Annotated in this window: 113 protein-coding genes and 1 tRNA gene (2 of these 114 cut by a window edge); 61 read left to right on the forward strand and 53 right to left on the reverse strand. The window is 36.6% G+C overall.

Translation table 11 applies throughout. From position 1 onward, the window contains the following. A protein-coding gene (rocD, locus tag FEDK69T_RS13505; RefSeq protein ID WP_023574736.1) for an ornithine--oxo-acid transaminase crosses the window boundary here: on the reverse strand, window positions 1-676 show its 5' portion. 569 nt of this gene lie to the left of the window's left edge; only the first 676 of its 1,245 coding nucleotides appear in the window; the start codon lies at window positions 674-676; its stop codon lies beyond the left edge, outside the window. 309 nt (window positions 677-985) lie between these two features. Between rocD and FEDK69T_RS13510 the strand changes: the two genes are divergently transcribed. Beyond that, window positions 986-2,440, forward strand: coding sequence for a PhoX family protein (locus FEDK69T_RS13510; RefSeq protein ID WP_023574737.1), 1,455 nt, complete (start codon window positions 986-988; stop codon window positions 2,438-2,440). A gap of 72 nt (window positions 2,441-2,512) precedes the next feature. Then, the gene (locus tag FEDK69T_RS13515; protein WP_023574738.1) at window positions 2,513-4,282 is read left to right on the forward strand and encodes a cytochrome c peroxidase; all 1,770 of its coding nucleotides are present in this window, start codon (window positions 2,513-2,515) and stop codon (window positions 4,280-4,282) included. Here the strand turns inward: FEDK69T_RS13515 and FEDK69T_RS13520 are convergent, their stop codons facing one another. Both FEDK69T_RS13520 and FEDK69T_RS13525 read right to left on the reverse strand, forming a co-directional pair. Continuing rightward, window positions 4,283-4,825, reverse strand: coding sequence for a DUF1697 domain-containing protein (locus FEDK69T_RS13520; protein WP_035630462.1), 543 nt, complete (start codon window positions 4,823-4,825; stop codon window positions 4,283-4,285). It lies immediately after the preceding gene. Between the two features lie 27 nt (window positions 4,826-4,852). Further along, a complete protein-coding gene (locus tag FEDK69T_RS13525; protein WP_023574740.1) occupies window positions 4,853-5,644 on the reverse strand; it encodes a fibronectin type III domain-containing protein in 792 nt (263 codons plus the stop codon). A gap of 88 nt (window positions 5,645-5,732) precedes the next feature. Between FEDK69T_RS13525 and FEDK69T_RS13530 the strand changes: the two genes are divergently transcribed. Together FEDK69T_RS13530 and FEDK69T_RS13535 are read left to right on the forward strand one after the other, a co-directional pair. Continuing rightward, window positions 5,733-6,446, forward strand: a complete 714-nt coding sequence (locus tag FEDK69T_RS13530; RefSeq protein ID WP_023574741.1) for an outer membrane beta-barrel protein — start codon at window positions 5,733-5,735, stop codon at window positions 6,444-6,446. Between the two features lie 332 nt (window positions 6,447-6,778). Next, complete coding sequence (locus FEDK69T_RS13535; RefSeq protein ID WP_023574743.1) at window positions 6,779-7,279, forward strand: hypothetical protein; 501 nt, start codon at window positions 6,779-6,781, stop codon at window positions 7,277-7,279. Window positions 7,280-7,510: 231 nt separating this feature from the next. Here FEDK69T_RS13535 and FEDK69T_RS13540 read toward each other — a convergent pair whose 3' ends face one another. Next, window positions 7,511-8,122, reverse strand: coding sequence for a hypothetical protein (locus FEDK69T_RS13540; RefSeq protein ID WP_131494757.1), 612 nt, complete (start codon window positions 8,120-8,122; stop codon window positions 7,511-7,513). Between the two features lie 258 nt (window positions 8,123-8,380). Between FEDK69T_RS13540 and rlmD the strand changes: the two genes are divergently transcribed. The 9 genes from rlmD to FEDK69T_RS13585 all read left to right on the forward strand — a co-directional run bounded on the left by rlmD (window position 8,381) and on the right by FEDK69T_RS13585 (window position 17,512). Further along, a complete protein-coding gene (gene rlmD / locus FEDK69T_RS13545; protein WP_023574745.1) occupies window positions 8,381-9,796 on the forward strand; it encodes a 23S rRNA (uracil(1939)-C(5))-methyltransferase RlmD in 1,416 nt (471 codons plus the stop codon). Window positions 9,797-9,817: 21 nt separating this feature from the next. Beyond that, entirely contained in the window at window positions 9,818-10,315 is a 498-nt protein-coding gene (locus FEDK69T_RS13550) for a DUF6452 family protein (RefSeq protein ID WP_023574746.1), read from the forward strand. Then, window positions 10,287-11,000 (forward strand): DUF6048 family protein, encoded by a 714-nt coding sequence (locus FEDK69T_RS13555; RefSeq protein WP_035630508.1) that lies wholly within the window; start codon window positions 10,287-10,289, stop codon window positions 10,998-11,000. Before FEDK69T_RS13550 ends, FEDK69T_RS13555 begins: the two co-directional genes overlap by 29 nt. A 598-nt stretch (window positions 11,001-11,598) precedes the next feature. After that, complete coding sequence (locus FEDK69T_RS13560; protein WP_023574748.1) at window positions 11,599-12,501, forward strand: hypothetical protein; 903 nt, start codon at window positions 11,599-11,601, stop codon at window positions 12,499-12,501. Between the two features lie 63 nt (window positions 12,502-12,564). Then, on the forward strand, window positions 12,565-12,975 hold the full coding sequence (locus FEDK69T_RS13565) for a hypothetical protein (protein WP_023574749.1): 411 nt from the start codon (window positions 12,565-12,567) through the stop codon (window positions 12,973-12,975). A 2-nt stretch (window positions 12,976-12,977) separates the two neighbouring features. Then, a complete protein-coding gene (locus FEDK69T_RS13570) occupies window positions 12,978-14,234 on the forward strand; it encodes a BAR domain-containing protein (protein WP_023574750.1) in 1,257 nt (418 codons plus the stop codon). 20 nt (window positions 14,235-14,254) lie between these two features. Continuing rightward, entirely contained in the window at window positions 14,255-15,277 is a 1,023-nt protein-coding gene (locus tag FEDK69T_RS13575) for a hypothetical protein (RefSeq protein WP_023574751.1), read from the forward strand. A gap of 13 nt (window positions 15,278-15,290) precedes the next feature. After that, on the forward strand, window positions 15,291-16,496 hold the full coding sequence (locus FEDK69T_RS13580) for an amidohydrolase family protein (RefSeq protein ID WP_023574752.1): 1,206 nt from the start codon (window positions 15,291-15,293) through the stop codon (window positions 16,494-16,496). Between the two features lie 71 nt (window positions 16,497-16,567). Continuing rightward, window positions 16,568-17,512 (forward strand): hypothetical protein, encoded by a 945-nt coding sequence (locus FEDK69T_RS13585; RefSeq protein WP_023574753.1) that lies wholly within the window; start codon window positions 16,568-16,570, stop codon window positions 17,510-17,512. A 145-nt stretch (window positions 17,513-17,657) separates the two neighbouring features. On the opposite strand, the gene FEDK69T_RS13590 is transcribed toward FEDK69T_RS13585, so the two are convergent. Further along, a complete protein-coding gene (locus tag FEDK69T_RS13590; RefSeq protein WP_023574754.1) occupies window positions 17,658-17,891 on the reverse strand; it encodes a hypothetical protein in 234 nt (77 codons plus the stop codon). Window positions 17,892-17,948: 57 nt separating this feature from the next. Then, on the reverse strand, window positions 17,949-19,121 hold the full coding sequence (locus tag FEDK69T_RS13595) for a THUMP domain-containing class I SAM-dependent RNA methyltransferase (RefSeq protein ID WP_035630461.1): 1,173 nt from the start codon (window positions 19,119-19,121) through the stop codon (window positions 17,949-17,951). A 118-nt stretch (window positions 19,122-19,239) separates the two neighbouring features. On the opposite strand from FEDK69T_RS13595, the gene FEDK69T_RS13600 reads away from it, so the two are divergent. The 9 genes from FEDK69T_RS13600 to FEDK69T_RS13640 all read left to right on the forward strand — a co-directional run bounded on the left by FEDK69T_RS13600 (window position 19,240) and on the right by FEDK69T_RS13640 (window position 24,637). After that, entirely contained in the window at window positions 19,240-19,983 is a 744-nt protein-coding gene (locus FEDK69T_RS13600) for a class I SAM-dependent methyltransferase (RefSeq protein ID WP_023574756.1), read from the forward strand. A gap of 1 nt (window position 19,984) precedes the next feature. Continuing rightward, window positions 19,985-20,680, forward strand: coding sequence for a ZIP family metal transporter (locus tag FEDK69T_RS13605; RefSeq protein WP_023574757.1), 696 nt, complete (start codon window positions 19,985-19,987; stop codon window positions 20,678-20,680). Window positions 20,681-20,876: 196 nt separating this feature from the next. Then, window positions 20,877-21,689 (forward strand): N-acetylmuramic acid 6-phosphate etherase, encoded by an 813-nt coding sequence (gene murQ, locus FEDK69T_RS13610; RefSeq protein ID WP_023574758.1) that lies wholly within the window; start codon window positions 20,877-20,879, stop codon window positions 21,687-21,689. A 12-nt stretch (window positions 21,690-21,701) separates the two neighbouring features. After that, window positions 21,702-22,172, forward strand: coding sequence for a hypothetical protein (locus tag FEDK69T_RS13615; protein WP_023574759.1), 471 nt, complete (start codon window positions 21,702-21,704; stop codon window positions 22,170-22,172). Window positions 22,173-22,206: 34 nt separating this feature from the next. Further along, complete coding sequence (locus FEDK69T_RS13620) at window positions 22,207-22,665, forward strand: hypothetical protein (RefSeq protein ID WP_023574760.1); 459 nt, start codon at window positions 22,207-22,209, stop codon at window positions 22,663-22,665. Window positions 22,666-22,668: 3 nt separating this feature from the next. Beyond that, window positions 22,669-22,896, forward strand: coding sequence for a DUF6095 family protein (locus FEDK69T_RS13625; protein WP_035630459.1), 228 nt, complete (start codon window positions 22,669-22,671; stop codon window positions 22,894-22,896). Beyond that, window positions 22,883-23,458: a DUF1572 family protein gene (locus FEDK69T_RS13630; protein ID WP_023574761.1), complete on the forward strand. Its 576-nt coding sequence runs from the start codon at window positions 22,883-22,885 to the stop codon at window positions 23,456-23,458. The genes FEDK69T_RS13625 and FEDK69T_RS13630 overlap by 14 nt, the downstream gene beginning before the upstream one ends. Further along, on the forward strand, window positions 23,455-23,826 hold the full coding sequence (locus tag FEDK69T_RS13635) for a hypothetical protein (protein ID WP_035630458.1): 372 nt from the start codon (window positions 23,455-23,457) through the stop codon (window positions 23,824-23,826). Before FEDK69T_RS13630 ends, FEDK69T_RS13635 begins: the two co-directional genes overlap by 4 nt. A 37-nt stretch (window positions 23,827-23,863) precedes the next feature. Then, window positions 23,864-24,637, forward strand: a complete 774-nt coding sequence (locus tag FEDK69T_RS13640; protein WP_023574762.1) for a TerC family protein — start codon at window positions 23,864-23,866, stop codon at window positions 24,635-24,637. A 212-nt stretch (window positions 24,638-24,849) separates the two neighbouring features. Here FEDK69T_RS13640 and FEDK69T_RS13645 read toward each other — a convergent pair whose 3' ends face one another. The 4 genes from FEDK69T_RS13645 to FEDK69T_RS13660 form a co-directional block, all read right to left on the reverse strand. Further along, entirely contained in the window at window positions 24,850-27,540 is a 2,691-nt protein-coding gene (locus FEDK69T_RS13645; protein WP_023574763.1) for a DNA gyrase/topoisomerase IV subunit A, read from the reverse strand. 69 nt (window positions 27,541-27,609) lie between these two features. Next, the gene (locus tag FEDK69T_RS13650; protein ID WP_023574764.1) at window positions 27,610-29,472 is read right to left on the reverse strand and encodes a DNA topoisomerase IV subunit B; all 1,863 of its coding nucleotides are present in this window, start codon (window positions 29,470-29,472) and stop codon (window positions 27,610-27,612) included. Window positions 29,473-29,600: 128 nt separating this feature from the next. Beyond that, window positions 29,601-30,284 (reverse strand): TIGR02117 family protein, encoded by a 684-nt coding sequence (locus FEDK69T_RS13655; RefSeq protein ID WP_023574765.1) that lies wholly within the window; start codon window positions 30,282-30,284, stop codon window positions 29,601-29,603. Next, on the reverse strand, window positions 30,281-30,790 hold the full coding sequence (locus tag FEDK69T_RS13660) for a hypothetical protein (protein WP_131494756.1): 510 nt from the start codon (window positions 30,788-30,790) through the stop codon (window positions 30,281-30,283). Before FEDK69T_RS13660 ends, FEDK69T_RS13655 begins: the two co-directional genes overlap by 4 nt. Before the next feature lie 410 nt (window positions 30,791-31,200). On the opposite strand from FEDK69T_RS13660, the gene FEDK69T_RS13665 reads away from it, so the two are divergent. Continuing rightward, complete coding sequence (locus FEDK69T_RS13665; protein ID WP_023574766.1) at window positions 31,201-32,034, forward strand: cyclase family protein; 834 nt, start codon at window positions 31,201-31,203, stop codon at window positions 32,032-32,034. Window positions 32,035-32,102: 68 nt separating this feature from the next. Here the strand turns inward: FEDK69T_RS13665 and FEDK69T_RS13670 are convergent, their stop codons facing one another. Then, entirely contained in the window at window positions 32,103-32,630 is a 528-nt protein-coding gene (locus tag FEDK69T_RS13670; RefSeq protein WP_023574767.1) for an NADPH-dependent FMN reductase, read from the reverse strand. A 229-nt stretch (window positions 32,631-32,859) separates the two neighbouring features. Here FEDK69T_RS13670 and FEDK69T_RS13675 point away from each other — a divergent pair, with 229 nt between their 5' ends. Further along, entirely contained in the window at window positions 32,860-33,405 is a 546-nt protein-coding gene (locus tag FEDK69T_RS13675) for a hypothetical protein (RefSeq protein WP_023574768.1), read from the forward strand. 119 nt (window positions 33,406-33,524) lie between these two features. Here the strand turns inward: FEDK69T_RS13675 and FEDK69T_RS13680 are convergent, their stop codons facing one another. From FEDK69T_RS13680 to FEDK69T_RS13700, 5 genes are all read right to left on the reverse strand, one after another. Then, window positions 33,525-33,929, reverse strand: coding sequence for a response regulator (locus tag FEDK69T_RS13680; RefSeq protein WP_035630456.1), 405 nt, complete (start codon window positions 33,927-33,929; stop codon window positions 33,525-33,527). 3 nt (window positions 33,930-33,932) lie between these two features. After that, a complete protein-coding gene (locus FEDK69T_RS15575; RefSeq protein ID WP_023574770.1) occupies window positions 33,933-37,166 on the reverse strand; it encodes a PAS domain S-box protein in 3,234 nt (1,077 codons plus the stop codon). Between the two features lie 253 nt (window positions 37,167-37,419). Next, window positions 37,420-38,514 carry a redox-regulated ATPase YchF gene (gene ychF, locus FEDK69T_RS13690; RefSeq protein WP_023574771.1) on the reverse strand — a complete coding sequence of 365 codons (1,095 nt, stop codon included), beginning with the start codon at window positions 38,512-38,514 and terminating at the stop codon, window positions 37,420-37,422. Between the two features lie 217 nt (window positions 38,515-38,731). Beyond that, a complete protein-coding gene (locus FEDK69T_RS15580; RefSeq protein WP_023574772.1) occupies window positions 38,732-40,057 on the reverse strand; it encodes an OmpA family protein in 1,326 nt (441 codons plus the stop codon). A gap of 64 nt (window positions 40,058-40,121) precedes the next feature. After that, entirely contained in the window at window positions 40,122-40,562 is a 441-nt protein-coding gene (locus FEDK69T_RS13700; protein WP_035630455.1) for an META domain-containing protein, read from the reverse strand. Window positions 40,563-40,775: 213 nt separating this feature from the next. Between FEDK69T_RS13700 and FEDK69T_RS13705 the strand changes: the two genes are divergently transcribed. The 5 genes from FEDK69T_RS13705 to FEDK69T_RS13720 all read left to right on the forward strand — a co-directional run bounded on the left by FEDK69T_RS13705 (window position 40,776) and on the right by FEDK69T_RS13720 (window position 44,337). Beyond that, a complete protein-coding gene (locus FEDK69T_RS13705) occupies window positions 40,776-41,300 on the forward strand; it encodes a superoxide dismutase family protein (RefSeq protein ID WP_035630454.1) in 525 nt (174 codons plus the stop codon). Window positions 41,301-41,636: 336 nt separating this feature from the next. Next, window positions 41,637-41,801: a hypothetical protein gene (locus tag FEDK69T_RS15900; protein WP_023574775.1), complete on the forward strand. Its 165-nt coding sequence runs from the start codon at window positions 41,637-41,639 to the stop codon at window positions 41,799-41,801. Window positions 41,802-42,054: 253 nt separating this feature from the next. After that, a complete protein-coding gene (locus tag FEDK69T_RS13710) occupies window positions 42,055-42,312 on the forward strand; it encodes a hypothetical protein (RefSeq protein WP_023574776.1) in 258 nt (85 codons plus the stop codon). A 179-nt stretch (window positions 42,313-42,491) separates the two neighbouring features. Then, window positions 42,492-43,061, forward strand: a complete 570-nt coding sequence (locus tag FEDK69T_RS13715) for a YdeI/OmpD-associated family protein (RefSeq protein ID WP_023574777.1) — start codon at window positions 42,492-42,494, stop codon at window positions 43,059-43,061. Window positions 43,062-43,137: 76 nt separating this feature from the next. Continuing rightward, the gene (locus tag FEDK69T_RS13720) at window positions 43,138-44,337 is read left to right on the forward strand and encodes an LETM1-related biofilm-associated protein (RefSeq protein WP_023574778.1); all 1,200 of its coding nucleotides are present in this window, start codon (window positions 43,138-43,140) and stop codon (window positions 44,335-44,337) included. A 31-nt stretch (window positions 44,338-44,368) separates the two neighbouring features. Here FEDK69T_RS13720 and can read toward each other — a convergent pair whose 3' ends face one another. From can to FEDK69T_RS13740, 4 genes are all read right to left on the reverse strand, one after another. Beyond that, complete coding sequence (can, locus tag FEDK69T_RS13725; RefSeq protein ID WP_023574779.1) at window positions 44,369-45,007, reverse strand: carbonate dehydratase; 639 nt, start codon at window positions 45,005-45,007, stop codon at window positions 44,369-44,371. An 88-nt stretch (window positions 45,008-45,095) separates the two neighbouring features. Then, window positions 45,096-46,760 (reverse strand): SulP family inorganic anion transporter, encoded by a 1,665-nt coding sequence (locus FEDK69T_RS13730; RefSeq protein ID WP_023574780.1) that lies wholly within the window; start codon window positions 46,758-46,760, stop codon window positions 45,096-45,098. Between the two features lie 85 nt (window positions 46,761-46,845). Beyond that, window positions 46,846-47,130: a hypothetical protein gene (locus FEDK69T_RS13735; RefSeq protein ID WP_035630453.1), complete on the reverse strand. Its 285-nt coding sequence runs from the start codon at window positions 47,128-47,130 to the stop codon at window positions 46,846-46,848. An 88-nt stretch (window positions 47,131-47,218) separates the two neighbouring features. After that, complete coding sequence (locus tag FEDK69T_RS13740) at window positions 47,219-47,698, reverse strand: Dps family protein (RefSeq protein ID WP_023574782.1); 480 nt, start codon at window positions 47,696-47,698, stop codon at window positions 47,219-47,221. Window positions 47,699-47,806: 108 nt separating this feature from the next. Between FEDK69T_RS13740 and FEDK69T_RS13745 the strand changes: the two genes are divergently transcribed. Next, window positions 47,807-48,760: a LysR substrate-binding domain-containing protein gene (locus tag FEDK69T_RS13745; protein WP_023574783.1), complete on the forward strand. Its 954-nt coding sequence runs from the start codon at window positions 47,807-47,809 to the stop codon at window positions 48,758-48,760. A gap of 46 nt (window positions 48,761-48,806) precedes the next feature. Here the strand turns inward: FEDK69T_RS13745 and FEDK69T_RS16115 are convergent, their stop codons facing one another. The 5 genes from FEDK69T_RS16115 to FEDK69T_RS13765 form a co-directional block, all read right to left on the reverse strand. Then, complete coding sequence (locus tag FEDK69T_RS16115; RefSeq protein WP_023574784.1) at window positions 48,807-49,007, reverse strand: hypothetical protein; 201 nt, start codon at window positions 49,005-49,007, stop codon at window positions 48,807-48,809. Window positions 49,008-49,306: 299 nt separating this feature from the next. After that, a complete protein-coding gene (locus FEDK69T_RS15745; protein ID WP_035630452.1) occupies window positions 49,307-49,504 on the reverse strand; it encodes a hypothetical protein in 198 nt (65 codons plus the stop codon). Between the two features lie 124 nt (window positions 49,505-49,628). Beyond that, on the reverse strand, window positions 49,629-50,303 hold the full coding sequence (mnmD, locus tag FEDK69T_RS13755) for a tRNA (5-methylaminomethyl-2-thiouridine)(34)-methyltransferase MnmD (RefSeq protein WP_023574786.1): 675 nt from the start codon (window positions 50,301-50,303) through the stop codon (window positions 49,629-49,631). 2 nt (window positions 50,304-50,305) lie between these two features. Further along, a complete protein-coding gene (locus FEDK69T_RS13760; RefSeq protein ID WP_035630451.1) occupies window positions 50,306-50,749 on the reverse strand; it encodes a hypothetical protein in 444 nt (147 codons plus the stop codon). Beyond that, entirely contained in the window at window positions 50,749-51,246 is a 498-nt protein-coding gene (locus FEDK69T_RS13765; RefSeq protein WP_023574787.1) for a DUF4920 domain-containing protein, read from the reverse strand. The genes FEDK69T_RS13760 and FEDK69T_RS13765 overlap by 1 nt, the downstream gene beginning before the upstream one ends. 303 nt (window positions 51,247-51,549) lie before the next feature. Between FEDK69T_RS13765 and FEDK69T_RS13770 the strand changes: the two genes are divergently transcribed. Then, window positions 51,550-52,617, forward strand: coding sequence for a branched-chain amino acid aminotransferase (locus FEDK69T_RS13770; protein ID WP_023574788.1), 1,068 nt, complete (start codon window positions 51,550-51,552; stop codon window positions 52,615-52,617). A gap of 199 nt (window positions 52,618-52,816) precedes the next feature. Here the strand turns inward: FEDK69T_RS13770 and FEDK69T_RS13775 are convergent, their stop codons facing one another. Continuing rightward, on the reverse strand, window positions 52,817-53,200 hold the full coding sequence (locus FEDK69T_RS13775; RefSeq protein ID WP_023574789.1) for a pyrophosphohydrolase domain-containing protein: 384 nt from the start codon (window positions 53,198-53,200) through the stop codon (window positions 52,817-52,819). 301 nt (window positions 53,201-53,501) lie between these two features. Between FEDK69T_RS13775 and FEDK69T_RS13785 the strand changes: the two genes are divergently transcribed. Then, a complete protein-coding gene (locus FEDK69T_RS13785) occupies window positions 53,502-54,575 on the forward strand; it encodes an SRPBCC family protein (protein ID WP_023574791.1) in 1,074 nt (357 codons plus the stop codon). 51 nt (window positions 54,576-54,626) lie between these two features. Here the strand turns inward: FEDK69T_RS13785 and FEDK69T_RS13790 are convergent, their stop codons facing one another. From FEDK69T_RS13790 to FEDK69T_RS13800, 3 genes are read right to left on the reverse strand one after another with little or no spacing between them, the layout of a single operon-like run. Further along, window positions 54,627-55,343 (reverse strand): tRNA threonylcarbamoyladenosine dehydratase, encoded by a 717-nt coding sequence (locus FEDK69T_RS13790; protein WP_023574792.1) that lies wholly within the window; start codon window positions 55,341-55,343, stop codon window positions 54,627-54,629. A 48-nt stretch (window positions 55,344-55,391) separates the two neighbouring features. Further along, window positions 55,392-56,027: a TatD family hydrolase gene (locus FEDK69T_RS13795; RefSeq protein WP_023574793.1), complete on the reverse strand. Its 636-nt coding sequence runs from the start codon at window positions 56,025-56,027 to the stop codon at window positions 55,392-55,394. A 9-nt stretch (window positions 56,028-56,036) separates the two neighbouring features. Further along, window positions 56,037-56,627, reverse strand: a complete 591-nt coding sequence (locus FEDK69T_RS13800; RefSeq protein WP_023574794.1) for a DUF1684 domain-containing protein — start codon at window positions 56,625-56,627, stop codon at window positions 56,037-56,039. 108 nt (window positions 56,628-56,735) lie between these two features. Here FEDK69T_RS13800 and FEDK69T_RS13805 point away from each other — a divergent pair, with 108 nt between their 5' ends. The 7 genes from FEDK69T_RS13805 to FEDK69T_RS13835 all read left to right on the forward strand — a co-directional run bounded on the left by FEDK69T_RS13805 (window position 56,736) and on the right by FEDK69T_RS13835 (window position 67,724). Next, a complete protein-coding gene (locus tag FEDK69T_RS13805) occupies window positions 56,736-57,947 on the forward strand; it encodes an MDR family MFS transporter (protein WP_023574795.1) in 1,212 nt (403 codons plus the stop codon). Between the two features lie 106 nt (window positions 57,948-58,053). Beyond that, the gene (locus FEDK69T_RS13810; RefSeq protein ID WP_023574796.1) at window positions 58,054-58,980 is read left to right on the forward strand and encodes an ABC transporter ATP-binding protein; all 927 of its coding nucleotides are present in this window, start codon (window positions 58,054-58,056) and stop codon (window positions 58,978-58,980) included. Beyond that, on the forward strand, window positions 58,970-61,189 hold the full coding sequence (locus tag FEDK69T_RS15585; RefSeq protein WP_051385152.1) for a redoxin family protein: 2,220 nt from the start codon (window positions 58,970-58,972) through the stop codon (window positions 61,187-61,189). Before FEDK69T_RS13810 ends, FEDK69T_RS15585 begins: the two co-directional genes overlap by 11 nt. Window positions 61,190-61,495: 306 nt before the next feature. Next, window positions 61,496-63,106, forward strand: coding sequence for a tetratricopeptide repeat protein (locus FEDK69T_RS13820; RefSeq protein WP_023574798.1), 1,611 nt, complete (start codon window positions 61,496-61,498; stop codon window positions 63,104-63,106). Between the two features lie 265 nt (window positions 63,107-63,371). After that, window positions 63,372-65,036 carry a T9SS type A sorting domain-containing protein gene (locus FEDK69T_RS13825; protein WP_023574799.1) on the forward strand — a complete coding sequence of 555 codons (1,665 nt, stop codon included), beginning with the start codon at window positions 63,372-63,374 and terminating at the stop codon, window positions 65,034-65,036. Window positions 65,037-65,454: 418 nt separating this feature from the next. Further along, on the forward strand, window positions 65,455-65,814 hold the full coding sequence (locus FEDK69T_RS13830) for a BlaI/MecI/CopY family transcriptional regulator (protein WP_023574800.1): 360 nt from the start codon (window positions 65,455-65,457) through the stop codon (window positions 65,812-65,814). 5 nt (window positions 65,815-65,819) lie between these two features. Beyond that, window positions 65,820-67,724, forward strand: a complete 1,905-nt coding sequence (locus FEDK69T_RS13835; RefSeq protein WP_023574801.1) for a M56 family metallopeptidase — start codon at window positions 65,820-65,822, stop codon at window positions 67,722-67,724. 155 nt (window positions 67,725-67,879) lie between these two features. Here the strand turns inward: FEDK69T_RS13835 and FEDK69T_RS13840 are convergent, their stop codons facing one another. The 9 genes from FEDK69T_RS13840 to FEDK69T_RS13880 all read right to left on the reverse strand — a co-directional run bounded on the left by FEDK69T_RS13840 (window position 67,880) and on the right by FEDK69T_RS13880 (window position 77,101). Next, window positions 67,880-69,649 (reverse strand): ABC transporter ATP-binding protein, encoded by a 1,770-nt coding sequence (locus tag FEDK69T_RS13840; RefSeq protein ID WP_035630449.1) that lies wholly within the window; start codon window positions 69,647-69,649, stop codon window positions 67,880-67,882. A gap of 273 nt (window positions 69,650-69,922) precedes the next feature. Then, a complete protein-coding gene (locus FEDK69T_RS13845) occupies window positions 69,923-71,047 on the reverse strand; it encodes an ABC transporter permease (protein WP_035630448.1) in 1,125 nt (374 codons plus the stop codon). Then, a complete protein-coding gene (locus tag FEDK69T_RS13850) occupies window positions 71,044-72,150 on the reverse strand; it encodes an ABC transporter permease (RefSeq protein ID WP_023574804.1) in 1,107 nt (368 codons plus the stop codon). The genes FEDK69T_RS13845 and FEDK69T_RS13850 overlap by 4 nt, the downstream gene beginning before the upstream one ends. Before the next feature lie 35 nt (window positions 72,151-72,185). Continuing rightward, complete coding sequence (locus tag FEDK69T_RS13855) at window positions 72,186-72,929, reverse strand: ABC transporter ATP-binding protein (protein WP_051385153.1); 744 nt, start codon at window positions 72,927-72,929, stop codon at window positions 72,186-72,188. Next, on the reverse strand, window positions 72,919-73,875 hold the full coding sequence (locus FEDK69T_RS13860; protein ID WP_023574806.1) for an ABC transporter ATP-binding protein: 957 nt from the start codon (window positions 73,873-73,875) through the stop codon (window positions 72,919-72,921). Before FEDK69T_RS13860 ends, FEDK69T_RS13855 begins: the two co-directional genes overlap by 11 nt. 2 nt (window positions 73,876-73,877) lie before the next feature. Next, on the reverse strand, window positions 73,878-74,780 hold the full coding sequence (locus FEDK69T_RS13865; RefSeq protein WP_023574807.1) for an HlyD family secretion protein: 903 nt from the start codon (window positions 74,778-74,780) through the stop codon (window positions 73,878-73,880). A 16-nt stretch (window positions 74,781-74,796) separates the two neighbouring features. Beyond that, complete coding sequence (locus FEDK69T_RS13870) at window positions 74,797-76,050, reverse strand: TolC family protein (RefSeq protein ID WP_035630447.1); 1,254 nt, start codon at window positions 76,048-76,050, stop codon at window positions 74,797-74,799. Continuing rightward, window positions 76,047-76,670, reverse strand: coding sequence for a TetR/AcrR family transcriptional regulator (locus FEDK69T_RS13875; RefSeq protein WP_035630446.1), 624 nt, complete (start codon window positions 76,668-76,670; stop codon window positions 76,047-76,049). The genes FEDK69T_RS13870 and FEDK69T_RS13875 overlap by 4 nt, the downstream gene beginning before the upstream one ends. A gap of 179 nt (window positions 76,671-76,849) precedes the next feature. Next, window positions 76,850-77,101, reverse strand: coding sequence for a 4a-hydroxytetrahydrobiopterin dehydratase (locus FEDK69T_RS13880; RefSeq protein ID WP_023574810.1), 252 nt, complete (start codon window positions 77,099-77,101; stop codon window positions 76,850-76,852). 187 nt (window positions 77,102-77,288) lie between these two features. Between FEDK69T_RS13880 and FEDK69T_RS13885 the strand changes: the two genes are divergently transcribed. The 4 genes from FEDK69T_RS13885 (at window position 77,289) to FEDK69T_RS13900 (ending at window position 79,490) form a co-directional block, all read left to right on the forward strand. Then, the gene (locus FEDK69T_RS13885) at window positions 77,289-77,429 is read left to right on the forward strand and encodes a hypothetical protein (RefSeq protein WP_023574811.1); all 141 of its coding nucleotides are present in this window, start codon (window positions 77,289-77,291) and stop codon (window positions 77,427-77,429) included. Between the two features lie 231 nt (window positions 77,430-77,660). Further along, complete coding sequence (locus FEDK69T_RS13890; protein ID WP_023574813.1) at window positions 77,661-78,152, forward strand: SRPBCC family protein; 492 nt, start codon at window positions 77,661-77,663, stop codon at window positions 78,150-78,152. A 159-nt stretch (window positions 78,153-78,311) separates the two neighbouring features. Next, window positions 78,312-79,058 carry a hypothetical protein gene (locus FEDK69T_RS13895; protein ID WP_023574814.1) on the forward strand — a complete coding sequence of 249 codons (747 nt, stop codon included), beginning with the start codon at window positions 78,312-78,314 and terminating at the stop codon, window positions 79,056-79,058. 39 nt (window positions 79,059-79,097) lie between these two features. Next, window positions 79,098-79,490 (forward strand): VOC family protein, encoded by a 393-nt coding sequence (locus FEDK69T_RS13900; RefSeq protein WP_035630442.1) that lies wholly within the window; start codon window positions 79,098-79,100, stop codon window positions 79,488-79,490. Between the two features lie 54 nt (window positions 79,491-79,544). Here FEDK69T_RS13900 and FEDK69T_RS13905 read toward each other — a convergent pair whose 3' ends face one another. Continuing rightward, window positions 79,545-80,096 carry an adenine phosphoribosyltransferase gene (locus tag FEDK69T_RS13905; RefSeq protein WP_023574816.1) on the reverse strand — a complete coding sequence of 184 codons (552 nt, stop codon included), beginning with the start codon at window positions 80,094-80,096 and terminating at the stop codon, window positions 79,545-79,547. Between the two features lie 73 nt (window positions 80,097-80,169). Here FEDK69T_RS13905 and FEDK69T_RS13910 point away from each other — a divergent pair. The 4 genes from FEDK69T_RS13910 (at window position 80,170) to FEDK69T_RS13925 (ending at window position 83,701) form a co-directional block, all read left to right on the forward strand. Continuing rightward, window positions 80,170-80,243, forward strand: a tRNA-Arg gene (locus tag FEDK69T_RS13910). Between the two features lie 114 nt (window positions 80,244-80,357). After that, the gene (locus FEDK69T_RS13915) at window positions 80,358-82,715 is read left to right on the forward strand and encodes a sensor histidine kinase (protein ID WP_023574817.1); all 2,358 of its coding nucleotides are present in this window, start codon (window positions 80,358-80,360) and stop codon (window positions 82,713-82,715) included. After that, window positions 82,715-83,095 (forward strand): response regulator, encoded by a 381-nt coding sequence (locus FEDK69T_RS13920; protein ID WP_035630441.1) that lies wholly within the window; start codon window positions 82,715-82,717, stop codon window positions 83,093-83,095. The genes FEDK69T_RS13915 and FEDK69T_RS13920 overlap by 1 nt, the downstream gene beginning before the upstream one ends. A gap of 30 nt (window positions 83,096-83,125) precedes the next feature. Continuing rightward, window positions 83,126-83,701, forward strand: a complete 576-nt coding sequence (locus FEDK69T_RS13925; protein WP_023574818.1) for a pentapeptide repeat-containing protein — start codon at window positions 83,126-83,128, stop codon at window positions 83,699-83,701. Here the strand turns inward: FEDK69T_RS13925 and FEDK69T_RS13930 are convergent. The 6 genes from FEDK69T_RS13930 to gyrA form a co-directional block, all read right to left on the reverse strand. Next, the gene (locus tag FEDK69T_RS13930; RefSeq protein WP_023574819.1) at window positions 83,698-84,375 is read right to left on the reverse strand and encodes an ABC transporter ATP-binding protein; all 678 of its coding nucleotides are present in this window, start codon (window positions 84,373-84,375) and stop codon (window positions 83,698-83,700) included. The two genes, FEDK69T_RS13925 and FEDK69T_RS13930, sit on opposite strands and share 4 nt — an antisense overlap. Window positions 84,376-84,377: 2 nt before the next feature. Further along, complete coding sequence (locus FEDK69T_RS13935) at window positions 84,378-85,634, reverse strand: ABC transporter permease (protein ID WP_035630439.1); 1,257 nt, start codon at window positions 85,632-85,634, stop codon at window positions 84,378-84,380. Next, a complete protein-coding gene (locus FEDK69T_RS13940; protein WP_023574821.1) occupies window positions 85,634-86,722 on the reverse strand; it encodes an efflux RND transporter periplasmic adaptor subunit in 1,089 nt (362 codons plus the stop codon). Before FEDK69T_RS13940 ends, FEDK69T_RS13935 begins: the two co-directional genes overlap by 1 nt. Window positions 86,723-86,867: 145 nt before the next feature. Further along, window positions 86,868-87,548, reverse strand: coding sequence for a hypothetical protein (locus tag FEDK69T_RS15590; RefSeq protein ID WP_023574822.1), 681 nt, complete (start codon window positions 87,546-87,548; stop codon window positions 86,868-86,870). Window positions 87,549-87,697: 149 nt separating this feature from the next. Then, window positions 87,698-89,017: a tetratricopeptide repeat protein gene (locus FEDK69T_RS13950; RefSeq protein WP_023574823.1), complete on the reverse strand. Its 1,320-nt coding sequence runs from the start codon at window positions 89,015-89,017 to the stop codon at window positions 87,698-87,700. Between the two features lie 20 nt (window positions 89,018-89,037). After that, the gene (gyrA, locus tag FEDK69T_RS13955; protein ID WP_023574824.1) at window positions 89,038-91,590 is read right to left on the reverse strand and encodes a DNA gyrase subunit A; all 2,553 of its coding nucleotides are present in this window, start codon (window positions 91,588-91,590) and stop codon (window positions 89,038-89,040) included. Between the two features lie 266 nt (window positions 91,591-91,856). On the opposite strand from gyrA, the gene FEDK69T_RS13960 reads away from it, so the two are divergent. The 7 genes from FEDK69T_RS13960 to FEDK69T_RS13990 all read left to right on the forward strand — a co-directional run bounded on the left by FEDK69T_RS13960 (window position 91,857) and on the right by FEDK69T_RS13990 (window position 98,019). Continuing rightward, the gene (locus FEDK69T_RS13960) at window positions 91,857-94,406 is read left to right on the forward strand and encodes an ATP-dependent Clp protease ATP-binding subunit (RefSeq protein ID WP_023574825.1); all 2,550 of its coding nucleotides are present in this window, start codon (window positions 91,857-91,859) and stop codon (window positions 94,404-94,406) included. Window positions 94,407-94,485: 79 nt separating this feature from the next. Beyond that, window positions 94,486-95,853 carry a 30S ribosomal protein S6--L-glutamate ligase gene (rimK, locus tag FEDK69T_RS13965; RefSeq protein WP_023574826.1) on the forward strand — a complete coding sequence of 456 codons (1,368 nt, stop codon included), beginning with the start codon at window positions 94,486-94,488 and terminating at the stop codon, window positions 95,851-95,853. Between the two features lie 59 nt (window positions 95,854-95,912). Next, entirely contained in the window at window positions 95,913-96,416 is a 504-nt protein-coding gene (locus FEDK69T_RS13970) for a DUF421 domain-containing protein (protein ID WP_035630435.1), read from the forward strand. 5 nt (window positions 96,417-96,421) lie between these two features. Next, entirely contained in the window at window positions 96,422-97,000 is a 579-nt protein-coding gene (locus tag FEDK69T_RS13975; RefSeq protein ID WP_035630433.1) for a TMEM175 family protein, read from the forward strand. 16 nt (window positions 97,001-97,016) lie between these two features. Then, complete coding sequence (locus tag FEDK69T_RS13980; RefSeq protein ID WP_023574829.1) at window positions 97,017-97,445, forward strand: SRPBCC family protein; 429 nt, start codon at window positions 97,017-97,019, stop codon at window positions 97,443-97,445. Between the two features lie 8 nt (window positions 97,446-97,453). Beyond that, a complete protein-coding gene (locus FEDK69T_RS13985; protein WP_023574830.1) occupies window positions 97,454-97,651 on the forward strand; it encodes a GldL-related protein in 198 nt (65 codons plus the stop codon). Between the two features lie 2 nt (window positions 97,652-97,653). Then, window positions 97,654-98,019: a DUF1304 domain-containing protein gene (locus FEDK69T_RS13990; RefSeq protein ID WP_023574831.1), complete on the forward strand. Its 366-nt coding sequence runs from the start codon at window positions 97,654-97,656 to the stop codon at window positions 98,017-98,019. Window positions 98,020-98,085: 66 nt separating this feature from the next. On the opposite strand, the gene hutH is transcribed toward FEDK69T_RS13990, so the two are convergent. Further along, window positions 98,086-99,594 (reverse strand): histidine ammonia-lyase, encoded by a 1,509-nt coding sequence (gene hutH, locus FEDK69T_RS13995; protein ID WP_023574832.1) that lies wholly within the window; start codon window positions 99,592-99,594, stop codon window positions 98,086-98,088. A 129-nt stretch (window positions 99,595-99,723) separates the two neighbouring features. Between hutH and FEDK69T_RS14000 the strand changes: the two genes are divergently transcribed. Next, a complete protein-coding gene (locus tag FEDK69T_RS14000; RefSeq protein ID WP_035630488.1) occupies window positions 99,724-101,088 on the forward strand; it encodes a TlpA family protein disulfide reductase in 1,365 nt (454 codons plus the stop codon). Between the two features lie 58 nt (window positions 101,089-101,146). Here the strand turns inward: FEDK69T_RS14000 and FEDK69T_RS14005 are convergent, their stop codons facing one another. After that, window positions 101,147-101,992, reverse strand: a complete 846-nt coding sequence (locus FEDK69T_RS14005; protein ID WP_023574834.1) for an NAD(P)H-hydrate dehydratase — start codon at window positions 101,990-101,992, stop codon at window positions 101,147-101,149. 355 nt (window positions 101,993-102,347) lie between these two features. On the opposite strand from FEDK69T_RS14005, the gene thrA reads away from it, so the two are divergent. The 4 genes from thrA (at window position 102,348) to gcvT (ending at window position 108,177) form a co-directional block, all read left to right on the forward strand. Next, window positions 102,348-104,789, forward strand: a complete 2,442-nt coding sequence (gene thrA, locus FEDK69T_RS14010) for a bifunctional aspartate kinase/homoserine dehydrogenase I (RefSeq protein WP_023574836.1) — start codon at window positions 102,348-102,350, stop codon at window positions 104,787-104,789. A gap of 8 nt (window positions 104,790-104,797) precedes the next feature. After that, window positions 104,798-105,721 carry a homoserine kinase gene (locus tag FEDK69T_RS14015; RefSeq protein ID WP_023574837.1) on the forward strand — a complete coding sequence of 308 codons (924 nt, stop codon included), beginning with the start codon at window positions 104,798-104,800 and terminating at the stop codon, window positions 105,719-105,721. A 10-nt stretch (window positions 105,722-105,731) separates the two neighbouring features. After that, a complete protein-coding gene (gene thrC, locus FEDK69T_RS14020; protein ID WP_023574838.1) occupies window positions 105,732-107,018 on the forward strand; it encodes a threonine synthase in 1,287 nt (428 codons plus the stop codon). A 76-nt stretch (window positions 107,019-107,094) separates the two neighbouring features. Next, a complete protein-coding gene (gcvT, locus tag FEDK69T_RS14025) occupies window positions 107,095-108,177 on the forward strand; it encodes a glycine cleavage system aminomethyltransferase GcvT (protein ID WP_023574839.1) in 1,083 nt (360 codons plus the stop codon). A gap of 64 nt (window positions 108,178-108,241) precedes the next feature. Here gcvT and FEDK69T_RS14030 read toward each other — a convergent pair whose 3' ends face one another. Next, window positions 108,242-108,850, reverse strand: coding sequence for a porin family protein (locus FEDK69T_RS14030; RefSeq protein ID WP_023574840.1), 609 nt, complete (start codon window positions 108,848-108,850; stop codon window positions 108,242-108,244). A 121-nt stretch (window positions 108,851-108,971) separates the two neighbouring features. Between FEDK69T_RS14030 and FEDK69T_RS14035 the strand changes: the two genes are divergently transcribed. After that, window positions 108,972-109,682 (forward strand): YebC/PmpR family DNA-binding transcriptional regulator, encoded by a 711-nt coding sequence (locus tag FEDK69T_RS14035; RefSeq protein WP_023574841.1) that lies wholly within the window; start codon window positions 108,972-108,974, stop codon window positions 109,680-109,682. 328 nt (window positions 109,683-110,010) lie between these two features. Here FEDK69T_RS14035 and FEDK69T_RS14045 read toward each other — a convergent pair whose 3' ends face one another. Both FEDK69T_RS14045 and FEDK69T_RS14050 read right to left on the reverse strand, forming a co-directional pair. Then, window positions 110,011-111,051, reverse strand: a complete 1,041-nt coding sequence (locus FEDK69T_RS14045; RefSeq protein WP_023574843.1) for a PLP-dependent cysteine synthase family protein — start codon at window positions 111,049-111,051, stop codon at window positions 110,011-110,013. A gap of 81 nt (window positions 111,052-111,132) precedes the next feature. After that, on the reverse strand, window positions 111,133-113,193 hold the full coding sequence (locus FEDK69T_RS14050) for a S9 family peptidase (RefSeq protein WP_023574844.1): 2,061 nt from the start codon (window positions 113,191-113,193) through the stop codon (window positions 111,133-111,135). A 144-nt stretch (window positions 113,194-113,337) separates the two neighbouring features. Here FEDK69T_RS14050 and FEDK69T_RS14055 point away from each other — a divergent pair, with 144 nt between their 5' ends. Continuing rightward, complete coding sequence (locus FEDK69T_RS14055; RefSeq protein WP_023574845.1) at window positions 113,338-113,661, forward strand: YbaB/EbfC family nucleoid-associated protein; 324 nt, start codon at window positions 113,338-113,340, stop codon at window positions 113,659-113,661. 29 nt (window positions 113,662-113,690) lie between these two features. Here the strand turns inward: FEDK69T_RS14055 and phoU are convergent, their stop codons facing one another. The 3 genes in view from phoU to pstA are tightly spaced (at most 48 nt apart) and all read right to left on the reverse strand, a layout consistent with a single transcriptional unit that may run on beyond the window. Continuing rightward, window positions 113,691-114,359 (reverse strand): phosphate signaling complex protein PhoU, encoded by a 669-nt coding sequence (phoU, locus tag FEDK69T_RS14060; protein ID WP_023574846.1) that lies wholly within the window; start codon window positions 114,357-114,359, stop codon window positions 113,691-113,693. 48 nt (window positions 114,360-114,407) lie between these two features. Then, window positions 114,408-115,160 (reverse strand): phosphate ABC transporter ATP-binding protein PstB, encoded by a 753-nt coding sequence (gene pstB, locus FEDK69T_RS14065; RefSeq protein WP_023574847.1) that lies wholly within the window; start codon window positions 115,158-115,160, stop codon window positions 114,408-114,410. Between the two features lies 1 nt (window position 115,161). Continuing rightward, window positions 115,162-115,343, reverse strand: partial view of a phosphate ABC transporter permease PstA gene (gene pstA / locus FEDK69T_RS14070; RefSeq protein ID WP_023574848.1) — the 3' portion only. The gene runs 697 nt beyond the window's last position; the window shows 182 of its 879 coding nt (coding positions 698-879); its start codon lies beyond the right edge, outside the window; it ends in the stop codon at window positions 115,162-115,164.

Here is a 115,343-nt window from a genome sequence, read left to right on the forward strand (position 1 = left end):
GTTTTTCGCATAATTCTTTTGCTTTAGCCAAATAACCTTCCGATGGAACGTAAACTCCGGCTTCACCTTGGATAGGTTCAACTAAAAATCCTGCGATGTTCGGTGAAGAAGTTATTGCTTTTTCCAAAGCATCTAAATCATCATAAGCGATCTTTATAAAACCAGCAGTGTAAGGCCCGAAGTTCTTACGTGCATTCTCGTCATTAGAGAAAGAAATAATTGTTGTAGTTCTTCCATGGAAATTATTTTCACAAACAATTATCTGTGCTTCATTCTCATTGATTCCTTTTTTCTCATACGCCCATTTACGACATAATTTCAAAGCCGTTTCAACAGCTTCGGCACCAGTGTTCATTGGAAGCACTTTATCAAAACCAAAATAGTTGGTTATAAATTCTTCATAAACACCTAATTTATCATTGTAAAAAGCACGAGATGTTAGCGTAAGCGTTTGTGCTTGTTCTACCATAGCCCCAACAATTCTTGGATGACAATGACCTTGGTTTACTGCAGAATATGCTGAAAGAAAATCATAATATTTTTTTCCTTCTACATCCCAAACATATACTCCTTCTCCTTTACTCAAAACAACTGGAAGCGGATGATAATTATGCGCTCCGTATTTGTCCTCTAACTGAATTGCTTCCGCTGAACTCATTTTCTTTAAAACTTGCATACAATATAGACGTTTGTAGTAATTTCTTTATATTTTACCTACTATTGGTAATTTTACGCAAGTTAGCAATTCAAAATGAAAAAAATATGTTTCCGAAATTTAATTTAATACTTTTATAACAAATATTGTTTGTTTAATTTACAATTATAACAATCGTAATTAAAACACATTGCTTTACATTTTGTTAACAAAATACAACAAAGTCTGTCAAAATTGTTTAAAAACATAACGTTATAAGAATAATCAATCAAAATTACCTTAACACAGCTTCATTAGGTTTGCCCTGTCTAACAAAAAAAATTAAAAACCATGAAGTTTACTTATGCCTTTTTAGGTACAACAATGCTTATTGGCTTAATTGCCTGTAATTCTGATGAAGGTTCTGCTCCTGCAACTAATGAACCCACCAATCCTGTTACGCTAAAAAATCATTCAGTCACTCCGGCACTGATAAATGCCAAACCGGAATTTTCTACACTAAAAGTATTTCCACTTTTTTCCAGTGAGGATGATTTCAGGGAAACTCCGGATTATGTTTTTGGAGGTTCGGCTGACGGTTCAGGATTATTCAAAAATTCAGACGGAACTTTTTCCTTTCTGGTAAATAATGAAGATAACTTTTCGGTTTCAAAAATCAAGCTTGACAAAACATTCAAACCTGTTGCCGGCGAATATGTCCTGAATTCGAACGGATCAGGAAACAGATTATGTTCTGCAACGTTGGCAATGCCAGAAACACACGGATTCGGACCTCTTTTCCTGACAGCCGGAGAAAGCGACAGCGAATCACAAGTGCACGGTATTACCCCTTTTGACACAAAAGCAAACAACTCAACACCAAGGCCGATTTTAGGTTTCGGAAGATGGAGCACGGAAAATGCAGTTCCTCTTTCTAAAAATGCCTATACTGCCCAAACCGTGATTTTATTAGGTGATGACGATTCGGGTGCTTACGGCGGACAATTGGTAATGTACAAATCATCAACTGGTGATTTAAACAACGGAAGAGTTTTTGTTCTAAAACGCACCGATAATGTTACCAATGAAAGAACAATGACCGAAAACAGCTCCTATCCTGTACAGTTCATTGAAGTACCTAACGCCAAAACCAACACCGGTTTACAGAATAATCAGATAGCACAAAATTTAAATGCCATTGCTTTCGGCCGTGTTGAAGACATCGACTACCGAAAAGAAGACGGAAAAGAAAGAGAAATCTACTTCAACGTAACCGGACAAAACAATACAGGTGCTAATGCCGATAATTCCCGTTCAAAATACGGACGTGTATATAAATTGGAATTGGATGCAAACAATGCGTTAACCGGAAAACTAACTTTAGTGCTGGATGGTGATAACCGAAGCGGAAAAGCAAAATTATTTCAAAATCCGGATAACATTTGTGTAACCAAAAACTACGTTTACATCCAGGAAGATTCCAACGGATATGGAGACGAAACACACGATGCTTACATCTACCAATACAATATCGCGACCAAAGAACTTAAAGTGGTTTTCGAATTAGATCACAAACGAAATGATCCTACCAACAAATTCCTAAGTACAACTTCTGCTTTAGGTTCATGGGAATATGGCGCATTGATTGACGTATCAGAAACGATTGGCATTCCTAACACGTTCATGCTTTCCATCCAGCCTCATACCTGGAAGAAGGATACTTTCAAAGGTGCAGATGGCGGTTCTGTACGTCCGAATGAAAATCAGGGAAGTCAGATTGTTTTAATCAAAGGTTTACCAAGATAACCATAAAACAAAGAATAACAACAAATTAGGAACGTGGTTTATCATGTTCCTAATTTTTAATTTACACGCATAATGAAAAAAATAATTGTACTGCTTCTTACCCTGATTACAGCTATTTCCTGCCAGAAAAAAGAATTCGTAAATCTTTCTCCAACAAAAAAAACAAAGCAGCTTCTTTTTAAAAATTACATCGATTTTGCACAAAAAACAACGGAATTGAACACAGCTGTACAAAATGGGCTGAACAAAAAGTTAACACAACAAAAGTTCAAAGAAGCACGACTTAAGTATAAAAAAACAGAAGCGCTATTGGCTTTCTATCTTCCGGAAACTGCTCTGAAATTAAATGGTGCTGCCATCGACAAAAACGATATTCATGAAAACAGCCGAAAAGAAGAAGAAGCAAGCGGATTTCAAAAAGTGGAAGAATTGCTTTTTTCTGATGAAACGGATTGGAATGAGCTTCGAAAACAGACAGGAATTTTAAATGGTTATGCCCAATCTGTTAAAGCCACCATTGAAACCATCCAACTATCCGACAGCAACATTTTCGAAGCTCAGAAATTGTCAATGTTACGAATGATGAGTTTAGGGATTTCAGGATTTGATTCGCCAGTCGCTTTACACTCCCTTCCGGAAACAAAAGCATCTATTGAAAGTATTGGCGAAACTGTATCGGTTTACAAAAAAGACAAATCACTTACTAAATTGGTAAACGAAACTTTAGACTACTTGAATAACAATCAAAATTTCGACACTTTCAACCGTGCCGATTTCATTGTAAAGTACTGTATACCCCTTTCAAAAAAAATTCATCAGATACAGAAGCAGCTTAACATAAAAAACAATCCCTATCCCGGAGCGATCAATTTTGATGTGCCTACCGTTTTTGAGGAAACGGCTTTCAATGCTAATTATTTTGCACCGACTTATAACAGAAATCCCTCTCCTATTCAGATTTCATTAGGCGAGCAACTTTTTTCCGATACCATTTTAAGCGGAAACGGTAATGTTTCCTGCGTGAGTTGTCACATTCCTTCTCAAGGCTATGCAGATCATAAAACCAAAGCCGTTGAAACCAAAGCCCTTTCCCGAAATACACCCACCCTTTTGAATTCAGGTTTTCAGAGCACATTGTTTTTAGATGGCCGCGTAAGTTATCTTGAGGATCAGGCCAAAGCAGTCATCAACAACAAAGATGAAATGCACGGCAGTTTCGCTCATGCTTTGGAGAAGGTTAAATCCAGTTTTAAATATCAGGCTGAATTCCGAAAAGCGTTTCCGAACGAAAAAGAAATTACGGAACAAAATCTATTGAAAGCATTGGCAGGCTATGTGCGCTCCCTTTCCAAACTGGATTCACGATTTGATGATTATCTGCGGGGAAAAAGTACTCTTTCCCAAAATGAAAAAAAGGGATTCAATTTGTATATGGGCAAAGCCAAATGTGCGACCTGTCATTTCTTTCCGCTTTTTAACGGCTGTGTACCACCTTTGTTTAACGAAACGGAGAGCGAAGTATTGGGCGTTCCGGCAAAAAAGTCAACAAAAAATGCGGTTGTCGATGCCGATTTGGGCGAATACTTGATAACCAAAGCTCCACTTAAAAAACATGCCTTCAAAACTCCGACGGTCCGAAATAGCGCTGTAACCTTTCCATACATGCACAACGGCGTTTATCAGACTTTGGAAGAAGTTATCGAATTCTATAATCGTGGTGGAGGTTCCGGGATCGCTATAAATCTGGAGAATCAAACTTTACCGACGGACAATCTGAATCTCAGTAAAACAGAAGTTCAGAATTTGATAGCTTTTATAAAAACGCTTAACAACAACTACTAACTATTCGTTATACATTTCCAAAAGCTTAGTAACGGTATTCAGATTGCGCATCGTTGCCGTTACATTGAGCTTTTTCTCTATGTATTTTTGGTCGAAACGTGTCTTTCCCGCTCCTACTGCATATTTGATATAGATTCTGTTCTTGTCGATTACCGCTTCATCAGGTTTTACCTGACTCATTTTCAGTTCATGAATACTGTTCGCGTTTAATTCTTTAGAAATGAAAGTGAAGTACAGTTTTTTGGTATCGACATCTTTTTCTTTCAGATAGGGATTATTTTGAAGTGACGCCACCAGATCTTCTTTGGTAATTACGATTATCGGAACATCATACCCCCACTCTTTGAAGATTTCCTGTTTGATTTTAAATCCGACACTCGGGCCATCTTCTTCTTCCGAATCAATAAAAACGTTCCCGGATTGGATATAGGTCCTCACATTGGCAAATCCCATACGCTCCAATAAAGCCTTAAGATCTTCCATTTTTATCATATTGTGACCGGAAACATTTATTCCACGTAAAAGAGCTAAGTGAGTCTTCAAAATATCTAAAAATAATTAAGTTGCAAATTAGTTAAGATTATATGAAAATTTACCATTTAATATATAATGATCACCAACATGAGTATCACAGAAAATAATGGTCAATACGTTGTTTTCATTTTTAACATAAAACTTTGTCCCGGCAACTGCAGTTGCACCTCCGTAACCCATCCCATAATCTTGAATAAATAATTTTGCTTTTCCAGTAGATAAATCAACGTCGTTTCCAAAATCTCCAAGTACTGTGGTATATTCACCTGATAAAGGTGCTCTCCTGTTATTTTCGTTAAATTGAACAAATATCCTGGCAGTCGAGCTGTAACTTGAAGTTGCAAATTCAATATTCCCTTCATTAAAACCCCAACTTGGATGAGACATTTCTACATTATTGATGTTTATCTGGCTGTAAGAATTCAAATTCACACGATTATTTACAGCAGGGTTACAAGGTGCTTCAATACCAGTCTTAAATGAATATTCATCGCCATAACCAACACCAACTTCATTGATAGCGTAAAAGCGATAATAATAGGTGGTATTTGGCTGAAAACCCAAGAATGTTTCGTAAAATTCACCTATTCGTACACCTCTGGCTGCTTTATTATCTGCGGTTGTCGGATTTGGATTTACGTCCCAAACTATTCCGTATTCTGAAACATTTTTACCTCCTTCGCTTGCAACGGCTCCTCCTAAAGAAGCTGAAGTAGTCATCACATTATCAGGCTCAAAAGTTACCGCTATTGGCTGTACATAATTAATTTTTTCAATTTCACATCCAAAAATGGTTACTAATATCAGTAAAAAAGTTACTTTTTTCATTAAATAGTCTTAATTCATTTCGCCAAATGTATCATTATTATAATATATTTGCAACCAGTTTTAACAAAAAAAACCTCCTAATTCCACCATGAATTCCTTTAAAACAGCAAGCATCCTTTTGTTTTTTTTTGTTCTTAACAATCCGGTTTATTCCCAATATTTCAATCACTACAGTGGAGGAAACGGGGCATTTGATGGAAGATTTGGAATTACGGCAGGTTACACAAACTATGTTTTAGATTCGAATGTGCTTTTTACCAGATCACAGCCTGGTTATAGTATAGGTGTGGTAGGAACCGCTGAGTTTACCGATTATTTGGAATTGTTGGTTGAACTCAACTACACTCACCATAGAACACAATTTATCGGGAGAGCCGATATAAATTCTGAACCGGAAGATATAGATTTCAAATTAGAAAATATAAATATTCCAATTATCCTTAATTATAACTTTTTAAGATTGAATGATGATAAGTGGAAATTTGGCGTTAATGCCGGAATTACCCTCAGCTTATTACAAAGCTATGTACCATCAGACGAATCAAAGGAGGCCTATCTACTTGACCCTGTCTATCTTAATACTGAATATTTGAAGTTCGACGAACAGAACGAAACAATCTCTTTTAATGCTTACTTACCCATGGGAGTAAGTGTCGAATTCGCGAATGTAATGTGTAATTTGAGATACAATATGGGATTAACAGATCCTTTCAGACAAGCCCCTTTCTATAATACGGCTTACGAAACCGAAGCCAAACAAAATTACTACAGCGTCTCTTTTACGTACTTTTTTAATGACTAAAAACCTGACGGCTTTCTACTGGTATTTAAGTTGTAAATAATTGTCTTTATTTTTAATTTCTGACTTGAAGTTTGATTCATCACAAATTTCATAAACATTTATTGCGCGTAAAAGTGACAAATGCGTTTTCATATAAATTTCGATTTATTTCAGAAGGATTTTCAAAAATATAAATGAATTTTCAACCAACTCATTTCGCGTATTTGCTCCTTAGCGATTTTAAAGTTACTGACATCGATTTTAACCATTCGGTAAAACCGTAATCCACTGATTATAACTAAATTCACTATTCGATTATATTCACTTAATGTTGAAATCAAAATACTACGTTTATGAAAAAAATCATACTGTTTTTAGCAATCCTGTCTGTCGGTTTGATTGCATCCTGCTCAAAAGACGAAGACAGCAATGGCTCTACGCCAGATCCAAATCCAAATCCGACTCCTGGCAATGTTTTTAAAGCAAAGGTTAATGGTGATCAGAAAAATTTTAAAGTTATAAGTGCAACACAAATCCCAAGTCCTGATCCTGAAGAAGATTACACATCTGTGGAAATCGTTGCTGAGATGATTGGTGATCCAACCAACACATTTGAACTGGGTTTTGACCGTGAATCCGGAGAAGTGTATTTTGTGCAATATGTTGAAACCGGAACTTATTATCAGGGAATCCCTGAGGCACCTCCCTCTGAAAATATGATTTTTCCTATTGCATTAGATAGTGGAAACACAGCCAAAATAATGAGAGGAACTTTTTATGGCACAATGCAGGAGACCGATAGCGGACCGGGATCTGTAACTATTACGGATGGCACTTTTGAAATTCATTTTTAAATTTTATAGTCTCGCTTGTATTTGAGACTTACTATAAACGATTTGAGTTAGTTTTTTTAAAATAGATAACGGCAGTTTGCGATTGATAAGCTGCCGTTATTTATTAATAATTTTATTTAGGAATCACCTTGTAAGAGATTGGTGTTTTACGCTATCAATTTGCACTTTGCTGATTTCAGTTTCTATTTGCATAATGTTCTTATGATAAAGAGATTTTTCGAATGAAAATCACTATTTAAATTCCCCTCTTTTTTTAAGCAGAAAATCCATTAGATCGAGAGTCCCTGATTTCTTATTGAACGCTTTAGACGCTTTGTCCATTTCACAAAAAGTCAAAAACAAATCAATTTCATTTTCAGGCAGATTAAGATTACGGGTAAAAAAATCATACGTAAAACTGTTTTTTGCAAGTGTGCTAAAACTTACTATTGTTTTAGATTCTTTCTTTTTTTCATTTTTAGAAAAAAGTCTGCTTAATAAATTCGCTAACTTACCTCCTACGGCAACAAAATCAACTCCATTTTGAATTTCACCCGTATAAACGCCTACTGGTTGTGGCCTTGATTGTTCTTTGTAGATTTTTTCCGTTTTTAAAGATTCATAACTCATATCCACTTTGTAAGTTGAAAGTTTGTCAATCTTAAGTTCTTCCAACTCGATTTCTTTCTTTTGCAAAACGATTTTATTTTCACTGGCGAAATGTTCTTTTTTAACCTTTAGACGCACCTGATGGTAATTTTTTGAGTAAAAAATGATTTCATCATTTACATCTGCTAAAATTTGAAAATTGCCTTCATCATTAGTTTTTATAATTAGTTGCTTTGTAGCATTTATCACTTCCACATTCGGAATCAAAGTATTCTCATCTAAAACTTTTCCGGTCATTTTAGATTGTGAAAACAAAGTTGCTGTAAAGCCTAAAAGAGTCAAAACAAAATAAAGTTTTTTCATATGTCAGTTGGTTTACAAACGAAAATATTTATTAATACAGTAACGCATTACTAATTTTATGTTAATTGAGTTTTTATTAACCCTATTCGCATGATAAAAAACTCGTCACTAACTATTAATAACTGAATACTGTTTCATTATCTTTGCCCCATGGGAAGAAAAAAAACAGACAAAATCGTATTCGAAAACGTAAAAGTCCTTGATGCAGGTGCAAAAGGCGTATCGGTGGCAAAAGCCCCAGAAGGTCAGGTTATATTTATACCTAATGTTGTTCCTGGCGACGTAGTTGACGTTCAGACATTTAAAAAACGTAAATCCTATTTTGAAGGAAAAGCGATAAAATTCCACGAATATTCAGAACACAGAACAACACCGGTTTGCGAACATTTTGGCGTTTGCGGCGGCTGTAAGTGGCAAAACATGAAATATGAACAGCAATTGTTCTATAAAAATCAGGAAGTTTATAATCACTTGAAAAGAATCGGAAAAATTGAATTACCTGAGTTTGAACCTATCTTAGGATCGAAAGAACAGTTTTTCTACAGAAATAAAATGGAATTCGGTTTCTCCAGCTCCCGTTGGATGACTCAGGAAGAAGTAGACAGCGGAGCAGAACTTGACAATAAAAATGCCGTAGGATTCCATATTCCGAAAATGTGGGACAAAATCCTGGACATCAAAAAATGTCATTTGCAACAAGATCCTTCAAATGATATCCGTAACGAAATCCGAAGATTTGCCAATGAAAACGATTTGTCTTTTTTCAATCCGAGAAATCACGAAGGCTTACTAAGAACTTTGATGATCCGTACTTCTTCTACAGGAGAAATCATGGTATTGATTCAGTTTTTTGAGGACGATAAAGCAAAACGCGAATTATTGATGAACTTTCTTGCCGAACGTTTTCCGGAAATCACTTCTTTACAATACGTTATCAATCAGAAAGCTAACGACACTTTATACGATCAGGAAGTCATCCTTTTCAAAGGAAGAGATTATATCCTTGAAGAAATGGAAGGCCTGAATTTCAGCATAAATGCGAAATCTTTTTATCAGACAAATTCAGCTCAAGCCTATGAACTGTATTCTATCACAAGAGAATTCGCAGGATTAACAGGCGAAGAACTTGTTTACGATTTATATACCGGTACAGGAACTATTGCGCAATTCGTTTCGAAAAAAGCAAAAAAGGTAATCGGTGTGGAAGCAGTTCCCGAAGCGATTGCCGATGCTAAAGAAAACGCCAAACGCAATAACATTACCAATTGTGAATTCTTTGTCGGAGATATGAAAAATGTGTTCAACGACGAATTCATCAAAACACACGGACACCCAGATGTAATTATCACCGATCCACCACGTGACGGAATGCATGCCGATGTAGTGAAACAGATTTTAAGCATCGCTCCTGAAAAAGTGGTTTATGTAAGTTGTAATTCGGCTACGCAAGCCCGTGATTTGGCTTTGATGGATGAAATGTACAAAGTAACCCGAGTGCGCCCTGTGGACATGTTCCCGCAAACGCATCACGTGGAAAATGTTGTACTTTTAGAAAAAAGAAGTTAGATTTCAGAATTGAAAAAGCAGATGAAAAGACTAACAATAATCGCCATGTCACTACTTCTCGCCAATTCCTTCTGGAGTTGCGAGAAAGACGATATCTGTCCGGAAGGAACCCCTACTACACCCAATCTGGTTATTGAATTTTATGATGCAGCCAATCCGGAAACTTTAAAACCTGTAACTAATCTTGGCGTTGTAGCGTCTGGATTTTCGACTGGTTTTCCATATAATGGCGTAAGCAAAATTACAGTTCCGTTAAAAACAAACGAAGATCAAACTATACTTCAATTTATTCAAAATGGTTCCGACACCAATCCGAACAATGATAATATTGATGTATTGACTTTCAATTATAGCAGAAACGATATCTATGTTTCCAGAGCCTGCGGGTATAAAACCGTATTTCAGCTTACCGAAGATCCTATTTTAACCGACGATAGCTCCCTTTGGATTTTGTCCCGATTCGTAACTCAACCTAACATTCAGAATGAAAATGAAACACACATTAAAATCTATTTTTAGTATGACTTTAATGTTGGTTTCAGTAACAACATTATCTGCTCAGGAAAAGGCAAAAGACACCATAAAAAAACCAAAAACGGAACGTTACGGGATTCGGGTTGGATTGGATTTACACCGATTAGCAAAATCCATATATGACAGTGACCATTATAAAGGATTTGAAGTTGTAGCCGATTATCGCTTAACCAAGAAAGTATATCTTGCCGGCGAATTCGGAAATGAAAAAAAAACCGTTGATGAAGACCAGTTGAATTTCACTACCAACGGTAGTTATGTCAAACTGGGATTTGACTACAACACTTATGGAAACTGGCTGGATATGGAAAACATGATTTATGTGGGAATGCGTTATGGAGGAAGTTCATTTTCCCAAACATTGAACAGCTACAGTATCTACAACACAAATCCATATTTTGGAGAAACTACAAAGTATCCCGGACAAAAATTTGAAGGACTGACTGCAGGATGGCTTGAAGTGGTTACCGGTTTAAAAGCAGAAATGGTTAATAACCTATATTTAGGTTTATCACTACGTCTGAATTATATGTTACATGAAAAACGTCCTGATAATTTTGACAACCTGTTCATCCCCGGTTTCAACAGAACTTATGAAGGTGGTCATTTTGGTGTCGGATTTAATTACAGCGTGAGCTATTTCATCCCGATTTATAAGCGCTCCAAGTAAAAAACACATCAATTTTAAAAATAATCCCAAATCAGGTTTTTACTGATTTGGGATTATTTTTTTATAAAGAGTTCATTTAATTGCTTTATCCCTTCCAATCCCTAATAGACAAACATTTCATAAACTGCAATTCTCCTTCATGTGTTTTTACCACCTGAAATTTGGTACTGGAAAAGTTAGTACCACAAAAGTAAATGGGGCTAATATTAATCTTACTTTATCCAAAAAAAAAAAAAAAAAAATAAAACATATCTTACCTAAAATCAAATTTTAATTCAATCTTGTCTCCAATTTCTTAATCAATAAAAATTAAAAACAAGTATTAAATTCTCAAAAAAATAGAAATATCTTCCTACAATTTCAAGCTATTTTATGGGTTTAACTTACTTTTTATGAATTTTTAACAATAATAATTGTAAGAAAAATTTGAAATGATTTTTTGATTAATTTTAATCTACTTCTTACCACAAAGAATTTAAAAAACTAAAAACCGACGAAATAGAATTCAAAAAATATTTTGGTTTTATTGGATACATTTTCTATTATCCAAAAACAGAATAACTCGCATTGAATTTTTTAATTTTTAAAATATATTAAAATGGCAATCGATTTTTCTATTACTAGCAGTGTTCTTTCCAATGGCAGAACAGCTTACAGCGGTCAACGTTTAAATTCCAGCGAACCTAAATTTATAATAGGTTACAGAACGCATTTTCAAGACAACTACGGATTATTTAACACAACAGTTGCAGCCGATCAGGTTTACAATCCGGAAGACTATAAAAATGAACATGGTTTTTGGAGCTATTTCATTTATCCAACTGCCATGGCCGAAAGCAAAGGTTCGTTTAAATGTCTGAATACTTACGACAGAGCAAAGTTTACTTTTGGCTTTATGCAATTTGCCGCACATGTTCCCAATGGGGATTTTGTCCATTTTTTCAAAAAGCTACTCCAACTACCTAATGCCAAGGATTACTTTCCGAAACTGGTGCTTCAAAACGATAGAATTTTTTATAAATATTCCAATGGCACTTTATCTCAATTAGAAGATGATACTTCAACACAGGCCTTGATGGATTACCTTAACCCTACATTAAAAGACGTCGAAAATCAAGAGCAAATTTGCAGTGCCCGATTTGTCCACTGGGCGAGTAACGATTCTGAACACCGAAAAATTCAGACTGAAACATCTCTGAATTTATTTAAAAAAAATATGAAGAACTATCATGAACGTTTCGGCCTGCATAATGCCCCGGCCAAAGTCTGCCTTATGATTTGTGACATACGCCATCAGGGAAGAGGGAAAAACGACCGCATTGCAGCCGCCCTTAATACAAATGGCGATTACGAAAAAGCTTATTCCAACCTTTGTACTATTGGAGACACTAACTACAAAACACGAATTACTACTGTAAAAAACAATATTGCTAAACTTACTGCAGACGGGCTTTTCTCCATGAAATATGATGCTGGTTCAGGGGAGTTTGTTTCGATTTAAAAAGCAACCCTTACATTGAAAGGAGAATGTTAAATAGGCTGAAAAATTTAAAATATAGAAATTATGGAAAATGAAATTTATCTAATAGGAAAAGACGGAAAGGTTATTACGCTTACTGTGACCGTTACTACACCCGGAATTGCAACTACAGAAGTAAAGTTATTTTTATCAGACGGCACAATTATCAATAAAGGTAACTCAACAAATGGAGCCGGATTAATTAGTGATAGGCCAATGGATGTAGACACAAAACTTGACAATTCAACAATAAAAATTGAGACAATCATCCTGTTATCAAAAGTTCCAGAATCTGCATGGGAAAACTGTTTTGATAATTTAGAAATAAATTATTATTTGGATGGAGGGGCTGAAAACCAAAACATTCCCTTTAAATTACATAATAATGAAAAGAGGAAAAGTTCAAATGGAGAACTTATCAGGGCGATAAAAAGAATAGACTTAAATAGAATGTAACTATGAAAAAAACACTTTTAACATTTATAGCACTGTTTAGTCTTTTTTTACTGGAAGCACAAGTAAAGATTGACGATCTAAAAACCCCAGATTCACCAGGATTTCAGATTCTTGATATTTCACCAACGTCAATCGAGAAGCCTATCAATCCTCAAGCTTTGGGGCTTACACTTTTAAGTCAGACAAATAACGGAACAGGGTTACCCAGTAACTTTGCCATGGAGGTTTCACCCTATTGGTATTTTAAGGATAGTAAAGCAAGTATACACAAATATCTTAATATCCGAACTGACAATAAGCCCACAGCGACAATGTCAGGTATTTTACAAAAATTAAGTATTTCAATGGCTTCAGTTTACAGCGATACTATCAGTGGAAGTCTTCAGGCCAAAACAAATTATTTATCCTTTGGTATTAGGACTAATCTTTTTACATATAGGCTTTCCAAACAAAATAAATACCTAATGGGTACTTTGGAAAAAATATCCAATAAAGTAGTGCTATTAAAACCAAAAGAAATAATTACTGATGATAAAGAATCTGAAAAGAAAAGATTAGAAAGTGAAAATGAAATATTAAAAGATCAAATTTCCATATCAACTAATGATGTAATTAAAAAAAGTCTTAACGAAACTTTGGAAAAAAACAATGAACGTATACAGGAATTAAATGAAGAAATTGTTGCTATCGAAATGGACGCGCCTGACACTTATTATAATGTTCTCAAAGAAGATAAAGAATTAAAATCTTATTTGAAAGAATTAGATGCTCCTCCTTTAATCCAGATAGATGGTGCCTTTGCCTATAGTGAAGCCTTTTTAAATAACACTTTCGACAACAAAAGATTTAATCGAAGTGGGGTCTGGGCAAATGTTGCCATAAATTCAGCAGGGATGACTGCCCAAAAAGCTAATTATAACTTTTCAGCTGTGGGCCTTGTAAAATTTATAAACGACAATGTACTTACAGATACCGTAAATAATCTCTTTGAGCATCAAAATGCCCTCGATATTGGAATAAAAGTAGATTTCCAAATAAAGGATTTTTCCATGGCTTATGAACATATCCACAGAAATTTTTCTGAAAGCACTGGTGTTGATAGCGATCGTAATGTATTTATAATACAATACGAAATAACTGATGGGCTATATTTTACAGGGAGTTATGGGAAAAATTTTGGAGAAGTCAATAATCTCTTTACACTATTCGGGATAAACTACGGCTTTGGGGATTCACCATTGACCGTTAAACAAGAATAATCCATTAATCAGAAACAACCATGCAAGTATCCAAAACCCTTGAAATATTAATTTCATTAGCACTACTTTACTTTTTGTTCAGTACAGTGGTTTCATTAATTTTTGAATGGTATTCGCATAAAACACAAAAAAGGGGACGGTTCCTTCATGAAACTATCATCAAATTATTAAATGATCCTGTTAATAAAAGTTACGGCACGAGTTTATATAGTCAATATAGTATCAATCAGTTAAAAAAAAATAAGGATTCCTATCCACAATACATTTCTTCCAGCATGTTTGCAGATGCCTTAATTGATATTATTGGTACTCAATCCGAGACTATTCACTTTACGAATGTTTTTGATTCTTCTAAATCTAAAAACCTCGTCGAGGTGAAAATGGAAGAAAAACGCTTTTCTGACCCATACGAAAGATTTCAAAAAGGAGTGAAACAAATGAATTATAGCCCTCTAAAGAGCCAACTCAGGGCTTTCCATGAAAAAACAAAAGACTATCCGGAACTGAAAAAAATGATTATGGACTGGTTTGATGATTATATGGCCAGAGTTAGCGGTTGGTATAAAGTCAAAACCAAACGAACCCTATTCCATATCAGTTTGCTGGTCAGTCTGGCTTTTAACGTTGATTCTATTGCTATAATAAAAAAAATTAACAGCGACGAAACCCTTCGTAAAGATCTTGTTATTCAGGCAGAGAAAAAAATAAATCAACAAGAGCTCAAAGCTATTAAAATAGACTCAAGTAAGTTTTTTAAAGATTACGAGCAAGCCGTAGATTATATCAAAAAAAACAAAAAACAAAAAGATGAAATAGAACAAATGTATCTAAATCGTCTCGATTCAATAGTTAGTGAAATCGAAAATAGTTCAATTCCGATAGGATATTATGGTAATTGGCAAAAGGCACATGGAAAACATTTTTTGCCAATATGGATTTGCGGCATTCTCATTTCGTCTTTAGCCCTCAGTTTCGGCGCACCATTTTGGTTTGAAGTTATGGTAAAAACAATCAACATCCGAAGAGCCGGTATAAAACCATAATAATTTTATAATCATGAACGATAAATACAACATTCATTCACACATTTTTACAGGAAAGTGTGCACCAAAAGATTTTTTGCAAATAGGTCTTAACCTAGGGGACGGTGTTTCAAGTTTCCTCAAATGGCTTTTCTTAACCAAACCAGTTTCTTGGTTAATTGAAAAATTAGGAAGTTTTATCCATAACAAAACATTGCAGTTTCTAAAGATAGGTGTCATGAGTTCACAAGGAGAAGTTTTTGCTAATCTAAAAGGAACATATAATAATTCTAATTACAGTGACATCAAAATCGTGGCCCTCAGCATTGACATGGACTATATGACCGATCCTAATAAAAAACCGGAACAGGATTTTAATTCACAAATAGAAGACCTCTATAAATTAAAAAAAACATATCCTGATACATTCTTCCCTTTTTATAGTGTCGATCCAAGAAACCCTGATACCATTGGTTTGAAAAATGTAAAAAAAGCAATTGAGAGTAACGCTTTTGCAGGTATCAAACTATATCCTCCAAATGGTTTTTTCCCTTTTGACCCCCGGCTTGACGGTCTTTACAAATATGCCGAAGCTAATAACATCCCAATCATGACTCATTGTACCCGTGGAGGCACTTATTTCATAGGCAAAGATGTATGGTCTATAATTTCGGATAATCCCTTGTCGCTCAATCCGACACATCCGATAATGGACAAGGTAATTAAACGCATAGCTGCTTATAAGAATGCATCCAATAAAGCTTTTCGCGAAAATGCAAAAGCATGTAACCTTTTCACTCATCCTGAAAACTATCTCCCTGTTTTGGATAAATACCCCAAACTCAAACTTTGTATTGCCCATATGGGAGGAGACGTTGAAATACTGGGTGATAAAAATCCTAATAGCAAACATGCTAAGTGGTCACAGGAAGCCATGTTTTTAGAAGACTGTACAGCAACTTGGTATGAAATAATTAAACAGGAAATACTCGTAAACAAATACCCCAACACTTTTACCGACATCTCTTATTCGCTTTGTGACAGCAGTTGTATGACCCAATTACATAACGATCTTACCAATGCTGAGATTGATAACAAACGTGTGCTTTTTGGAACTGATTATTTTTTGGTTACCAAAGAAGATGCAGAACTTAAAGTTGTAGCTGCTGGTGAAAATCATTTGAAAAATTTTTTTTCACCCATGATGAGTGAAAACAATAAAAGGTATTTATTTTCATAATAACTCATGAAATCAATTTCGAATATAGGATGTTAATTCCTTCATTATTCTTTTAACCAATTATTGAAACAATGGCAAATAAAAATACTTCCATTGACGGCATCGATAAACTCCCTAAAGAGGAATTGGATAGAATCAAACTCCTGACAGATATTAAAAATGCTCAGGATTCTGAGTTATCAGGATTTGAAAAATTTATGAAGAGAAGAATTGTTCCTTTTTTTTTACCATTGGCAACGCTATCGGTAACAATACTGTTTTTCTACATAAATTACAGTGATAGCCAAAAATCCAAGGCAACTGAAAGATATAACAGTGAACTTGAGCTTGTAAAAATGGTCTGGGATGATATGAAGACGAATCAAGAACCGGATTTAAAAGAGAAAGCAAAAAAGTTTTTAATAAAAATGTATAGAGCAAACTCAAATACATACAAAACAGACAACATTCTTTTGGGCATTAATGAAAAGCAAAGGCCAATAAGCATAATGATTCAGATGGACTCAAATCTTGTAAAAACAATTAAAACAATAAATACCAATGAGTTAATTAAGCAAGAAATACATGTCAAAGATATTAAAAAAGTAACCTTAGATCCGGTTACAGACGGCAAAACTGTATCCGTGTTATCTAAAAAAGATAACATTATTACCAATAGAATAAACGTATTATCAAGAGGACAATTAAAAATTTATATCCAATATGATAAAAAAGAAGAAGAAGGAAAAGTAAATGGTTTTGCAAACCAACTAAAAGAATATTATGTCATACCTCCAATAGATTTTGTAGAAAATAAATCAAATTATGGAAATGAAATCAGATATTATCGGCAAAATGACAAAGAAATGGCTAATGAATTAGCAGGTAGATTGCAACAAATTACCGGTATTCCTTTTAAATTAATGAATATAAATCAACCTAATATATATAATACCATAGAAGTTTGGTTCAGTTTCAAAAATCAAAGAAGAGCGATATCAGAACAACCAATTGAACAGATTACTTCTGCCAAATAATCAACAAAAAAAATAATCTGATTCTTAAAAATACAAATACGTCTTTAAAATTTTTATGCAAAATCAGAAACAAACATTAAAAAAACACTGTGATATCAACCTCCGAACTAATAGAAAATATGGAAATCCAGTGTTTATCGCTATTTTACTTAACCTCCTTCACTCCCTTAATAAACAACCATTTCATAAACATCTTCTCCCCTTCATGTGTTTTTATTACCTGAAATTTTGGTGCCAGAATTGAAGCTGCTACAGCTGCCGTTAAAGGTAACCAAAACCCGCTAAGATTAGTAAAAGTGGCCGCTACAAAACGTACAATAATGAACAATAAGGCAAAGCCTAAAAAATTATATAATAGTGATTTGGTTTTTAAAGTCATCTTCTTGAGTTATGAATTTTAAGTTATAAGTGAAACACTAAGACTTATATCTTTTTACTAATTATTATCCCCTAAATTCTGGAATTTAGTACGCTTACTACCTTCATACATTTCGTATTTCACTAAACGTGCTTCCAGTTTACCGTTAAAGAGTTTAATTTTTCGGGAAGGTTTCAAACCCACAAACTTAAGCGCTTCCAGATTTGCCGTAATGAACCAGGCATTTGTTCCAGGATAGCTTTGCTTTAATGTATCACCGATTTCCCTGTAGAAACGTTCCATTTCAATATCCAAACGCTCTCCGTAAGGCGGATTGAAAACCATATGTAACGGCCCGCGGGTTTCTTTTTGGGTATCAAAGAAGTTACGCTCCGAGATTTTTACATACTCATCCAAATTAGCATTTCTGATATTATCTTTAGCTTTCATCACGGCAGACGGAGCCTTATCATAGCCCGTAATTGTATAATGAAAATCCTTAACCTTCTTCATTAGCGAGTTCATGATCTGGTCAAACAAATCGTTATCCCAATCATTCCAACGCTCGAAAGCAAACTCCTTACGATTGATGTTTGCGGGAATATTGCAGGCTATCATTGCAGCTTCGGCTAAAATGGTTCCCGAACCGCACATCGGATCTATAAAATCACCCTGACCGTCCCAACCGGAAAGCAATAGCATACCTGCTGCCAAAACTTCGTTGATCGGTGCGATGTTCGTAGCAGTTTTATATCCTCTGTGGTGTAATGAATCTCCGGAACTGTCTAAAGAAACCGAACACTGGTCACGATCGATGTGAACGTTAATTCGTAAATCAGGAAAATCCTTGTCGATACTCGGACGCTTTCCGAATTTATCGCGAAACTGATCCACAATCGCATCTTTTGCTTTCAAAGCTACAAATTGCGAATGGTTAAAATGTTCCGAATGCAATGTCACATCCACCACAAATGTCTGATTTTCACTTAGGTACTTTGACCAGTCAATTCCCTGAATACCTTTATACAAACTCGCTTCATTAAAAGCACGAAACTGATAGATGGGCTTCAGAATTTTTAAAGCCGTACGAAGAGCCAGATTCGCTTTGTACATAAATCCCTTGTCCCCAGCAAAACTTACCATGCGGGTTCCCATTTCAACATTTTGTGCGCCTAGTTGACGCAACTCCTTTGCCAATATTTCTTCGAAGCCAAAAAGAGTTTTGGCAATCATTTTAAAATTCTGCTCCATAATTTATTTCAATCGCAATCCTTAAAATCAAATTTCCGATTTCTATTTTCTAAATTGGATTACATCGGCAAAAATACGTTAAATTTGCAAGATTAATTATCCTCCAACAGAAGAATACATGTCTGAAGCACAAAAAAAATCTACCGAAAACTGGTTTGCCTCCTGGTTCGACACTCCTTACTACCATATTTTATACAAAGAGCGAGACGAGGCGGAAGCCCAGCATTTCATGGACAACCTTACGCATTATTTAAACCTACCAGACGATGCTAAAATCCTGGATTTAGCATGTGGGAAAGGGCGTCATGCCATGTATCTGAACACGTTGGGATTTGATGTTACGGGAGCCGATTTATCCGAGAACAGTATTGCGGAAGCTTCTGCGGTAGCCAATGAAAAACTGCATTTCACAGTGCACGATATGCGCCTGCCCTTTGAAGATAAATTTGATGCCGTTTTCAATTTGTTTACTAGTTTCGGATATTTTGAAAATGACGATGATAACTTTACCACTTTAAAAGCTATTCACGACAGCCTTTCTGAATACGGTTTTGGGGTAATTGATTTTATGAATGTAAATTATGTCATCAACAATCTGGTTCCGGAAGAAGTCAAAACCGTGGACGGAATTGATTTTCACATAAAACGCTACGTAAAAGACAATCATATATTCAAAGAAATAGATTTTGATGCCGATGGTCAACATTTTCATTTCACCGAAAAAGTAAAAGCCTTAACTTTAAACGATTTTGAACAGATGATGGAAGAAGCCGGAATTTATCTTTTGGATGTTTTCGGCGATTACAAACTGCGCAAATTCTTTAAAAACGATTCGCAACGCCTCATAATGATATTCAAATAATATGATATACCTACTGCCATTACTTTCGGTTATTTTTGGTTATGTTATAGCCACTTTTTTCCGTCCGAAAAGCAAAAAAAACCTCAGGATTTTATTAGCCTTTAGTGGTTCTTTTTTGCTGGCATTAACGGTTTCGCATTTGCTTCCTACAGTTTATGAATCCGCACAACATGCAGTATCAGACGGTCATGTACATGGTAATATAGGCTTTTTCATCATGTTCGGAATCATATTTCAAATCGTATTAGAATATTTTTCACAAGGAGCAGAACACGGTCATGTACATGGTCATGACACGATGTATCATATTCCCTGGTTACTATTTATAAGTTTGTGTCTGCATGCGCTACTGGAAGGAATGCCGGTAAGTCATCACAACGATTTAGCTTGGGGAATCGCTGTACACCACTTCCCCATCGCCATTATTCTGACTACTTTCTTAAGCGCATCACACTTAAATAAATCTTCTATTTTAATTTTCATGCTAGTCTTCGCTGCCATGACTCCGATGGGAACAATCGTTTCGGAAAAAGCGCCGTTCGTCACACATTATTACGCTGAAATCACCGCATTTGTAATCGGAATCCTGTTTCATATATCGTCAACGATTATTTTTGAAACCAGTGAAGGACACAAATTTAATCTGGCAAAACTTTCGGCAATTATACTCGGAATCGTGTTGGCTTATTTTATGTAGATTTGGGCGTGACCGCAAGGGTCGGGCTATCCGTTGCAATCTTTTTTGTTAGAACGTTCGGCTAAAAATAAGGTTTCATCTAAACAAAAAAGGATTTCCACTTCTATCCCTCACGCGAAAAACTGCACCATAGTAGTATAGCAATACAAAAGAAACTTTGTAACTTTGAACCTAAGCCACTTAGCAACTTATAAAAATGACTTTTACCAGAACCACAGAGCAATCATCAAATTACGAGCAACTTGAAAAAATGTCGGTCCACGATTTGCTGACCAACATCAACAACGAAGATAAAACCGTTCCGCTTGCCGTCGAAAAAGCATTACCACAAATTGAAAACCTGGTTTCGAAAGTTGTGGAACAGATGAAAAAAGGAGGCCGACTTTTCTATATCGGAGCAGGAACATCGGGACGTTTAGGAATTGTAGATGCTTCCGAATGCCCTCCAACTTTCGGTGTTCCATTTGATTTGGTCATTGGAATCATTGCCGGTGGTGATACTGCCATCCGAAAAGCAGTGGAATTCGCCGAAGACGACAAAGAACAGGCCTGGAAAGATTTATCTGAATGGAATATCAACGAAAATGATGTTGTCATCGGTATTGCTGCATCAGGAACAACACCATACGTCATTGGAGGATTGGAAAAATGCAACGAAAACAGCATCATCACGGGATGCATTACCTGCAACGAAGGAAGTCCTTTATCCAAAACAGCTCAATTCCCAATTGAAGTAGTCGTTGGACCGGAATTCGTAACCGGAAGCAGCCGTATGAAAGCTGGTACTGCCCAAAAATTAGTTTTAAACATGATTTCTACGGCAACCATGATTCAGCTTGGGCGAGTAAAAGGCAATAAAATGGTAGACATGCAATTGAGCAATGTAAAGTTAATTGACCGTGGTGTCCGCATGATAATGGGAGAAATACCAGTGTCCTATGATGAAGCAAAAGCATTGCTGGAAAAACACGGTAGCGTTAGAAAAGCTGTTGAAAATTTCAATAAATAACCCTAGGACCAAATGAAATTCAAAATTATTGTATCTTTATTCCTACTGTCTTCGGTATCAGCCTTTTCTCAAGAACTTAAATACAAAACGGGAGGAAGAATTTTTGATTCGAATGACAAAAAACTATCCTCAAAGGAGGTTAGGGAATTACTGGCAAAACAACCAGAAATACTGGAATCTTACAATGATGGAAGATCAGAGAAAATCTTTGGAAACGCACTGATGTATGGAGGAATAGCTTTGGCCGCAACCGACTTAATTGTAGCAGCCACAAAAGAAGGTGAATATCCAACTGCACTGACGGTTGCAGGAGTTGCTTCGATTTTCTTGTCAGTGCCTATTAAATACAGTTCCACTAAAAAATTAAAAACAGTCGTTAAAGATTATAATGCCGGAGTATCAAAAAAAGACACCGGTTTCAATTTTGAATCGATGTCGATAGTTTCAAACGGAAAAGGATTGGGTTTACGAATGACTTTTTAAAAACAGAAACTAACAAATCAATATCTGAGTTACCATGAAAAAATTACTTGTTCTATTTTGCTTCTTTATCCTGACAATGGCTTCTGCGCAGGAAATTTCAATGCAAAAAGGAAAATTTTTCAAGGAGGGAACCCAGATTTCAAGTTGGGAAACCAAACAATTATTGATTACCAATCCGGAAGCTTACAAATATTTCAAATCGGCCAAAAACAAAGAAGCATGGGGCGGATTTTTAATAGCCTCGGGAATTGTCCTTACTGTTGGGGATCTTGTAAAAGGACTCGTTTCCGATGCGGATTATCCAACCGGTTTTACATATGTGGGTGCCGGTTGTATTGTAGCTGCTATCCCTATTATGTCAGGACGAACAAAAAAGATGCAAAAAGCTCTCGAAATTTATAACAATGAAATAAAGTCAACCGTAGGTGCAACAGGCTTTGACCTGAATATTTTAGCGAATGCAAACGGTTACGGACTTCAAATCAGATTTTAAATCATGGCAACAAACAAAACATTATTAATGAAAGGGATTCGATATCTGGCATTTGCAGTGCCTCTGATGTTTATCGGACCTACAATAATTCACAGTTCATTTAAAAATCAGGAACATCCAATGTACATCCCAATTCTGGGGATAGGCATCCTTTTTTGTATCGGATCGATGTATCTGATGTTCAAAGGAATACAAATCATGGTAAAAAGCCTGTTCGATGGAGACGAATAAATCATACCTGGAAAGTGTAAAAAAACTGTTTCTGTATTATAAGACAATCGGCGAAAAAGCCATTGAGCAGTTAGAACCGGAACAGCTTTTTGTTGCCGTTAACGATGACACGAATTCCATTGCCGTAATCGTTAAGCATCTTTCCGGAAATATGTTATCGCGCTGGACCGATTTCCTTACATCCGATGGAGAAAAAGAATGGCGCAACAGGGACGGTGAATTCGAGCAGACCTTCACAACCAAAGAAGAAGTAATGGCTTCCTGGGAAAAAGGATGGAAATGTTTTTCGGATGCGCTCGATGCTTTAGAGCCCGAACAGCTTTCCCAAATCATCTACATCAGAAACGAAGGACATACTGTAATGGAAGCGATTAACCGTCAGCTGGCACATTATCCGTACCATGTAGGCCAAATCGTATTTTATGCCAAAATGCTTAAAAAAACAGAATGGACGAGCCTTTCCATTCCGAAAAACAAATCAAACGATTACAATGCCGAAAAATTTTCGAAAGAAAAAAGCACAAAGCATTTTACAGATGATGAACTTAACAAACTAAAATGAAAAAAATATACCTACTTCCCATTCTTACTTTATTAATTTCCTGCTACAATCAGGAACGCAACTGCAAAGATTTCAAAACAGGAAAATTTGAATTCGTACAGGAAATCAACGGTGAAGAAAAAAAATCGATTTTCGAACGAACAGAAAATCTTCAGATCGAAACCTTCAACGGAAAAACGGACACCGCTTCAGTGCGATGGGTAAACGATTGTGAATTAGTACTTCAAAAATTACATCCTAAAACCATGCAGGAAAAAAAAGCAATCGCAATGAAAATACTGACAACCAATGAGAAAGGATACACTTTTGAATATGCTTTCGTTGGAGACGGTAAAAAACAACGCGGTTCTGTAACAAAAATCGATTAACGTACGTTTAACAGCTTTATAATTTAAACATTTTATAATGGAAGTATTTCTGACTCCCGATGCGTGGATCGCTCTATTAACCCTGACTTTTCTTGAAATTGTATTAGGTATTGACAACATCATCTTCATTTCTATCGTTACCGGAAAATTACCGGCAGAAAAAAGAAAAAAAGCCACACGAATCGGATTGTTTTTAGCCATGTTTATGCGAATCGGCTTATTAATGGGAATCACTTATCTGATTGCCATGAAAAAACCGTGGTTTAGTCTTGAGTTGGGATGGTTCAATGCTAAGTTTACGGGACAAGCCATAATATTACTGCTTGGAGGTATATTCCTGATTTATAAAAGCACCAAAGAAATCCACGAGAAAGTCGATCATAAAGGAGAAGAAGAAAAAGAATTAAAAACATCCGCAGCTAAATCGTTTGGCAGCGTAATTGTTCAGATTTTGTTAATCGACCTTATTTTCTCCATTGACAGTATCCTGACTGCCGTAGGTATGACCAACGGAGTGACAGGTGCTCTATACATCATGGTTACTGCCGTTGTAATTTCCGTTGGGGTAATGTTATTATTTGCTGTACCGGTTGGTAATTTCGTCAATGCAAACCCTTCCATTCAGATTTTGGGTCTTTCCTTCTTGATTTTGATTGGATTTATGCTGATAACCGAAAGCATGCACTTATCTGATGCTTCCTTAGTGGGACAGCGTGTAGGGGTGGTTCCGAAAGGCTATCTGTATTTTGCCATTGCGTTTTCACTGGCGGTGGAATTCCTAAACATGAAAATGCGTAAAAAAGGCAAATAATCTTTTATACTGTTATACAATCAAAGAGCTCTCAATATTGAGGGCTTTTTGTTTATTCCAAAACAACAGTTATTTACTTCACACTACCTAAGTAATTCTATTTGCAGTTATTTAAACATTTTTCAACTTTTAAATCTACCGAAAAAGGAAAAAAACCTTCAAAATAATCAAACTACAAACAAAAAAGCTCTCTAAATTAGAGAGCTTTTTTGTTATTCCAAAGTCAACGTTATCTGACCATCATCATCCAGTTCGATGTTATAGTCTGTCAACTCAGTATTCTGATTCATTTCCGATTCTGCAGGAACTTCCTCAACGGGCTCTTCATAAGGCAACGGTTCCAATAAATTAACCTGTTTCAGTTTATCTGTCGTTAACTGGTTACCCATAGCTTTGATTCCTTTTACGGCGATGAACTGTTCCATATCAATGGTTTGGTTCTCTTTCTGAACACCTTTACTTTTTGCAAAAATGATTTCCGCTACCGGACGCCAATCAGTGGAAACAATTTCCAGTTGCGATTTCTCATGCTCGGAAATGAAAATCTCCTCTTTGTTCTCATTTTCAATAAGGAAACGTTTTACGTAGTAACGTTCTTTTTCCCCATCGTAATAAATCGCCGAAATCGGTTTGGTCGGGTGCCATTTTTCAAGGATGATCATATCCTCATCGAAATGCGAGGTCAGTTCAGGAATGATCGTTTTCAGCTTACCGGACTGATTAATTATCAGCAAGCGATCGTTCGGACGGAATTCACCCAACAACTCCCCTCTTCCATCAACGTTCAAACGCTGAACGGTATCATCAAACCAAATCTTACGAGGTCTTAACGTCGAAATTCCTTTTTCTTTCAGTTCGATTTTCTTAATAGGATATTTAGACACGGTATTTCCTTTGGAAGCTCTTCCTTTTATGGCAATATCGGCAAAATCCAAATCCCATTTCAGTTTTTTCACGCTTCCCACCTGACGCAGTAAAATTGTTACGACTTCCGCCTCACCGTTCGGATTATGTGAAAAATACAATACCTGTGAACCTAGTTTTTCCTGTGTCAGATCATAAGCCTTGTCACGGGTAACTCCCGATACATTAAAACGCTTTATGAATGACGAACCCGATTTCCCGTCACGATAAATCATATTGTAAATGGTTCGCTTGTCATTTTTATCGAAAACAGCAACGTGAATGATATCTTTTCCAACAAATTTCTTTTCATCAACTTTTGATATCATCATTTTACCATCGCGAAGGAACACAATAACATCGTCAATATCGGAACAATCATCAACATACTCGTCTTTTTTCAGTCCGGTTCCGATGAAACCTTCTTCACGATTTACATACAATTTCGTATTACGTAATACTACTTTAGTCGCTTCAATGGTATCGAAATTTCGGATTTCTGTCTGACGTTCACGACCTTTTCCATACTTCTCTTTCAGCTTGGTAAAATAGTCGATGGCAAATTCAATCAGATGTGCCAAATGATGCTTCACCTGAGCCATTTCATCTTCTAACTTCGCGATCAATTCATCGGCTTTATCAGAGTCGAAACGGGTGATACGAATCATTGGAATCTGTGTCAGTTTCTGCAAATCCTCATCAACGATATCACGCATCAGCATTTTTCTGAATGACTCAAATCGCTTGTACATGTACTCATATAACGATTCCTTATCAGAATACAGTTTAAAGTCGATATACATTTCTTCACGAATGAATATCTTTTCAAGCGTTGAAAAATGCCATTTCGTTTCCAGTTCCTGCAATTGGATTTCCAACTCCTGACGCAACAAATCAACTGTTCTGTTTGTTGAGATTTTCAACATATCGGAAACACCAATAAATAACGGCTTATGATTCTGAATCACACAACCTAACGGCGCGATTGAGGTTTCACAAGCTGTAAAGGCATAAAGTGCATCAATCGTTTTATCAGGAGAAACTCCCGGCGGAAGGTGAATTAAAATTTCAACCTCAGCAGCGGTGTTGTCTTCAATTTTCTTGATTTTGATTTTTCCTTTATCGTTCGCTTTCAAGATACTATCAATTAATGATGACGTATTTGTTGAAAACGGGATTTGGGTAATCACTAAGGTCTGTTTGTCCAATTGGGAAATCCTCGCACGAACACGTACACGTCCGCCTCGCATCCCATCGTTATAATTGGAAACATCCGCAATACCGGCGGTTGGAAAATCCGGAAACAATGTAAACGGTTTTCCTTTTAATATTTTTATCGACGCATCGATTAATTCATTGAAATTATGAGGCAATAGTTTAGTAGACAAACCTACTGCAATACCTTCCCCACCTTGTGCCAGTAACAACGGGAACTTTACCGGTAAGTTGATCGGTTCCGCACGACGACCGTCATACGACACACCCCACTCGGTAATCTTTGGTGAATACAATACATCCAAAGCGAATTTACTCAAACGCGCCTCGATGTAACGAGAAGCTGCGGCTCCATCACCAGTTAAAATATTTCCCCAGTTTCCTTGACAATCAATCAGTAAATCTTTCTGACCAATTTGTACCATGGCATCTCCGATACTCGCGTCTCCGTGAGGGTGATACTGCATCGTGTGCCCGACCACGTTCGCAACTTTGTTGTAACGTCCATCGTCCAACTCTTTCATGGAGTGCATGATACGACGCTGTACCGGTTTGAAACCATCTTCAATGGCAGGGACGGCACGCTCCAGGATTACATAAGAGGCATAATCAAGGAACCAATCCTTGTACATACCCGTTACTTTGGTAATGGTATCTTCGGAATTGTTTTCCTCTTGGTCGTAAAAATGATTGCCTTCGAAAGACTGGTTATCTTCGGAATGGGTTTCTTCCGAGAAATTATCCTCCGGGGTTAAATCTTCTATATTTTCGTTTTCTTCGCTCATAAATTAGTTAACAGTATTCAGTTAACAGTGACAGTTATGTCTTGGTTCTTGACTCTTGTTTTTTAATTCTTAACTCGAAAGCTCTTCAACAGTATCTAGCTCAACTTTCAAATTCTTGATAATGAAATCCTGACGGTCCGGTGTGTTTTTCCCCATGTAGAATTCCAACAAGGTTTCAATCGAAGTAGCTTTATCCAACATGACCGGATCCAAACGAATGTCTTCCCCTATGAAATGTTTGAACTCGTCCGGCGAAATCTCTCCCAATCCCTTGAATCGGGTTATTTCCGGTTTCGGTTTCAGTTCTTCGATGGCATCTATACGCTCTTGTTCGCTGTAACAGTAAATTGTTTTCTTTTTGTTTCGAACACGGAATAATGGAGTTTGCAGAATGTATAAATGCCCTTCTTTGATAAGTTCCGGGAAAAATTGCAGGAAAAACGTAATTAACAGCAAACGGATGTGCATCCCGTCGACGTCGGCATCGGTAGCAATAACGATATTGTTGTAACGCAGATCCTCCATGCTTTCTTCGATGTTCAAAGCTGCCTGAAGTAAATTGAATTCCTCATTCTCATATACAATCTTCTTGGTCATCCCGTAAGAGTTCAAAGGCTTACCACGCAAACTGAAAACCGCTTGTGTATTTACATCACGTGACTTGGTAATCGAACCTGATGCGGAATCTCCCTCGGTAATGAAAAGCGTACTTTCCAGACTTCGCGGGTTTTTGGCATCGGTTAAATGCACACGGCAATCTCGTAATTTCTTATTGTGTAAACTGGCTTTCTTTGCTCTGTCTTTGGCTAACTTACGGATACCGGAAAGTTCTTTACGCTCTCTTTCGGCCTGTAAAATCTTGCGAAGCAAAGCATCGGCGACCTCCGGATTTTTATGAAGGAAGTTATCTAATTTGGTTTTTATAAAATCGTTGACGAAAGTTCTAACCGAAGGTGAATTAGGTCCCATATCTGTAGATCCTAATTTCGTTTTAGTCTGTGATTCGAAAACCGGTTCTTCCACTTTAACTGAAATAGCGGAAACGATTGATTTTCGGATATCTGACGCTTCAAAATTCTTGTTATAAAACTCTTTTACGGTTTTTACCAACGCTTCACGGAAAGCACCTAAATGCGTTCCTCCCTGCGTGGTGTTTTGTCCGTTTACGAAGGAATAATACTCTTCTGAATATTGTGTTTTACTGTGTGTTATGGCAACTTCGATGTCATCACCCTTTAAGTGAATGATCGGATATACAGAATCTTCTTCGGTAATGGTTTCTTCAAGTAAATCTTTTAATCCATTGTCCGAATAGAATTTTTCACCGTTGTAAATGATTGTTAGTCCTGTATTCAGGTAACAATAGTTTTTCAGCATACGGATGATGTACTCGTTTCGGTACTTGTAATGCTTGAAAATGGTATCATCGGCAATGAAGGTTACTTTGGTTCCTTTGCGCTTGGTGGTTTCCTGAATATCTTCTTCTAATGTCAGATCACCAGCTGAAAACTCGGCTGCTTTTTGTTGGTTATCACGAACGGATTCCACACGGAAAAACGTAGAAAGCGCATTCACCGCCTTGGTTCCGACCCCATTCAGACCAACGGATTTCTTAAATGCTTTGGAATCGTACTTTCCTCCTGTGTTCATTTTGGAAACTACGTCGACTACTTTCCCTAATGGAATACCTCGTCCGTAATCGCGAACAGTAACCGTTTTGTCTTTTACGGTTACTTCAATGGTCTTTCCGGCACCCATAACGAACTCGTCGATACAGTTGTCAAGCACCTCTTTCAGAAGGATATAGATACCGTCATCAGGAGAAGAACCGTCGCCTAGTTTTCCGATGTACATTCCGGGACGCATACGAATATGCTCTTTCCAGTCGAGGGAACGGATATTGTCTTCGGTGTACTGATTTTGCTCTAGCATAAAGAATTTTTCGAATTTCTGCTAAAATAAGGTAAATCACCCGTAAATAAAAGGGGTTGAATGCAAAATTATTGACAATGGGAAGAAATAGTAATAAGTTATAAATTATGAGTTGTGAGTTTCATTTCTTACTCGTAATGATATAAAATCCCTTTGTCGTAAACCGTCCATAAACTTGCCTTCTGATTGGCTGCTTTTAAAGCACTGTTTGTCCATGTGTTGCAGGTATAAAAAAGATTATAACTGCCTTTAGCTTCATAGAAGGCATCGTTGTTTCCATACACCGCATTTGTTTCAATTTTTAAGGTTTGTCCATTTTTCATCTGAAAAGAATTTTCAATGAATTCCACCAACTGTTCATACTGCTTTTTAGTAATGGTTATTTTCTTGCATTGCTCATCTTCTTCCATTCGTTTGTAAAAAGTACAATGCATTGCAGATGAACTCAAACCTGATGTGGCATTAAAAGCAGTGGAAAATTTCAAATCAGCCCAGGTGGGCGTGTTTAGGTAAAAGCCTTTATCACCCCAGCCGAAAGCCAAATAGTTTGCCGTTGAATCATTGGCTTTAGTATTCTGGTATTTCACTTTTTCAGACCAATCGGTTATTTGTGTTTTAACCGGAACCACTATATCAGTATGGACTCCGTTGGAAAGCAGGTAAATTTCAATTCCTTTTTCCGGTTTGGCCACATCGGAGTTGACTGGAATACGGGATAATCCTAACACAGCAACAACGTAAAGTAGTATAAATGCTATAATGACTAAGATAGTTCTGAAAAGGATTATCAGGCTTTTTTTGATGGCTTTCATTCTGATATTTTTTTGAATTGCTGTTCCTCTCCTAAATTCTGTAATCTTAGGATATTTTTAAATTCTCTTTTGGTAGGGCTGATTATGTATGAAGATGAATCTATCCTTTGGGATTTGTCTTTTGTTATTGAATCCAACTTTTTTAAATCTTCATCTGAATAAATGTATTTTAGTTTAAAACCATTTTTTTCAAAATTTAAAATTTTGATCCTCCAATAAACAGAATCTTTTGTGTTCAAAATCAAATATCTGTTAATTCGTTTAGCCTTCTGAATGTCTGAAAATGAAAAAAAAGTATCAATTTGAATATTTGAAAACTGAATAGAATCACCAATATCTTTTCTGTAATAAACTTCACTACTACCTTTTAAAACAAAGGTGTTTCCATTAATTCTAAATTCATTTTTAATCGAATCCAGTTCACTATGGTGGATTCTGAATTTATTAATAACTTTTTGAAGAATAGTTCTTTTGTTGACTTCAAAATAAACAGAATCCGCATTCATAAATAAACCTTGAAAAGCTAATGGAAATTTTAACAACTCCGAATCATTGACCGGTTGAGGCTGAACAAAATAAAAATTGTTTCCTAATGGTTCGAGGGCGATATCTTTACAAGATATTAGAAATACGAATGCAATAAACAAGGCCATTTTTTTCATTTGTTCCAGCTTTTCTTAGCTTTTACAATTTTCAAGCCAAAAAATAAAAATCCAAATTCTTTTTACAATGTCTTTTATCTGGTTGGCAACATTACAATTCTCTTTCACTTAAATCTTGCATCAAACACACTGTTTTTGAAGTTTTTATCGTTTCAAATAACGAAATAAAAATACTGATTATAAATAAATTACAAGCTTTACCACTAAAAACCACTGGGCAATTATTAGTAAATTTATGGTATAATTTTTAACAGATGAGAACAACTGTATTTTACATCGTAATCCTTTCACTATTGATTTCCTGTGATACCAAACCCAAATCGTCTAAGGAAGCTGACGCATCAAATCCAACAGAAACCAGCAAGAGAAAACTAATTGATTTATCTCATGTTTTTTCAGATGAAACTATTTATTGGGTAACTGCTGAGGAATTCAAATTAGACACGGTGTATAATGGAGAAACGCCGAAAGGATATTATTATTCTGCTAATAATTACAAGGCAGCGGAACATGGTGGGACACACGTAGATGCTCCGGTACATTTCTCTAAAACAGGGCAATCCGTAGATGAAATCCCACTTGAAAAATTAATGGGAGAAGCTATTAAAATTGATATTTCTTCAAAAGCGCTTACAAATCCGGATTATTTGGTAGGTGTTGAAGATTTTCTTAATTGGGAAAAAAAGGAAAAAACTATAATTCCAGAGGGCAGTATTGTTTTATTGCAAACCGGATTTTCTAAATATTATCCTGACAAAATCAAATATCTCGGAACCAAGGAACGCGGGGAAAAAGCTGTAAAACAATTACACTTCCCAGGGCTTTCGCCTGCAGCAGCAAAATGGCTGGTTGAGAATCGTAATATTAATGCAATTGGAATAGATACTCCAAGCATTGATTATGGGCAATCGGAGTATTTTGAAAGTCATGTGACTTTGCTTTCTAAAAACATCCCTGTTTTTGAGAATCTGGCTAACCTTGATAAATTACCCAACAAAGGATTTGAAATAATAGCGTTACCAATGAAAATCAAAGGCGGAAGTGGCGCTCCGTTGAGAATTATAGCTATTATTGATGATCAGCCTTAATAACCATACTTCACAACGCAATCATTCGTTACGAAGAACCCGAAGCGGAAAATACCTTAAATAATAAATTAAAAACTGAGGTTTTTTACGATATCTCGTATTTGATTATCCAAAACAGGATCGGATATTTTCATATTCTCCATGTCAAAATTCTCATAGAAGCTTGGTAACGAAAAACTGCCTATTATATTGGCTCCGTAACGGGGAAAGGCAGCTTGGGCTATTTCCATCACACGAGCTCCTCCTCTCTTACCATCTGAGGTGGAAAGCAAAAGCATTGGCTTATTCTGAAACACTTTTACATTGATGCGCGAAGCCCAATCAAAGGTATTTTTAAAAGCAGCGGAATAGTTTCCATTGTTTTCTGCCATGGAAATTACCAGCAGTTCAGCCGAAGCAATTTTATCTAAAAAGGCATGTGCTAATGGGTGCTGTACGATTTCTTTTTCCAAATCCACGCTGAAAACCGGCATGGCAAAATCATTTAAATCCAAAACCTCAACCTCTGCGTGCTCAAATAAATGAGACACGTACGTCGCCAGTTTTTTATTTATTGAGTTTTTGCTGATACTTCCGCCAAACGCTATAATTTTCATAACCCATTGATTTGTACTCAAATTTACTCAAATTGAACTGGGAACACCCTTATTTTTATCACAATTTATTATATAACTTCTGATAAAAGAAAAAAACAACACTTGCTCACGAAATATATCAATCTCCATACAAATTAACACTTTTAAACTTATTTTAATATGATTTTAAAGATATTACTTGTTTTTTATAATTAATTTTGCAATGTATTAATGATTAAATTAAAACGTCATGAAAAAGATAATTTTAATCATTGCAGCATTATTCACCACAGTGGGTATTACTGCTCAAAACACGGATGTTAAGAAAGAATCCGTAACTACAACGAAAACAGTTAAAGATTCTAAGGGAGAAAAAACAACGGTTAAAACGGAAGAGGTTCAGGAAGTACAAAAAATCGAATTTAAAGACGCAAAATCCAATACAAAGGAAAAAGTGGTACTTGATAAACCAGCCGACGTATCAAAAAAAATTACAGTAACCGTAGATGGTGTTACCCGGGAAATCAGTAAAGACTACTCTGGATTTTACAATTATAACGGGGCCAAATGTAAAATGATTTTAGATAAAGTTGGCTATTCCATCATTCATCCTGATACCAAAAAACGATTGGCTACATTGAGAGAAACTTCTAATGGCGAATATATCGTAACAGGCAAAAATAAAGTTTCAGTGGGCCATTTTGATTCAGACGGCAACTTGATACTGCAGTCAGTCGACCCGAAAACCGATACTGTCATAACCGAAAAGGCAGAAATGATTAAACCAGAAATGTAAACAGTAACAATAAAAAACGTCTTGCAGCAATAAGCAAGACGTTTTTTTATGTGCCTGACTATAGTCAAAGGCATTTCAAATCAGAGATTGGTTTACTAAATCATCTGTCGACAAGAAAATTATGCATCTCCCCTATGATTAACAAGTAGATCAAGCATGTCTTTTTTTAAAGGCTTGACAAAATACTCCTTAACAATACCGTACTTTGAAGCCCTCTCAATATCTTTAGCATCATTGGATGAAGTCAGCATTACAATATCACAAGCATGCTTACTGACTTTCGGAAAATTGACTATCTTGTCCAGAAAGCCAAATCCGTCCATTACAGGCATGGAAATATCAAGGAAAATCAAATCAGGAAACTTATCATAATCCTCCTTTATGCTTTCCAGATGCTTCAGTGCTTCTATAGCAGAATTCATTAGCGATATCCTTTCAGCTATGCCACTTTTTTCAACGATATGATTCGTAATAAAATTATCGATTTGATTATCATCGATCAGCATTATATGGCCCATTTTCATAAATTATTTTAAAAATTTGATTCGATTGGGAATTTTAATAGTAAATAAGGTTCCTACATTTACCTTTGACTGTACAGTGATGGTTCCTTTTAATTTATCCAATGTTTCTTTAACAATGTATAAACCGATACCTGATCCCGTTGATAGCGAACTGGAACGGTAAAACATGTCAAAAATCTTCCCCTGTTCGTTTTCATCTATTCCTACGCCATTATCTTCTATGGTGATTATGGCCTTTCTGTTATCACACTTAAAGTTAACAATTATAAAGGGATTTTCCTTGCTTCTGTCGAAATATTTATAGGCATTCGAAAGAATATTATTCATAATAATTGCAAGTCTGTTATAATCGCAGACAAATTTCAAATCCGAATCCATCTGTATTTTCAGATCGACTACTTTCGCTCCCTCAGCAAATTTTAAATTCCCTTTAATATCTTTTACTAACGTTTCAAAATCAATTTCGTTATGTTCCAATTCCATTCGGGCATTTCTCGAATAGTTGAGGATGTCTTCAATAAAATTATCCAATTTTGAAACACTTGTATTGAGCATGGTCAGCCTCTCAATCAAAGTACTGTTTTCATCCGCTGTTCCCTTCTCTTCTATTTCAGTTTTCGAAATATTAATTAACCCCAACATTGATTTAAGAGGAGCTCGCAAATCGTGGGAAGTACTATAAACAAAACGATCTAATTCTGAATTAGTTTTCTTCAGTTCTTCATTAGAAAGAATAAGGTCTTGCTCTGCCTTTTTACGTTCTGTAATATCCCTGTAATTAAGAATCAGAGCATTAATACTGGCTTGATCCAACAAATTTAAAGCAGTACCTTCAACCCAAATCAAATGGCCGTCTTTATGTGTAAGTCGGAACTGATTTTGCAACGGAATCCCGGGAGAACTGATTACTTCCCTAAAAAATTTCTCGGCTTTGATCAAATCCTTATGAAATATAAAGCTGAGAAGCTGCTTTGATTTAAAATCTTCCAAGCCATATCCGGATATCTTCGCTGCAGAAGGGCTTTGATACTGGATTTCAAAATCGGAATTGACCAAAACGATTGCATCACTTATATTTTCGGTTAAAGCACGGTATTTTTCCTCACTTTGGGTCAATTTTAATTCCGCCAGTTTTCGCTCGGTAATATCGGTACCAAAAATCATAACGTGTGTCACTTCGTTATTGGTAACAATGGGCACAAACCTTGAACGCACCCATTCCCCGGAAGAAATCTTGTTTTCAATTTCAAGATGTTCACCATTGCTGAAACATTTTTCCAAAGCCTCTCTTGCCGGCTCCCGGCTTTCTTCAGGAAGGACCGAAATACAATCTGCGCCAATTACTTTATCTACAGATATCTCAGGTGTTCTTGTCCTGTTTATCGCTTCAATTTTATAATATTTATTTACATACAGAATGATATCCGGTGAATTCTCAAACTGATTTTTAAAAAGTTCTGTGGCTCTTTTTCGCTCGGTAATCACTTCGGTAAACATTATAATGCCGCCAATTTCCGAAGTGGCTTTATACCAGGGACGAACTTCCCATCGCAGCCATTCAATACTTCCGTCAGCTCTTACGAAAGAATCTTCTTCGCGTTTCTCCACAGCACCTTTCAGGCAACGTTGATGGATATCTTTCCATTCCTGACCGATTTCAGGAAACACTTCATAATGGCTTTTTCCGATGATATCCTGCCCGGTCAGATTGTAATCTGATATCCATCTTCGGCTGGTAGCAATATACTGCATATCATTATCAAACATGGCCAAACAAGCCGGACTGTGTTCTATAAACAGATTAAGTTGGGCTTCACGTTCTGCTAATTTAGCTTCAGCCCTTACCTTTTCCGTAACATCATTGGCTAATGTCAAAGCAGCTGGCCGATTGTTATAAATTATTGTGTGAGGACTAATCTCCATAATAATTTCTTCACCATCCTTTTTGAAATGCTTCCAGTTTTGTTTTATAAAAATTTCTTCACCAAGAAGCATTTTCCTTGCAAACTCTTTTAATTTCTCATGATCTTCTTCCGGACGATAATCAAGAACGGTCATGGTGCTCCACTCTTCTCTGGAATAACCATATTTGTTCAACACTGTTTCATTAACTTCCTGAATTTTTAAAGTCTCTAAATCCCAAATAAAAATGCAGGCAGGATTGTTATTGAACAAGTATCTGTATTTTTCTTCGGATTCTTTAAGGGCTGTTTCTGCTTTATTCCGTTCTGTAATGTCACGAATAATGCCAAAGAAACCTCGTCCTTCCATGAGACGGGCGCTGATTTCAGCCTCTAAGATTGTCCCGTCTTTTCTTTTTATTTTCCTGTAAACTAAAGCCGACTTATTTTTCCTTACATTTTCAATTGCAAACGCTTGTTCATTGACTTCATCAGGAGCAATCAATGATGAAATTTTCATCATCAGCATTTCATTACGTGTATAACCAAACAATTGACAGGCATAATCATTTAAATCTATAATTTCCGTCTCTTCATTTAATACCAAAATGGCTTCTCCTGCATACTCTATAAGATTGCGGTAATTTTTTTCGGTAAGGAACAGCTTGGCACGACTAAGGTTAACACTGTTAATTATGGTTAGGTTCTTCTTAATTAAGTAGTATGCAAAAGGGACCGTAAAAGCCATAGCTATCAAAAGTATCAGCAAAAACTTTTGGGTATAAGATGTATAACCTTTTAAATTATCCTCATAAATCTTTTTACCTACTTTGACCTGTAATCTTCGCAGTTTACTCACCTCATCCATGACAGGGGTTAAGCTTTGGGATAATTCATTTTTTATAATGGCATCAAGGCCAGAACCATCACCTTGTGCCAAAATCAATTTTAATTTTTCAACCGAATTCGATGATTCTTTCAGCAAACCAGTCGTTTTATCTACAATTATTTTTTCCTCAGGTGTGAGGTAAGTCTGCACATAAGCTTTCCAATTGGTATTGACGCTGTCCTGCGCCTGCTTGACTTTTGCCAGTGCGACATCGAAAGTTATTTGTTTCTTACTCGCCCGATGCGCTGTTGAAAGTATTACTGAATTATAATAACGAACATCTCCCAACTGATTCATCGGAATCAACCTGTCCTCAAAAAGTTCTTGGGAATTTCGATTAAGTATTCCGATTTGTATAAAACCGTAAACACCAACTCCTACAATAAAACAAGACATGATAAATACCAAGAAGGTTAATTCCATGGATGATCTTGCCTTATTGACCATGTTTTTTGTTTTTAGTGGAAATTCTCTTTTACAACATTGTAAATCTTTCAAAAAAAAGGTTGTAAATCTTTTTAAATCAAACCTATAGACACAACGTTATACCCAAATTTAACAAATATATTTCGTTTCATCCATCAGAAATACTTACAAAACAGATGAATTACATAAAAAACCCTACAAACGAATTAAAGCACAAAAGCCGCTAAATTTCTTCAGCGGCTCTTGTTTATCTGTCTTTTTCTTACAATTTTAACTACACGTTAAATCTGAAATGCATCACATCTCCGTCCTTAACAATGTATTCTTTTCCTTCTACACGAAGTTTTCCGGCTTCTTTCACTTTTGATTCCGAACCGAAATTTGAGTAATCATCAAAAGCGATAACTTCTGCACGGATAAATCCTTTCTCAAAATCGGTATGAATTACTCCAGCCGCTTTTGGCGCTGTGTCTCCGATATTAATTGTCCACGCACGAACTTCTTTAACTCCGGCAGTAAAATAAGTCTGAAGATTTAACAATTTATAAGCTGCACGAATCAATACCGATGAACCTGGCTCTTTCAAACCTAAATCCTCCAAAAATATCTGACGCTCTTCGTAGCTTTCCAATTCAGTAATATCAGCTTCAGCACCAACAGAAAGAACGATAACTTCCGCCTGCTCGTCTTTAACCATTTCTCGAACCTGATCTACATATTTGTTACCGTTAACCGCTGACGCTTCGTCAACATTACAAACATATAATACAGGTTTTGTGGTAATTAACTGAAAATCTTCCATCATTTCCTCTTCATCCTGATTTTGAGGAATTACGGTACGAGCCGATTTTGCCTGCATTAAAGCTTCACGGATTCTGTCCAATAACGCTTTTTCAGCCTGAGCTTCTTTGTTTCCGGTCTTAGCAGTACGATTTACTTTTTCTAAACGTTTTTCTACCGTTTCAAGATCTTTCAACTGCAATTCGATATCGATTGTTTCTTTATCGCGGATCGGATTTACATTACCGTCAACGTGAACGATATTGTCATTGTCAAAGCAACGTAATACGTGAATGATAGCATTACACTCTCTGATATTTCCTAAGAATTGATTTCCTAAACCTTCTCCTTTACTTGCACCTTTTACCAAACCGGCAATATCAACGATGTCAACTGTAGCCATCTGAACACGTTCTGGTTTTACAAGCTCTTCCAATCTGTTGATTCTTGGATCCGGTACATTTACTACTCCGATGTTAGGTTCGATAGTACAAAACGGAAAATTTGCACTTTGTGCTTTGGCATTTGACAAACAATTGAATAATGTTGATTTCCCAACATTTGGCAATCCTACAATTCCTGCTTTCATTATATTTTTATTTACAGTTGGAAAAAACCAACAAAATTTTATAATCGTTTTAAAAAGTTTGCAAATATACCGATTATAATGGAATTACAGAATAGCAGTTTGTTAACATAATGGTAAACGTTTTTCGTTTTTGATTTCTATGACCATTAAACACAGAAAATCAGGGAGACTTACTGTTTTGCCTCCCTGATTTATTGTATCCTGATTTTTGTCTAAATTATTTGACTACTCTTATGAGTGTTCTGCGGCTTTTAGCTTTTCCTTCTTCCTTAGTGTTATCACCAATCGGGAATCGCTCGCCATAACCAACTGCTTTCAGACGATTTTTGCTGATACCTTTTGAAACGAGATAGTTTACGGCGGCTTTTGCTCTCCTTTCGGATAGCGCCTGATTATATGCTGAAGTACCAGGCGTACTGGTGTGTCCTTCTACATCCACACTTAAGTCGGGGTTCTCATTAAGGAATTTCACAACTTTATCCAAGCTAGCTTTATCCTCTGCACTTAATGCTGACATCGCTTTTTTGTAATAGAAAGTCATTTCCGGACAACCTAAATTATCTTTTATTCCAGCAAGTTTCGGACATTTATCGTCATCATCATTAACACCATCACTATCTCCGTCCGGAATTGGGCAACCGGCATATTTAGCCACACCGAAAACTTTCGGACATTTATCATTTTCATCGTTAATACCATCTCCGTCAGTATCCGGAATCGGGCAACCGGCATACTTAGGCGAACCGGCAACATTCGGACATTTGTCTTTACTGTCAAAAACACCATCACCATCTGTATCCTTATCTGATACTGGCGCTGCAGGAGCCGCAACCGGAGCCATGGTTTCAAGTGACGGAGGATTGGTTTTCATATCCTCCAGCGTTTTTGGAGCCGAACGGAAGCCAATAGTTAATCCAAACTGTAAAGCGCGGTTATTTATACCGTCTACTATGTGAATTGGGTTTGGCGGATTTATAGGCACTGTTGCATCTGTACCGTTAGTATCATTGATATCTGTAAATCCGTAAATGTATCTTGCATAGACTCCTATACCGCTCGTCACCCAGTATTCTAACCCAAACGTACCAGCTATATCCGTACCTTTTAAGTTATTGGTCTGGTTATGTTTGGTCTTATCATCCGCTTCTGATTTTGCATGCATCAGAAAATCGAATTGAGGACCGGCAAAGACCGAGAATCTCCAGATTGGATTAAACTTAAACAAAATAGGAACGGACAAATATTCCAGCTTCAGTCTTCCCCCCAGATCCGGAGAAGGATATGACTGACTTATATCGGCTCCCATATTTGAATATAACAGTTCTGGCTGAATTGAAGTCTTCTTGCTTATCGCATAATTATAATACGCGCCGGCAACGAGACCTTCTTTAGAATCAGTTTCCAGACCATTTACCGAAGGATCGTAATTAATGTATGATACATTCATTCCCACTTTTGCTCCAAAGAATGAGCGATCTGTAATTTGAGCATAAACCTGCGTCATGCAGCTGATTAATGCTATCGAAAAGGCTAGTTTTCTCATAATCTAAATATTTGGTGCGCAGCCCTTAACTTTTATCTGCTTAAAAACTTATAACTGCTCGATATTACTTTCTCTTAAAACGCATCAGGGGCTTATTTTCCATTTTGAAATTCAGGGTTTTTCCGTCCTCTGAAATAGAATAGGAATCAATTTTCTTCAGGGTTTCCATATAAACAGTCTCCCCTTTTCCGTCACCACACATCATTCTTGTAACGGCCATTGGTTCCTTGAAACTGATTTTGTTTCTATCAACTTTTAGTGTACCGGAATAGGAATTACAACTATTGTTTCCGGATACAGTATTATCCTTTGTTACAAAACTGATAGTAGGTTTTTTGTCGCGATACAATCCGGCAAATGTGGTTTCATCCGGCAAAATATAAACCAGTTCCCAAGAGCCATTAAGCTTTTCAGATTGATCTACTATATCATTTTTAGTTTTAACCGAATTGCAGCATATACAAGAAAGACACACTATAGCTGCAGTAAATAGACACTTCCTCATACTGTAAAAAATTAAATTTTACTAACTTAAAAGAAGGGGCCGTCTTAAGAAATTGATTGTTAAAAGCAAGTATCGAATTTACGAATTTTATTTCATTTATCTATAAATCAACAACATAAATCAACCAACAAAGTGAAATTTCATTTTTTTCCAATACATAATCAACGTAAGAAATTTAGCTGTAACTTTACAAAAACCATCAATTTGCTTTATATGAAAAAAATAACCCTATCCGTCTTGTTCATTGCTCTGACATTTGTGGGCTGTAAAACAAAAACACAAACAAAAGTCAACGAGTTAAAAGTGGCTTTAGAACCTAAAAGCGATACCAATACATCAGGAAATGTTGTTTTTTCCGAGAAAGAAGGAAAAGTCACTTTCACTGCAACTATTTCCGGATTGACACCTGGAGTACATGCTATTCACATCCATGAAAAAGCAGATTGCTCTGCTGCAGATGCTGCTTCGGCAGGCGGGCATTGGAATCCGACTTTAAAAAAGCACGGAAAATGGGGAGAAGGTGAATATCATAAAGGCGACATCGGAAATTTCACGGCTGATGAAAAAGGAAACGGAAAAATCACTCTGACTACAGACGAATGGTGTATTGGCTGCGGCGATGCAACCAAAGACGTTTTAGGAAAAGCCATCATCGTTCATAAAGGTGCCGATGATTTCGTAACTCAGCCAACAGGAAATGCCGGTGGCCGAGTGGCATGTACCGCTATTATCCGATAAATAATGAGCAAAAAAGAACTGTTGCAAATTACCTCCCATGCGTAAAGTCTCCTGACTTTGCACAATGCTATTTTAAGCAAAAAAATAAAAGGCTACAGCATAAGTTGTAGCTTTTTATTTTCGTTATATCATGAGTCCGCATAGTCAGGAGATTTTGCACACTTGGGGCACTGATTACACCCGAGGCTTTAGCCGAACTGACGAAGTAAATCCGCGCTATCGTCTAGTAATTTATTTAGAAAGATTATAATAAATTCAATTTTAAATAATTGAAAATCAAACGAATACATAAAAAGATAACTGATTTTTTATTAAATTTGTTAAAATTATTACATCATGAGTAATTTATTAAAAATAGCATGTTTGCTAGGCGGGGCTGTATTAGTAGGTCTTATTATTAAACAATCAAAAGAATCAGAAGAAGACAAATCCTCTGATTACAATAAGGGTTATATCGATGGTTATAATGATGGTTATGATGAAGGCAGAAGTAGCTATTGATTCAAAAAAAGAGTTTAACTGTTTTAGAAATAGATTTGAATTAGGTTCTGGCACGAGCTAGAAGCTAGCTGGAGCGGGGGAAAATAAAAAAATATCAATTCTTTTTCTGACAAAAATTTGAGGCTCCCTTTTTAAACTTATAAGACCCCATGAAAATTTTATGACTTTTTTTAATTATAAAATTTTATTAAAACACTCACTACAGATTGATATTCAGCAAATTAAAAAGTATCTTTGATAAAAATCATTAAGTATGGAAAAAATTGATATCCTTTTCAATGATGAGATATTTAAGGTAAATATTTCAACAGAAAATGCGTTTCCAAACAATCTTATCAAAGTTGAGTTTGAAGATAATCGGGAATTATTGGGAATAATTGAATCACCGGTTTATATAGAAGAAAAAAACTGTATGTTGTCATTTATACATATTGACGTAAAGAACCGCGATCAGTTAGACCTATTAATAAGTTTTGTTTTAGGCATTGAAAACCGATATTTTGAGAACTAATAATTTTTAATCCTGAACGCAAAGTCAGGAAACTTTAAGCAATACTATTTAAAGAAAAAAATAAAATACTACAGCAATACGTTGTAGTTTTTTATTTTTGTTTCATATGAATCCTCAAAGTCTCCCGACTTTGAGCAGCAGAAGGCCGTGTTACTTGATCAGCAATTATCTGATAAACAATGAACAAAAGAGAACTGCTCTATTTTAAAAATGCTGATGAATGGCGGAAATGGTTGCATGAAAACCATAATTCGACTGACGGAGTGTATCTCATATTTTACAAAGTGGGCAGTCCTTATGACAGCATGCGATGGGAAGAGGCCGTTCAGGTCGCCCTTTGTTATGGATGGATTGATTCTACCGTCAAGCGGTTGGATGATGAAAAACGACAACAGCTTTTTACACCAAGAAAAAATAAAAGCGTCTGGAGTAAAATAAACAAATCATATGTTGAGAAACTGATTGCCCAAAATTTAATGCATGAAAGCGGATTTACAAAAATTGAAATCGCCAAACAAAACGGCTCTTGGAATTCTTTGGATCACGTAGAAGAAATCATAATTCCTGATGACCTTCAACGTGCCTTTGATGCCAACAAAATTGCTTTCGAGAATTATAATAACTTCAGTTTTACTTACAGGAAAAGCTATCTCTATTGGCTGAATCATGCGAAACGCGAAGAAACCCGAAAAAAAAGGATTGAAGAGATAATAAAACTCTGTGAAGCCAATATAAAATCCCGGCAATAATTATTTTCCGAAAAGTTAATGCGAAGTTTGTATCTGATACTGAAAAAGCTATAGCTTTGTGGTATAATTTCAAGTAATGATTAACCCTTCAATAAACGGATGGATCGACAAGTTTTTTGCTGAGCAAAAGCCATTGCTCCTCCCCGTTGTTGTGTATTCTTCCGTCTTTTATACCAATGTTCGGAAAACCGGGTTTATTTATGGGCATACGGTTGATTTTGATGTAGAAAAACCAATCACTACAAAAGGCTGGACTTCCGAAGAAATTACCAAAGTAGCTTTACTGAACACGCTTTATGGTATTTATGGTTTAGTGACACACGACGGTAATCCGAAAACTTTCATTGAAGAAACGATAAAATTTTACAAGCAAATGAACCCGGAAGGATTCAGTCTGCTGAAAAAAATGCTTCCGGATTCTTCCAACAGTTACAAATTGGAAGAAATGATTGATGAACGTGTTCAGACAAACGACAATATCATCAGTAAAAATTTCTCGCATATTTTAACTAATGCCTTGTTGTTCATGGATGTTTTGGCATTTCGTCAATACTTACTGCATCAGGAAATCCCATCGAATTACCTGAAAAAACTCGAAGAAAAAATCATCAGTATTGTTTCATTGGCTTTAAAAACCAAATCCGTCAAATCCAATTATGACGATTTGCTGATAAAACTGTTCGAATCATCGGTTCGGTATACCAAATTTTCAAAAGTTGATGTTGAAACCATCGAAATGCTTCAACTCGACTATTTCACATCGGAAATTGAAAAAAATTATTTGTTGGATATAGCCGGAATGGCGATGTGGAGTGACGATGTCCTGGAACAACAGGAAAGCGATTTTCTGTATCGATTAGCTGAACAGTTAGGCATTAGTACCGATTTCACTGCCAAAAGCATTGAATCAATTGATACATTCATTAAACAATACCAAAAAGAAATTCCGTATTTCAAATATTCCAATCCTGTAAAACATTTTTACGACCAAGCGGCGCAAAATGTAGCCGTTTTGATTACGCGAAACAAAAACCGATTAATCAAAGAGATTTCGCAAAGCGGAGAGCTCATGGTTTTACTGGCTCATTCCACAAGAAGGGATTTGGATTCAAAAGAAAAGAAAAGAGTAAAAAAACAGCTTTTGGATATCTGCAAAACAATCCCGTCCCTAACGATTTTCCTGTTGCCCGGCGGAGGATTATTACTTCCGATACTGATCAAATTCATTCCGAAAATGCTTCCTTCCGCATTTAACGAAAACTTAGATATAGAATAAAAAAAGTCCCGTTTTGAACGGGACTTTTTAATTAGAATTTCAACTGATATACTTCGTCAAGTTTCTCGTTAGAATCGATATTTACATTCAAATCCGTAACATAACCCGAATTTAATCCGTAAACCCATCCGTGAATACTTACTTCCTGTCCGTTCTTCCAAGCCGATTGAACAATTGATGTTTTTGCTAAATCATACACTTGTTCTTTCACATTGATTTCAACGAATTTATTGAAACGTTCATTCTCATCAATAATAGAATCAAGATAAGTATGGTGGAATCTGTAAATGTCTTTGATATGACGAATCCAGTTATCGATGATACCGATTGAGTCATTTCCCATAGCAGCTTTTACTCCACCGCATCCATAATGACCACAAACGATAATGTGCTGAATTTTTAAAGCGTTTACAGCATAATCCAAAACACTTAACATATTCATGTCACTGTGAATCACCATATTGGCAATGTTTCTGTGTACGAATACTTCACCTGGAGCTGCACCGATGATTTCATTAGCAGGTACGCGGCTGTCTGAACAACCAATCCATAACAATGGTGGGGTTTGTCCTTTTGCTAAATCTTTGAAAAAATCTTTATCAATAGCTAATTTCTCTTCAACCCACTTCTTGTTGTTGTCTAAAATCTTTCTATAAAAATCGCTTGCCATAATTTTAATTTGTTTTTTTTCGAAACCTTGTTTTATGCGTAATTGACGCTGCGAATTTACGCTAAATTGGTTTAATAATTATTCTTATTTAATTTGTTGTTAGTTCTTCTATTGCTTCCTTATGAGAGGAAATCGATTTATTCCTGTAATCCATTAAAGCGCTATGTTCCATAAAAACGTGATTGTTTTCATATTTTGAATTTTCCAGTTCATAAGCATCTTTAAAACCGATCAGTGAAAGTTCAATCCTTTTTTCGACAGCATTAACCTCCTTAAACTCTTTAATTAAGTCGATGACGTCATGGGCAATATATACTGTATCCGAAGCATTGATAACCACTTGCGAATCTTCCGGCAGATTTTTTAATGTCAGTTTTATTGCCGCTTTGTTTAAAAAGGAAACTTCCTGAGCAAGGTCGATGTGAATAATATCACCGTCTTCATAAGCCTCTTTTCTGAAATAATAAGCTCTCTTCAGATTTCCTCTCAAGACAAAAATGATACTGATTACCATTCCAAGTGCAACTCCTTTCAAAAGATCAAGGAAAACAACTGCTAAAAGTGTAGCAATAAAAGGTACAAACTGATATTTTCCTTTTTCCCAGAAATGCTTGATTGTTGCCGGTTTTGCCAACTTATACCCTACTACTAACAAAACCGCCGCTAGAGTTGCTAGTGGAATTTTGTTTAAAAGTGCCGGTATCGCCAAGACACTTACAAGTAATAGAATTCCGTGTGCAATTGTCGACATTTTGGATTTCGCACCGGCATTTACATTGGCAGATGTACGAACAACAACTGAGGTTAACGGCAAACCGCCCAAAAGAGAGCTCACCATGTTTCCTATACCTTGTGCACGCAATTCTACGTTCGTGTCGGTGAAACGTTTTTGCGGATCTAAACGGTCGGCCGCTTCTATACAAAGTAAGCTTTCTATTGATGCAACAATAGCGATTGTCAGTGCCACAATCCAAACTTTAGGATTTGTTATAGAAGTAAAATCAGGAAGCAGGAACATCGCCTTAAAATCATCCACAGAAGAAGGTACTGGCAATGAAACCAAGTGTTCTTTAGCGATGGCAAGTGAACTCCCCGATGAAGTAAAAATTTCATTCAGGACTACACCAACAATTACTGCCACTAATGCACCTGGAATTAATTTAAACTTCTTTAAAAAGGGAACTTTATCCCAGGAAATCAATATTATCAACGAAATAATTGTGATAACCACAGAACCTAGCTGAATATAATCCAGAGCGCCAAATAAGGAGGAAAAAGAATTAGCGCCATCAGCTTGTACAAAAGCCTCATCTCCCTCAAAATCAGCGTCATACCCAACAGCATGGGGCAATTGTTTCAGGATAATGATAACACCAATACCTGCCAACATCCCTTCAATCACGTTCATTGGAAAATAATTAGAAATACTTCCCGCTTTCAAAAAGCCTAAAGCTAACTGGATTAAACCTGCCAGGAAAACTGCCATCAGGAAAATATTGAATGCACCGAAATCTGTAATTGCCGTAAGCACAATGGCCGTCAAACCAGCCGCCGGCCCGGAAACACTCACATGGGATTTACTTAAATATCCCACAACAATTCCTCCCATTGCGCCAGCAATAATACCTGAGAAAAGCGGCGCACCAGAAGCCATAGCAATACCTAAACACAATGGTAAAGCCACTAGAAAAACAACCAATCCTGATGGTAAATCAGAATTCAGGCTGCCAAAAATATTTGTCTTTTTTGTCATAACCGATAAAATATAATATAATTAATACTTCAGACACGAGTACGTATCTGACAGATAATCAATAAAGATTGATTGTTAAATTACATTATGCTTTTTCGGGAGGTGGGGAGAAAATTTCTTCAGAAACATTATCGTGCTTCTGTTCGTTTTGAAAGTCTACTGTAGTCTTTCTTTCTGAGAATTTGACAGTTTCAAAATGAAATACTGCTGCGATGCCCACAGGAATTTCCTTTACTTCTTTTTGAATCTCCTCTTCAGAAAGAGAGTAAAACATAGATGTATCACTATCACTTTCCAGCATGCCCACAATGGTTGGTGTCGCTAAAAAAGTCATAAATAAAAGAAGTACTATGTTTACCCAAATCTTCATGCGGCGAAATTAAAAAATAAAAAATAGACTGAAAGCATATTGGGAAATATTTAATACAACTATGCTTTCATCCTATTATCACGGAAAATTACATTTCCTCTTCCATCCAAGCTTTAAGCATCCAGAGCGTTTTTTCCTGTTCTTTGATAAAATCACTCATCATTGCATTGGTACCTTCATCGTCAATTTCAGAAGATTGCTTTAAGATCACACGTTCTATTTTAAGCAATTCAATCAAACAAATGATTACCAACTGTATAGCCGCTTCATCATTTGAAATATTTTTTCCTATCTGTATTTTTTTATTTGACACATAGTCCTCAAAAGTATGCAGCGGAGTTCCGCCAAGGGTAAGGATACGTTCGGCAATCATATCGATTTTCAGTTGGCTGTCGTTGTATAATTCCTCGAACTTTAAATGTAAATCGAAGAACCTTTTTCCGCGGATATTCCAATGCAGTCCTCTTAAATTTTGATAAAAAACCTGAAAATTGGCCAATAAAATATTTAATTCGGCTACTTGAATTTGTGTTTCTTTAACCGGTAACCCTAAACTGTTCGTTTTCATATTTGTAAGTATTAGTTATGATTATGAAACAAAATTATTTTAAAATTTTACAGTTTAATTATAAATGAAATTGATAGATTTTATAATTTTATCGAAAATATTTATCTTATGACCATTACTCAATTATATTATGTTTTAGCTGTTGCGGAACACAAGAATTTCACCTTGGCTGCAGAAAAATGCTTTGTTACACAGCCAACCCTGAGTATGCAGATTCAAAAGCTGGAAGAAGAATTAGATATTCAGATTTTCGACAGAAGCAAAAAACCAATTCAATTGACTGAAATCGGTGCCAAAATAGTTCAGCAGGCAAAAAATATTGTCAATGAATCCGACAGAATAAAAGATATAGTCGATCAGCAAAAAGGATATTTCGGAGGCGAGTTTAAAATTGGTATCATTCCCACCATTATGCCTACTTTATTGCCAATGTTCTTAAATAATTTCATCAAAAAGTATCCAAAAATCAATCTGATCATTGAGGAGCATAATACCGAAGAGATTATCAAGCGATTAAAAAGCGGTCATCTGGATGCGGCCATTGCGGCAACTCCATTAGAAGAAGAATCCATAAAAGAAATTGTATTGTATTACGAACCGTTTGTGGGTTATTTTCCAGAAAACCATAAAAATACAGGCAAAGAAGAAATCGACATAGACGATCTGGATGTTGAAAACATACTACTTTTACAAGATGGCCATTGTTTTAGGGACGGAATCCTGAACTTATGTAAAAATGCCAATCTGAAACGTGACAGTCATTTTCAACTTGAAAGCGGAAGTTTTGAAACTTTAATCAAACTGGCCGACGAAGGATTAGGAATAACGCTTTTACCTTATTTACATACTTTGGATTTAAGCGAGAAGACCAAATTAAACCTGAGACATTTTAAAGAGCCCAGACCGGCTCGGGAAGTAAGCTTGATTTTCCCTAAAAACGAACTCAAAATACACATTATCGATGCCTTACGATCAACTATTTCAGGAGTGGTAAAAGGCGCAATTGCCTTTCATAATGTACAGATTATCAGTCCGCTGTTAAAAAACAAAAGGAGCACATAGGCTCCTTTTATTTTTTGGTTAAGTTAAGGTATAGTTATAGTTATATTTAATTTTCATTAATTACAATCAAACACGGTCGTAATTCAGGCCTTTCAGTAGTAAAATAGTTCAACCATTTACTCAATAGCTCAATTTCATAAGGCAATAAATTCTTAATTGCTTTCTTTAACTCTTTCAAAAAAAGTAATGGATCAAAACTCACTCTTTCAAGCACTGACTTGGTATAGTCATAAATCATTCGTGGCATAATCAAAACGTATTTATTTGGTTAACAGAATAAGAACGTGATGTAAAATTAATTAATTTAAATATCACAACAAAGAAAAAAAGCAAAATTTTATCGATTAAACGCAAAATAAATCGACTAAAAACGCATTTTATATCGAAATTACGTTAAAATACTTACATTTTTATTATTATTTTTTTCTCAATTTTATTAATATTCCATTAAATAATCTAAAGAAAACTAGTCAATTGTCAAAACAAATGGAAAATAGTTGCGATTATTCAAACTGACTGTAAATAAAAAAGGAGCCGAAGCTCCTTTTATTCATTTATGTAAACCAAACATTGTCTTAATTCGGGTTTTTCTTTTGTAAAGCTAAGCAACCATTCTGTCAATTGCTCTAACTCATAAGGTAATAGTATTTTAACTGCTTTTTCTAATTCTTTACAAAATAATATAGGGTCAAAACTTACTCGCTCTAAAATAGATTTGGTGTAAGCATACATTGATCTTGACATAATAATGAACTTCTAATAATTGTTTAATCGGTTATTTAACTTACTAGTAAATTTATAAAAAAATTTTAATATTTTTTAAGTTTAAATTAATTAATTATTAACACCGAATATATATCACAATCTTTTAACAAACCAACTGCTTTTTAACAGCCCTCAACATTTCACGCTTGCCAGGAGGCCCCTGCAACTTCTCAACAGAGAAACCAACCTCCAGCATAGCCCTCTTAATAGGCCCCCTGCAAGCATACGTTACCAAAACTCCGTTTTCTTTCAGTGCATTGAACATTTTCTGAAAAATCTCCACCGACCATAACTCCGGCTGGTATTGAAATCCGAAGGCATCAAAGTAAATCAAATCGAAATAGTTTTTATCGTTTATTTCATTAAAAAACTGTTTCCTTTTTGTTAAAGCAAACCTATCCGAAATCAATGTTTTACTCTCCCATTCACAGGAATGCATATGCTGAAAATATGCATCATACTGATTGGCATTCAGTTGGGAAACATAATTCAGTTTTTCAACTTCTTCCGGCAAAATCGGATATGCTTCCACCCCAACATAATCAATCGTTTGGTTCAAATTTTCAGCTTCCAGAAAGGTGATAAAAGCATTCAACCCCGTACCGAAACCAATTTCTAAAACAGTAACGGACTGCTCCTTAAAAAGTGACAGCCCGTTTTGAATGAATACATGTTTTGCTTCCTGAATCGCTCCGTGTCTGGAATGATAGGTTTCTCCCCACTCTTCCATCAATAATGATGAAGAACCATCTTCAGTCTGAATAATTTTTCGTTTCAATTTTATTCTATATATAGTTTTTTAATTCTTGGTATTGGGCCGCCACATTTAACCTGGTGGCAACTCAAACAGGCATCTACCCCACTATTAAAATGTTCTTTGGCGTTTTTCGGATCCTGATAAATCAATTCCTGAGCTTTAATGAAATTCACTGCCTGCGCTTTAAAGAAGTCATCGTTTTCTTTTTCATCCGTCATCACAGCTTTATGAATGTCTAAAAAATGTTGAGGAAATTTTCCGATAGTATCGCCATTTTTGATCCGTTCTTTCAAACGTAGATTATCTGCATACATCTGTTCCATCAACTTTGCCATTTCCGACATTTCATACATTTTGAAATCTTTCTTTTCAGCTGTCACTTTTTTTGCCTCAACTTTTGATTCTTCCTTTTTCACACAAGAAAAAAGAAGTCCTGACAGCAAAAAAAACACTACTACCTTTTTCATTATTTCGCAATTAAAACACCGTCCGCCATAAAAGCATAGGTTACTTTTGGAGTTGTAATACTATCTATTGAAGCCTGAGATTTACCAGCATCTTTAGCATAATGCTTCTGGTCTGCAACCGTTTCAATACTCACAAAAGCCTTTCCGTTTACAACAGCTTCCTGCTTTCCTGCATTCATCGGAACAAAAAATGCATAATCCTTAAATTTTACGAAAGTCTCGTTTCCTTCCGCTAAATCCATAGACATCCAGCAGCCTTTATTCTGACATACTTCCTTAATATTAGACTTAAACTTAACGTTTAGTGTATCTCCTTCTTTTAGATTTTTAAACCTAGAAAACATCTCTTCTTTCGTTAGCGCCTCAGCATCAGTTATACTATCACCAAAAACAGCATAATCTACTTTTTTGACATCCGCGATATTTGCTTCCTCCTGTTTCTTATTACAGCTTATAAAAGCAAAAACTGAAAAGGCTAAAACGGCAACTTTTTTCATGATATTTAAATTTTCGACCTTAATTAATAGATTTCCAAAGAAACAAATTAATATTGAACGGCAAAATGCGTAATCAAGATTTTCTGTTTATCTGATCAAAAAATTGTTTTTTGAAGTCATTCTTTGAATTTTTAAAAACAAATTAGGAAAACCGCAATAAATTACACTATTTTTAATAACACCTGCTGAAAAGCACTTTTTTTTGTTAGATTTGCAATGACACAACAAGTTTATTAGTAAAAATAAAATTCATATTTTTCTAATAGCCAATTATTTAGTGTTTTTAATACTAATTTTTATTCAATGGAATTAACAGCTTTAGACAACATTAAAATTGTTACGGCAAAAGAATCAAAAATAACTTCGGTAGATTTTGATAATTTATCATTCGGAAATGTGTTTACAGACCATATGCTGGTTTGCGATTATGACAATGGTGTTTGGGGAGATCCCGAAATTAAACCTTATGAGCCATTTACCATGGATCCTTCATCACGTGTTTTCCACTACGGTCAGGCAATTTTTGAAGGCATGAAAGCTTACAAAGACGAAAATAATGATGTTTGGTTGTATCGCCCTGATCAAAACCACGAAAGATTCAATAAATCGGCTGTACGTTTGGCGATGCCTGAAATTCCGGAAGAAATTTTCATTGACGGTTTAAAAAAATTGATCGAAATTGAACAAAAATGGGTTAAAAAAGGAAAAGGAAATTCACTTTACATTCGTCCGTTCATGATTGCTACGGGACATGGTGTGGTTGCATCTCCTTCAAACCAGTACCGTTTCTGCATCATTCTTTCTCCTGCAAGTGCTTACTACTCAGGAGACGTAAAAGTAGTTATCGCAGATCATTACAGTCGTGCGGCTAACGGTGGAATTGGTGCTGCAAAAGCGGCAGGAAATTATTCTGCACAATTTTACCCGACAAAATTAGCAAACCAGGAAGGTTTCCAACAAATCATCTGGACAGACGATGCAACGCATACTAAATTAGAAGAAGCAGGAACGATGAATGTTTTCTTCAGAATCAACGATACTTTATATACTGCGCCAACCAGCGAGCGTATTCTTGATGGCGTAACACGTAAAAGTATTATTGACATCGCAGAACGTGATGGAATTGATGTTGATGTAAGACCGGTTTTGGTTTCTGAAATTGTGGAAGCGGCTGAAAAAGGCACTTTGAAAGAAATTTTCGGAGCCGGAACTGCTGCAGTAATCAGTCCGATTTCAGGTTTTTCATATAAGGACACGTATTATGAATTACCAAAACTACAGAATTCATTCGCTTCAGAAATTAAAGAGAAGCTGACAAATATTCAATACAAACTGGCTGAAGATACTTTCGGTTGGACGGTGAAGATTTAGTTGGGAAGTTTACAGATTTCAGAAGGCAGATTGCAAACTTGAAATCATATTGAACACTAACCATATAGCACAAAAAAGGGATTCAAAATTTGAGTCCCTTTTTTCTTTATTTTTTATACCCTAAAATTTGCATCCTGCTATCTGCATTCTGCTTTCTATTTTTTCCTTTCTGCAGTCTGGTTTCTGTAGTCTGCCTACTTTATTTCAATATTTCCTCAAAATTGGGCTTAAAGTAATTCGGGCCTTTCATCACTTTTCCGTCTTCACGGTAAATCGGGTTCCCATCTTCACCCAGCTTACTCATATTGCTGCGCTGGATTTCATCGAATACTTCTTCAATTTTGTGTTGCAAACCGTGTTCCAGGATGGTTCCGCATAAAATATAAAGCATATCCCCTAAGGCATCAGCTATTTCGACTAAATCATTATTCTGAACGGCTTCCAGATATTCTTCATTTTCTTCTTTCATCAGATTAAAACGAAGCATATTTACCTGATCTCCCAAACACCCTTTAGGTTCTTGACCCACTCCTAAACCGAAAGCATCATGAAATTCTTTAACTGCGTTAAGTTGTTTTTGCATAATCGTAAAATTTGTTGCGAAAAGTAAATAAAATAATTTTCAAAAAACTAATTTTGTGTAAAATTTCCAGCTATGTTTTCAACAGGTCAACTGTATTTCGCCCTATTTTTTGTTGTCGCATTTGTATCAGTAATGATATATGTTTACCGGAAAGATTTGGCCTTACACAAAATACATTACAAAGGCAGTTTATGGATACTCTTTTTCTTCCTGCTTTTTATAGGAATTTTATTTATAATCAAATTAGTCCTGAAAGAATAAATATCTTATATTTGAAAATTATCATAATTAGTACAAAATTATGCGAATTGTAAAATACATACTCCTCCTTATATTACTTGCTATTATTGCCATTACCGTTTATATCGGCACACAAAACAGCCAATATGATATTAAACGAAGTAAAGTTATCAATATACCTCAACCCGTTTTATTTAACTATATAAACGATTATAAAAACTGGGAAGACTGGGGTCCGTGGGGCGAAGAAGATAAGTCAATTCAATATACCTATGCTGAAAAAACACATGGTGAGGGTGCCTCATTTTCATGGGTTGGAAAAGAGGGTGAAGGCCGAATGAAAACGGTTAAAACCATGGAAAACGACAGTATTTTTCAAAAAATTTATTTTGGAGAAGGCGAACCTGATAACATTATCTGGGGATTTGAAAAAACAGGAAATGGCACCAAAGTAACCTGGCAGATGAAAGGAAAAATGCCTTTTATGATGAAATTTTTCTCTTTCTTTAAGGGCGGTGTAGAAAACATGATGGCTCCTATGTTTGAAAAAGGCTTAAACAATATTGACAACCTTTTGGTAAAAGAACTAAAAAACTATACTGTAAAAGTGAATGGTTTAACCAGAAAATCGGGAGTTTATTATATCAAACAAACGGTTACCTGCAAGATTCCGTCACTTTCCAAAAACATGGGAATCATGTTCCGAAAAATTACAAAATTTGCCAAAGACAATAACATAACGGTTAACGGTTCTCCTTTCGCTATTTACTATAAATATGACACGGCAAACGGTATCGTAACCTTCTCAACCTGTTTGCCTATTGCCGAAGAAATTTTCACCTCTGAAGGAAGTGATATTGAAGGAGGACGTTTCTATTCTTACTTGGCTTTAAAAACCACGCTTACCGGAGATTACTCCCACAGTAAAGAAGCATGGGATAAGGCTTACGCTGAAATAGCAAAACGCAAATGGATGGAAGATCATGCCGGAAAATATATTGAAGTCTACAAAGTTGGAATGAACGAAACCAGAAGAGCTTCACAATGGGTTACGGAAATTTACATCCCGATTGTAGAAAAAGCCAAGCCTATTGAAATACCGGCAGCAGTAAAAGATTCAACAAAAGTTCAATAATAAAAAAAGTCCCAATCTGGGACTTTTTTCTTTTTCTATATTTTAGATATTTTAGTCTTTCAGCAATTGCTTGATTACTGTTTCAGCTGCATGTAAACCAAACAAGGCTGGCATCCAACTGTTTGTTCCGAAGAACGATTTTTTAAAGTTGGTTCCGTCAGTCATTTTTAAGCTGCTCTCATCTGGTTTTTCCACTGAAAATACAGCTTTAACCCCACTGGAAATCCCTTCTTTTTTCAAACGCTTACGAATCACTTTGGCAAGTGGGCAAACATCTGTTTTGCTGATATCTTTTACGACAACTTTGCTTGCCAGCATCTTCCCGCCAGCTCCCATGTTACTGATTACACGAACCCTTTTTCGTTTAGCGGCCAATATCAAATTCAATTTCGGCGTGATACTGTCGATACAATCCAAAACATAATCGAATTCCGGAGTAACCAATTCAAAAGCTCTTTCAGGTGATAAAAACTCCTGAATTCGGGTTAATTGCAATTCCGGGTTGATATCCATCAAACGATCACCTACAATTGTCACTTTTGGCTGTCCTACTGTAGAATGTAGTGCCGGTAACTGACGGTTTACGTTGGTAATATCAACTGTATCACCATCAACAATAGTCATTTTTCCAACGCCTGCACGAGCGATAAATTCGGCTGCGAAAGAACCAACGCCTCCCATTCCTACTACCAATACATTGGAATTCCTTAATTTTTCTAATCCTTCTTTTTTAAATAATAATTCGGCTCTTTCTGTCCATTCTGCCATTTTACAACATTTTGTGTAATGTGATTCCGGTCGAAAAACCGGTCTTCATTACGGGTTAAAAACTAACTTAAAATTATCTGAGATAATTTGTTCCACATCCATTTTTTTGATGAATGCAGCTTTTTTGTATACATCTGAGATGCTTTCTTCAATCGTGTCGGTTTCCAGGAAAAAAAGTTCGTTCGGAACCTGTTCAAAAACCGAAGCCAATTCCGGGTTGCGGAGAAGGTATTTCCCAAACGACAAATAAAATCCGTTATCCAAAAGGGATTTGGCTACCTGCCAGTTTTTAGAAAATCCATGAATAACCATCGGGACTTCAATTTTCAGGCGTTTTTTAATTTCGATTACCTCCTGATAAGCCGAAACGCAGTGCAAAATTACAGGTTTTTGGTATTTTACAGCTAATGCCAATTGTTTTTCGAAAACTTCACTCTGAATTTCAAGTGATGTTTCAATTCGTTTATCCAAACCGCACTCCCCTAACGCAAGGCAATTTTGCTGTTGAAGTTTTTCTTCAATAATCTGCAGAAATTCGTCCGTTCTATCCACATCGATATACCAGGGATGCATTCCGATGGAAAAATATTGAACCATATCATCAAACTCATTCGGATACTGATTAACGATTTCCAGAACGTTTTCCTGACTGGTACTTTTATGAGTATGGATATTAAATTTCATTATGATAAACTAATCATGAAACTTCTTCACTCCGGCTCTTACTTCCACAAGAATGTCGTTTTCTTTTGGCGGAATCGGACATGAATACCCTTCATTATAGGCACAATACGGATTGTATGCCTTATTAAAATCCAATATCATCGTCTTACTATCAGAAGCTTCCAAATCGATATAACGTCCTCCGCCATAACTTTCTACACCGCTGGTTAAATCGGTAAACGGAAGGAACAAATAGTTTTTAAACTTTTCCTGTTTTGACAAATCGATACTTTGGTAAACGTTCAGTTTGCATTCCTTCCCTTTCAAAACAAAATGTAATTCACCGTATTTGACATACAAAGGTGTTCTGCTGCCGGTCGTTTTCATTGCGAAAGGTTTTTCATTAGGCGTCTTTACCAATTTAGCTTCCACACAGAAATTCATGTCAACCGGATAAAAATCGAGTGATTTGAAATGCTCTAAATCCGATTTTTTAAGCGGACTTTCTTTTTCATCGGCATATTCTTTATTGAGTTGCAACTGATAAGCTTTAGCAGTCTCTTCACTGCATTGTGCCGAAACAACCATCGGAAATAAAACGATAAAAAGAAGCTTTTTCATTTTTTATATTTTTCACAAAAGTACTCAAAAATTACGTTTTAAAAATTCACAATCATTTAACAGTGAATCGGTCAATAAGATTATAGATTTGCATTTCATAATTTAAGTATGTTCCTACAGGTTTTTTCACGCTACATAAACAACTTTAAAGGATTTTCAAGAGAAATCTGGATTCTAACGCTGATTACTTTTATCAACAGGGCAGGTACAATGGTATTGCCATTCTTGTCCAAATACTTAAAAGAAGATTTACATTTTTCTTACAGTCAGGTAGGTTGGATTATGGTTTGCTTCGGCTTGGGCTCAATGATTGGCTCTTGGTTAGGAGGTAAACTATCCGATAAAATAGGCTTCTATAAAATAATGATTTTCAGCTTATTTACGAGTGGATTATTATTTTTCGTTATCCAGTACATCACCAGTTTTGTAGGCCTCTGTATCAGTATGTTTTCAATTATGATTATTGCCGATATGTTCCGACCGGCCATGTTTGTTTCTTTGGGCGCATATGCCAAACCAGAAAACAGAACCCGTGCTTTGACCTTAGTACGTCTTGCTGTTAACCTTGGTTTTGCTGCCGGCCCGGCTTTGGGTGGTTTGATTATCATGGGCATAGGCTACCAGGGCTTATTTTGGGTGGATGGAGGAAGCTGTATTGTTTCGATATTGATATTTGCCTTATTGGTAAAAGAAAAAAAGAAAGAAAAAGTACATCTTGACCAATTTAATAATGGACAACAGAAATCCGTTTTTAAAGACAGGCCTTTTTGGATTTTCCTTTTCATCAGTTTTCTTACAGCGATGGTTTTCTTCCAGTTGTTTACCACACTCCCACTCTATCATCATGAACAATTTGCAATGACAGAATTCCAAACCGGATTACTGATGTCATTTAATGGGCTTATGGTATTCTTTTTCGAAATGCCGATTGTGGGCTATGTGGAACGAAAACAGATTGATAAAGTAAAAATCATTCTATATGGTGCTTTGTGTATGGCTATCAGTTACTATTTGCTGCTTATTAATGTTTGGGCCGGAATTTTAATTGTGAGTATGTTGTTTGTGACTTTTGGGGAAATGTTTGCTTTTCCGTTTTCCAATTCCTTTGCCATGAGCCGGGCGCCAAAAGGGTATGAAGGACGTTACATGGCGCTTTATACAATGAGTTTCAGCTTGGCTCACATCATGAGTTCCAAAACCGGAATGGAGATCATTTCACGATTTGGATATTCGGTAAACTGGTTCTTCATGGGAAGCTGTGGTATCATTGCATTAGTCTGTTGTCTATGGCTGCAAAGAATGCTTTCAGCAAACGAATAATCCTTTTTGTAATTATTCTTATTTACTGCATATTTTGTAAATAAATTTTTATACATAAACTTAAAAAATAATATTTTACTTACTTTAGCGGTCATAAAAAAAATTTATGGCCGACTATATAATTCAAACCGAATCACTCAATTTTCAATATTCGAAGTCTAAGAAAGTTTTAGAAAATATTTCGATTAATGTTCCAAAAGGTTCCATCTATGGTTTTTTAGGCCCCAATGGTGCAGGAAAATCGACTACGATGAGGCTACTAACCGGCATCATCCCCGAACAGGGCAGCTCGATTAAGTTATTTAACCAACCTCTTCAAAAGCAACTCCCGTTTGTCTTCTCTAAGATTGGATCATTGGTAGAATCGCCTGCGTTGTATCTTCACCTGAGCGGTATTGATAATTTGAAGTATGTAGCCAAACTTCGCAACATTCCTGAGGAAAAAATACATGAAACGCTGGATTTGGTTGATTTAACCCGAGATGGTAAACGTTCTGCCAAACAATATTCTTTAGGAATGAAACAACGGTTGGCAATTGCCATGGCTTTATTGGATGATCCCGAATTACTGCTACTCGACGAACCGGTGAACGGTTTAGATCCCAATGGCATAATCGATATCCGTAAATTACTCATCAAGCTCAACAAAGAAAAAGGGGTCACCATTTTTGTTTCGAGTCATTTGCTGAGCGAAATTGAAAAAATGTGTACGCATGTAGGCATCATCAATAAAGGAAAGTTGTGTTTTGAAGGAACTATGCAACAACTTTCTAAAGAAGCCCGCATGTGCAAAATTCAAATTACTGTTGACGATGCCCATAAATGGCTGCCTACTCTCGAAAACAACTATGCCAATGTAACGATGGTAACTCAGAACCAAATTACCTTAAACCTTAAAAGCAAAGAGGAAATTCCAGATTTTATCAAAGCTCTTGTTGACCTGAATATTGCCTTATATGAAGTTAAAATTTTAGACGGGCTGGAAGAATGGTTTATGACAATAACTAACGAAAAAAATGTGCATGAAAACTAATATATCAAACTTTATTACCGTACTGAAAGCCGAAAACATCAAAAGAAGAGGCACCATGTTGTATTGGAACAGCGCTATTCTTGGGATTATTTCGCCTTTAATGTTTTTTAGCATCTTAATTAGTATTCCAAACGAAGAAATAAAATCGGAACTACCGTTTAATTACTATTTGAGATTTATTGAAGACACGTTACAACCTTTTACCTATTTCTTTTTCCCGCTGCTCATCATCATTACGGCGAGCAGGATAACACAATTAGATCATAAAACCGGAGGCTGGCAATTGATGGAAACCCAACCTGCGTATAAGTTCTCTATTTATTTCTCAAAATTCATCACCCTCCTTACTGCCAATGCAATTTCGATTGTTTCTTTTATTACTGTTGGATTACTGTCGGCCTGGGTACTCCATTTCTTTATTGATGTTCCTAAAATGGCCATCTTGGAATTTCCTCTGATGGAAATATTTCACACGACTACAAGGTTGTTTGTGGCATCGCTGCTCATTACAGTGTTACAGTTTACAATTTCTGTTTTAATTCCGAGTTTTATCTGGTCCATCCTGATAGGATTTTTTGGATTATTGTTAACGCTGTTCCTAAAGCCTTTCAATTTGGTTCCGGTTTGGTACCCTTATGAAATTCTTTCAAAAATTGCATCCAAACATGAAGGCAGCGATTTGGGCTACTGGTTTACGTTTACCGAATATATCAGTCTGACCATCAGTACTATTTTGCTTTACATCGGATTCAGGTGGTACCAGCACAAAACCTTCAAGTTGGCTTTTGCAAAAATACCACAAGCGACCGGCTTAGCCATATTGTCGATCTTTGGTGGATTAACCTGCTGGCTTTTATGCTCGAATCAGATGGCTGATCATGACAAAACAGTATTTTGTGGTAAGATTGAAAGCAAGGATAAATTCAAAAACATCTACCTGAAAGACCTTATAATCCAAGATACCATTGCCATTATTCCAATCAAAAACAATGAATTCCATTATATTTTTAAAGACAAAATAATTGCCGACAACTATCAGTTTATTTTGGACGGGAAATACGACGGAAACGTATTCTTCGGGCAGAAAGACAGTATTTATCTGGATGGAAAAATTGCAGGTCCGAAATCCGAATTTAAATTAAAAGGGACGCGATTAGCCGAAAATCAAATGGATTCCGATCCTAAATCGGATTGGAGTGTTGTTACTTACTATTTACAGGAAAACGTCAACTTGGACAAGCCCCAGATTATTATTGATGCTCTATATAAAGAATGGAAGAAAGCAATGGAAGCGTCCAATACATTTAAAACTGTTGACAATTACATTCCGAAAAACGATTATACGGAAAGAACCCAGAAATTGATCACCACAAACTACCTGAATTTGTGGAATGACTTTTTGAAAAGAAGAGCAGCGTTATACCCCAACGAAAAAACCACAGGGGGTAAATCTATTGAAGAAATACAGAATAAATTGTCTTTGACCGATGAAAGTTTATTAAGCAGTCAGAATTATTTTGACTATGTGAAAGATCAGTTAATTACCAAAGACAATAGTGATATAGACGAGAACACCAAAGCCATTACGGCGATTTCGAAACTCAAAAATGGATCGTTTAAAGATAAAATGCTGTTTTGGCAGATCAGAAAAGTTATTGAGGAGGCTTCCACCAGCACAGAAAGAAACCAATTTGTTTCCCAGTACAATCCGTTAATCACCAATACTGATTATCAAAGAAAAATCAACAACCTTAACAGAATTGCCGAAAGTTTAGGAAAAGGTAAAATTGCACCTTCATTTGAAGCTACCGCGCTTGATGGTAAAAAAGTTTCACTTGCCGGATTAAGAGGGAAATATGTTCTTATAGATGTTTGGTCCACCTGGTGTGGCCCTTGCAGACAGCAATCTCCTTTCTTCGAGAAATTTGCTTTGAAATACAAAAAGGAAAATATTCAGTTTGTGGCACTCAGTAGCGATGAAAACGTAAAAGAATGGTACATCAGTGCAAAGAATAAATCAAAAACGGTATTGCAATGGCATATTGATAATTCCAAACAATTCGGCAGTAATTATGATGTAGTATCCATCCCGAGGTTTATACTTATTGACCCGAATGGCAACTTTGTCAATGCAAAATTGCCGTTTCCAAACAATAATTCCTTCGAAATGATACTGCGAAAAGCATTGCATTTACCGGATGAAGAATAATTCAGAATTTCAAAAATAAGTTCTAAATAAACGCATTCTAAAGAAAGGATGCGTTTTTTGGTTTAAATAGTTTTTCCCACACCATGAGCTCCAAAACCGAAATGGAGAACATTTCCCGATTGGGGACATTCGGTAAACCGGTTCTTCATGGGAAGCTGTGGTATCATTGCATTAGCCTGTTTTCTTTGGCTGCAAAAAATATTAAATGAGGAAAACTGATTTTTTTGTTGAATAACAGAATATTGCTTTTTTTCTGTAGGAAAACTGTACCTTAGAGGTTAAATTTATTTAACTATCAGTTTTTATATGCGTAAGGCGCTGTTATTCCTTCTCTTAATAAGTCAATTTACCTTCTCACAAAGCGACGTCAGTAAACTGGTCGACAGTTTAACGATGAACCTTTCCGATAAGGAAAAAGCAAATATTGCCCTAAAAATTGCCGCCGAGCTAAAAAGTTCCGACTGGAAAAGATCTTTGCATTATATTGAATTTTCTGAAAAGCTTGCAAAAAAAATAGACTCGGATCAAGTTACTGCCGATATCAACATCAAAATTGGAGACATCTACAACGAGAAAGATGCATTTGACATTGCTTTAACTTATTATCTGAAAGCCTATGAATACAACAGGGAAAATAATGTTGATGAAAGAAAATACCATCTGGAAAATTCCCTGGCCATCATTTATGCCCGATTAAACAATAAAGATAAAGCACTACATTATTTCAATAATCTGCTTAAATACCATCGAAAAAAAAAGAACACCACTTTTACAGCTAAAGCCCTTAATAATATAGGTACGTTGTACATGAGCAATGACATACTGGACAGCGCCATGGTTAATTTTAAGGAATCCCTAGTGCTAAGCAAAAAAATCCACGATGAAAAATTAAACAGCATATTATACAACAATCTCGGAATTTGTTATACTCGCTTAAATAATTTCGAGGAAGCCAAAAGTTACTTCGACAAATCCATTGCAATCGCCGAAAAAAATGCAACTGACAAAAATAAAGCCTGGATATACAATTCCATTTCTAAGATGTATTTGTTGAAAAAACAACCTGCTCCGGCCCTTTCTTATGCCCAAAAAGCCTCATCATTACTGGAAAATGAAAAATATAGTTTTGAATATAAAAATGCTTTAATCAATATTTACAAATCCTACCTCTTGAAAGGCGATTATAAAAATGCAGCCACGTATTTTGAAACGTATGATCAGATAAGGGACAGTCTGAATATTGAAAGCAAAGCCATGAATGTTGAAAAACTGAAACTGGAACAGGAGCATAAAGAAAATGAAGAGCTACGGCTATTAAAAGAGAGCAAAGAGAATTTCAAATACTATATAATAGGATTGAGCCTCATCATGGTGATGATGATACTCTTTATTTTATTGATAAAATACAGAAACAGGCTCACAAATGCTCAATTGGAAAAAGATTTATTCGAGGCAAAAAAGAACGAGTTGGATGCCAATCTGGAACTAAAGAATAAAGAACTGATAACCAATTCCATGATGGAAATTCAGCGTGCGGAAATCATTGAACAAATCATAGATGATTTAAGAGAGCTGAAATTACAGTCCCAAAAAAAGGAAACATTGCAAACCATTGACACTATTATTAAACAATTGGGCAAAAGGGACAATAACAGCCTTTGGGAAGAATTCGAACTGCATTACGGACATGTCAACGAATCATTTTACAACATCCTCAATGAGAAACATCCGGAATTGACATATCGCGATAAGAGACTCTGTGCGTTATTAAAACTGAACTTAACTACTAAAGAGATTGCTCAGATTACCGGCCAATCGATAAAATCGCTTGAAAATGCCAGAACAAGACTCAGAAAAAAATTAAATTTAACCAATACAAACCTCGATTTGGTTACCTATTTAGTTAATTTAAATTAAAAATTCCACAAAGAATCCACCACTCTTCACTCAAAATAACAATTCAAAACAAATTAAAAAAGCCCTTTAAAATCAACAGCTTACAAAAAAATGAGTGGTAAATAAGGGTAGAAAAAAACAGCATGAGTAGTTTATAGAGACTTCAAAAATAGTATCGGTCATATTGATTAAATAATTTTGGACTATCAAAAAATTCAGGAAAGCCCTGGATCGTAATCTAAAAAACTATGACGATTATATTTTTCAAACTTAAACTGTTAATGCTATGAAAAAAATTACTTTTCTTTTACTTTTTTTAGTTTCCTTTCTGTCGGCAAATGCGCAATGGACAACGGATACAACTGTTAACACATTGGTTGCCAATGTAGTCAATAACGCTCAGGAAGTTGTTAAATGCCCAAACGGAAGTACATATGTTGTATTTTGGAAATCAGTGGCTTCGCCCGTCTATTTTGAATTGAGAGTCCAATTATTAAACGCCAATGGTGTACAACAATTTGGCCCGGAAGGGATACTGATCAGTAATACTATCCCTATGGGATCTTCTACCGTATTTATGAAAGTAGCGGGTGATTCAAAAAACAACCTTTATGTGGGAGTGACAGGTACATTAAATACAGCTGGACAACCTATTTTTGCCTACAAAATAAACCAAGCAGGTACAATGTTATGGGGAGCCAACGGAATAAGCGTTGGTAACGGTTACCTACCCTCAATACTTCCATTAGAGAATGACAATGGTAATGTATTAATACAATATATGGCACTTTCAGGGCCGTCTAAATTACAAAAATACTCAGAGACAGGTACTCCTATTTGGGCTGCAGCGGTAGATGTTCTCTCTGATAACCCTGCATCTCAAACAACACCGGCAAGTCTTTTTGAATTGTCAAACCAACAAGTTATGGTAGTATTCCATAAAAGGATATCGGCAAGTACCGCAACCAACCTTTTTGCTCAAAAATATAATACCAGCAATGGAACTGCCCAATGGGCGACACCTGTTCAATTAGCAAACAAAGGGACAAATTATAACAATATGACTTATCGTGGTGCTCAGGATGGTGATGTGGTTTTTTACGGTTATTCAGGATATACAGGAACACGACAAGATGGTTTTGTGCAACGAATCAACCCGGACGGTACTTTACCTTGGGGCGTTAACGGTGTTGATTTTGATACCAACGCAACGCTATATGAAACGGATACCAGAATTGCCTTTTCCCCAGGTTCGCAATATGTTTGGGCTATATCCAACTATACTCCTTCTACTCAAGACATTAGAGGTGAATACGTGCAAAAATTTGATAAGACTACAGGAGCCAGATTATTAACAGATAATGCCAAACAGGTTTTTCCTATTGATGCCAATCGAAAAGTACATGCCAGCAGTTTAGAGTTAATTAATGATGCCCCGTTTTTCTTAATTACTGAAGGCTTTAACAATGGATCTTTACCAGTACCAATTAAAGCAGTTCTTTTGAAGTCTAATGGAGATTTTGCATGGCAGGAACAATCCCTTCCTGTAGCTACATTCAGTGCTCCTAAAGGACAAATAACTTTAACAAAACCAGTTAACAATAGTGAAGCTGTTGTGGTTTTCAATGAACCTAAAGCTGCAGATCAGAATAAAATTTATGCTCAGAAATTTGTATTGCCAACAACATTAGGAGTTAACGATTTTGAAACTGCGGAAAATGCTGTGATGTTATATCCAAATCCTGCCAACAGTTTCTTTAGCATTAAAGCAACTTCAATGATCAAATCTATTGCGGTATATAATACTTTAGGTCAAAAAGTATTTAGCAATGACACTGTAGATTCATTGGAATTAAACATACCAAGTCAGAACTGGGCAAAAGGTTTTTATACAATCAATATTGAAACTACCGACAACAAAACCTTGTCTAAAAAACTAATTAAAGAATAACCACCACCTAACTATAACTTAATTATCACTTTTTTTGGTAGGCCTGCCAAATAAGCCCTACCGCAGAAATCCCGATTCGTCGGGGTTTTTTCATTGAATATCAGTACCTTATACAAAATATTAAATGCAGGCACAAAAAAGCATCTGTTAATAAAACTATAAAATTAGTTACTCAACTAAAAAAATAGTTGCGCAACTAAAAATATAGTTGTACGTTTGTTATGTGCTTGAGAGTTAGTAAGCACATTTGCGTTAGATTTGATATTAAGAGGAGGACAGCCGGTGGCTGTCAAATAAAATCTACGCAGCTAATTTGCGTTAGGGATAGAGGCGATATCCTTTTGTGAAACATAGTGGAACAAAAGATAAAGCCGAAAGCCCGACCCTTGTGGGAACGCCCATTTAAAAAACATCAATCATGCAAAAGTTAACAAACAAAGAAGAAGAAGTAATGCACATTTTATGGAAGCTGGAAAAAGCTTTCGTGAAAGAAGTCTTGGCTGAAATTACGGAAGATCAGCCGCATTACAACACCTTGTCTACGATAATCCGTAATCTGGAAGAGAAAGGTTATGTTTCGCACAATGCCTTTGGAAACACGCACCAGTACTTCCCTATCGTAACAAAAGAAGACTACCGCAAAGGTTTTATGAACACTGCTATTGAAAATTATTTCAATAACTCCTATAAAAGTATGGTTTCCTTTTTCGCCAAAGAAGAGAAAATCAGTGCGAAAGAATTACGCGAAATTTTAGAAATGATCGAACAGAAAAAATAAAGCCTATGGAAGCTTTTGGAATTTATCTGCTGAAAGTAAGTGCCCTGATGGGAATATTCTATCTCGCTTACTTTGTTTACCTTCGAAAAGAAACATTTTTCAATTCGAACCGCTGGTTTTTACTGGCAGGGTTGATTACTTCATTAGCTTTACCGTTTGTGACGTATACCAAAATAGTTTGGGTAGATCCTGCTCCTGTTTATGATTACAGTACGCTTGCGCTTCCGGCAAATTACGTTCCGGTACAGGAGCCAACCTTTGAAATTGACTGGTTTTTGGTTTTGGCAACTGTTTACGGAATAGGGATTTTGGTTTTCCTTGTAAAATTCGCCATCGATTGTTTTGCCATAAAGCAAATTATCGAGAAACCGAAAGCCATTAAAAAAAGTGATTTCTATTTAATCGATACTGAAAAAGTCCAATCACCTTTTTCTTTCTTCAATTACATCGTTTATAATTCCGCCCTACTGAAAGAGGAAGAATTGGAGAACATTCTGCACCATGAAAAAGTGCACAGTGCCCAGAAACATTCCTTGGACATGCTTGTGGCACAAATCTTTTGTATTGCCTTCTGGTTCAATCCGATTGTATGGCTGTACAAAAAAGCCATCGCACAAAACCTTGAGTTTATTGCCGATGCCGAAGCCACCAAAAAAATAGAAGACGTTAAAAGTTACCAGAAAACCTTATTGAAAGTAACAATGCAGTCGCAATGCATTGCAATCACCAATCCATTTTATCAATCATTAATCAAAAAACGAATTGTCATGTTAAACAAAAATCAATCAGACAAGAAGAATTCCTGGAAGTATTTGGTTGTACTTCCATTGCTGGCCTTTTTTATGTTCCAGTTTCAGACAAGAGTGCTGGCTCAGGAAAAAACAAATCCGGTGGCAGAAAAAAGTCAGGAATCCAAAAAAGTTGTTTCTGTGGTAATTGACAAAAACACCACGGATGCCGAAATCAAAAAAGATGCTGAAATGCTGAAAAATGATTTTGCCATTACCCTAAAAGTATCCAAAATCAAAAGAAACTCCAGCGGTGAAATTACCGGACTTAAAATAAAAGTAAAAGACAATGAAGGTAATTCTGCTGATTCTCAATACAACAGCAAGACACCAATCCAACCTATCCAAATCGTAAAAGAATTTGGTGGTGACAAATTTTTCGGAATCGGAACAAAAGATTTTTTCAGAAAACAAAAATCTGATTTGGTTCAAGTGAAACGAATCAAACACATCAGTGAAGACGGTGAAAAAGACATTCAGGTAATCGTTGATGGAGACGATCATGATTTTGAATGGACGAATGATTTTGATTTTGATCATCCTTCTCCACCTTCCCCGCCAGATGCTCCGGATTTTGAAGGCGTTCCTTCTCCACCCGATGCACCTAAAGCGCCAAGAGCACCTAAAATCATGAAAAAAACTGTTGTTGTAAAACAAAACGGTAATAAAAAAGAAGTTTGGGTTGATGGTGAAAAAGTAACAGAAGAATTCGCTTATGCGATGGATCCAAACGACATAGAATCGGTTAATGTTTACAGCACAAAAGGTCCTAAAGGTCCTAAAGGTGAAAAAGGAGATAAAGTTATGTTTACCGATCAGGAAGTGGAAGTAATCCACGACGGAGACAAAAAAATCGTTATCGTAACCAAAGGAAAAGACGGAAAAACAAAAAGAACTGTTGAAACCATCGACATCAAAAAAATAACCGACGAAACCAAGGCTGAAATTGAAAGAATACGTCCTGAAATTGAAAAGGCAAAAAAAGAAGCTATGGAAGCTAGAAAAGAGGCCATGAAACATCGTGAAGAAGTTTTAAAAGCCAGAGAAAAAGCTTTAGAAGAAAGAGAAAAAGCTTTGGAAGAAGCAGAAAAAGCAAAAGAAGCGGCTAAAGCCCGAAAATAAACATTAATACCGCAAATCATCAATCATCATCACCCGAGGCATTTGATATTAAGAAAATTAATTAATTGGAGCGCAGCGGAGAAAATCAAATTTAAAAAGACCGGCATGTATATGGCGGTTTTTTTTTATTTAAACTTCAGCGGAAGACATTACTTTTACACAGCTGCGTCCTTATGATGTGCTCTTTCCCCGATTTGCTGTCTCCACATGGCATAGTACAAGCCTTTTTCCTCCAATAAATCGAGGTGTTTGCCCTGCTCAATGATTTTGCCTTGCTCCAAAACAAATATCTTATCGGCATGCATGATGGTAGACAAACGATGGGCAATCAGTACCGTAATCTGGTCTTGTTTTGAAGAGATGCTGCGGATAGTTTTTGTTATCTCTTCCTCGGTAATCGAATCCAAAGCCGAAGTAGCTTCGTCGAATAACAACAACCTCGGATTTCGTAACAACGCACGGGCTATGGACAAACGTTGCTTTTCACCACCTGATACTTTTATACCGCCTTCGCCGATGGTAGTATTGATACCGTTCTCTGCACGCTCGAGTAAATTTTGACAGGCTGCTTTTTGCAACACATCATTTAGTTCCTCTTCTGTAGCCGTAGGTTTTACAAACAATAAGTTATCCTTAATCGTCCCCGAAAACAGCTGTGCGTCCTGAGTCACAAAACCTAACTGCTGTCTTAATTCGGTAAGGTCAATGGCTGAGGCGTTAATCCCATTGTAATAAATAGTGCCCTGCTCAGGTGTGTACAATCCCACCAGCATCTTAACCAAAGTGGTTTTGCCGCTTCCTGATGGCCCAACAAAGGCGATGGTCTCCCCTGCCTTGGCTTCAAATGAAATATCTTTAACCGCATAAGTGGAAGCGGTTTGGTGTTTAAATGAAATATTCGAGAATTTCAATTGGGTAATAGCGCCGATTGTTTTCGGATGTACAGGTGTCTCTTCGCTTTTGGCATTCATCAAACCACTGAAATTATCCATAGAGGCCTTGGTCTCGTTATAGACCGCAATCACATTTCCTAATTCCTGCAGCGGGTTGAACAAAAAGAAAGAGAAAAACATCAATGTAATCAAATCGCCTGGCTTGATGACACCCTGGAAAATAAACATATACAATGCAAAGACCAAAGTGGTTCTCATAAAATGTACGGTGGTGCCCTGTATAAAACTCAGAGAACGGATGAAACGCACTTTCTTTAATTCAAGGCCTAAAATTTTGACAGTTGTGGCATTGAGTCGGTTAACTTCCTGGTCGGTAAGCCCTAAACTTTTTACGAGTTCAATATTGCGCAATGATTCGGTTGTAGCACCAGCAAGGGCGGTTGTTTCACCCAATATCTGGCGTGAAACGGTTTTTATTTTTTTCCCCAGAAAAGAACTGATAAAAGCGATCACAGGTACGGTTGCTAAGAAGATAGGCCCTAACAACCAATGGATATTAACAGCGTAGAGTACAATAAAAATTATCCCGATAATCGTTTGAAACACCATGGAGATTGACAGGGTAATAAACTTCTCGCAATCGGTTTTTACCTTTTGGAGTTTGCCGAGGGTTTCCCCGCTACGTTGGTCTTCAAAATCCTGATATGGCAACTGCAACGCTTTTTGAATCCCGTCAGTATACATATGCGCACCAGTACGCTGGATGATAATATTGGTATAATAATCCTGGAAATTCTTAGCGATTCGAGACATCATTGCAGCACCTAGCGATAAGGTCAGCCAACCCAAAACTGCTTTAATAAATGCCGGCTGATTGTTGTTAAAAGTAGCTACTCCCACTCCACATTGGTTTAATAATTTACCAATAATGATAGAGTCATATAAAGAAAAACATTGATTAATTGCAGCTAAGAACAGGGCGAAAAACAAAAGCAGTTTATGTTGCTTAATATAGGTATATAGTATTTTCATTGAAATTATAGTAATAGAAAGAATACAAAATTACAACTATATCATTTCATTATGGATTATCATTATTCTTTTTATCTATTGTGGATTGTTTTTTTGCGACTGAGCAGCCGATCGCTTTCATAACGGTCTTTTTTATTTAGATACCGATGTCATACACCACAATTTCCAGAAACATTTTTCTATTTTAAACTGATTTATCGCTGTGACCTTTTGAAGGATATCTTTCATAAAATCAAAGCTGAATATTATAATGAAAATTATTAAAATCTTACGTTAATTGGTTTTTCTGTAATTGTATATGGCCAGACCATTTAATGCAACCGCAAAACCCATAAGGTATAACAGTTCTATTCCGACTTCCTTCAATCCGCTTCCTTTTAAAACAATCAGCCGTACTACCTTTATAAAATGGGTAACCGGTGTGAAGTTGGAAAACTTTCTGGCCCAATCCGGCATACTGTCAGTACTAGTGAAAAATCCGCTCATCAGCATAAAAATCATCATAAAGAAATATGCGATGAACATTGACTGCAGCTGCGAATTGGCGAGAGTTGAAATAAATAATCCTAAACCTAACAATGCGATCAGGTAAACGGCCGCAAACAGATACAATACAAATAAAGAACCTTTTGGAAAAATGCCATAAAGCAAATACATTACGATTAAGCCCATAGTAAAGACAATCATTCCCACAATCCAGAACGGTATAAGCTTACCCAGTATAAACTCCCATTTTTTGATGGGGGTCACGTTAATTTGCTCTATCGTGCCAATTTCTTTTTCCCGAACAATATTGAGTGCCGTTATAAAACCGCCAATCAGAGTCAACAGTAACACCAAAATACCAGGCACCATGTAGTATTTGTATTCTGCCCTTGGATTGTACCAGTTGGAACTAGCCACACCAATCTTTACCGCAGATCCTGTAATCACAGATTTGGGAGATTTGATGTTTACATCTAAGTTACTGTTGAAATCCATAATAACTGATGTCAAATAAGCACCTCCCAACGATGATTTAGTGCCGTTAATAGCATCAACTGAAATATTCACATCTTGTTTACCTTCCCTAACCAAATTTCGTTCAAAGTCCGGCGGAATTTCCAAAAGCAAATCGGCTTCGCTTTTTTCAATAAATTTTAATCCTTCTCTGTAGGAAAGCGGACTGCTTATTATACGGAAATAACCTGAAGAAGCAATTTTGTTGATGAGTTTTTGAGAATAGGAGCTATGGTCATGATCTATATAAGCCACATTGATGTTTTTTACCTCAAAATTGGCTGCAAGCGGCAAAATTATCAGCTCAATAGTCGGTACAGCAAACATCATTGCCAGTATGATTTTATCCCTGAATATCTGGCGGAATTCTTTTTGTAATATGAAACTAAGCACTTTCACGATAATCTTGCTTTAAATTTTTTCAATGCAATTGTCAGCAGCACAGATGACATTCCTGCCAGTATCAATGTTTCCTGCCATACATAGCTGAAACCTAATCCTTTCAGCATTACAGCTTTTACAATGGCATAATAATACCTTGACGGAACGATGTGAGAAATAACCCTGAATATCCACGGCATATTTTCCAAAGGAAACATAAAACCCGTAAGCAGCATTGTCGGCAGCATCATTCCCATCATCGAAGTAAGCATTGCGGTTTGCTGGGAGTCAGTAGTATTTGAAATCAGCAAACCTAACGAAAGACAAGTAATAATGAACAAGATGCTTTCGGCAAAAAGCAATAGCAGGCTGCCTCTTATTTCTACTTTCAACAGAAAAACGGAAAGCAAAAGGATGATTGTAAAATTGACAAGCGACAGGACCAGATAAGGAATTGCTTTTGCAATCAAAACCATTATGGGTTTGAAAGGCGATACCAGCAATATTTCCATCGTACCCAACTCTTTTTCACGAACGATAGAAACAGATGTAAGCGCCGTACTCACAATCATAAAAATAAGAGCGATTACTCCGGGAATAAAATTAAGTGATCCATTTTGCTCTTCATTGTAAAGCTGTCTTAACTGTGGTACAATCTGGTAATTAAGTTTTGTGTTTGGATTGAGTTCCTGCTGATAATTATTGATGATAGCCGTCAGGTAATTGGTTAAAATAGTTGCAGTATTTGGATCTGATGCATCGGCAATAACCTGAATTTGTGCCCCGCCTGTCCGGAAAATATCGTTCCCGAAGTTGGAAGGAAAAATTACGGCACATTTTATACTACCCTCTTTAAAACGATTTTCAATATCATCATAACCAATTATTGGAGTTTTTACCTGAAAATAAGAGCTGGTTTTTATTCTGTTGATAATCTCATGAGAACGTACATCGTGGGCATTATCCTGAATAGCAACGCCGATATTTTTTACCTCACTGCTCAATGCAAATCCGAAAAGCACTATTTGTACTATCGGAAGTCCGAAGAGAATCAGCAGGGTTCTTTTATCCCTGAAAACGTGGTAAAACTCTTTGCGTATAAATGCTAATAATTGTTTCATTTTTCAATTATCGATTGTCCATTGTCAGTTCTCCATTAATCTGATGATCTTTTAGCGCCACGGGCGAGTTGTAAAAAAACATCATCCATAGAATGTACATTGAACTGTTTTTTCAAATTAGCAGGGCTGTCCATCGCTTCCAAACGCCCGTCCACCATTATGCTGATGCGGTTGCAATACTCGGCTTCATCCATATAATGGGTAGTTACAAATACCGTAATGCCGTTTTCAGCTGCTTTATAAATCATTTCCCAAAACTGACGTCTTGTAATAGGGTCAACACCCCCGGTAGGCTCGTCCAAGAATACAATTTGGGGTCGATGAAAAACAGCTACTGAAAACGCCAACTTCTGTTTCCAACCGAGAGGCAGTGAACCTACCAGTTTTTTTGCTTCACTTCCCAATCCTAATGTTTCAACAAGTTCCTCACTACGCTGCCTGATATCAGGACGGGAAACACCATACACGCCTCCATAAAACTCAATATTTTCGAGGATAGTAAGGTTGTCATATAAGGAAAACTTCTGACTCATATAGCCGATGTTTTGTTTGATTAGTTCCGGCTGTTTGTATACATTAAAACCGGCTACTGTTGCTTCACCGGATGTAGGATGAGACAAACCACAAAGAATACGCATTGCAGTTGTTTTACCTGCGCCATTAGCGCCAAGAAAGCCGAATATCTCACCTCTGTTAACATCAAAGCTGATACTGTCCACGGCTTTAAAATCGCCAAAGCGTTTGGTAAGATCTTTACAGATGATTGCTTTATTTTCCATCGGTTGTTTCTTTTAATTCCGTACTACTTCCCTGCTCTCTCATTAAACGGATGAAACTGTCTTCAATGGCGGGGATTACTTTTTTAACTTCTAATCCCTCAGGGCTATATTTAACAGCTATTTTTCCTATCTTTTGTTCGCTGTCATCATTCGAAGTAAGTGTAACGTGTAGAAATTCACCAAAAACATAACAGCTTTCAATCTCAGAATCCGATCGCAAATCCTGTAACAACTTATAGATATTATTAGCTTTAGCAGCAAACAGGGGTTTGGGAAAGTTTTGAATAATCAGATCGGGTTTGTCAATAGACATTATTTTTCCACCCTGCAACAACGCTATGCGGTCGCACAATTTAGCTTCGTCCATGTAAGGTGTAGAAACGACAATCGTAATATTTTGTTCTTTCAGTTTATACAGCATTTTCCAGAATTCTTTACGGGAAACCACATCAACGCCTGTTGTAGGTTCATCCAGGAACAGAACGGTCGGACGATGGATAAGGGCGCAACACAAGGCAAGTTTCTGCTTCATACCTCCTGAAAGTTTGCCGGCCCTTCTGGTTTTGAAAGGTTCAATCTGAACATAAATATCTTTGATCAAATCGTAGTTTTCTTCGATGGTAGTATTGAATACCGTAGCGAAAAAGTTTAGGTTTTCTTCCACTGACAAATCCTGATAAAGTGAAAACCTGCCGGGCATGTACCCAACATGCTGACGTATTTTTTTATAGTCCTTTACGATATCAAAACCGGTGACAGTAGCTGATCCGCTGTCTGGAAGCAGCAATGTGGTGAGCATACGGAAAATACTTGTTTTTCCCGCACCATCAGGACCAATCAAACCGAACAATTCTCCTTTTTCAACAGAAAAGGAAACATCATTCACGGCTTTTATTTCTCCTTTGTTGTAGGTTTTGATAATATTGTTTAACTGAACATCAATCATTTCTACTGAAGTTTTATTTCTCCGTACATCCCTATTTTGTAAGTGCCATCATTGGCAACCTTTACTTTTATGGCATAGACCATATTGGCTCTTTCGTCTTTTGTCTGAATGGTTTTTGGGGTAAACTCAGCCTTGTCATTTATCCAGCTGATAGTTCCTGAAGCTTCATTGAAACCTCCTTTGCCATCATCTGTAAACACTTTTACTTTCTGGTTGAGCTTAACTTTTGGTAATTGGTTTCCAGTGATATACACCCGCAGCAAAACTGTAGAAAGATCCGCTATTTTGTACAACGGCTTTCCGATGCTGGCCATTTCGAAAACATTGGCGTATTTGGTCAAAACAGTACCATTCACAGGGTTGGTAATGTTACATTTGCGCAATTGGTCTTTGATCTGCTCCAACTGTATACCTACTCCGCCACCTTGTTCATTCAGCGAAGAAGTTGTGGTGGATAACGAGCTTTTCATGGCATCAATTTTCGACTGGATCACTCTGATTTTAGTATTGGCATCGTCCAGTTGTTTTTGGGATGCCACATCTCCTTTTACCAGTATCTCAATTTTTTTCTTGTCACTTAGCGCACTTTCCTTTTCCCTTTCCAGAGATTGTAATTGAACTGTGATATCCGGACGTCCTGATAAAATTGACTTTTGATTTTTCATCAGTTGGAGTTTTGATAAATGCAGCTGCGTACTGTCGATGTAACCAATCTGCTGACCTTCTTTGAGAATATCTCCTTCGTTAATGTTCAGCTCCAGTATTTTCCCGTTAGCTTCGGCAGAGACAATCGTTTCTGTTGCTTCAAAAGTTCCGGAAGCATCAAATTCTTTATCTTTATCATTGCATGAAAACAGCATGATACTAAACAGTAATGAGCTTAAGAAGAAGTATTTGCGTTTCATGGTTTTTGATATTAAATTAATTTCCGTTAATTGTTTTGTGATCATACAAGCTCATTAGTAACTGGATATTATGCAAATCTCTGTTGCTCAGTGCTTCACTTTCTTTATTCACAGCATTTATTACATCGTTCATGGAGCACATGCCGGCATCATATTTTGTCAGATACCCTTTTTTTATGGCAGTTTTCAAACGGATAATTTCATCATCTTTAGTGATAATGGCTTTTTGCTTTTCAATGGCGCTTGAGGCCTGATTGAGCTCCAGTTTGTTGTTGAACAAAAAAGTTTCCTGCTGATTGGTGATTTTTTCCATGCGGATTTTATCTAGGTTTTTATTATTGGAACTTCTGAAAATCCCATCCGTATTCCAGGAAGCACTCAGTCCGACAACGGCTAGACTGTTAAAATCTGATGCTCCGAAAGCGATGCCGGGTTCCAGTAAAATACCTGCGCCTAACAGTCCTATTTTAGGCATGTTGTTTACCTTGTTCATGGATGATTGTGCTTCGGCTAATTTTAACTGGTTTGCATACAGGTTTAATTCAGGACGGTTATTATTCATATTTTCAGCCGAATTTGATATAAGAGGTGTTTCCAGTTTCACATAGTCATTAAGTTTTTCACCAATCAGGAGCGAAAGCATTTCGACATAACCTTTGCGGGTATAATAGAATTCGATTTTCTTTTGTTCCACATTGAGTACCTCGGCTTTTACTTCATCCACATCAGTTTGGTAGGCCAGGCCATTTTCTTTTGACAGCTTAACTTTTTTAAGATTTAGATTAAGGTTTTCGGTGAGGATTTCCAATTGTTTCAGTTGGGCATCTATCAGCAGAATACCAAAATAAATTTGGTTTACCCGCTCTTGGATGCTGTACAGCGAAACATCAACGGATGCTTTTTCAACCTCGGCACTAGCTTTGGCAATATCTTTCTGGGAACGGGTAGCGCCGCCATCCCAAATGGTCTGATTAATTTGTCCGATGCCAATCAGCTGAAATTTACTTGGTTCATTCCCTAATTGTCCTGGTCCTGAAACAGTGGGCAAACCTCCTATGATATACCCTCCGATACCTGTAATGCTGATATGGGGCAAGTAGGCTTTATTGGCGTTTGACAGGGTGTATTCTGTGGATTTTGCAATCAATTCATATTCTTTAATTAGCGGATAATTGGCTTTTGCTTTACTTTGGCAGGTGTCAATATTTATCTGGCCAACTGCTGGCAGGCTGAAAATGAAAAGAAGTGAAATGAGTATGAGCTGCTTCATTTTGTTACGTCATTTGATTTTAAAATTGCATCTGCCCAAACGGGGATCAGTTTTTTACGTTCCTGCATCAGGGAAAGAAAAATGTCTTCCTTTGCCAGACCATTATAGTCCAGCAAGGGTTTGGCAACAAATGGAAAAATGATCATTCCAAGTATCGACAGCAGGAACTGGACCGGATTGATGTCAGTACGCCTTTCCTGTAACTGTTTTATAAATGAGGATTGCATAATCACTGTCCCTAAATCGGATTTGGGAACAATCTGAAAATTCTTTTTACGGATTTCATTCAGTACAAAAATGGGTAAATCGGGACTTTCGGAAAGTATTTCAATATAATTGTCAACGATCAATGCAATCTTGTCTTCAAGGGAAGTAGCGTTGTTGTTGAATATTGGGAGCAGGCTGCCGAGTAATTTCTGAATTTTTTCCTGCATTACCAGCTCGAATAATTTCTGCTTGCTTCGGAAGTAGTAATTGAGTAAAGCCAGGTTTATGCCGGCTTCTTCGGCGATATCACGGGTTCTGGTTCCTGAAAATCCTTTGCTGAGAAAGACTTTTCGGGCTGCAGCGATGATTTTTTCTTCGGTATTGGTATCTGTATGAGAATGTTCTACCTGCATAGTCATTTCATTTTGTATTTAAAGTTAAGAATATTCCGCCAATAATTGAAGGGTTTAATCAAGTATTTTAATCAAATGATTAAATGGAAGTTACTGAAATGCAGAACAATAGCTAGATAAAAAATAACTCAATGGAAAAACAGGTAATCCTATCGCAATGTCATTTCCTTAAAAATGATTTAGAGAAGAAGATCAATTTTCGAAGCCAATTCACGGTCCTTATCGGTAACAATATTTCCGGCGGAATGTGTGGACAGCCAAATTTCAACTTTATTCCAGGTATTGGTCCACGTAGGATGATGGTCAAGCTGCTGGGCTGTCAACGCTACCCGAGTCATAAAACCAAAGGCTTCTGAGAAATCTTTGAAAAGAAAACTTTTGTACAAACTGTTGTTTATCTCTTCCCATTCCGATTGATTTTGTGCTGCCATAAGAGTTCCGATTTAAGTTATTGTTATTCAAATTAAAGATACGCAAAATTCTATTTGGCTTAACATTTTTTTGATTTCTGCATTTACAGATTATGAGTCAGACTGTAGCCTATTCCTCTGTAAAGATCAAAAAAACTTCTTCAAACGTACTGACTTTTTTCATAACTTTGTAAGAAACAAACCACTTATGTTCAGAGTTTTAGCTAAAATAAATAAACTGATTTTGCCAAGTTTTACCAAACAACAACTGGATTTAGCCAAAGCAAAAAAATGGCAAAAAGTAATTATCGCTTATCGGTATTATGTGACTACAAGAGCGTTGAGGTAATTGAATATGTATAAAAAAGAAAGCATCTTGGAGATTACAAAACTGATATTGCTCTTTAAAAAGCAAAAAATGAAACAATGCAGAAATTTTCAGTCGTGAAATCGAAGTTCCAATTTAGCAACATAACTGTTTTGAGTTACAAACCAAAAAATGATGATAAAAACAATAAAAGATAGCACATCCATAACCGAAGTAGTACGAATCGATAACCAATAAGAAATCATAAAGCAAATGACAACATCAGATTACTCAGCAACTATTTTGGTTGACCAAAATAAGGCAACGGCATTCAACGCAATTAAAAACTTTCGCGCTTGGTGGTCGGAAGAAATTGATGGCAATACAGACCAACTCAATGAAGAATTTTTCTATCATTATAAAGACATTCATTTGTGTAAAATAAAACTCATAGAGATCATTCCTGATAAAAAATTAGTTTATCAGGTAGTGGACAATCAATTTAATTTCACAAAAGACAAAACCGAATGGATTGATACAAAACTAATTTTTGAAATAACAAACGAAGGAGACAAAACAAAAGTCCGGTTCACTCACGAAGGATTAGTCCCGGATTATGAATGCTACGATGTTTGCTTTGATGCTTGGACCGGTTATATCAAAAAAAGTCTTTATAACCTAATAACTACGGGCAAAGGAGAACCCAATCCTTTGGAGGGAGAAGGATTTAATGCCCAAATTGTGGAGAAATGGAAATTGAAGTAAAGGTTATTTAAACTTCATTCATAAAGACAACAACGCAATGATCTACAGATAATTACAATTATCGATAATAAATAAAATAGAACTCTTAAATCACTTTTTCTGCGTAAATTTGATAGTACAAATAAGACAAGTTAATAAACACTAAAAAACAGAGGAATCATGAAAAATGAACCTTATCACTCAGAACTCAGAGCCCTAGTGTCAATTAGAAATTTTAATAGTGCTTTGGAAAAGCATTATGCACAAATGCTTCAAATAGAGAAAAACTTCGAAGAGTTGAATAAAAAAGCTTTATCGATAATAGAAGCCCATAGTTCTTCCGAGTCTCAGGAAAAATGGAAGAAATGTTTAAAGGGAATGAATGATTCTTTGGATGGCGTAAACAATACACTCAATTCTGCAAAAGAAAAATTCAAAAATCATGACAGATCCGATTCTACAATGTTATGGAAACAGTTTGAACTGCATCTGAATAATTTGAAAGATGCGAATAAAAATCTGGAAAATTTTGGGTTCGAAATACTTCCCGAAAGCGAACATATACACTGGAAAAAAGACGTATGCAATTTTGAAGACACTATTTTACCATTAATTGTATCGCACGCCAAAGCTTGTGAAATAGAACTTCAGATGATAGAAAAATATACGCCTAATGAAATACACAGGCTTACTCAAATTCTAATGGCCCATATTCCGGAAAATTTCAGTTTTGAAGAGGCTGACAAATATGAAAAAGATTATTTGAAAGCTTTTGAAACTTTTAAGAAAGAATTTAGGGAGGAAAAAAATCTTTGGGACATTTTTTTAGATATCCTGGCAGGGGGAACGCATCAGGCTCCTTCCGAAAGAGTAATGCTGCAGCGATGGATTGAGGGAGAAAGGGGTGATTTAAAGGATAACTTATAGTTCCATTTGAAATTTTTGCAAACAAAAAACAAAACAAAAATGGATCATACAGAAAGTAACCTTGTAAATGTCAGGTATATGGTTGAGGATGTTGACAAATCCGTCGACTTCTACATAAAATATCTTGGGTTCTCTCTTATCAGAAACAATGCTCCTGCATTCGCGGATGTTGTTAAAGGAAATCTGCGATTATTGCTTAGCGGAAGAACGAGTTCTGCCGGTAGAGCCATGCCTGATGGTACGCTGCCCTTTCCCGGCGGATGGAACCGGATAGAACTTGTTGTTGAAGATTTAAGTGCGGAAGTTACTAAACTTAAAAAACAAGGGCTTCATTTCCGCAACGAGATTATTACCGGACCAGGTGGTTCTCAAATCTTACTGATTGACCCTTCCGGTAATTTTATAGAACTTTTTCAGCCTGCAAATAGATAAAAATACTACAAGGGTAAATTTTGTATAAAATCGAAAATTTTAAAAGACTTTGAGTTAAGAACTCATATCAGAAGCTGAAAGACCACCATCTTTTCCGTAAGTCATCGCGGCAAAAATCTCTTTACCTTCTATTTTTTTTCTCCCTCCTAACAAAGTCAGCTCAATAAGAAAATTACACTGAACGATTTCTCCGCCTAATTTCTCTACCAATTCACAAACGGCTTTTGCTGTCCCTCCGGATGCCAGAACGTCGTCATGAATTAAAATCCTGTCCCCTTTTTTAATAGCATCGGTGTGAATTTCCAAAGTATCTGTACCGTATTCCAATTGATAGGACGCCGAAATAGTCGTAAATGGCAATTTTTTTGGTTTGCGGACCGGAACAAACCCTACATTTAATTCGTGTGCCAAAAGCGTCGCAAAGAAAAAGCCCCTACTCTCCACTCCTACTACTTTATCAATTTTTTTTCCATTTAAACTACTGATTAACAAAGACAAACATTCTTTAGTTCCCTCCGGACTGGACAATAGTGGTGTAATATCTTTAAAAACGACTCCCACTTTTGGAAAATCCTGAATATCACGTATGTACTGTTTCAAACTCATTTTTTTTAAAATTTATATCAAATTTCATTTGCATGTTATACAATAATGCCTATATTTGCACTCGTAAAAACAAGGCCTCGTGGCGCAACTGAATAGCGCATCTGATTACGGCTCAGAAGGTTACAGGTTTGAATCCTGTCGAGGTCACAAAAAGCTCACCAAATGGTGAGCTTTTTTATTTTCCTCCTGCCTCATTTACACCCCTAATTTAATAATAATTATCTGAATTTTAGCTATATTTATATTCTAAAACGATGAGAATTGAGTCTTGAAAAGGAAATAACCGCTTTAAACAATTGGTTTCTGCTTCGCCCAAAAATATCGGGAGTGCTCGTTTTTACCCTACTTTTCTCGATTTTAAATTTAGCTATTTATTTCCGCTATGAGGTCATCAGGGAAAATGAACAGCGCAATATGACCTACATCTTAAACGTAGTTAAACAAAACATTGAGCAAACCCTTAAAAGCAGTTATGCTACTACCATTACACTTGCATTAACAATTGACGATTCAGGCAATCCGAAAAACTTCGAAGAAGTCGGAAAACAACTGGTTGCCAACTATACTTCCGTTGATGCGGTACAACTGGTTCCAAAAGGGGTGATCAAATACACTTATCCGCTAAAAGGTAACGAAGCGGCAATCAATTTCGACATTCTTCACCATCCTGTACACAGAAAATCAGCCTTAAGAGCAATAGCCACAAAATCCATTTATTTTTCAGGGCCAAGAGAATTGATACAAGGCGGAATGGGAGTTGTAGGACGTTTGCCTGTCTTTAAAAAAGGAAGATTCTGGGGATTTTCTTCCGTAATTCTCAAATTCGACACATTCATTAAATCGACAGGTATTGGATCCTTCAAAAGCGATAAATATTATTTCCAGTTTTCTAAGATAAACCCCATTACCCATAAAGAAGAATTCTTCCTTGAAGATAAGAGTGATTTCTCAAAAAAAAATTACCAAAAAGTTGAAATTCCGGAAGGTGGCTGGAATTTATACATCATTCCGAAAAATGAATCAGCACTTTTTTGGGCCTTTATGCCGGTTATCTCTATTGCATTTTTACTGAGTCTTCTTTGTGGATTTTTTGTAACCACACTGCTGAAAAAACCATCAGAACTACAAAAACTGGTCGAAGCGCAAACTTTAAAATTAGCCCGAAGCGAATCTCTTTTCAAATCCATTTTTGAACATGCCGGTTTAGGGATCACACACAATAATTCCAAAGACGGTTCATACATTGATGCTAATGATAAATTTTGCGAACTTATCGGATACAGTAAGGACGAAATAAAGTCAATGGATTTTATGAAGATAACACATCCCGAAGATCTTCAAGCCGACTTAGACTACATGCAACGACTCAAAAATGGTGAAATCAATCAATTTTCCATGGAAAAAAGGTATTTCGACAAAAACGGGAAAATCATTTGGGTCAACATCACTGTCACGCCTCTTTGGGAACACAAAGACAATCCTACCAACCATATCACCATTGTAGAAGACATTACACAACGAAAAGAATCTGAAAAACTGATTCTGGAATCCCAGAAAAAGATCAAAGATCTTATTGATAGTATTGACGGGATCGTTTGGGAAGGAAATTCTGTGGAACCGGGTGTTACCTTCGTAAGCAAAAAATCCGAAGATATCTTGGGATACACTCCGGAAGAATGGCTTGCTGATAAATATTTCTGGAGAAAAATTATTCATCCTGATGATCGGGATTGGGTAATCAAACAAAGTACAGACAATGCGAAAGCCAGAAAAGCTTTTGACACCGAATACCGCATAATTGCCAAAAACGGAAATACCGTTTGGGTTAGGGACATCGTGAGTATTTATCATGAAAGTGTAGAATCAATTAAATTTAGGGGAATTTTAATTGATATTACAAAATCCAAACAATTCGAAATCGACCTAAACAATTCACTCACGCTGGTAACCGAACAGAACAAACGTTTACTGAACTTCTCACACATTGTTTCACATAATCTACGTTCACACACCAGCAATATCCAGTCACTGATCAATCTGATCGAAATGAGCGATAATGAATATGAAAAGAAAGAATTACTGGTTCTGTTGAAATCCGTTTCGGAAGCTTTGAATGAAACCATGGACAATTTGAATGAAGTAGTATCCATCCAAACCAATATCACACCGGTAATAGAGGAATTAAACCTCAATAAATTCATTAAAAGAACATTGGAGGTACTTCGGAATCAGATTGTTAAAAACGAAGCCAAAATCGAAAACAATATTTCCGATGACGAAACCGTAAAATTCAATCCGGCCTATCTGGAAAGTGTTTTACTCAATTTTTTATCTAATGCCATCCGATACAAACATCCCGAAAGAAATCCTAGAATAGAATTAAATTCTTACCTTGAAGACAATTACAGAGTTGTGGAAATCAAAGATAATGGCATAGGAATTGATTTAGATAAAAATGGAAACAAACTCTTCGGAATGTACAAAACATTTACAAACAATCCGGAATCACGTGGTATCGGGCTTTTTATTACAAAAAACCAGATCGATGCCTTAAAGGGAAAAATTAAAGTAGAAAGTAAGCTAAACGAAGGAACCACCTTCAAAATTTATTTTAAATAATGTTTCAAAAACGGATTTACATAATAGACGACGACCCAATTTATCAACTCGTTACAAAAAAACTGATTGAAAAGACCGCTCTTTTCGAAGACAGCAGGTCTTTTGTAAACGGCAGTGAAGCCTTATCTTATTTTGAAAATACCGGTGACATCCCGGATATTATTCTCCTCGATATAGAAATGCCTGAAATGGACGGTTGGGATTTTCTTGACCAATTATTACGCATTGAAAAAAGTTTTGAAAAAGATGCAACTATATATATTGCAAGCTCTTCCATCGCACTGGAAGACAAAATGAAAGCCCAGAGTTATCCTTGTGTAAAAGATTTTCTCAGCAAACCCATGGATATTGAAAAATTGAAAACCATTGCCGCTGAATAATAATCTATATTTGCATTCAAACCATCTACAATGAATGCCGATTTTATTTTCGATAAAGAATACAAAAACAACATTTTCGCTGAATACGAAATAAAGTTCAAGGAATTTGAAAATTGCACTTTTAATCATTGCGATTTTACGCTTTGCAATTTTTTAGGAACCGTTTTTATTGACTGTACCTTCTATCACTGCAATTTCAAGGAAGCTCAAGTTGGCCATGTCGGCCTGAGAAACGCCATTTTTAATGATTGTAATTTTACTTCGGTGAATTTTGCAATGACCGATCAGATTTTACACGAATTTTACTTTAACAACTGTTTGCTGGATTATGCCCAGTTTTATGCTTTAAAGCTGAAACGAATCAGTTTTACTAATTGCAGCATGGTTAGTGTCGACTTCATGAAAACCGATTTATCAGAGGCTTTATTTGACAACTGCAATCTGCGTTTGGCAGTTTTCACAGATGCAAATTGCGAAAAAACCGACTTTTATTCCAGTTACGATTTTGCAATAGATCCGGAAAAAACCAAACTTAAAAAGGCGATATTCTCTTCGGAGGGCATAAAGGGATTGCTTGCAAAATATAATCTTGTAATTAAGGATTAGGAAATTATCATTCCATCTTCCATTGTAATAATTCGATTTGTTTTAGAGGCAAATTCGACATCATGTGTTACAACTAATATGGTTTGGTTGTGCTCCTGTGCTAATTGCTTAAAAATATCAAAAACCATATCACTGTTTTTCTTATCAAGATTTCCTGTCGGCTCATCTCCCATGATGATTAAAGGATTATTGATTAGTGCCCTTGCGATGGCTACGCGTTGTTTTTGTCCTCCACTTAATTGACGTGGCCTTTTTAAAGCCTGGTCATGCATGCCGAGTGTTTTCAGATATTCCATGGCCTGATGTTCCAACTCTTCCTCTGATAATTTACCAAGTTTTAATCCGGGTAGCATGACGTTTTTCAGAGCGTTGTATTCTGACAGTAAATAATGAAACTGAAATACAAAACCGATATTTTCATTGCGGATACGCGCCAAATCAACATCTTTTTTGCCGGTAACATCCTCTTCATGAATTAGTATTTTCCCTTCGTAATCGGTGTCCATAGTTGATAACAAATACAAAAGGGTTGATTTTCCACAACCGGATTTCCCAACAACAGAAACAAATTCCCCGTGATCGATGCTCATGCTTATATTGTCCAAAACCTTAAACTTTGAAGGTTCGTAGAAATACTTTGTGAGTCCGATGGTTTCCAATACTTTATTACTCATGACTATTTTCCTCTAATGATTTCAACCGGATCAACTTTACTGGCTTTTAATGCCGGAAATAACCCTGCAACAAGGGTAGTAACAATTGCGAACGTAATCCCTATTACATAAAAAATCGGATTATAATTCATCGGATATGTTTTTACCGTTGGCAACGAGGCGGTTACAAACGGGATTACATCAATAATTCGGGAAAATATAAAACCGAAAAACAAACCAAAAACACCACCGGTTACCCCAATTATTAAAGAAAGTAAAAGGAAGATCCATTTTACATCACTGCCTGAAAATCCAGTCGCTTTCAGAATGGCGATACTGTCCATCTTTTCATAAATCAACATATTCAGTATATTATAAATTCCGAAGCCTGCTACAATCAACAAAACCACACCGACCGAATAGGAAATTATAGTTCGAATTCTTGTCCCGGTTTCAAATTGAGCATTTGCCGTCTGGTAATCGATGGCATCTAATTCGAACTTCGAACGAAATTCTTTTGCCATTTGCGGAGCCATTTCGATATCATGAAGTTTTAACTGAATATCTGTCATATAATTGGTTGCTTCGCCTAAAAGTTTTTGTGCTGTACTTATTGACGTAGTACTCATGACATCATCGATTTCCGCTATACCGATTTGAGAAATCCCAACAATCTTTAATGACGCCAAATTACCTTTTGGAGTCGTAATCTTAATGACATCCCCTACACTAAGCATCATTTTAGTAGCTAATCCTGCGCCAATAATTATACTGTTGTTTTGCTCCAGATCGGTTATTTTACCCTCCCGTATGTAATCACTGAATTTAAAAAGAGATTCCTCGGCAGCAATAGCAATTCCATTAATCACACCTGAAATTTCTATGGTTCCCGAATGGAAAAAGACCGGTGTAACAACTTTAGGAGCTACGTCCAGCACTCTTTTGTCCTTTTTCAGTACATCGATAATGGTTTGACTGTTGTAAATGGCTTTACCCCTGTCCTTTGGCTTGATTGAACTGATAAAATTAATATTGTTTTTATATTCTTCCGATAAAATAACAGGTTGACTTTCAACCGGCTTGATTTCATTATATAATCGGATATGTGGAGTTCGATTGAGCATTAACCCGTCCAGGAGATCATTCATCCCATTCATAAAACTAACCAGCGAAATAAACATGGCAATACCAAATGTAACTCCAACAGCAGCTATGATGGTTTGTTTCAACCGGGCACGAAGCATATGGAAAGCTATATTCTGTACGAGCCTATGGTTCATTACTTTGGCAAATAAATGGTTTCGTCAGCTTTCAGTCCTTTCAGAACTTCCACTTTCTCATAATCAAAAAGACCAATTTTTATTTTCCGCTTTTTATCATGGTCCACTAAAACGTAAGTTTTGTCTACCAGATATTGTTTTGGAATAACAATAGCCTGTTTTTTTGTCGCGATAATGATGTTCGCTTCCACAGTTAGATTAGGATACAGATTTTCCGGTGTCTGAATAAATTTAGCTTCAATTTTAAATGTATGTGATCGTTCATCCATAATGGGATAAATTTTATCCACAACTGCTCTAAAAACGTTTCCTTTGTAACTATCCATCGTTACCAAAACTTCTTGGTTCTTTTTTACAAGAGCCATATCGTTTTCATCCACGTTCAATTCTACAATATAGGAACCCGCTTTACCGATAACTGCTAAAGGAGTATTTGGGGTAACCAGGTCTCCTTCTTTAACCAGCACGTCGAACAATTTCCCTGAAAAAATACTTTTGACAGTGAAATCACTTTGGTTTTCCAGATTAAGCTTTAAGTTTACCTGATTTCTCTTCTCCTCATTCTTTAGCTGAATTCGAAGTTCTTCCAGTTGTCTCTGTGCTGACTCATATGCCAATTTAGAATTTTTATAAGCCACTTCAGAACGCTCAAAATCAACTTGCGAAATCCCTCCCTGATTGATTACATTCTTATTTCGTTTGTAAACGGATTCGTCCAAGCTGACTTTATCTCTTGCACTGATAACCTTTAGTTCCATTTCGGCAACTTTATTTTTGATATACGAGCTTTGTTCAGTACTTAACTCATAAGCCAATTGTGCATTTTCAGTCGCCAGTTTCGCCTTTTCACTATTCAACTCAAACAAAGGTTGTCCCTTATTAATCAAGTCACCGGCCACAACATTAATTTTTTTCAGTTCACCATTCACAGTCGAATAAACTACATACTGTCCTTCAGCCTTTACGGTTCCGGAGGCGTAAACACTTTGCGTAATATCGCTTACCATTGGCCTTATGCCTGCATTATTATTTTTGCAGGCCATCATCGCCACAAAAGCTAAAAAAAGGAAAATACATTTTACCTTCATCAAACTTGACTTTAATACAGAAACAAGCATCTTATCCCTTATTTCTTCTATCAAATTTACAGTAATTTTATGAGGATAAGACTGATAAAGGGCATAAAAAAACTCCAAATCAAATTTGGAGTTCAAGTCTATTATTAGAAGTGTATTAATTCTCTTTGATAATCATGACCGAGCCCTTAAACCCAGTTGCCAAATCCCATTGGTCACTCGTAATCACCTTTCCTTTATCATCAAAAATGGAAAACTCAGCTGTATTTGGACCTGAAGTTCCCTGGTTTAGTGCTTCGAATTCTATCTTATTAAAACCTGGCGTTAAACCAATCTCAATGGTTCTATAGCCTTGGAATAATTCAACACGCGCCGCAATCACCATATTATTGATATAAACTTTAACAACGTCCCCATCAATTGCCATATGGTCACGGCATAATATCTTTATAGTATTCGCTTTTGTTTTGTATTCCCCGAAAGATTGATTGCGTCGGAAAATTTTGGTATTCTCATCCCCATGTCCTTTCGGTACAGCATTTTTTGGGATTTCATAAGGACTGATAAACTGTTCAGGCTTCTTATCTGCCGTTTGACCTATTTGCGCTGTTGACGTACCTTCTTTTGGAAATGTAAGTGGCCGATCCTTATCCAAAACTGAATCGCTGAAATCCATAGGCTGAAAACGTGGGGCATCTGCTTTTGCAGGCAGTTGATTGAAGGACACCTCCGGATCTTTCATACGCGGAATCACAACGGTTTTCTTACCATTATCCGGTTGCGCAAACCCCTGAAGTGAAAACAGTAATGCCGCTGCAAAAGTGTATAAAAATTTCACGCTATCATTTTTTAATTATTCCAAAAATAAGAAATCAAAAACTATTCCAATCTTAAAATTGAAGCATAAAACGTTAATGTTAGTTAAAGTTAAGCAAAAGAAAAACATTAATGGAATAAAAAAAACCCTCATCATTGAGGGTTTTAAAATTATTTTTTTGCTTTAAGTGCTTTATATTTCGCGTCCATCTCCAAAACCTGATAAGCATTTAGTAAAATCGATTTTACACTTTCACTTTTAGGTTCTAATTCTAAAGCTTTTTCAAAATAAGGAATGGCACTTGAAAACATTTTTTGTCTTTTTGCTTTTAACTCGTCATAGCGTTTGCTTTCCTTCGGAGTCATTCCTAAAGAATTCATCTCTTTAACAATTTTATCATCTCCCATTAAATACAAAGCACCTAAGTTATTGTAAGCATTGAAATATTTCGGATCAATTGCAATAGCTTTTTCGTAATATTTTTTTGCTTCTTCAATTTCACCTGTATTTGTACTCACAACTCCTAAGTTAAAATACATATCGGGATCGTTTGGTTTTTTTGCGATTACCTCATTGATAAGCTTTTTATACGTTGCCATATCTTTTGCTTCGTAATAAAGATTAGCCTCTGCTAAAATCAAATCAGTATCCTCGGGATTATGAGCTCTTGCTTCTGCAATAGCTTTCTTAGCTTCTTCAGCTCTTCCTTTTTCTAACAAAATTGAAGCATAGTTTTTATAGATTTCCCCTCTTTTAGATGGAATTTTCTCGTCTCTTGGTTTCTCATGAGTTCCCAAGCTGATTGCTTTCTTTCTATCAGCTACAGAACCAAAAGGTTCTTCCTGACCGCTTGCTTTATTCACGGCAAAATAAATTGTACCTTCTCCGGTGTAATTTATGTTTTTCAATTCTTCATAATACTTAAGAGCATTATCGTAATCCTGAGCCTGAACCGCTAAAACAGAAGCATTGTATAAATTCGAAGCATCTGATTTATCAAGATTGTAAACGGCAGCAAATACCTGAGATGACTCTTTAAACTTAGATGCTTGATTTAAACCGTAAGCATATTGCAGCATCATCGGTTTAAAACTCTCAATCGTTTCTTTGATATCTGCTGTATAGATTTCTTTACCTGATTTCTTCTCAAACGCCAATACATCATTCAGACCTTTAGCCATTGTATTGATGTTTGCCGGTGAAAGGCTTTTTGCCATTGCCTGTATATCGTTCGGATTCTTAGTCATGGCCGTGTTTAATTCCAAAATCGGCAACATCGCCTGATAGAAATTAAGATACACTTGATCCGCCTCAGCCAAACCTGACATTCCGCTTATTTTATTCACATTGGCTTTGTAATTTGAAATATCATCGGCCGATAATTGATCTTTAGCGTATAATTTTTTCAAAGTCTTTAACTCATCTTTCTGAGCAAAAGAAGCTGCTGAAAGCATCAATGAAGATGCTAATAAAACATATTTAACTTTCATTTTTATAATTCTGTTTTAGGTTATTCCTGAGTTTCTGTTTCGTCTGAAGAAATTGCAACGTCTCCGTTATCTGCAACCAATTCTTCAATTGTTTCCTCCTCTTCATCTTCACGCATTACTTTACAAACTGCAGCAATTGCGTCTTTACCTTTGATATTGATCAAACGGACACCTTGCGTTGCACGTCCCATAACGCGTAAATCGGAAACCTTCATACGAATGGTCAAACCGGATTTGTTGATGATCATCAAATCATCTTCATCAGTAACATTATTGATTGAAATCAACGCACCCGTTTTCTCAGTAATATTTAAAGTCTTCACCCCTTTTCCTCCACGGTTGGTGATACGATAAACATCTTCTCCGTCTTCATCAACTACTTTGGTACGTTTCCCGTAACCATTTTCAGTAACTACCAAAATCTGAGAATCATTCACGTGATCCCTGTCGATAGAAACCATTCCGATTACTTCATCTTCTTTTTCGTCAGCTAACGTAATTCCTCGTACTCCGGAAGCCGTTCTTCCCATTGGACGCGTTTTCTCTTCTTCGAAACGTACTAACTTACCGGATTTCACAGCAATCAATACCTGACTGTTTCCGGTTGTTAATTTTGCTTCTAACAATTCATCGTCTTCCTTAATGGTAATTGCCGCAACTCCATTCACACGTGGTCTTGAATATTGCTCCAGTGACGTTTTCTTCACCTGACCCTGCTTCGTTACCATGATTACATAATGGTTGTTGATGTAATCCTGATCTTTAAGATCCTGTGTACAGATGAACGCTTTTACCTTATCATCATTTTCGATGTTGATAAGATTCTGGATTGCACGTCCTTTACTGGTTTTACTTCCTTCCGGAATTTCATACACACGCATCCAGAAACATTTTCCTTTTTGCGTGAAGAACAACATGTACTGGTGGTTTGTAGCCGCATACATGTGCTCTAAGAAATCCTGGTCACGGGTTCCGGCCGATTTTTGTCCGACACCACCTCTGTTCTGAGTTTTATATTCGGAAAGCGGTGTACGTTTGATATAACCTGCGTGAGAAATAGTGATTACCACCTGCTCATCAGCAATTAAATCTTCGATACTTACATCTCCTCCGGCATATTCAATTTGCGAACGACGCGCATCACCGTATTTGTCTCTAATTTCAGCTAATTCATCTTTAATTACCTGCATTCTCATTTCTTTGCTTGCCAATAATTCTTTCAAATAAGCAATCAATTTCATGATTTCGTCGTATTCCGCTCTTAATTTATCTTGCTCCAGACCGGTCAACTGACGTAAACGCATTTCAACAATTGCACGCGCCTGAATTTCGGATAAATTGAATCGCTCGATTAATTTAGCTCTTGCTTCGTCTCCGTCTTTAGAAGCTCTGATTAACTGGATAACTTCGTCAATATTATCGGAAGCAATGATCAAACCTTCTAAAATATGCGCTCTTTCTTCCGCTTTGCGTAAATCAAACTGAGCACGGCGGGTTACCACTTCATGACGGTGCTCCACGAAATAGTGAATCAAATCTTTCAGATTCAGCATTTGCGGACGACCGTTCACCAATGCGATATTATTCACACTGAAAGACGATTGCAATTGGGTATACTTATATAAGGTATTCAATACCACATTCGGAACCGCTTCGCGTTTCAGTACGTAAACGATACGCATACCGTTTCTGTCCGATTCATCACGGATAGTGGAGATACCTTCAATTTTCTTTTCGTTTACCAAATCAGCAGTATGCTTAATCATACTCGCTTTATTTACCTGATACGGAATTTCAGTAACGATGATGGATTCGCGGCCATCAACTTCTTCAAAATTCACCTTAGCACGCATAACTACACGCCCACGACCGGTTTTAAAAGCTTCCCTTACACCATCCATCCCATAAATAATACCTCCGGTAGGGAAATCAGGAGCTTTGATATGATGCATTAACTCATCAATTTCAATATCATGATTGTCAATATAAGCTAAAGTACCGTCAATTACTTCCGTTAAGTTGTGGGGGGCCATGTTGGTCGCCATACCTACGGCAATACCTGAAGCACCGTTTACCAATAAGTTCGGAACTTTCGTTGGCATAACTTTCGGCTCTTCCAACGTATCGTCGAAGTTTAGCTGGAAATCTACCGTTTCTTTATCGATATCAGCAAGCATCTCTTCGGAGAACTTTTTCATTCTGGCCTCCGTATAACGCATCGCTGCCGGACTGTCACCGTCTACCGAACCAAAGTTACCCTGACCGTCAACCATCAGATAACGCAAACTCCAATCCTGCGCCATACGAACCATGGCGTCGTACACTGAACTATCTCCGTGCGGGTGGTACTTACCAAGAACCTCCCCTACAATTCTCGCTGATTTTTTATGCGCTCTATTGGATAATACTCCTAATTCATACATCCCGAACAAAACTCTTCGGTGTACTGGTTTCAAACCATCTCTAACATCAGGAAGTGCTCTGGATACAATTACCGACATCGAATAATCGATGTAAGCTGATTTCATTTCGTCCTCGATGTTAATAGGAATTAACTTTTCTCCTTCAGACATAAGTATTTATATTAAAAAATTATAGCTATTTCAAAACGTGCCAATATACACATTTTTGCAGTACCGAAACAGTATTTTATTGACAATTTTATCCATTTTATTAACATAAACAAAGCTGTAAAAAGTTAAAAAAACCTGCAATTTTGTCTTTTATATCTCGAATTTTATTCGTCTATTAGCAATATTGGTAAAACTGATTTTGAAAGGTATGATTTTTGCACAACCTATACAGAATTAGTAAATTTACAGTATAAAGATTTTTTGAAATGGACGATAATTTTTCACCAAGAGTTAAAGACGTGATTACCTACAGTAAAGAGGAAGCTTTGCGGTTAGGCCACGACTTTATTGGTACAGAACATTTAATGCTGGGGATACTACGGGACGGCAACGGTACCGCAATCAATATATTAAACAACCTTTCGGTAGATTTGGAACATTTACGCAGAAAAATTGAAATCGTTAGCCCTCCAAATCCTAATGCTGACAGAAGTAACGACAAGAAAAACCTGCATTTAACCCGTCAGGCTGAGCGCGCTTTGCGCACCACCTTTCTGGAAGCAAAAGTTTTTCAGAGCACTTCGATAAGTACAGCACACCTTTTGTTGTGCATTCTCCGCAACGAGAATGACCCAACAACCAAGCTTCTGAACAAACTAAGAATTGACTACGAACTTGTTAAAGAACAATTTATAGCTATGACATCAAACGAAGAAGATTATATCGACAACTTACCAAGAAACGAATCGTTTAATGACGATTCCGGACAAGATGACAGTCTGCGTGACGCAGGTTTCAACAATCCGGGCGCTGCAGGTAAAGCCAATAAAAAATCCAAAACTCCTGTTTTAGATAATTTTGGACGTGACTTGACTGAATTAGCTGAAGAAGGCAAGCTCGACCCTGTTGTAGGCCGCGAAAAAGAAATCGAACGCGTTTCTCAGATTTTAAGCCGAAGAAAGAAAAACAACCCTCTTTTGATTGGTGAACCAGGAGTAGGTAAATCCGCTATTGCCGAAGGCTTGGCTTTGCGTATCATTCAAAAGAAAGTATCGCGTATTCTGTTCAACAAACGCGTAGTGACTTTGGATTTGGCCAGTTTAGTGGCCGGAACAAAATACCGCGGACAGTTTGAAGAACGCATGAAAGCCGTAATGAACGAGTTGGAAAAAAATGACGACATCATTCTTTTCATCGATGAGATTCACACAATTGTGGGAGCAGGTGGAGCAACAGGCTCTTTAGACGCTTCCAATATGTTTAAACCGGCTTTGGCAAGAGGTGAAATCCAATGTATTGGTGCCACCACTCTTGATGAATACCGCCAATACATAGAAAAAGACGGTGCTTTGGAAAGACGTTTTCAGAAAGTAATTGTAGAGCCTACTTCGGTTGAGGAAACAATCACGATCCTGAACAACATCAAAAACAAATACGAAGATCACCACAACGTAATTTATACTCCGGAAGCTATTGAAGCCTGTGTAAAATTGACTAACCGATACATGTCGGAGCGCTTCTTACCGGACAAGGCTATTGATGCTTTAGACGAAGCAGGTTCTCGTGTTCACATCACCAATATTGATGTTCCGAAGCAAATTCTGGAACTTGAAAAACAGTTGGAAGAAGTACGCGAATTGAAAAATTCCGTGGTTAAGAAGCAGAAATACGAAGAAGCCGCAAAACTTCGTGACGACGAAAAACGAATTGAAAAAGACTTGGCCATCGCCCAGGAACAATGGGAAGCTGACGCTAAAAACAACCGTATTACCGTTACCGAAGACAATGTAGCCGACGTTGTTTCCATGATGACTGGAATCCCGGTAAACCGTATTGCACAGACAGAAAGCAACAAATTGGCTCACTTACCTGACCTAATTAAAGGCAAAGTAATCGGACAGGATGAAGCGGTAACGAAAATCGCCAAATCCATCCAGAGAAACCGTGCCGGATTAAAAGATCCGAACAAACCAATCGGATCCTTTATTTTCTTGGGTCAGACCGGTGTTGGTAAAACACAATTGGCTAAAGTAATCGCCAAAGAATTATTCGATTCCGAAGACGCTTTGATTCGCATCGATATGAGTGAATACATGGAAAAATTCGCGATTTCGAGATTGGTTGGAGCACCTCCAGGATACGTTGGATACGAAGAAGGCGGACAATTAACGGAAAAAGTACGCAGAAAACCTTACTGTGTGGTGTTACTTGACGAGATCGAAAAAGCCCACCCGGATGTGTTCAACATGATGCTTCAGGTATTGGATGACGGGCATTTAACTGATAGTTTAGGCCGTAAAATCGATTTCCGAAACACGATCATTATTATGACTTCAAACGTTGGTGCGCGTCAGTTAAAAGATTTCGGTACAGGTGTTGGTTTCGGAACCGCTGCTAAAAATGCGCAGGCTGATGAAATCTCCAAAGGAGTTATCGAAAACGCTCTTAAAAAAGCATTCGCCCCGGAATTCCTGAACCGAATTGACGATGTAATCGTATTCAACCCATTAGAAAAAGAGCATATCGACTTGATTATCGACATCGAAATGGACAAATTATATGAGCGTGTTGCTGATTTAGGATACAAACTAAAATTATCCGAAAAGGCAAAAGATTATATCGCCGAGAAAGGTTTTGATAAACAATTCGGAGCCCGACCATTGAAACGCGCTATTCAAAAATACGTGGAAGATGAACTGGCTGAAGAGATTATCACTTCGAAAATTCACGAAGGCGACGAAATATACATGGATCTGGATGAAGGAAAACAAGAACTCTTCGTTACCATTAAAAGATCGGAAAAACCTACTAATTAGTAGGTTTTTTCTTTTTTAGACAAAATTGTTTCGCATTCCAAAAAAAGTAGTATTTTAGAATCCAAATTACTATTAAAAAATGCTAGACAAAGTTATTGTAGGAAGCGAAGAATGGTGCTCATTCCCTACTCTTGGAATCCCAACCATCAAGGCCCGCGTCGATTCGGGTGCAAAAACATCAGCACTTCATGCTACCAACATTACCCCTTTCGAAAAAGACGGTGAAAACTGGGTGAGATTTGACATCAACCCAATACAGAATAACTTAAAAGCTGTAATCCATTGTGAGGCACTTTTAGTCGATAAGCGCGTGGTGAAAAGCTCCAGCGGATACCGCGAGCAGCGTTATGTAATCGCAACGGTACTCGAAATCGGAGGAAGCCTTTGGGAAGTGGAAGTAACACTGACAAACCGCGATTCCATGGGATTCCGTATGTTATTGGGCCGAGAGGCAATGTCAGGCCGAATTTTGGTCGACCCCGAACAAAAATATTTATTAGGGCAACCTACCAACGAAAAAATAAAAGAATACTATTACAACGACGAACCTTCAAAAAAAGGACTTCGAATTGGTGTATTAGCAAGCAATCCGGAATTATACAGCAACAAACGAATTATGGAAGCAGGTGAAATGCGCGGACATGAAATGCATTTCCTGAATCTGAAATACTGTTACATGAAACTCGATGCTGATACTCCTGAGATTCACTATCGAGGCGGACGCATTTTGAACAATTTCGATGCGGTAATCCCAAGAATACGCCCAAGTATGACCTATTATGGCTGTGCACTTACACGCCAGTTTGAAGCATTAAAAGTGTTTTCACTGAATGGTTCCGCTGCTATCAGCCAATCAAGAGATAAACTATTTTCATTACAATTGCTTTTAAACAATGGGGTTGACATTCCAACAACCGGATTTGCCAATTCACCTTTAGACACCAACGATCTGATTAAAATGGTTGGAGGTTCTCCCCTGATCGTTAAATTACTTGAAGGAACTCAAGGAAAAGGAGTTGTATTGGCAGAAACCAAAAAAGCGGCCGAGTCGGTTATCAATGCTTTCAAAAGTTTAAATGCCAACATCTTAGTACAGGAATTCATTAAAGAAGCCAACGGAAAAGATTTACGTTTGTTTGTGGTGGACGGAAAAGTCGTGGCCGCCATGCAGCGTGAAGCGTTACCTGGAGAATTCAGGGCTAACATCCATTTAGGAGGAACCGCATCTGTGGTAAAAGTAACAGCAGAAGAAAAACGAATCGCCATAAAAGCAGCCAAAGCTATGAATTTAAAAGTGGCCGGGGTTGATATTATCCGTTCATCCAAAGGTCCGTTGCTCTTGGAAGTAAACTCTTCACCAGGGCTTGAAGGAATTGAAGGCGCCACCAACAAAGACATTGCCGGTGAAATGATTAAGGCAATCGAAAAGAATTTTAAGTGGAAATAGGCAGTGAGCAAAATTAAATTTTAATGATAATTCAAATGCTTTGAAACTGCATTTAAAAAATGAATACATACCTTGACATAGTACTGCGAAGCGTGGCCGTATATTTATTTATGGTTATTGCTTTGCGTGTCTTTGGCAAAAAAGAACTTTCTCAGCTCAACACCGCCGATGTTATCCTTATTTTACTGATCAGTAACTCGGTTCAAAATGCAATGGTCGGGAGTAACACCAGCCTTTTAGGAGGACTGGCAGCCGCTTTGGTTTTGTTTATAGTCAGTTATGTATTAAAAAGACTGATGTACCGTTTCAAAAAATTAAGTGATTTTGTTCAGGACAAACCGGAAATCCTTATTCATAACGGAAAAATCGAGTATCAAACTCTGGCCAAATTAGGCATTACATCGGACGAGATTGAAGAAGCCATGCGTGAACACGGCGTTGAACATTATAAAAATGTAAAATTGGCAATGCTGGAAATAGACGGAAACATCAGTATCATTACGGGAGAAAGACAATTAAAACAATCCCATCATAAACGAAGAACCCATAAAACTTTAAGTTAATTCACATGAACAAAAACCGGTTGGAAGCTTTTAGTGACGGCGTATTGGCGATTATCATTACTATTATGGTCCTGGAGTTAAAAGTTCCGGAAGGAAAAGATCTTGAATCGCTTCTCCCCTTGTTTCCAAAGTTCCTAAGTTATGTAATGAGTTTTATCTATGTCGGGATTTATTGGAACAACCATCACCACATGATGCATACCGTAAAAAGAGTTACCGGCGGAATTCTTTGGACAAACCTGCATTTGTTATTTTGGCTGTCATTATTTCCTTTTGTTACTGCTTGGATTGGCGAAAATAATTTTGCTCCTTTCCCAATGACGATGTATGGTATTGTACTTTTAATGGCCGCAATAGCGTATTTTGTACTGCAATCTCAAATCCTAAAAAACCACGGACCCGACTCGGTACTTTCAAAAGCCATCGGAAGTGATTTAAAAGGAAAAATTTCCCCTATTTTGTATCTTATCGGGATAATTTGTGCTAACTTTAATACTATTATTGCCGGAGTCATGTATATAGCTGTTGCATTAATGTGGTTGATTCCGGATAAACGGATTGAAAAAATCATCGATTCCCAATAAAAAAAACCTATGAATTATGCAGACCATTTATCACGACCTTATCATCAACGTTTCGAGGGAGAAAGTCTTTGAAGCGGTTTCAACACCTCAAGGATTAAACAACTGGTGGACATTACATTGCAAGGGAAAACCCGGATTAAACGAAAAATACAATTTGTATTTCGGAGAAGGATACGATTGGTTCGCCTCACTTTCCAAATTTGATGAAAATGAAGCTATTGAATTTTCTATGACAGATGCTATGGAAGAATGGTTGCCGACAAGTTTCGGATTTATCTTAAAACAAGAAAATGGCGATCGTACTTCAGTTCAATTTTACCACAAAAACTGGAACGAGGTAAGTCAGGAATTTCGAATTGCTAGTTATTGCTGGGCAAATCTATTGCGAGAATTAAAGCAATACCTCGAAAAAGGGATCATCACTCCATTTGAAGACAGAAATTAATTCAAGATATGAAAAACAAGCATATCATAATTGCATTTGTACTAGGCTTTATCATAACCATCATTGGAGCGCTTTTTAAAATCATGCATTGGCCTTATGCCTCCGCTTTATTAATTTTAGGAATGTTATGCGAAGCGTATGCAGGTATAGCACTCGTAGTCAAAATTTATAAAGATCAGAATCCAAACGGTTTTTTTAACAAATAAGCATGACTATTCTATCCAAAATACTAATTGGTTTAGTGGCTTTCATTCATATTTACATTGTATGGCTTGAAATGTTTGCCTGGACTACCCTTGCAAAAAAAGTATTTCGGAAAGTTCCGGCTGAAATGTTTGAAAAAACTAAACAATTGGCAGGAAATCAAGGACTGTACAATGGCTTTATAGCCTCTGGACTCATTTGGTCACTGCTCATTGGTGATGCACATTGGAGCTTCAACGTGGCACTATTCTTTTTAAGCTGTGTTTTCGTTGCAGGGATTTATGGCGCTATTACAGTACAAAAGTCTATTTTTTATGTACAGTCGCTTCCGGCAGTACTTGCCATTGCGAGCATTCATTTTATGAAATAAATCCGATACAACTACTATAATAAATTCGACTAAAAATAAAAAAGCCTCAATTAAGAGGCTTTTTTGTTATTCTAAGATTTCGCTGTCAAGCTGCAAACTATTCAGGAAAGCTATAGATTTTTCAATATCGTAATGTAAAATTCTGTCTTCTTCTACCAATGGCACTTCTTCACGGTAAGATTTCACGAAACTCTCAATAAATTCACTTGATTTTAGAGGTCTTCTGAATTCGATAGCCTGAGAAGCATTCATTAATTCGATAGCTAAAATACGTTCAAGATTTTCCAAAATCTTCAAACATTTTGTAGCCGCATTAGCTCCCATGCTCACGTGATCTTCCTGTCCGTTTGAAGAAACGATACTGTCGATACTCGCCGGAGTAGCTAATTGTTTGTTCTGGCTAACGATACTCGCTGCCGTGTATTGTGGAATCATGAAACCGGAATTCAATCCCGGATTGCTTACCAAAAAAGCAGGCAATTCTCTTAATCCTGAAATCAACTGATAAGTTCTTCTTTCCGAAATGTTTCCAATTTCAGCCAAAGCAATTCCTAAGAAGTCCAAAGCCAGAGCTAAAGGTTGACCGTGGAAATTTCCTCCGGAAATAATCAAGTCCTCATCCACAAAAATATTAGGGTTATCAGTAACCGAATTGATTTCTGTTTTGAACACTTTTTTCACATAGTCGATAGCATCTTTTGAAGCACCGTGAACCTGAGGGATACAACGGAAAGAATACGGATCCTGTACGTGTTGTTTTGGCTGGGCAATAATTTCGCTGTCTTCCAACAATTCCTGAAAACGTCTTGCTGTATTAATTTGCCCTTTGTGCGGACGAACGATGTGAATCAATTCATTAAAAGGCTCAATTCTTCCGTCGAAACCTTCCAATGAAACAGCACCAATTACATCTGCCAGGTATGTTAATTTCATTGCTTTCAAAAGAATGTAGCACCCGTATGAACTCATGAACTGTGTTCCGTTCAATAATGCCAAACCTTCTTTTGACTGTAATTCGATTGGCTTCCAGTTCATTTTTTCCATCACTTTCATTGCAGGCTGGCGGAAACCATCAACATAAACCTCTCCTTCTCCGATCAGCGGTAATGACAAATGTGCCAAAGGCGCCAAGTCTCCTGAAGCTCCCAATGAACCCTGAGTATAAACTACCGGTAAAATATCGTTATTGTAAAAATCGATCAGTCGCTCAACCGTTTGCAATTGAACACCTGAATTTCCATAGCTCAACGATTTGATTTTAAGCAATAACATGATTTTCACAATCTCGTGTGGTACTTCTTCCCCGGTTCCGCAAGCGTGTGATTTCACTAAATTCTCCTGAAGCTTAGTAAGGTTTTCATTTGATATTTTAATGTTGCATAACGACCCAAAACCCGTATTTATTCCGTAAATCGGTTCGCTGTGCGATTGCATTTTTTCATCCAGATAAGCGCGGCATTTTTCAATGTTGATGCGTGCCTCTTCAGACAATTCAAGGGTTTTATTCTGAGAAACGATTTCCTGAAGTAATTCCAGAGAAAAAACATCCGAACTAATATAATGTACTGTATCCATTTTGCGTGGTTATATTAAGGGGTCAAAATTCAGCAAATTGCGTTTAAAATGCAAGATTTATTATTAGTATTTCATTATGAAAATTTATTGGACACAATTCTTATATTTGGAAATCAAAAACTTTTAAACATGAAAAATATACTTTACCTTTTGTTGGTTGTATTTCTTGCATCCTTTACGACACCAAAAGAAACCATTACCGTTTCCGGTAAAATCACCAATACAGAAGACGGCAAACTAAAGATTAAAGGTGAATCTTTTGAAAAAGAAATCAATTTAAAAGCTGATGGCTCGTTTTCAGAAACCCTGCAGATTGATTACAACGGAACTTATAATTTCGCCACAAAAGCGAATCGTTCTTCTTTGTATTTAACAAAAGGGACAGCTCTTGTAATCAATTTTGATGACAAAAACTTCGCTACAACTTTGAAGTATGACGGAATAGGAAGTATTGAAAATCAATATTTAAGTGATAAATCGATTGCTGTTAACAAGATAATGGGCAACGTTCAGGATTTTTATGCCTTAGACGAAACTGCTTTCCTTTCAAAATTGAAAGAGGCAAAAACAACAATGATCGATTTATTAAACAAATCAAAAATTACCGATGCTGATTTCATCAAAAAAGAAATGAAAAGCATTGACTACTTTGAGCAGCTTCAAATCCTGAATTACCCTTCTTACCACGCTCATTACGCTAAAATTGAAGGTTTCACACCATCTGCCACTTTCCCTAAATTTGATGATAAAATCGATTTGGATAACCAGGAAGACTTCTTGTTCTCATCGACTTACAAACAGATTGTTGCCACAAAATTCAATAATGCATTGTATGCCCAAATGGGAGAGAACGAGGAATACACTTACAAGTTAGCATTACCTGAAATCAAAAAAGTGAAAAGCCCGGCAATCAAAAATGCCCATATTCAAAATTTATCTTATGAAGTAGGCGCCGGAAATCCTGATGCAGCAGTGCTTTACAATGAATTAATGGCAATGTCTTCTGACGAAAAGTTCAAAAAAGACCTGACTGTTAAATTCAACAAAATCAAAACCTTAACTCCTGGAAAAATTTCCCCAAAATTTGATTACGAAAACTTTAAAGGCGGAAAAACATCATTGGAGAGTTTAAAAGGAAAATATGTTTACATAGATGTTTGGGCAACTTGGTGTGGTCCTTGCCGTCGTGAAATCCCAAGCTTACAAAAAGTGGAAGAGCAATATCACGGTAAAAACATTGAGTTCGTAAGCCTTTCAATCGATGCTAAAAAAGACTACGAAAAATGGAGAAAATTTGTGGAAGAAAAGAAACTTGGCGGTGTTCAGTTAATTGCCGACAAAGACTGGAATTCTAAATTCGTACAGGATTATGCCATCGAAGGTATTCCAAGATTCATTTTAGTAGATCCGAAAGGCAACATCATTTCTGCAGATGCCCCACGCCCATCCGATCCTAAATTGATTGCTAAATTTGAAGAATTAGGCATTAAATAACCTTATCGAGATATAAAATTAAACCCTTTCGGAAATCATTCTGAAAGGGTTTATTTTTTTAATACAAACTTAAAAAAGCCTTGCCGAGATTGTTTATGCAATCCGAAGCAATAAAGGAATGATGCCCGATTTCAGGTACAGCAATGTTTGCCGTTAAGCCGTGAAGATAAACACCTAAAACACCCGCATCTAAAGCGGCATATCCCTGTGAAAGCAAGCCTGCGATTATTCCGCTTAAAACATCTCCACTTCCGGCAGTTGCCAAAGCTTGATTCCCTGTAGTATTTTCAAAAACAGAATCCAAATAGACACTATATGTTGGCGCTCCTTTAACTACAACGACAACATCAAAATCCCCCGAAAAAGCCTTCACTTTTTCTATCATTTCGTCATGGGAATTCCAGCTTCCGATTAAACGTTCCAATTCTTTTTTATGCGGAGTCAAAACAGCCTGATTTGGCAACATTTCAAACCATGATTTGTTTTCAGAAAGAATATTCAAAGCATCAGCATCAATAACCATTGGAATAGCTGTCATTTTCAGAAAATGATACAAAGCGTGTTGGGTATCCGAATGATGTCCCAATCCCATTCCTATCGCAACGGCATCAACTTTAATCTTATATCCGATGGCCGTAATATGGTCCGTGTAATCATCCGTTATAACCATTGCTTCTGGAAGAGCCGTCTGCACAATTTCATATCCACATTTGGGAATATAGGCCGTAACTAAACCCGCACCCGATTTAAGACAAGCTTTTGAAGAAAGACAAACAGAACCCATTTTCCCATAACTTCCTCCCACAATCAGGGCATGCCCTTGGACACCTTTGTGGCTGTTCCCGGAAATTGGTCTGAAACGTTTTAAAGCTTCATTTCTATCTATCAATACAGTATTTTCCATAGGTATGAGCTTTATATAAAATTACAAAATTTAACTGTTTCAAAATTATTTTTGCAAGAAAATATTTTGTAATCCAAAAAGACTTAAATTTGTAGTATGTTGAGTAACAATCATTCATACAGTGTTTCTTCCACAACCAATTCTTTGGTTGCCGTTTCTGCTGTAGTTACTTCAACGACGACTACAACAACTACCACTACCCCGTTTGGGGTATAATCATTTCATATAATCCGTTTGTATACGTGTATTTTTTACACGCAGGAGCTCTTACTCTTATTTGAGTTATTTATCAAAATTTAATCTGTTAACAGGATAAATTCATTCTGAAAATTTAAAAATCTAAATCCATTTCATCATGAAAGTCTTAAAATTTGGCGGTACTTCTGTTGCCAATGCCCATAATATAATGAAAGTCGTAGCTCTTTTGGAAAAATGTAAAGAGCGTAAAGTAGTTGTCATTTCTGCTTTAAAAGGAGTGACTGATGCTTTAAATGAAGCCATTAACAAGTCGCAATCACACAATGACAAATACGAAATCATTTTAAAAGAATTGTATCAAAAGCATTGCGATGTTATCGTTCAAGTGATTCCTGAAAAAAACCAAGAAGCTATACTGGAAAAAGTAGAAAGCTGTTTCAGGCAAATCGATAATCTGTTAAAAGGTTCTTTTTACCTAGGGGAATTATCTCCGAAAAAGAAAGATTTTATTCTGGCTTTTGGCGAAATTCTTTCTTCCAGAATTGTATATGAAAAACTAAAATCCGAAAAACAAAAAGTAGCCTATTGGGATGCACAGGAACTAATCGTAACGAATTCAAATTTTGGCAATGCCGAAGTGAATTTTGAATTAACTGATTATTCAATTCAATATTATTTTGAAAGATGTCAGGCAGATATAATCATTGCTCCCGGTTTCATTGCCAAAGATCAGAATGGAAACATTACTACCCTTGGTCGCGGCGGATCTGATTATACAGCAGCTATTATCGCAGCTGCACTGGATGCCGATCAATTGGAAATCTGGACAGACGTTAGCGGCATGTACACCGCTAATCCCAAAATTGTAAAACAGGCCAAGCCCATTGACCATATTTTATACAGAGAGGCCATGGAACTTTCCCATTTTGGGGCAAAGGTTTTGTATGCTCCGACAATTCAACCTGTTCTAAATAAAAATATTCCGGTACAAATTAAAAATACTTTTGAACCTGAAGCCATAGGCACACTCATAAACAACAAAAAGAATGACAGCATAAACCCCGTAAAAGGAATCAGTCACATTGGGGATATTACATTAATTACAGTTGAAGGTTCTGGCTTAATTGGGGTTTATGGAGTATCCAAAAGACTTTTCGGGGCAATTGCAAAAGAAAAAATCAATATCATTTTAATCACACAGGCCTCATCGGAACATTCGATATGCATTGCTGTTTCTGAAAACGATTCACTCAAGGCTAAAGCAGCCATTGATGAAGAATTCAAATACGAAATCAAACAACAAAAAATTAAGCCTTCACTTGTTGAAAATGACCAGTGCATTATTGCTGTTGTTGGTGAAAATATGAAAAATCATCAGGGTTTAAGCGGAAAAATATTCAGCACATTAGGAAAAAACAATATAAATATCAGAGCCATTGCCCAGGGTGCGTCCGAAAGAAACATATCATCAGTTATCGATAAAAAAGACGTAAAAAAAGCGTTGAATTGCCTTCATGAAAAGTTCTTTGAAGGAAACATTAAACAACTCAACCTTTTTATAGCCGGTGTTGGAAATGTGGGCAGCAAGTTTATTGAACAAATTCAACAACAAAAAAGATATTTAAAAGACAATTTGAAGATAAACATCAGGGTAATTGCTGTTTGCAATTCTAAAACCATGATTTTTGATCAGGACGGCATTGATTTGAACAATTGGGAAAATCTTTTAAAAGGTGGAGAAATGGCCTGCATCGATTCATTTCTATCAAAAGTTGAAGAATTAAACCTTAGAAACAGCATATTTATTGATAATACTGCCGACAATCAAATTGCATCCGTTTATCAGCATTTCTTAAAGCAAAATGTTGCTGTGGTTACCTGCAATAAAATTGCCTGTTCCTCTGATTATGAAAACTACGTCCAATTAAAAAATCTTTCCCTGAAATATGGAGCGCCATTTTTATTTGAAACCAATGTTGGTGCCGGACTGCCAATAATCAATACGCTAAAAAATCTTATAGTTTCAGGTGACAAGGTAAATAAAATCCAAGCCGTATTGTCCGGAAGTCTGAATTTCATCTTTAATCATTTTTGTGCTGATTACAGTTTTCATGACATTGTGAAACAAGCCGGTAATGAAGGGTATACCGAGCCCGATCCAAAAATTGATTTGAGCGGAATTGATGTGATGCGGAAAATTTTAATCCTAATCCGGGAAAGCGGATATCAGATGGAAATAGACCAGATCCACAATGAATCTTTCCTGCCTAAAGAAGTGCTGGAAGCAGAATCCATTAATGATTTCTTTAAAGCGTTAGAAGAAAATGAAGCGCACTTTAAAAAACTCTTTTTGGAAGCATCATCGAAAAACTGCCGCTTAAAATACGTCGCCGAATTTGAAAATGGAAAAGCTAAAGTCGGCTTACAATTGATTGAAAAAGAACATCCGTTTTACAATCTGGAAGGCAAAGATAACATCGTCCTGTTTCATACAGACCGATATGCAGAACAACCTCTGCTTATAAAAGGCGCAGGTGCGGGGGCAGCAGTAACCGCTTCGGGGATTTTTGCAGATGTAATACGAATTGCTAACATTTAAAAGAGACTATGGAAAGTATTAGAATTTTTTCCCCTGCAACTGTAGCGAATCTTTCTTGCGGATTTGATGTTTTAGGCTTGTGCCTGGATACGATTGGAGATGAAATGATTATTAGGAAATCTGATAAAAAAGGCATCAGGATTATCAAAATAACAGGCGCTGATTTACCTCTTGAGATTGACAAAAACGTAGCCGGTGTTGCCGCTTTGGCATTAGTAAATGCGTATGAAACAGATTTTGGTTTCGAGATAGAAATTCGTAAAAAGATAAAAGCCGGAAGCGGGATAGGCAGCTCGGCAGCAAGTGCAGCGGGTGCTGTTTTCGGAATTAATAAATTACTGGGAGAACCTTTTTCCGGACACGAACTGATACAGTATGCAATGAAAGGCGAAGCTTTGGCCAGCGGCAATGAACACGCTGACAATGTTGCACCCGCCCTTCTTGGCGGCTTTACTTTGGTTCGCGGTTATGATCCTTTGGATGTAATAAAAATCAAAAGTCCTGAAGAATTGTACGTAACCGTCTTGCATCCTCACATCGAACTTAAAACATCCGAAATGAGAGCGATTTTAAACCCGGAAATCAAACTTAAAAACGCTATCAGGCAATGGGGAAATGTTGGAGGTCTTGTCGCCGGTTTATACACCAGTGATTATGATTTGATAGGACGATCCCTTACGGATTATATAGTAGAACCATTAAGAAGCAAATTTATTCCGGGTTTTGACCAAGCGAAAAAAACTGCGATAGAAAACGGTGCCTTGGGAGCTGGAATTTCAGGTTCAGGGCCTTCGATTTTTACTTTAAATAAAGGTTTGAAGAATGCTACTTCTGTCAATGATCAATTAAAAGAAATATACCAAAAGAATAATATTCCATTTGAGACGTATATTTCAAAAGTAAACCCAGACGGAATTCGTATAATTGAATAATTTTTGAAAGATGCTATATTACAGTTTACATAACCATGAACATAAAGTAAGTTTTAAAGAGGCTGTTTTACATGGATTGGCACCGGACAAAGGGCTGTATTTTCCAGAAAAGATGACGCCTTTAAAAGATTCATTTTATAATACAATTGAAAATTACAGCAATACTGAAATTGCATATGAATGCATTAAACAATTCGTTGGCAATGCGATTCCTGAAACAGAATTAAAACAAATAATTGACGAAACCCTGTCATTTGATTTCCCGCTAATTGAAATAGAAAAAGATATTTATTCCCTTGAACTGTTTCATGGTCCCACACTGGCTTTTAAAGATGTCGGTGCCAGGTTTATGTCGCGTTGCTTAAGTTATTTCAACCATGCCAATGCAAAAACAATTGTTTTAGTAGCCACTTCCGGAGATACCGGCGGTGCTGTAGCCAGTGGTTTTTTGGGAGTAAAAAATACAGAAGTGGTTATACTTTACCCCAGTGGAAAAGTAAGCGAAATTCAGGAATTACAGCTCACTACTTTAGGCAAAAACATTACTGCTTTGGAAGTAGCCGGCACTTTTGACGATTGTCAGGAAATGGTAAAAAAGGCCTTTTCAGACACAGAACTTGAAAATCTTAATCTGACATCAGCAAACTCTATAAATATAGCGCGCTGGCTGCCGCAAATGTTCTATTATTTCTTTGCATACAAGGCTTTAAAAGAACGCCAAAAACAAATCGTATTTTCCTGTCCCAGCGGTAATTTCGGCAATATATGTGCCGGAGTAATGGCTAAACGATTAGGACTACCCATTTCACATTTTGTAGCAGCGACAAATGCCAACGACACAGTGCCGCGTTTTTTAAAAAATGGTCATTACCAACCAAATAAAACCATTGCAACACTTTCAAATGCGATGGATGTTAGTGACCCGAGCAATTTTGCACGAATTCAGGAACTCTACAAAAACAACGCTGAAAATTTTTTCCAAGATTTTACTTCCTATCCATTTGATGACAATAAGGCTTTGGAAACTATAAAATTAATTTACGAAAACAGTCAGTATATAACTGAACCTCACGGCGTAACCGGTTATTTGGGTCTAAAAAAAGAGTTAGAAAACAAAAATGAGGCTGTTGGTATATTTTTGGAAACTGCACATCCAATAAAATTTTCAGAAACCGTTGAAAATGCTTTAGATTTAAAACTACAAGTACCAAACCAATTAAAAGACTTATTTAAGAAGCAAAAAGTCAGTATTAAAATAGAAAACTACACCGATTTTAAAAAATTTTTAAGCTTATGATTTCTGTAGGTACATCACTTTGTCACTCGGTAAAAAATCAATAACTTAGCGACCGAAAATAAACAATCAACACAAGATGAAAAATACAGCATTAACGCACGTTCACGAAGGTTTAGGAGCAAAAATGGTTCCGTTTGCAGGTTACAACATGCCTGTTCAGTATGAAGGAGTTAACATAGAACACGAAACTGTTCGTAACGGCGTAGGTGTTTTTGATGTTTCTCACATGGGAGAATTCTTTTTGAAAGGCGAAAATGCTTTGGCTTTAATTCAGAAAGTAACTTCAAACGATGCATCAAAATTAGTTGACGGAAAAGCACAATATTCTTGTTTACCAAACAATGAAGGTGGAATTGTTGACGATTTAATCGTTTATAAAATTGAAGACAATCACTACATGTTAGTGGTTAATGCTTCAAATATTGAAAAAGACTGGAACTGGATTTCTTCTCATAACGATATGGGCGTAGATATGCAAAACCTTTCAGACAACTACTCTTTGTTGGCTATTCAAGGTCCAAAAGCAGCTGAAGCAATGCAGTCGTTAACCTCAATTGATTTGGTAAACATGCCATATTATTCTTTCCAGATCGGAGAATTTGCCGGAGTGAAAGACGTAGTTGTTTCTGCAACAGGATATACCGGTTCAGGAGGTTTTGAAATCTATTTCAAAAATGAAGATGCTGAAATGATCTGGAATAAAGTATTTGAAGCAGGTGCAACATTCGGAATCAAACCAATCGGATTAGCAGCTCGTGATACTTTACGTTTAGAAATGGGCTTCTGCTTATACGGAAATGACATCAACGATACAACGTCTCCTTTAGAAGCTGGTTTGGGATGGATTACGAAATTCGATAAAGAATTCACCAATTCGGCTAACCTTAAAAATCAAAAAGAGAACGGTGTTGGTAGAAAATTAGTTGCTTTTGAAATGACTGAGCGCGCGATTCCACGTCATGATTACGAAATCGTTGACGGAAGCGGAAGTGTTATTGGAGTAGTAACTTCAGGAACCATGTCACCATCAATGAACAAAGGTATTGGGTTAGGCTATGTACCATCATCTTTGTCTACTGTTGACAGCGAAATTTTCATCAGAATCAGAAAAAATGATGTTCCAGCTAAAGTGGTGAAATTGCCATTTTACAAAAAATAAAATTACTTCTTACAATCAAAAAGCCGATTTTAAAAATCGGCTTTTTTTAACTTCAATATTCAGATTACAGTCGAATCACACAGCCTAAATTAAAAGAACTGTGAACATTCCCAAATTTAATATCTGCTCCTTCATTAGTCACTTCTGTCAATCCACCCATTCCTTGATAATCAACTAAAATCCCGATATTCTCCTTAATTTCAAATTTGTAGCCAACCCCGAAATTAAGTCCAAGCTGAAAAGAACTTAAATGCTTTTTAATATCTCTATCGTTAGATTTTGCTGAAAGTAAAAATCCGAAACTTGGTCCGAAATTCAAATTCCATTTTCTTGTTTTCCCAAAATGCCAGTTTGCATTAGCCGGTAAAGTCAAATAATCTAATTTGTCTTTTGTCATCTCACCTCCAATCGCAGTTAAATCATATTCGCTTCCCATTCTTTGAAATAACAAACCAGAGCGCAAACTCCAACGGTTATTAAAGTAATAATCACCATTCACACCAAAATTAACGGATGAAATAGGTTCAGGGTCCTTTGAAAGTTTATCTCTCGTATAATAAATTGAGGCGGCAGAACCAACAATAGGAGCCACTTCTATAGTACCTTTTTCCCTTTGTTGAGAAAATCCCAAAAAGCCGCTTAACACCAAACCCAAGCAAATAATTTTTTTCATATTTAAAGTTTATAAATGCAGTAAAATTTACGAAAAATTCTGACACTAAAAAAGATTAAAACATTGCTTTAAAAGTTTTGACTATTTATTATTTTTGCATTCTCAAATAAATTCATTAGAAATGGGAAGAGCGTTTGAATTCAGAAAAGCACGTAAAATGAAACGTTGGTCAGCAATGGCTAAAACGTTTACACGAATTGGAAAAGATATTGTAATGGCTGTTAAGGAAGGCGGACCGAACCCGGAAACCAACTCCCGCTTAAGAGCTGTTATACAAAATGCAAAGGCAGCTAATATGCCAAAAGACAACGTAGAGAGAGCAATTAAAAAAGCATCTGATAAAGATACCGCCAATTTTAAGGAGGTTTTATTTGAAGGCTATGCACCTCACGGAATTGCCATTCTGATCGAAACTGCTACAGACAATAACAACAGAACGGTTGCCAATATCAGAAGTTACTTCAACAAATGCAACGGAACTATGGGGACACAAGGTTCTGTAGAATTCATGTTTGACCATACATGTAACTTCCGCATCCCTTCAGAAGGCCAAGATGTGGAAGAACTGGAATTGGAAATGATCGACTTTGGGGTGGAAGAAATATTCGCAGACGAAGACGGTATATTAATGTATGCTCCATTTGAAAGTTTTGGTGCTATCCAAAAAGAACTTGAAAACAGAAACATTGAAATCTTATCATCCGGTTTCGAACGCATTCCTCAAATCACAAAAGAATTAACACCGGAGCAAGTTGCCGATGTTGAGAAGTTATTAGAGAAAATTGAAGAAGATGATGATGTGATGAACGTTTATCACACTATGCAGGAATAAAATCAAGACTTATTAGATATTAGAATTCCTAGAAGAAACAATAAAAAAACTCCGTTTAAAAAACGGAGTTTTTTTTTTGGTGACATTATTCTGCTGAACATGCTCCATAGTTTTTATGCCAAAATTTTTCCATTTATCCCCATGATGGTAAAAAACCTGAACCCATTCTTTCATTGGCCTCTTTTTGGCGGATAGATCAAAGAGTTGGGCTCCTTCCATTATCTTTAAGGGTTGCTCTTAATATTCATAAAAAAACTCCACTTTTCAGCGGAGTTATTCTTTATTTCTGTCAACCTAAGAAGTCTAAAAATCCAACTATCTAAGATATCTATTTTATAAATTCAATCTTTTGAACTTCCTCTGCATTAATACTATCAAAGAATCCTTGCTCGTTCATCCATTCATCACTGAACACTTTACTCATATAACGGGAACCATGGTCAGGGAAAATAACAACTATATTACTATTTTCATCGAATTCTCCTTCTTCAGCAAATTGCTTAACAGCCTGCATGGCAGCTCCTGAAGTATACCCAACAAACAAACCTTCTTTTTTAGCTATTTCTCTAGCCGTATGAGCACTTTCTTCGTCTGTTACTTTGGTAAATTTATCTATCGCATCAAAATCAGTTGCGGTTGGAATTAAATTTTTACCTAAACCTTCGATTCTGTATGGGTAAATTTCTTCGTTGTCAAACTCTCTTGTTTCGTGATATTTTTTCAAAACCGATCCAAAAGCATCAACACCTAAAACTTTTATGTTTGGATTTTTTTCTTTTAAAAAACGTGCTGTTCCGGAAATTGTTCCTCCAGTACCGCTGCAAGCAATAAGGTGAGTGATTCTTCCTTTTGTCTGCTCCCAGATTTCAGGACCTGTGGAATTGTAATGTGCATCAACATTCAAATCATTGAAATATTGGTTGATATACACCGAACCTTTGGTTTCTTCGTGTAAACGTTTTGCAACATTATAATAAGAACGGGGATCATCTGCAGAAACATGGGCCGGGCAAACATAAACTTTTGCTCCCATTGCTCTCAGCATGTCAATTTTATCTTTTGAAGATTTTGAACTAACAGCCAAAACACAATCGTATCCTTTTATGATACTAACCATTGCAATACTGAAACCAGTATTTCCTGAAGTAGTTTCGATAATAGTATCTCCGGGTTTTAAAATCCCTCTTTTCTCCGCTTCTTCTATAATGTAAAGAGCAATTCTGTCTTTTGTTGAATGACCCGGATTAAAAGCTTCTACTTTCGCAAAAAAGTTGCCTTTTAATCCTTCTGTGATTGTATTAAGCCTTATTAGGGGTGTATGCCCTATTAATTCCAATACGTTATTATAGGCTTTTATTTCTTCTTTCATAAAAAATAAATTACTCAATGTGTGAATGTAATCATTTTTTGAAATATTCACAACCTTGCAAATGTATAAAAATTTATTTATCTACTTTTTAATTCCTTCTAAATCTAACAAAAAAGTATACTCTTTTGTCACTTCTTTGATTGCTTCAAATCTTCCGGAAGCGCCGCCATGTCCCGTATCCATATTGGTATCTAAAAATAACTGACTGTCTCCCAGCTTCATAACCCTCATTCTGGCAACCCACTTTGCCGGCTCCCAATATTGCACTTGTGAATCGTGTAATCCTGTGGTCACTAACAAATTCGGATATTTTTGTTTTTTAATATTATCGTAAGGCGAATAAGACAGCATATAATCGTAATATTTCTTCTCATTCGGGTTCCCCCACTCGTCATATTCACCCGTCGTAAGCGGAATAGTATCATCTAGCATTGTGGTTATAACATCAACAAAAGGAACCTGAGCAATAACTCCATTATACAGTTCAGGCGCTTCATTAACAACAACACCCATCAACAGTCCTCCGGCAGAGCCACCTTCAGCATACAAATGCTTTTCTGAAGTGTACTTTTGCTCAATCACATATCTGGAACAATCTATAAAATCGGTGAATGTGTTTTTCTTTTTAAGCAACTTCCCGTTATCGTACCATTCGCGTCCCAAATCTTCTCCGCCGCGTATATGCGCAATGCCATATATAAAGCCTCTGTCCAGTAAACTCAAACGGATGGATGAAAAATAAGGATCCATAGAAGAACCATAAGAACCGTAGGCATACAATAAGAAAGGATTGCTACCGTCTTTCTTAATTCCGTTTCGGTACACTAAAGAAACAGGCACTTTGGTTCCGTCTTTGGCAGTGGCCCAAATTCGCTCTTCGGTGTAATTATTTTTATCGAATTTCCCGCCAAGAACTTCCTGCTCTTTTTTGATGGTTTTTTCTTTGGTGCGCATGTTGAAATCAATCACCGAAGGAGGCGTGGCCATCGACTGGTAACTGTAACGCAGTATTTCCGTATCGAAATCAACATTCGTGGTAGTATAAGCAGTATACGTTTCGATATCAAAAGGCAGATAATATTCCCCTTCGCCGCTCCAAGGCATGATTCTGATCTTGTTCAGGCCATTGTTGCGTTCTTCCACAACCAGATAATCTCTGAAAATATCAATACCTTCCAACAAAGTATCTATACGGTGCGGAATCAAATCGACCCAATTGTCTTTTGAAGTGGCACTTTCAGGCGTTTTCATCAATTTGAAATTGGTCGCCTTGTCTTTATTGGTCACCACATAAAAACTGTCTCCGAAATGCGAAATGGAATATTCCAATCCGCGAGTTCTTTTCTGGAACATTTCAAATTTACCGTCAGGGTTATCAGCTCTTAAAATCTGATATTCCGATGTAAGGGTACTTGAAGAACCGATTACCAGATATTTTTTTGATTTCTCTTTATAAATGAAGGTGGAAAACGTGTCGTCTTTTTCATAAAAAACCACCTGATCCTCATTGGCTTCCGAACCTAATTTATGCTTATAAATCTTATCAGAACGCAGGGTTACCGAATCTTTACGCGTATAAAACAAAGTTTTGTTATCGGCCGCCCAAGTTGAGCCTCCAGTAGTTTTTTCTAATTTTACCGGAAGAATTTCACCGGTTTCAAGGTTTTTTATCTGAATGGTGTATTCACGCCGGGAAACGGTATCAACACCAAAGGCACACCATTTGTTATTTTCGCTGACACTGAGTCCGCTCAACTGAAAATATGCAAATCCTTTTGCCATTTCGTTGCAATCGAACATGATTTCCTCATTGGCATCCAAACTCTCCTTTTTTCTTGAATAAATCGGATAATCTTTCCCCTTTTCAAATCGGGTAATATAATAATATCCGTTGTAAAGGTAAGGAACAGAACTGTCGTCTTCTTTGATTCTCGACTTCATCTCTTCAAACAAATCGGCTTGGAATTGTTTGGTATGCTCAGTCATTTTATTGTAATAATCGTTTTCCTTGTTAAGATAATCGATTACTTCCGGGTTTTCCCTTTCATTTAGCCAATAATAATCGTCTGTACGAACATGCCCGTGTTTTTCAAGTTGTTTTGGCTTTACGGCTGCCAAAGGTGCCGTTATTGTATCTACCATTTTAGGTTTATTATTTTGAGCAATTGCGGATGCAAAAATAAAACAAACGCAAGTCAAAGGAAATTGATTTTTTTATAATGTTGACATAAATATCTCTTTGCAATTTAATAATTTTGCAAATCAATAATAACTAAATTTATTAACATGTTTGGAGATATCATGGGGATGATGGGTAAACTAAAAGAAACCCAACAAAAAATTGAAGAAACGAAAAAACGTTTGGATACCGTTTTAATTGATGAACAGAGCAACGACGGGCTTTTGAAGGCTACGCTGACAGCAAACAGAAAAGTAAAATCCATTACAATTGATGACAGTTTACTGGAAGACAAAGAACAATTGGAAGATTATTTGATTCTAGTTATGAACAAAGCCATCGAAAAAGCAACCAATGTAAATGAAGCAGAATTAGCTGCGGTTGCCAAAGACGGTATGCCGAACATTCCAGGAATGGACATGTTTAAATAAAAAAAAGCGGTTTTAAAAACCGCTTTTTTTTATTTCTTTTTATTTGATTTGTGTTTCAACACTTTTGCCTCGATATAAAAAATGGTTTCTTCGGCCATGTTTTTTGCATGGTCCCCCACTCTTTCCAATTTTTGGATAATCGATAAAAGGTACAATGCCTGCTCGATATTATCAGGCTGTTCCTTACAGTATTTCGCAATGACACCGTTTGCCTTTTTTTTGATTTTATCCAGTGTTTCATCCTGTTTAAAAATCTTTCGTGCCAATTTTGTATCTTCTTTCTCAAAAGCTTCCAAAACATTGGACATCATAAAAATAGATACTTCAAACATCTCTTTGACATTTGAAACCTCAAGAAGGTTTTTATCAAAATCTTCATCTATTTCCTTCACGAATTTTGCAATACCTGCAGCAATATCACCCGTACGTTCCAAATTGGAATTGATTTTTAATACAGCCAATACAAATCGCAAATCCATGGCAACCGGATTGAAAAGTGCGAAAACATTTTCACAGTCACGGTCCAGTTTCAATTCATAGGAATTAACTCTTTTCTCATTGGCAATTATTTCCCTTGCCAGATCATTATCCATTGAGAATAATGACTGTTGGGCTTTTTCAAGCTGCAGGTTCACCAACAGCCATAAATCAATTAATTCCTCTTTTAAATTCTGTATTTCGTTTTCTAACTGAGTCATCTGATTATTTTTTTATATAATTAAGGGACAGATACTATTTCGCTTAATTTAGCCGAAACGACCTGTAATATAATTTTGTGTTCTTTCTTTTTTTGGGTTTGTAAACAGGTTTTTTGTTTTATCGTATTCAATCAACTCTCCCATATAGAAAAACGCAGTATTGTCGCTTACACGCCCGGCCTGCTGCATGTTATGGGTAACGATAACAATGGTATAATTATTTTTCAATTCATAAATAAGTTCTTCTATTTTGGTAGTAGAGATGGGATCCAATGCAGATGTCGGCTCGTCCATCAGCAAAATAGAAGGCTGAATAGCCAAAGCGCGTGCAATACACAAACGCTGTTGCTGTCCTCCCGACAATTCAAATGCCGACTTATGTAATTTGTCTTTTACTTCTTCCCAAAGCGCTACCTGTTTAATTGACGTAATTACCCGTTCTTCAATCACTTTTTTATCGGTAATCCCATTTACCTTCAAACCGTAAGCAACATTCTCATAAATTGATTTCGGAAAGGGGTTCGGTTTTTGAAAAACCATACCTACATTCTTTCTCAAATCATCCACATTAGTATTTTTGGCGTAAATATTATGTCCGTCAATATAAATTTCACCGTTAAGATGCGTTTTATCAATCAAATCATTCATTCGGTTAAGCAAACGTAAATATGTCGATTTCCCGCATCCGGATGGCCCGATTAACGCGGTAACCGTATTCTCCTTCATCGATAACGTAATATCGTGCAAAGCCTGTGTTTCTCCGTAATAAAAATTTACGTTTTTAGATTCAATTTTATGCATGTTAATTCATTTTTACTTTTTTTCCGAAATACTTACGAAGCGCATTGGCCAGTAAATTGGAAACTAATACAATTATAATTAAAATCAGAGCTGTTCCGTAAGCCATAGCTCTTGAAGCTTCAATATTTGTTCCACTTGTTGATATAACGTATAAGTGATATGGCAGTGCCATCGCCTGATCGA

The organism is Flavobacterium enshiense DK69 (assembly GCF_000498495.1).
Taxonomy (GTDB): Bacteria; Bacteroidota; Bacteroidia; order Flavobacteriales; family Flavobacteriaceae; genus Flavobacterium; species Flavobacterium enshiense.

Coding starts and splice junctions, on each gene's coding strand:
- FEDK69T_RS13510 (WP_023574737.1), top strand. CDS start 986: ATGAAGTTTACTTATGCCTTTTTAGGTACAACAATGCTTATTGGCTTA.
- FEDK69T_RS13515 (WP_023574738.1), top strand. CDS start 2,513: ATGAAAAAAATAATTGTACTGCTTCTTACCCTGATTACAGCTATTTCC.
- FEDK69T_RS13525 (WP_023574740.1), bottom strand. CDS start 5,644: ATGAAAAAAGTAACTTTTTTACTGATATTAGTAACCATTTTTGGATGT.
- FEDK69T_RS13530 (WP_023574741.1), top strand. CDS start 5,733: ATGAATTCCTTTAAAACAGCAAGCATCCTTTTGTTTTTTTTTGTTCTT.
- FEDK69T_RS13535 (WP_023574743.1), top strand. CDS start 6,779: ATGAAAAAAATCATACTGTTTTTAGCAATCCTGTCTGTCGGTTTGATT.
- rlmD (WP_023574745.1), top strand. CDS start 8,381: ATGGGAAGAAAAAAAACAGACAAAATCGTATTCGAAAACGTAAAAGTC.
- FEDK69T_RS13550 (WP_023574746.1), top strand. CDS start 9,818: ATGAAAAGACTAACAATAATCGCCATGTCACTACTTCTCGCCAATTCC.
- FEDK69T_RS13555 (WP_035630508.1), top strand. CDS start 10,287: ATGAAACACACATTAAAATCTATTTTTAGTATGACTTTAATGTTGGTT.
- FEDK69T_RS13560 (WP_023574748.1), top strand. CDS start 11,599: ATGGCAATCGATTTTTCTATTACTAGCAGTGTTCTTTCCAATGGCAGA.
- FEDK69T_RS13565 (WP_023574749.1), top strand. CDS start 12,565: ATGGAAAATGAAATTTATCTAATAGGAAAAGACGGAAAGGTTATTACG.
- FEDK69T_RS13570 (WP_023574750.1), top strand. CDS start 12,978: ATGAAAAAAACACTTTTAACATTTATAGCACTGTTTAGTCTTTTTTTA.
- FEDK69T_RS13575 (WP_023574751.1), top strand. CDS start 14,255: ATGCAAGTATCCAAAACCCTTGAAATATTAATTTCATTAGCACTACTT.
- FEDK69T_RS13580 (WP_023574752.1), top strand. CDS start 15,291: ATGAACGATAAATACAACATTCATTCACACATTTTTACAGGAAAGTGT.
- FEDK69T_RS13585 (WP_023574753.1), top strand. CDS start 16,568: ATGGCAAATAAAAATACTTCCATTGACGGCATCGATAAACTCCCTAAA.
- FEDK69T_RS13590 (WP_023574754.1), bottom strand. CDS start 17,891: ATGACTTTAAAAACCAAATCACTATTATATAATTTTTTAGGCTTTGCC.
- FEDK69T_RS13595 (WP_035630461.1), bottom strand. CDS start 19,121: ATGGAGCAGAATTTTAAAATGATTGCCAAAACTCTTTTTGGCTTCGAA.
- FEDK69T_RS13600 (WP_023574756.1), top strand. CDS start 19,240: ATGTCTGAAGCACAAAAAAAATCTACCGAAAACTGGTTTGCCTCCTGG.
- FEDK69T_RS13605 (WP_023574757.1), top strand. CDS start 19,985: ATGATATACCTACTGCCATTACTTTCGGTTATTTTTGGTTATGTTATA.
- murQ (WP_023574758.1), top strand. CDS start 20,877: ATGACTTTTACCAGAACCACAGAGCAATCATCAAATTACGAGCAACTT.
- FEDK69T_RS13615 (WP_023574759.1), top strand. CDS start 21,702: ATGAAATTCAAAATTATTGTATCTTTATTCCTACTGTCTTCGGTATCA.
- FEDK69T_RS13620 (WP_023574760.1), top strand. CDS start 22,207: ATGAAAAAATTACTTGTTCTATTTTGCTTCTTTATCCTGACAATGGCT.
- FEDK69T_RS13625 (WP_035630459.1), top strand. CDS start 22,669: ATGGCAACAAACAAAACATTATTAATGAAAGGGATTCGATATCTGGCA.
- FEDK69T_RS13630 (WP_023574761.1), top strand. CDS start 22,883: ATGGAGACGAATAAATCATACCTGGAAAGTGTAAAAAAACTGTTTCTG.
- FEDK69T_RS13635 (WP_035630458.1), top strand. CDS start 23,455: ATGAAAAAAATATACCTACTTCCCATTCTTACTTTATTAATTTCCTGC.
- FEDK69T_RS13640 (WP_023574762.1), top strand. CDS start 23,864: ATGGAAGTATTTCTGACTCCCGATGCGTGGATCGCTCTATTAACCCTG.
- FEDK69T_RS13645 (WP_023574763.1), bottom strand. CDS start 27,540: ATGAGCGAAGAAAACGAAAATATAGAAGATTTAACCCCGGAGGATAAT.
- FEDK69T_RS13650 (WP_023574764.1), bottom strand. CDS start 29,472: ATGCTAGAGCAAAATCAGTACACCGAAGACAATATCCGTTCCCTCGAC.
- FEDK69T_RS13655 (WP_023574765.1), bottom strand. CDS start 30,284: ATGAAAGCCATCAAAAAAAGCCTGATAATCCTTTTCAGAACTATCTTA.
- FEDK69T_RS13660 (WP_131494756.1), bottom strand. CDS start 30,790: ATGAATGCGGATTCTGTTTATTTTGAAGTCAACAAAAGAACTATTCTT.
- FEDK69T_RS13665 (WP_023574766.1), top strand. CDS start 31,201: ATGAGAACAACTGTATTTTACATCGTAATCCTTTCACTATTGATTTCC.
- FEDK69T_RS13670 (WP_023574767.1), bottom strand. CDS start 32,630: ATGAAAATTATAGCGTTTGGCGGAAGTATCAGCAAAAACTCAATAAAT.
- FEDK69T_RS13675 (WP_023574768.1), top strand. CDS start 32,860: ATGAAAAAGATAATTTTAATCATTGCAGCATTATTCACCACAGTGGGT.
- FEDK69T_RS13680 (WP_035630456.1), bottom strand. CDS start 33,929: ATGAAAATGGGCCATATAATGCTGATCGATGATAATCAAATCGATAAT.
- FEDK69T_RS15575 (WP_023574770.1), bottom strand. CDS start 37,166: ATGGTCAATAAGGCAAGATCATCCATGGAATTAACCTTCTTGGTATTT.
- ychF (WP_023574771.1), bottom strand. CDS start 38,514: ATGAAAGCAGGAATTGTAGGATTGCCAAATGTTGGGAAATCAACATTA.
- FEDK69T_RS15580 (WP_023574772.1), bottom strand. CDS start 40,057: ATGAGAAAACTAGCCTTTTCGATAGCATTAATCAGCTGCATGACGCAG.
- FEDK69T_RS13700 (WP_035630455.1), bottom strand. CDS start 40,562: ATGAGGAAGTGTCTATTTACTGCAGCTATAGTGTGTCTTTCTTGTATA.
- FEDK69T_RS13705 (WP_035630454.1), top strand. CDS start 40,776: ATGAAAAAAATAACCCTATCCGTCTTGTTCATTGCTCTGACATTTGTG.
- FEDK69T_RS15900 (WP_023574775.1), top strand. CDS start 41,637: ATGAGTAATTTATTAAAAATAGCATGTTTGCTAGGCGGGGCTGTATTA.
- FEDK69T_RS13710 (WP_023574776.1), top strand. CDS start 42,055: ATGGAAAAAATTGATATCCTTTTCAATGATGAGATATTTAAGGTAAAT.
- FEDK69T_RS13715 (WP_023574777.1), top strand. CDS start 42,492: ATGAACAAAAGAGAACTGCTCTATTTTAAAAATGCTGATGAATGGCGG.
- FEDK69T_RS13720 (WP_023574778.1), top strand. CDS start 43,138: ATGATTAACCCTTCAATAAACGGATGGATCGACAAGTTTTTTGCTGAG.
- can (WP_023574779.1), bottom strand. CDS start 45,007: ATGGCAAGCGATTTTTATAGAAAGATTTTAGACAACAACAAGAAGTGG.
- FEDK69T_RS13730 (WP_023574780.1), bottom strand. CDS start 46,760: ATGACAAAAAAGACAAATATTTTTGGCAGCCTGAATTCTGATTTACCA.
- FEDK69T_RS13735 (WP_035630453.1), bottom strand. CDS start 47,130: ATGAAGATTTGGGTAAACATAGTACTTCTTTTATTTATGACTTTTTTA.
- FEDK69T_RS13740 (WP_023574782.1), bottom strand. CDS start 47,698: ATGAAAACGAACAGTTTAGGGTTACCGGTTAAAGAAACACAAATTCAA.
- FEDK69T_RS13745 (WP_023574783.1), top strand. CDS start 47,807: ATGACCATTACTCAATTATATTATGTTTTAGCTGTTGCGGAACACAAG.
- FEDK69T_RS16115 (WP_023574784.1), bottom strand. CDS start 49,007: ATGCCACGAATGATTTATGACTATACCAAGTCAGTGCTTGAAAGAGTG.
- FEDK69T_RS15745 (WP_035630452.1), bottom strand. CDS start 49,504: ATGTCAAGATCAATGTATGCTTACACCAAATCTATTTTAGAGCGAGTA.
- FEDK69T_RS13760 (WP_035630451.1), bottom strand. CDS start 50,749: ATGAAAAAGGTAGTAGTGTTTTTTTTGCTGTCAGGACTTCTTTTTTCT.
- FEDK69T_RS13765 (WP_023574787.1), bottom strand. CDS start 51,246: ATGAAAAAAGTTGCCGTTTTAGCCTTTTCAGTTTTTGCTTTTATAAGC.
- FEDK69T_RS13770 (WP_023574788.1), top strand. CDS start 51,550: ATGGAATTAACAGCTTTAGACAACATTAAAATTGTTACGGCAAAAGAA.
- FEDK69T_RS13775 (WP_023574789.1), bottom strand. CDS start 53,200: ATGCAAAAACAACTTAACGCAGTTAAAGAATTTCATGATGCTTTCGGT.
- FEDK69T_RS13785 (WP_023574791.1), top strand. CDS start 53,502: ATGCGAATTGTAAAATACATACTCCTCCTTATATTACTTGCTATTATT.
- FEDK69T_RS13790 (WP_023574792.1), bottom strand. CDS start 55,343: ATGGCAGAATGGACAGAAAGAGCCGAATTATTATTTAAAAAAGAAGGA.
- FEDK69T_RS13795 (WP_023574793.1), bottom strand. CDS start 56,027: ATGAAATTTAATATCCATACTCATAAAAGTACCAGTCAGGAAAACGTT.
- FEDK69T_RS13800 (WP_023574794.1), bottom strand. CDS start 56,627: ATGAAAAAGCTTCTTTTTATCGTTTTATTTCCGATGGTTGTTTCGGCA.
- FEDK69T_RS13805 (WP_023574795.1), top strand. CDS start 56,736: ATGTTCCTACAGGTTTTTTCACGCTACATAAACAACTTTAAAGGATTT.
- FEDK69T_RS13810 (WP_023574796.1), top strand. CDS start 58,054: ATGGCCGACTATATAATTCAAACCGAATCACTCAATTTTCAATATTCG.
- FEDK69T_RS15585 (WP_051385152.1), top strand. CDS start 58,970: ATGAAAACTAATATATCAAACTTTATTACCGTACTGAAAGCCGAAAAC.
- FEDK69T_RS13820 (WP_023574798.1), top strand. CDS start 61,496: ATGCGTAAGGCGCTGTTATTCCTTCTCTTAATAAGTCAATTTACCTTC.
- FEDK69T_RS13825 (WP_023574799.1), top strand. CDS start 63,372: ATGAAAAAAATTACTTTTCTTTTACTTTTTTTAGTTTCCTTTCTGTCG.
- FEDK69T_RS13830 (WP_023574800.1), top strand. CDS start 65,455: ATGCAAAAGTTAACAAACAAAGAAGAAGAAGTAATGCACATTTTATGG.
- FEDK69T_RS13835 (WP_023574801.1), top strand. CDS start 65,820: ATGGAAGCTTTTGGAATTTATCTGCTGAAAGTAAGTGCCCTGATGGGA.
- FEDK69T_RS13840 (WP_035630449.1), bottom strand. CDS start 69,649: ATGAAAATACTATATACCTATATTAAGCAACATAAACTGCTTTTGTTT.
- FEDK69T_RS13850 (WP_023574804.1), bottom strand. CDS start 72,150: ATGAAACAATTATTAGCATTTATACGCAAAGAGTTTTACCACGTTTTC.
- FEDK69T_RS13855 (WP_051385153.1), bottom strand. CDS start 72,929: ATGGAAAATAAAGCAATCATCTGTAAAGATCTTACCAAACGCTTTGGC.
- FEDK69T_RS13860 (WP_023574806.1), bottom strand. CDS start 73,875: ATGATTGATGTTCAGTTAAACAATATTATCAAAACCTACAACAAAGGA.
- FEDK69T_RS13865 (WP_023574807.1), bottom strand. CDS start 74,780: ATGAAACGCAAATACTTCTTCTTAAGCTCATTACTGTTTAGTATCATG.
- FEDK69T_RS13870 (WP_035630447.1), bottom strand. CDS start 76,050: ATGAAGCAGCTCATACTCATTTCACTTCTTTTCATTTTCAGCCTGCCA.
- FEDK69T_RS13875 (WP_035630446.1), bottom strand. CDS start 76,670: ATGCAGGTAGAACATTCTCATACAGATACCAATACCGAAGAAAAAATC.
- FEDK69T_RS13880 (WP_023574810.1), bottom strand. CDS start 77,101: ATGGCAGCACAAAATCAATCGGAATGGGAAGAGATAAACAACAGTTTG.
- FEDK69T_RS13885 (WP_023574811.1), top strand. CDS start 77,289: ATGTTCAGAGTTTTAGCTAAAATAAATAAACTGATTTTGCCAAGTTTT.
- FEDK69T_RS13890 (WP_023574813.1), top strand. CDS start 77,661: ATGACAACATCAGATTACTCAGCAACTATTTTGGTTGACCAAAATAAG.
- FEDK69T_RS13895 (WP_023574814.1), top strand. CDS start 78,312: ATGAAAAATGAACCTTATCACTCAGAACTCAGAGCCCTAGTGTCAATT.
- FEDK69T_RS13900 (WP_035630442.1), top strand. CDS start 79,098: ATGGATCATACAGAAAGTAACCTTGTAAATGTCAGGTATATGGTTGAG.
- FEDK69T_RS13905 (WP_023574816.1), bottom strand. CDS start 80,096: ATGAGTTTGAAACAGTACATACGTGATATTCAGGATTTTCCAAAAGTG.
- FEDK69T_RS13920 (WP_035630441.1), top strand. CDS start 82,715: ATGTTTCAAAAACGGATTTACATAATAGACGACGACCCAATTTATCAA.
- FEDK69T_RS13925 (WP_023574818.1), top strand. CDS start 83,126: ATGAATGCCGATTTTATTTTCGATAAAGAATACAAAAACAACATTTTC.
- FEDK69T_RS13930 (WP_023574819.1), bottom strand. CDS start 84,375: ATGAGTAATAAAGTATTGGAAACCATCGGACTCACAAAGTATTTCTAC.
- FEDK69T_RS13935 (WP_035630439.1), bottom strand. CDS start 85,634: ATGAACCATAGGCTCGTACAGAATATAGCTTTCCATATGCTTCGTGCC.
- FEDK69T_RS13940 (WP_023574821.1), bottom strand. CDS start 86,722: ATGAAGGTAAAATGTATTTTCCTTTTTTTAGCTTTTGTGGCGATGATG.
- FEDK69T_RS13950 (WP_023574823.1), bottom strand. CDS start 89,017: ATGAAAGTTAAATATGTTTTATTAGCATCTTCATTGATGCTTTCAGCA.
- gyrA (WP_023574824.1), bottom strand. CDS start 91,590: ATGTCTGAAGGAGAAAAGTTAATTCCTATTAACATCGAGGACGAAATG.
- FEDK69T_RS13960 (WP_023574825.1), top strand. CDS start 91,857: ATGGACGATAATTTTTCACCAAGAGTTAAAGACGTGATTACCTACAGT.
- rimK (WP_023574826.1), top strand. CDS start 94,486: ATGCTAGACAAAGTTATTGTAGGAAGCGAAGAATGGTGCTCATTCCCT.
- FEDK69T_RS13970 (WP_035630435.1), top strand. CDS start 95,913: ATGAATACATACCTTGACATAGTACTGCGAAGCGTGGCCGTATATTTA.
- FEDK69T_RS13975 (WP_035630433.1), top strand. CDS start 96,422: ATGAACAAAAACCGGTTGGAAGCTTTTAGTGACGGCGTATTGGCGATT.
- FEDK69T_RS13980 (WP_023574829.1), top strand. CDS start 97,017: ATGCAGACCATTTATCACGACCTTATCATCAACGTTTCGAGGGAGAAA.
- FEDK69T_RS13985 (WP_023574830.1), top strand. CDS start 97,454: ATGAAAAACAAGCATATCATAATTGCATTTGTACTAGGCTTTATCATA.
- FEDK69T_RS13990 (WP_023574831.1), top strand. CDS start 97,654: ATGACTATTCTATCCAAAATACTAATTGGTTTAGTGGCTTTCATTCAT.
- hutH (WP_023574832.1), bottom strand. CDS start 99,594: ATGGATACAGTACATTATATTAGTTCGGATGTTTTTTCTCTGGAATTA.
- FEDK69T_RS14000 (WP_035630488.1), top strand. CDS start 99,724: ATGAAAAATATACTTTACCTTTTGTTGGTTGTATTTCTTGCATCCTTT.
- FEDK69T_RS14005 (WP_023574834.1), bottom strand. CDS start 101,992: ATGGAAAATACTGTATTGATAGATAGAAATGAAGCTTTAAAACGTTTC.
- thrA (WP_023574836.1), top strand. CDS start 102,348: ATGAAAGTCTTAAAATTTGGCGGTACTTCTGTTGCCAATGCCCATAAT.
- FEDK69T_RS14015 (WP_023574837.1), top strand. CDS start 104,798: ATGGAAAGTATTAGAATTTTTTCCCCTGCAACTGTAGCGAATCTTTCT.
- thrC (WP_023574838.1), top strand. CDS start 105,732: ATGCTATATTACAGTTTACATAACCATGAACATAAAGTAAGTTTTAAA.
- gcvT (WP_023574839.1), top strand. CDS start 107,095: ATGAAAAATACAGCATTAACGCACGTTCACGAAGGTTTAGGAGCAAAA.
- FEDK69T_RS14030 (WP_023574840.1), bottom strand. CDS start 108,850: ATGAAAAAAATTATTTGCTTGGGTTTGGTGTTAAGCGGCTTTTTGGGA.
- FEDK69T_RS14035 (WP_023574841.1), top strand. CDS start 108,972: ATGGGAAGAGCGTTTGAATTCAGAAAAGCACGTAAAATGAAACGTTGG.
- FEDK69T_RS14045 (WP_023574843.1), bottom strand. CDS start 111,051: ATGAAAGAAGAAATAAAAGCCTATAATAACGTATTGGAATTAATAGGG.
- FEDK69T_RS14050 (WP_023574844.1), bottom strand. CDS start 113,193: ATGGTAGATACAATAACGGCACCTTTGGCAGCCGTAAAGCCAAAACAA.
- FEDK69T_RS14055 (WP_023574845.1), top strand. CDS start 113,338: ATGTTTGGAGATATCATGGGGATGATGGGTAAACTAAAAGAAACCCAA.
- phoU (WP_023574846.1), bottom strand. CDS start 114,359: ATGACTCAGTTAGAAAACGAAATACAGAATTTAAAAGAGGAATTAATT.
- pstB (WP_023574847.1), bottom strand. CDS start 115,160: ATGCATAAAATTGAATCTAAAAACGTAAATTTTTATTACGGAGAAACA.